Origin of the sequence: Sphingomonas sp. BE123 (assembly GCF_031456015.1) — a bacterium.
Taxonomy (GTDB): Bacteria; Pseudomonadota; Alphaproteobacteria; order Sphingomonadales; family Sphingomonadaceae; genus Sphingomonas.
Map to the genome: position 1 here is coordinate 720,349 of NZ_JAVDTW010000002.1, position 115,343 is coordinate 835,691.

General features: G+C 66.9%; 91 protein-coding genes, 1 tRNA gene and 1 pseudogene (2 of these 93 only partly in view). 68 read left to right on the forward strand and 25 right to left on the reverse strand.

All coding sequences use genetic code 11. From position 1 onward, the window contains the following. Positions 1–417 carry the 5' portion of a patatin-like phospholipase family protein gene (locus tag J2Y54_RS11725; protein WP_310039836.1) on the reverse strand. The gene continues 732 nt to the left of window position 1, outside the view, so 417 of the gene's 1,149 nt are visible here — the first part of the coding sequence; the start codon lies at positions 415–417; its stop codon lies beyond the left edge, outside the window. Positions 418–526: 109 nt separating this feature from the next. Here J2Y54_RS11725 and J2Y54_RS11730 point away from each other — a divergent pair, with 109 nt between their 5' ends. Together J2Y54_RS11730 and J2Y54_RS11735 are read left to right on the forward strand one after the other, a co-directional pair. Next, positions 527–1,417 carry a neutral zinc metallopeptidase gene (locus J2Y54_RS11730; RefSeq protein WP_310039838.1) on the forward strand — a complete coding sequence of 297 codons (891 nt, stop codon included), beginning with the start codon at positions 527–529 and terminating at the stop codon, positions 1,415–1,417. 10 nt (positions 1,418–1,427) lie between these two features. Next, positions 1,428–1,895, forward strand: coding sequence for a GreA/GreB family elongation factor (locus J2Y54_RS11735; protein ID WP_310039841.1), 468 nt, complete (start codon positions 1,428–1,430; stop codon positions 1,893–1,895). 79 nt (positions 1,896–1,974) lie between these two features. Here J2Y54_RS11735 and J2Y54_RS11740 read toward each other — a convergent pair whose 3' ends face one another. Further along, positions 1,975–2,862 carry a DUF2171 domain-containing protein gene (locus tag J2Y54_RS11740; protein WP_310039844.1) on the reverse strand — a complete coding sequence of 296 codons (888 nt, stop codon included), beginning with the start codon at positions 2,860–2,862 and terminating at the stop codon, positions 1,975–1,977. Positions 2,863–3,079: 217 nt separating this feature from the next. On the opposite strand from J2Y54_RS11740, the gene J2Y54_RS11745 reads away from it, so the two are divergent. The 5 genes from J2Y54_RS11745 (at position 3,080) to J2Y54_RS11765 (ending at position 6,839) form a co-directional block, all read left to right on the forward strand. Then, positions 3,080–3,155 (forward strand) — tRNA-Ala (locus J2Y54_RS11745). 208 nt (positions 3,156–3,363) lie between these two features. Further along, entirely contained in the window at positions 3,364–3,567 is a 204-nt protein-coding gene (locus tag J2Y54_RS16195) for an SUMF1/EgtB/PvdO family nonheme iron enzyme (protein WP_405052912.1), read from the forward strand. A gap of 28 nt (positions 3,568–3,595) precedes the next feature. Further along, positions 3,596–3,961 carry a response regulator gene (locus tag J2Y54_RS11755; protein ID WP_310039849.1) on the forward strand — a complete coding sequence of 122 codons (366 nt, stop codon included), beginning with the start codon at positions 3,596–3,598 and terminating at the stop codon, positions 3,959–3,961. Next, complete coding sequence (locus tag J2Y54_RS11760; protein WP_310039852.1) at positions 3,958–6,186, forward strand: ATP-binding protein; 2,229 nt, start codon at positions 3,958–3,960, stop codon at positions 6,184–6,186. Before J2Y54_RS11755 ends, J2Y54_RS11760 begins: the two co-directional genes overlap by 4 nt. After that, positions 6,183–6,839: a response regulator gene (locus tag J2Y54_RS11765; protein ID WP_310039853.1), complete on the forward strand. Its 657-nt coding sequence runs from the start codon at positions 6,183–6,185 to the stop codon at positions 6,837–6,839. Before J2Y54_RS11760 ends, J2Y54_RS11765 begins: the two co-directional genes overlap by 4 nt. Positions 6,840–6,875: 36 nt before the next feature. Here J2Y54_RS11765 and J2Y54_RS11770 read toward each other — a convergent pair whose 3' ends face one another. From J2Y54_RS11770 to J2Y54_RS11780, 3 genes are read right to left on the reverse strand one after another with little or no spacing between them, the layout of a single operon-like run. Continuing rightward, complete coding sequence (locus J2Y54_RS11770) at positions 6,876–8,480, reverse strand: family 43 glycosylhydrolase (RefSeq protein ID WP_310039854.1); 1,605 nt, start codon at positions 8,478–8,480, stop codon at positions 6,876–6,878. A 16-nt stretch (positions 8,481–8,496) separates the two neighbouring features. Continuing rightward, a complete protein-coding gene (locus J2Y54_RS11775) occupies positions 8,497–9,519 on the reverse strand; it encodes an alpha/beta hydrolase (RefSeq protein ID WP_310039858.1) in 1,023 nt (340 codons plus the stop codon). Between the two features lie 14 nt (positions 9,520–9,533). Further along, positions 9,534–12,353 (reverse strand): TonB-dependent receptor, encoded by a 2,820-nt coding sequence (locus J2Y54_RS11780; protein ID WP_310039860.1) that lies wholly within the window; start codon positions 12,351–12,353, stop codon positions 9,534–9,536. 399 nt (positions 12,354–12,752) lie between these two features. Between J2Y54_RS11780 and J2Y54_RS11785 the strand changes: the two genes are divergently transcribed. From J2Y54_RS11785 to J2Y54_RS11805, 5 genes and pseudogenes are all read left to right on the forward strand, one after another. Beyond that, positions 12,753–16,010, forward strand: a complete 3,258-nt coding sequence (locus tag J2Y54_RS11785; RefSeq protein ID WP_310039862.1) for a TonB-dependent receptor — start codon at positions 12,753–12,755, stop codon at positions 16,008–16,010. Positions 16,011–16,030: 20 nt separating this feature from the next. Continuing rightward, entirely contained in the window at positions 16,031–17,329 is a 1,299-nt protein-coding gene (locus J2Y54_RS11790) for a pectate lyase (RefSeq protein WP_310039864.1), read from the forward strand. A 35-nt stretch (positions 17,330–17,364) separates the two neighbouring features. Then, positions 17,365–18,747 (forward strand): pectate lyase, encoded by a 1,383-nt coding sequence (locus tag J2Y54_RS11795; protein WP_310039866.1) that lies wholly within the window; start codon positions 17,365–17,367, stop codon positions 18,745–18,747. A 12-nt stretch (positions 18,748–18,759) separates the two neighbouring features. Continuing rightward, a pseudogene (locus J2Y54_RS11800) lies at positions 18,760–19,470 on the forward strand (ThuA domain-containing protein); the annotation flags it as partial. Positions 19,471–19,503: 33 nt separating this feature from the next. Next, positions 19,504–19,848, forward strand: coding sequence for a cupin domain-containing protein (locus J2Y54_RS11805; protein ID WP_310041294.1), 345 nt, complete (start codon positions 19,504–19,506; stop codon positions 19,846–19,848). Here the strand turns inward: J2Y54_RS11805 and J2Y54_RS11810 are convergent. After that, the gene (locus tag J2Y54_RS11810) at positions 19,835–21,013 is read right to left on the reverse strand and encodes a cytochrome P450 (protein ID WP_310039868.1); all 1,179 of its coding nucleotides are present in this window, start codon (positions 21,011–21,013) and stop codon (positions 19,835–19,837) included. The genes J2Y54_RS11805 and J2Y54_RS11810 overlap by 14 nt on opposite strands. 75 nt (positions 21,014–21,088) lie before the next feature. Between J2Y54_RS11810 and J2Y54_RS11815 the strand changes: the two genes are divergently transcribed. After that, entirely contained in the window at positions 21,089–21,622 is a 534-nt protein-coding gene (locus J2Y54_RS11815; protein ID WP_310039870.1) for a TetR/AcrR family transcriptional regulator, read from the forward strand. Here J2Y54_RS11815 and J2Y54_RS11820 read toward each other — a convergent pair. The 6 genes from J2Y54_RS11820 to J2Y54_RS11845 form a co-directional block, all read right to left on the reverse strand. Further along, entirely contained in the window at positions 21,607–23,151 is a 1,545-nt protein-coding gene (locus tag J2Y54_RS11820) for a carboxylesterase family protein (protein WP_310039871.1), read from the reverse strand. The genes J2Y54_RS11815 and J2Y54_RS11820 overlap by 16 nt on opposite strands. Continuing rightward, a complete protein-coding gene (locus tag J2Y54_RS11825) occupies positions 23,151–24,161 on the reverse strand; it encodes a sugar kinase (protein WP_310039874.1) in 1,011 nt (336 codons plus the stop codon). The genes J2Y54_RS11820 and J2Y54_RS11825 overlap by 1 nt, the downstream gene beginning before the upstream one ends. A 24-nt stretch (positions 24,162–24,185) precedes the next feature. Then, on the reverse strand, positions 24,186–24,941 hold the full coding sequence (gene kduD, locus J2Y54_RS11830; RefSeq protein WP_310039877.1) for a 2-dehydro-3-deoxy-D-gluconate 5-dehydrogenase KduD: 756 nt from the start codon (positions 24,939–24,941) through the stop codon (positions 24,186–24,188). Between the two features lie 70 nt (positions 24,942–25,011). Continuing rightward, a complete protein-coding gene (locus tag J2Y54_RS11835) occupies positions 25,012–25,665 on the reverse strand; it encodes an RpiB/LacA/LacB family sugar-phosphate isomerase (RefSeq protein WP_310039880.1) in 654 nt (217 codons plus the stop codon). Positions 25,666–25,825: 160 nt separating this feature from the next. Continuing rightward, the gene (uxaC, locus tag J2Y54_RS11840) at positions 25,826–27,250 is read right to left on the reverse strand and encodes a glucuronate isomerase (protein ID WP_405052913.1); all 1,425 of its coding nucleotides are present in this window, start codon (positions 27,248–27,250) and stop codon (positions 25,826–25,828) included. A gap of 77 nt (positions 27,251–27,327) precedes the next feature. Beyond that, entirely contained in the window at positions 27,328–28,347 is a 1,020-nt protein-coding gene (locus J2Y54_RS11845; protein WP_310039885.1) for a LacI family DNA-binding transcriptional regulator, read from the reverse strand. A gap of 72 nt (positions 28,348–28,419) precedes the next feature. On the opposite strand from J2Y54_RS11845, the gene J2Y54_RS11850 reads away from it, so the two are divergent. The 13 genes from J2Y54_RS11850 (at position 28,420) to J2Y54_RS11910 (ending at position 50,802) form a co-directional block, all read left to right on the forward strand. Further along, positions 28,420–29,895, forward strand: a complete 1,476-nt coding sequence (locus J2Y54_RS11850) for an altronate dehydratase family protein (protein ID WP_310039887.1) — start codon at positions 28,420–28,422, stop codon at positions 29,893–29,895. Further along, positions 29,892–31,331, forward strand: coding sequence for a mannitol dehydrogenase family protein (locus tag J2Y54_RS11855; protein WP_310039889.1), 1,440 nt, complete (start codon positions 29,892–29,894; stop codon positions 31,329–31,331). Before J2Y54_RS11850 ends, J2Y54_RS11855 begins: the two co-directional genes overlap by 4 nt. 65 nt (positions 31,332–31,396) lie before the next feature. Then, positions 31,397–32,194, forward strand: a complete 798-nt coding sequence (locus tag J2Y54_RS11860; RefSeq protein ID WP_310039890.1) for a 2-keto-4-pentenoate hydratase — start codon at positions 31,397–31,399, stop codon at positions 32,192–32,194. Between the two features lie 12 nt (positions 32,195–32,206). Continuing rightward, positions 32,207–33,511, forward strand: a complete 1,305-nt coding sequence (locus tag J2Y54_RS11865) for an MFS transporter (RefSeq protein WP_310039892.1) — start codon at positions 32,207–32,209, stop codon at positions 33,509–33,511. Between the two features lie 102 nt (positions 33,512–33,613). Next, a complete protein-coding gene (locus J2Y54_RS11870; protein ID WP_310039894.1) occupies positions 33,614–34,066 on the forward strand; it encodes a MarR family winged helix-turn-helix transcriptional regulator in 453 nt (150 codons plus the stop codon). 86 nt (positions 34,067–34,152) lie between these two features. After that, the gene (locus J2Y54_RS11875) at positions 34,153–36,249 is read left to right on the forward strand and encodes a malate synthase G (RefSeq protein WP_310039895.1); all 2,097 of its coding nucleotides are present in this window, start codon (positions 34,153–34,155) and stop codon (positions 36,247–36,249) included. Between the two features lie 66 nt (positions 36,250–36,315). Beyond that, entirely contained in the window at positions 36,316–38,475 is a 2,160-nt protein-coding gene (locus J2Y54_RS11880; RefSeq protein WP_310039896.1) for a BamA/TamA family outer membrane protein, read from the forward strand. Next, complete coding sequence (locus J2Y54_RS11885; RefSeq protein ID WP_310039898.1) at positions 38,475–42,671, forward strand: translocation/assembly module TamB domain-containing protein; 4,197 nt, start codon at positions 38,475–38,477, stop codon at positions 42,669–42,671. The genes J2Y54_RS11880 and J2Y54_RS11885 overlap by 1 nt, the downstream gene beginning before the upstream one ends. A gap of 86 nt (positions 42,672–42,757) precedes the next feature. Next, a complete protein-coding gene (locus J2Y54_RS11890) occupies positions 42,758–45,163 on the forward strand; it encodes a prolyl oligopeptidase family serine peptidase (RefSeq protein ID WP_310039899.1) in 2,406 nt (801 codons plus the stop codon). A 78-nt stretch (positions 45,164–45,241) separates the two neighbouring features. Further along, entirely contained in the window at positions 45,242–46,717 is a 1,476-nt protein-coding gene (locus tag J2Y54_RS11895; protein ID WP_310039900.1) for an NAD(P)/FAD-dependent oxidoreductase, read from the forward strand. Between the two features lie 115 nt (positions 46,718–46,832). Next, on the forward strand, positions 46,833–47,597 hold the full coding sequence (gene otsB / locus J2Y54_RS11900) for a trehalose-phosphatase (RefSeq protein WP_310039901.1): 765 nt from the start codon (positions 46,833–46,835) through the stop codon (positions 47,595–47,597). Continuing rightward, on the forward strand, positions 47,594–49,390 hold the full coding sequence (locus J2Y54_RS11905) for a glycoside hydrolase family 15 protein (RefSeq protein WP_310039902.1): 1,797 nt from the start codon (positions 47,594–47,596) through the stop codon (positions 49,388–49,390). The genes otsB and J2Y54_RS11905 overlap by 4 nt, the downstream gene beginning before the upstream one ends. Then, positions 49,387–50,802: a trehalose-6-phosphate synthase gene (locus J2Y54_RS11910; RefSeq protein WP_310039906.1), complete on the forward strand. Its 1,416-nt coding sequence runs from the start codon at positions 49,387–49,389 to the stop codon at positions 50,800–50,802. The genes J2Y54_RS11905 and J2Y54_RS11910 overlap by 4 nt, the downstream gene beginning before the upstream one ends. On the opposite strand, the gene J2Y54_RS11915 is transcribed toward J2Y54_RS11910, so the two are convergent. The 3 genes from J2Y54_RS11915 to hppD all read right to left on the reverse strand — a co-directional run bounded on the left by J2Y54_RS11915 (position 50,799) and on the right by hppD (position 53,618). Further along, positions 50,799–51,155, reverse strand: a complete 357-nt coding sequence (locus tag J2Y54_RS11915; RefSeq protein ID WP_310039907.1) for a Rieske (2Fe-2S) protein — start codon at positions 51,153–51,155, stop codon at positions 50,799–50,801. The two genes, J2Y54_RS11910 and J2Y54_RS11915, sit on opposite strands and share 4 nt — an antisense overlap. Then, positions 51,152–52,432 (reverse strand): homogentisate 1,2-dioxygenase, encoded by a 1,281-nt coding sequence (hmgA, locus tag J2Y54_RS11920; RefSeq protein WP_310039909.1) that lies wholly within the window; start codon positions 52,430–52,432, stop codon positions 51,152–51,154. Before hmgA ends, J2Y54_RS11915 begins: the two co-directional genes overlap by 4 nt. A gap of 136 nt (positions 52,433–52,568) precedes the next feature. Continuing rightward, positions 52,569–53,618 (reverse strand): 4-hydroxyphenylpyruvate dioxygenase, encoded by a 1,050-nt coding sequence (gene hppD, locus J2Y54_RS11925; protein ID WP_310039911.1) that lies wholly within the window; start codon positions 53,616–53,618, stop codon positions 52,569–52,571. Positions 53,619–53,749: 131 nt separating this feature from the next. Here hppD and J2Y54_RS11930 point away from each other — a divergent pair, with 131 nt between their 5' ends. The 31 genes from J2Y54_RS11930 to J2Y54_RS12080 all read left to right on the forward strand — a co-directional run bounded on the left by J2Y54_RS11930 (position 53,750) and on the right by J2Y54_RS12080 (position 99,482). Further along, positions 53,750–55,420 (forward strand): tetratricopeptide repeat protein, encoded by a 1,671-nt coding sequence (locus J2Y54_RS11930; protein ID WP_310039913.1) that lies wholly within the window; start codon positions 53,750–53,752, stop codon positions 55,418–55,420. 103 nt (positions 55,421–55,523) lie between these two features. Continuing rightward, positions 55,524–56,927, forward strand: a complete 1,404-nt coding sequence (locus J2Y54_RS11935; RefSeq protein WP_310039915.1) for a trypsin-like peptidase domain-containing protein — start codon at positions 55,524–55,526, stop codon at positions 56,925–56,927. A gap of 14 nt (positions 56,928–56,941) precedes the next feature. Then, entirely contained in the window at positions 56,942–57,748 is an 807-nt protein-coding gene (locus J2Y54_RS11940) for a response regulator transcription factor (RefSeq protein ID WP_310039916.1), read from the forward strand. 4 nt (positions 57,749–57,752) lie between these two features. Next, positions 57,753–59,171 carry a HAMP domain-containing sensor histidine kinase gene (locus J2Y54_RS11945; protein ID WP_310039917.1) on the forward strand — a complete coding sequence of 473 codons (1,419 nt, stop codon included), beginning with the start codon at positions 57,753–57,755 and terminating at the stop codon, positions 59,169–59,171. Further along, entirely contained in the window at positions 59,161–60,585 is a 1,425-nt protein-coding gene (locus J2Y54_RS11950) for a trypsin-like peptidase domain-containing protein (protein WP_310039918.1), read from the forward strand. The genes J2Y54_RS11945 and J2Y54_RS11950 overlap by 11 nt, the downstream gene beginning before the upstream one ends. Before the next feature lie 280 nt (positions 60,586–60,865). Then, positions 60,866–61,558, forward strand: a complete 693-nt coding sequence (locus J2Y54_RS11955) for a hypothetical protein (RefSeq protein WP_310039919.1) — start codon at positions 60,866–60,868, stop codon at positions 61,556–61,558. A gap of 118 nt (positions 61,559–61,676) precedes the next feature. Then, positions 61,677–63,437: a CHAT domain-containing protein gene (locus tag J2Y54_RS11960; RefSeq protein ID WP_310039921.1), complete on the forward strand. Its 1,761-nt coding sequence runs from the start codon at positions 61,677–61,679 to the stop codon at positions 63,435–63,437. A gap of 103 nt (positions 63,438–63,540) precedes the next feature. Then, entirely contained in the window at positions 63,541–64,488 is a 948-nt protein-coding gene (locus tag J2Y54_RS11965) for a tetratricopeptide repeat protein (RefSeq protein WP_310039923.1), read from the forward strand. Between the two features lie 86 nt (positions 64,489–64,574). Next, entirely contained in the window at positions 64,575–65,267 is a 693-nt protein-coding gene (locus tag J2Y54_RS11970) for a hypothetical protein (RefSeq protein ID WP_310039925.1), read from the forward strand. Between the two features lie 15 nt (positions 65,268–65,282). Then, on the forward strand, positions 65,283–67,706 hold the full coding sequence (locus J2Y54_RS11975) for a caspase family protein (protein WP_310039926.1): 2,424 nt from the start codon (positions 65,283–65,285) through the stop codon (positions 67,704–67,706). A gap of 57 nt (positions 67,707–67,763) precedes the next feature. Continuing rightward, positions 67,764–68,264 (forward strand): hypothetical protein, encoded by a 501-nt coding sequence (locus tag J2Y54_RS11980; RefSeq protein ID WP_310039928.1) that lies wholly within the window; start codon positions 67,764–67,766, stop codon positions 68,262–68,264. Positions 68,265–68,939: 675 nt separating this feature from the next. Further along, the gene (locus J2Y54_RS11985) at positions 68,940–69,545 is read left to right on the forward strand and encodes a DUF4255 domain-containing protein (protein WP_310039930.1); all 606 of its coding nucleotides are present in this window, start codon (positions 68,940–68,942) and stop codon (positions 69,543–69,545) included. Further along, a complete protein-coding gene (locus J2Y54_RS11990; RefSeq protein ID WP_310039932.1) occupies positions 69,542–70,744 on the forward strand; it encodes a hypothetical protein in 1,203 nt (400 codons plus the stop codon). The genes J2Y54_RS11985 and J2Y54_RS11990 overlap by 4 nt, the downstream gene beginning before the upstream one ends. Positions 70,745–70,823: 79 nt before the next feature. Beyond that, positions 70,824–72,635, forward strand: a complete 1,812-nt coding sequence (locus J2Y54_RS11995; RefSeq protein WP_310039933.1) for a phage tail sheath C-terminal domain-containing protein — start codon at positions 70,824–70,826, stop codon at positions 72,633–72,635. Between the two features lie 36 nt (positions 72,636–72,671). After that, positions 72,672–73,115 carry a phage tail protein gene (locus J2Y54_RS12000; RefSeq protein ID WP_310039935.1) on the forward strand — a complete coding sequence of 148 codons (444 nt, stop codon included), beginning with the start codon at positions 72,672–72,674 and terminating at the stop codon, positions 73,113–73,115. 6 nt (positions 73,116–73,121) lie between these two features. Then, the gene (locus J2Y54_RS12005) at positions 73,122–73,619 is read left to right on the forward strand and encodes a phage tail protein (RefSeq protein WP_310039937.1); all 498 of its coding nucleotides are present in this window, start codon (positions 73,122–73,124) and stop codon (positions 73,617–73,619) included. 23 nt (positions 73,620–73,642) lie between these two features. Further along, on the forward strand, positions 73,643–73,837 hold the full coding sequence (locus J2Y54_RS12010) for a DUF5908 family protein (RefSeq protein ID WP_310039940.1): 195 nt from the start codon (positions 73,643–73,645) through the stop codon (positions 73,835–73,837). Position 73,838: 1 nt separating this feature from the next. After that, the gene (locus J2Y54_RS12015) at positions 73,839–74,531 is read left to right on the forward strand and encodes a hypothetical protein (RefSeq protein ID WP_310039942.1); all 693 of its coding nucleotides are present in this window, start codon (positions 73,839–73,841) and stop codon (positions 74,529–74,531) included. After that, a complete protein-coding gene (gene vgrG, locus J2Y54_RS12020; protein WP_310039944.1) occupies positions 74,528–76,303 on the forward strand; it encodes a type VI secretion system tip protein VgrG in 1,776 nt (591 codons plus the stop codon). The genes J2Y54_RS12015 and vgrG overlap by 4 nt, the downstream gene beginning before the upstream one ends. Continuing rightward, positions 76,300–76,767, forward strand: a complete 468-nt coding sequence (locus J2Y54_RS12025) for a GPW/gp25 family protein (RefSeq protein ID WP_310039946.1) — start codon at positions 76,300–76,302, stop codon at positions 76,765–76,767. Before vgrG ends, J2Y54_RS12025 begins: the two co-directional genes overlap by 4 nt. Before the next feature lie 14 nt (positions 76,768–76,781). Next, entirely contained in the window at positions 76,782–80,390 is a 3,609-nt protein-coding gene (locus J2Y54_RS12030; protein WP_310039949.1) for a hypothetical protein, read from the forward strand. Beyond that, on the forward strand, positions 80,387–83,947 hold the full coding sequence (locus J2Y54_RS12035; RefSeq protein WP_310039952.1) for a DUF1906 domain-containing protein: 3,561 nt from the start codon (positions 80,387–80,389) through the stop codon (positions 83,945–83,947). Before J2Y54_RS12030 ends, J2Y54_RS12035 begins: the two co-directional genes overlap by 4 nt. After that, positions 83,944–85,194 (forward strand): GlcNAc-transferase family protein, encoded by a 1,251-nt coding sequence (locus J2Y54_RS12040; RefSeq protein ID WP_310039954.1) that lies wholly within the window; start codon positions 83,944–83,946, stop codon positions 85,192–85,194. Before J2Y54_RS12035 ends, J2Y54_RS12040 begins: the two co-directional genes overlap by 4 nt. Then, positions 85,191–86,423, forward strand: a complete 1,233-nt coding sequence (locus J2Y54_RS12045; protein ID WP_310039956.1) for a GlcNAc-transferase family protein — start codon at positions 85,191–85,193, stop codon at positions 86,421–86,423. Before J2Y54_RS12040 ends, J2Y54_RS12045 begins: the two co-directional genes overlap by 4 nt. Positions 86,424–86,465: 42 nt before the next feature. Beyond that, positions 86,466–87,644 (forward strand): DUF4157 domain-containing protein, encoded by a 1,179-nt coding sequence (locus J2Y54_RS12050; RefSeq protein ID WP_310039958.1) that lies wholly within the window; start codon positions 86,466–86,468, stop codon positions 87,642–87,644. 49 nt (positions 87,645–87,693) lie between these two features. After that, positions 87,694–91,842, forward strand: a complete 4,149-nt coding sequence (locus J2Y54_RS12055) for a contractile injection system tape measure protein (protein WP_310039959.1) — start codon at positions 87,694–87,696, stop codon at positions 91,840–91,842. Then, positions 91,782–93,239: an ATP-binding protein gene (locus tag J2Y54_RS12060; protein WP_310039961.1), complete on the forward strand. Its 1,458-nt coding sequence runs from the start codon at positions 91,782–91,784 to the stop codon at positions 93,237–93,239. The genes J2Y54_RS12055 and J2Y54_RS12060 overlap by 61 nt, the downstream gene beginning before the upstream one ends. Positions 93,240–93,241: 2 nt before the next feature. Continuing rightward, a complete protein-coding gene (locus tag J2Y54_RS12065) occupies positions 93,242–93,634 on the forward strand; it encodes a DUF4280 domain-containing protein (protein ID WP_310039963.1) in 393 nt (130 codons plus the stop codon). A 190-nt stretch (positions 93,635–93,824) separates the two neighbouring features. After that, a complete protein-coding gene (locus J2Y54_RS12070) occupies positions 93,825–96,821 on the forward strand; it encodes a response regulator (protein ID WP_310041296.1) in 2,997 nt (998 codons plus the stop codon). After that, positions 96,818–97,678, forward strand: a complete 861-nt coding sequence (locus tag J2Y54_RS12075) for a CheR family methyltransferase (protein ID WP_310039966.1) — start codon at positions 96,818–96,820, stop codon at positions 97,676–97,678. Before J2Y54_RS12070 ends, J2Y54_RS12075 begins: the two co-directional genes overlap by 4 nt. Then, on the forward strand, positions 97,668–99,482 hold the full coding sequence (locus J2Y54_RS12080; protein ID WP_310039967.1) for a response regulator: 1,815 nt from the start codon (positions 97,668–97,670) through the stop codon (positions 99,480–99,482). The genes J2Y54_RS12075 and J2Y54_RS12080 overlap by 11 nt, the downstream gene beginning before the upstream one ends. 18 nt (positions 99,483–99,500) lie before the next feature. Here the strand turns inward: J2Y54_RS12080 and J2Y54_RS12085 are convergent, their stop codons facing one another. Continuing rightward, positions 99,501–100,250 (reverse strand): Coq4 family protein, encoded by a 750-nt coding sequence (locus J2Y54_RS12085; protein WP_310039969.1) that lies wholly within the window; start codon positions 100,248–100,250, stop codon positions 99,501–99,503. 135 nt (positions 100,251–100,385) lie between these two features. Between J2Y54_RS12085 and J2Y54_RS12090 the strand changes: the two genes are divergently transcribed. Together J2Y54_RS12090 and J2Y54_RS12095 are read left to right on the forward strand one after the other, a co-directional pair. Further along, positions 100,386–100,598, forward strand: coding sequence for a helix-turn-helix transcriptional regulator (locus J2Y54_RS12090; protein WP_310039974.1), 213 nt, complete (start codon positions 100,386–100,388; stop codon positions 100,596–100,598). Then, positions 100,555–101,247 (forward strand): hypothetical protein, encoded by a 693-nt coding sequence (locus J2Y54_RS12095; protein WP_310039976.1) that lies wholly within the window; start codon positions 100,555–100,557, stop codon positions 101,245–101,247. Before J2Y54_RS12090 ends, J2Y54_RS12095 begins: the two co-directional genes overlap by 44 nt. A 43-nt stretch (positions 101,248–101,290) precedes the next feature. On the opposite strand, the gene dnaN is transcribed toward J2Y54_RS12095, so the two are convergent. Further along, a complete protein-coding gene (dnaN, locus tag J2Y54_RS12100) occupies positions 101,291–102,394 on the reverse strand; it encodes a DNA polymerase III subunit beta (RefSeq protein ID WP_310039978.1) in 1,104 nt (367 codons plus the stop codon). Between the two features lie 147 nt (positions 102,395–102,541). Next, positions 102,542–103,198 (reverse strand): porin family protein, encoded by a 657-nt coding sequence (locus J2Y54_RS12105; protein WP_310039980.1) that lies wholly within the window; start codon positions 103,196–103,198, stop codon positions 102,542–102,544. Positions 103,199–103,321: 123 nt separating this feature from the next. Between J2Y54_RS12105 and J2Y54_RS12110 the strand changes: the two genes are divergently transcribed. Together J2Y54_RS12110 and J2Y54_RS12115 are read left to right on the forward strand one after the other, a co-directional pair. Further along, positions 103,322–103,957 (forward strand): histidine phosphatase family protein, encoded by a 636-nt coding sequence (locus J2Y54_RS12110; RefSeq protein WP_310039982.1) that lies wholly within the window; start codon positions 103,322–103,324, stop codon positions 103,955–103,957. Next, positions 103,954–104,421, forward strand: coding sequence for a hypothetical protein (locus J2Y54_RS12115; RefSeq protein ID WP_310039983.1), 468 nt, complete (start codon positions 103,954–103,956; stop codon positions 104,419–104,421). Before J2Y54_RS12110 ends, J2Y54_RS12115 begins: the two co-directional genes overlap by 4 nt. 22 nt (positions 104,422–104,443) lie before the next feature. On the opposite strand, the gene J2Y54_RS12120 is transcribed toward J2Y54_RS12115, so the two are convergent. After that, the gene (locus J2Y54_RS12120) at positions 104,444–104,842 is read right to left on the reverse strand and encodes a DUF4168 domain-containing protein (RefSeq protein ID WP_310039986.1); all 399 of its coding nucleotides are present in this window, start codon (positions 104,840–104,842) and stop codon (positions 104,444–104,446) included. A 211-nt stretch (positions 104,843–105,053) separates the two neighbouring features. Between J2Y54_RS12120 and rlmN the strand changes: the two genes are divergently transcribed. Both rlmN and J2Y54_RS12130 read left to right on the forward strand, forming a co-directional pair. Then, positions 105,054–106,238, forward strand: coding sequence for a 23S rRNA (adenine(2503)-C(2))-methyltransferase RlmN (gene rlmN, locus J2Y54_RS12125; RefSeq protein ID WP_405052929.1), 1,185 nt, complete (start codon positions 105,054–105,056; stop codon positions 106,236–106,238). A gap of 144 nt (positions 106,239–106,382) precedes the next feature. After that, on the forward strand, positions 106,383–106,841 hold the full coding sequence (locus J2Y54_RS12130) for an outer membrane beta-barrel protein (RefSeq protein WP_310039989.1): 459 nt from the start codon (positions 106,383–106,385) through the stop codon (positions 106,839–106,841). A 58-nt stretch (positions 106,842–106,899) separates the two neighbouring features. Here J2Y54_RS12130 and J2Y54_RS12135 read toward each other — a convergent pair whose 3' ends face one another. Further along, complete coding sequence (locus J2Y54_RS12135; RefSeq protein ID WP_310039991.1) at positions 106,900–107,736, reverse strand: PhzF family phenazine biosynthesis protein; 837 nt, start codon at positions 107,734–107,736, stop codon at positions 106,900–106,902. Positions 107,737–107,809: 73 nt separating this feature from the next. Beyond that, positions 107,810–108,199 carry a CZB domain-containing protein gene (locus J2Y54_RS12140; protein WP_310039992.1) on the reverse strand — a complete coding sequence of 130 codons (390 nt, stop codon included), beginning with the start codon at positions 108,197–108,199 and terminating at the stop codon, positions 107,810–107,812. Between the two features lie 144 nt (positions 108,200–108,343). On the opposite strand from J2Y54_RS12140, the gene J2Y54_RS12145 reads away from it, so the two are divergent. Genes J2Y54_RS12145 through J2Y54_RS12160 form a run of 4 tightly spaced genes read left to right on the forward strand, consistent with a single transcriptional unit; the run spans position 108,344 to position 111,852 of the window. Beyond that, positions 108,344–109,099, forward strand: coding sequence for a sulfite exporter TauE/SafE family protein (locus tag J2Y54_RS12145; protein WP_310039994.1), 756 nt, complete (start codon positions 108,344–108,346; stop codon positions 109,097–109,099). Then, positions 109,092–109,820: a cytochrome b/b6 domain-containing protein gene (locus J2Y54_RS12150; protein WP_310039995.1), complete on the forward strand. Its 729-nt coding sequence runs from the start codon at positions 109,092–109,094 to the stop codon at positions 109,818–109,820. Before J2Y54_RS12145 ends, J2Y54_RS12150 begins: the two co-directional genes overlap by 8 nt. Next, a complete protein-coding gene (locus tag J2Y54_RS12155) occupies positions 109,817–110,566 on the forward strand; it encodes a molybdopterin-binding protein (protein ID WP_310039996.1) in 750 nt (249 codons plus the stop codon). The genes J2Y54_RS12150 and J2Y54_RS12155 overlap by 4 nt, the downstream gene beginning before the upstream one ends. Positions 110,567–110,625: 59 nt before the next feature. Then, positions 110,626–111,852 carry a cyclopropane-fatty-acyl-phospholipid synthase family protein gene (locus J2Y54_RS12160; RefSeq protein ID WP_310039997.1) on the forward strand — a complete coding sequence of 409 codons (1,227 nt, stop codon included), beginning with the start codon at positions 110,626–110,628 and terminating at the stop codon, positions 111,850–111,852. Positions 111,853–111,864: 12 nt separating this feature from the next. On the opposite strand, the gene J2Y54_RS12165 is transcribed toward J2Y54_RS12160, so the two are convergent. The 4 genes from J2Y54_RS12165 to J2Y54_RS12180 all read right to left on the reverse strand — a co-directional run bounded on the left by J2Y54_RS12165 (position 111,865) and on the right by J2Y54_RS12180 (position 114,569). Beyond that, positions 111,865–112,971, reverse strand: coding sequence for an acyltransferase (locus tag J2Y54_RS12165; RefSeq protein WP_310039998.1), 1,107 nt, complete (start codon positions 112,969–112,971; stop codon positions 111,865–111,867). Positions 112,972–113,042: 71 nt separating this feature from the next. Further along, positions 113,043–113,381: a hypothetical protein gene (locus J2Y54_RS12170; RefSeq protein WP_310040000.1), complete on the reverse strand. Its 339-nt coding sequence runs from the start codon at positions 113,379–113,381 to the stop codon at positions 113,043–113,045. Beyond that, entirely contained in the window at positions 113,378–114,058 is a 681-nt protein-coding gene (locus J2Y54_RS12175) for a CDP-alcohol phosphatidyltransferase family protein (RefSeq protein WP_310040001.1), read from the reverse strand. Before J2Y54_RS12175 ends, J2Y54_RS12170 begins: the two co-directional genes overlap by 4 nt. A gap of 88 nt (positions 114,059–114,146) precedes the next feature. After that, positions 114,147–114,569 (reverse strand): DUF1801 domain-containing protein, encoded by a 423-nt coding sequence (locus J2Y54_RS12180; protein WP_310040003.1) that lies wholly within the window; start codon positions 114,567–114,569, stop codon positions 114,147–114,149. 48 nt (positions 114,570–114,617) lie between these two features. Between J2Y54_RS12180 and J2Y54_RS12185 the strand changes: the two genes are divergently transcribed. Then, on the forward strand, positions 114,618–115,343 hold the 5' portion of the coding sequence (locus J2Y54_RS12185) for an MATE family efflux transporter (RefSeq protein ID WP_310040005.1). The gene runs 603 nt beyond the window's last position; the window shows 726 of its 1,329 coding nt (coding positions 1–726); its start codon is at positions 114,618–114,620; the stop codon falls past the right edge of the window.

Below are 115,343 nucleotides of genomic sequence, written 5' to 3' on the forward strand. Positions count from 1 at the left end.
GGCGCAGCTGCCCGGGGTGGCGAAGAAGGGCGGGACGGTGCGCGGGTGGAAGAAGCCGGGGACGCCCTGCGCCAGCACCGCTGCGGCGGACCATTCATGGACCAGTTCGCGCACCTGATCCTGCGGGAAGATCGGGAAGCTGGGCAGGCCGCTCGTGACGCGGTTCCAAAACGCCTCGAGCCGCTCGACCCGGCGCTCGGGCGGGTTGCCTGCGACGATGGCGGCGTTGATCGCGCCGATCGAGATGCCCGCGACCCAGTCAGGCTCGATCTCGGCGCCCGCCAGCGCCTCGATCACCCCGGCCTGATAGCTGCCGAGCGCGCCGCCGCCCTGCAGCACCAGTGCAACGCAGCCGGGCAGGGGCAGCGGCGCATCGCGGCCGGGTTTGCGGCGTCGCTGTGGATCGGCATCGGCCATGGCGCACATGTGGTGCAACGCAGCGCGAAGGGCAATGCGGGATTCTTCATGCAACGCGATGCCGCTTGGGGCATTGTGGCGGGAAGGAAACGAACAAAGGGGATGGGCCATGCGGCTCGACGATCTCGATCCCAGCAACAATGTCCGCGATCTCGGCTCGGTCGGTGGCGGGCTCGGCGGGGGCGGGGGTAACATCCTGTTCGCGCTGCTGCCGATGCTGCTGGGCAGCCGGCTGGGTTGTGGCACGATTGCGCTGATCGGCATTGGCGCGGCGATCTTCATGACGTTGGGCGGTGGCGGCGCGCTGCTGAGCGGTGGCGGGACGACCGGCAGCGGCGGGCAGCAGGTCGCGCAGCAAAAGGCGTGCGACACGCCCGAGGAGTTGCAGGCATGCCGGGTGATGACCAGCACGGAGCAGACCTGGACCAAATTGTTCGCGGCGGACGGGCAGCGTTATCCGGCGCCGGTGCTCAATTTCTATGAAGGCGGGGTGCAGTCGGGTTGCGGGCGGGCGACGTCGGCGGCGGGGCCGTTCTACTGCCCGGCGGATCGCGGAATCTACCTCGACACCGGTTTTTTTCGCGAACTCGCGACGCGGTTCGGCGCGGCGGGCGACTTCGCGCAGAATTACGTGATCGCGCATGAGGTCGGCCACCATATCCAGAATGTCACCGGCACGATGGAGCAGGTGCGCGCGCGCCAGGCGCGGATGAGCCAGGCCGAGGGCAATGCACTGTCGGTGCGGGTCGAATTGCAGGCGGATTGCTATGCCGGCGTGTGGGCGGCGCAGAATCGCGACCGGCTGGAAGCCGGCGATATCGAGGAAGGGCTGCGCGCGGCCGAGGCGATCGGCGACGATACGCTGCAGAAGCAGGCGCAGGGAACGATCGTGCCGGAGAGCTTTACCCATGGCACGTCGGCGCAGCGCATGAAGTGGCTGAAGCGCGGCCTGGACAGCGGCAACCCCGCCGCGTGCGACACGTTCAGCGGCGCGATTTGAGGATGACTGAATGAGTGTCGCATTCCGCCGCGAGAGCGACGAGGAGCATAAGGAACCCCGGTTCGAATTGCCGATCCCGGCCGGCCCCAATCTGGTGACGGCGCGCGGGCTGGCGCTGATCGACGAACAGGTGCGCGCGCTTGAGGCGCAGCTCGACGGGCTGGAGGGCGAGGAGGCGCGCGCGCCGCTGCTGCGCGACCTGCGCTACTGGCACACGCGCCAGACCACCGCGCAGATCGCACCAGTGCCCGAGGCGGATGTGGTCGCGATCGGATCGCGCGTCGGCTTTCGCCTGAACGGGCGCGAACGATCGATCGACATTGTCGGCCATGACGAAGCCGACCCGGCGCAGGACCGCATCGCATTCCAGGCGCCGCTTGCCGCTGCGATGCTGGGCGCGGAGGTCGGCGAATATGTCGACTTCGCCGGGCGCGGCGAGGCGATCGAGATTCGCTCGGCCGAGCCGATCCCCGACTGACGGACACCAAAAAGCCCGGGCGTTTCCGCCCGGGCCCGAGGGTGCGGGCCGGCGAACCGGCTCCGCCTGGGAGTTCCGGTCAGTAGGTGCCGGAAAAGCTGCGGTTGAGGTAATGCGGGCCGCGATCGGCGTCGCGGTCGCGATCGCCGAACAGCGCGCCGTTGCGGTCCTCATCGCGCCACGCGGCCTTGGCCTCCTCCGCCGTCTTGCGGATGGTCACCTTGTCATCGACCGATTCGATCCAGCGCGACGGGATCGAATGGTGATGACCGCCGGCATCGGGGTCGCTCTTGGTCAGGATGATGCGGTCGCCCCGCACCTTGTCGACCGTGCCGACATGCGCGCCGTCGGATCCGACCACTTCCATATGTTCGCTCACCCGGGTGAGCGAACTGCGCTGACCCTGACGCTCGGTGCGCCACGCGCCGAACTCGTTCTCGAAGCGCGCCTGATTTTCGCGGCGATATTCATGATAGTCGCGGTCGAGGTCCTCGATCTGGCGGCGGCGCCAGCCGTGATAGTCGTCATCGCGGCCATCATTGCCGTAACGTGCGTCATAGCGCGCATCCGCCGCGCGGCGGCGCTCCGCCTCGTCGTCACCGAACCATGAGCGGACCTCGTCGCCCGCGCGGTCGAAAAAGCCGCGATCGTCGTAGTTATAACCGTCCGGCCCGCGCTCGCGCCCGCGGCCGCTGCGACCTTCGTCATATTGAGCGCGATAGCCGCGGCTGCCGCTGGTATAGCGGTCGTCATAGTCGCGCCCACGCGCGCCATAGCGGTCGATCCCGCGATCACCCCGACCGCGCTCCTCCCGATCGGCGGCGTAATATTCGCGTGCGCTCGACCGGCCGCGGTCGCGCTCCGGATCATAGCCATAGCCATAGCCGTAGCCGGAGCCGCGCGACGCAGTGCCGTCGCTAACGCCCCAGTCATTGCGATTGTCGTTGCGATAGGGTTCGTAGCCCATCGGGTCCTCCTCCATGCTGCTGGTTTCCGGACACGCGCCACCCGCATGCCCCATGGCAAAAAAATGAATGTGTTGCGGGGCTTGTTCCGACTGCGCGGGCGCCGGTGCGACGAGCGGGGGCAGGGACCGGCCCACCGGAAAATCGGCGCGTTTGGCGTTGCAAAGCGAAAGGAGGAAAGCTAGACGAACGGCCTTCCGGCATGCCGGAGCGTGGAGCGGGGCTGTAGCTCAGATGGGAGAGCGCTGCAATCGCACTGCAGAGGTCAGGGGTTCGATTCCCCTCAGCTCCACCAACCTAAAGCATTGCATTGCAACGCATTATGTTTCCCGAAGCGGCCCGGTGCGGCCGTGACGGGTCGATAGCTTCTGGATCGAAAATGCGCCGGTGACCAATGCGGCGTCCGGTCGTTTTGTGACGGCGACGGGGCACGTCTCGCTTGCCGGGCGCGCGACCTTCCCTGGCGGCAGATTGTCACACAGGCAGGCCGGCGCCACCGATACGTGCCGGACAGCAATCTCGATGGCCTCGGCGAGCATCCACCGGTCGATGGGACGTATCAGGCCGCGCAGGCTTATGCCGGATGGGCGGGCAGGGCATTGTCGACCAAAGCGGAACGGGAACGCGCGGCGCACCCCGGCGGGGGAATGGCTGAATGCCGTGCATCGTATTCCTACGGGCATCGCGTTCGACGCGTTTACCAATAGAAAGGCCCCTCTGCAGTAGAGGGGCACGATGGCAAGGGCGCTGATCATCGAGGACGACGACGCCCTGCGCGAGGAGCTGGTCGACCTGCTCGAGGGGTGGGGGTTCGCGGTGACGAGCGTCGCCAGCGGGCGCGGCGCGCGGGCGCTGGGCGGGACGTTCGACATCATCCTGTGCGACTATAAGCTCGAGCACGAGAACGGCCTTGATGTGCTGCGGTCCCTGCCCGTCATGGCGGATGCGACAGCGGTGCGGCCGCGCGCCTATCTGATGACCGGGCATCTCGACCTGACCGCCGCGTCGCGGCACGAGATTGCGACGCTGGGCCTCGGCCTGTTGCTGAAGCCGGTGTCTGCGCGCATGCTCCAGCAGTTGATGGCCGGAGAGACGGTATGATCGCAGTGCCGCGTTCGATCGCGCTGCCCGGCCCCGGGCGGATCGCGGCGGTGGCGGGCTGGCTCGTGCTGCTTGCCGGTGCGGTTGCGGCATCGAGCAGCCGGTTCGTGGTGGCGCCGGGATTTGAATTCTATCTCGGGCCGCTCTTCTATCTCGTCGCCTATCGCTGGTTCGGGCTGCGCTGGGGGCTGGTAACCGCAGTCCTGACGATGGCGCCGTCGATCTGGTGGTGGGGACATTTCTATTCGGTCGCGCTGGCCGTCGGGCATGTGCTCGCGGTCGCCTATTTCCGCCCGCGCCAGATCAGCTTTGCGACCGTGACGCTCGGCTATCAGCTGACCTTTGGCGCAGCGGTGGCGGTGATCCTGTTCTATCTGTCGGCGAGCGCGCCGGTGGAAATCATCGCGGTCGTGCTGTTCCGGAAGATCCTGTGCGAGGTGACGCTGGCTGGCCTTGCCGACATCGTGACGCTGCTGGTGGTCCGGCGCGAGCGCGGGCTGGGCGTAACGCGCGCGCGGATCCTGTCGCTGCAGCTGTCGCTCAACGCGCTGGTATCGGTCGCGGTGTCGGGGGCGGCGACGCTGTTCATGATCGGCACGCTCAGCAATGTCGGCGAGCGGCTGACGATCGTGGAGGATCAGATCCACGCCGTTGTGGTCGAAGCGCGCACGGCGGCGCCGGGCCGGCCGCTTCCCGATACGATCCGGGTCGCCGGATCCTCGGTCGCGTTGCCGCTGCGGGTGGTGCAAACCCGCGACCTTGCCGAAGGGGCGCGCGCGCTCGGGTGCAGCCGCACCGATCGCGGCGATCGCGGCGGGCCGGATGACCGCAACACCTTCACCTATTGGCTGCGGGTCTGTGTGGTGGCCGACAGTTTCGATTCGCGCAGCGTGCTGGTCTCTCCGCGCCCGCTGGTGCTCGAGAGTTTCCGCGACATCATGGCCGGCCTGTTGCCGCTGATGGCGTACCTGTTCTTCGCGGAGTTGGTGCTGCTCGGATTCCGGAACGCGCTGGGCCGGTCGATGCGATTGTGGGACAACGCGGTGCAGGGCTTTGCCGCGCGTCAGCGCTTTCCGCGCAGCGAGGCGCCGTTCATCGAATCCAATGCCGTGCTTGCGATGCTGCGCCGCGCCACCGATGATTATCTGGACGCCGATGAGGAGCGCGAGCGCCTTGCCCGCACGGTCGATGAACTGCGCAACGCGATCGACCTGCGGCTGATGAGCGGACTGCGCATCGGTGACGATGCGCTCCACTATGTCGAACTGACCCCGGGCGCCGGCTCGACCCCGGTGGTGTTGCCGTTCAATCCGGCCGACCGTGGCGCGCTGACCTCGCTGCGCGGGACACATGACATCATGGCCGAATTCAGGCTCGCGGGAACCGAGAGCCAGCACTGGTTCCTGCTGCTGGCGCATGATTTCGATCCGGCCGCCGGCGAATGGCGCTTTGGCTGCATCGTCCGCCTGCGCGCGTCACAGGCGATGCAGACCAAGATGCTGCACAATGCCCGGCTGATCGAACTGGGCGGCATGGCCTCGGCGCTGAGCCATGAGCTGCGCCAGCCACTGTTCACGATCTCGCTCGCCGCCGAAAACGGCGCGGCGATGCTGCAGCGCACGCCGGCAGCGGTGGAGCGGGCGGGGCAGAAATTCGCCCGCATTCTCGAACAGGTGGCGCGCGCATCGGCGATCATCGAGCGGACCTCGGTCTATGCCCGCGAGGAACGCGGCGATCGCGAGCCGACCGATCTGGTACAGGCGATCCACGATGCCGCGCGGTTCATGCGCCCGGTGCTGCAGGCGCGCGGCATCGACCTGACCATCTCGGTCCGGGCGCGCGTCGAACCGATGATGCTGCCCCGGATCGGGATCGAGCAGATTATCGTCAACGCCCTGCAAAATGGCGCCGACGCGATCGAACAGGCGCGCGGCGAGCGTCCGGAAGCCGGCGCGATCCGGATCGAGATCGCCAAGGCCGCCGATCATGTCACGATCGCGATCCGCGATGACGGCAGCGGGCTGGGCGACGCGCTGGCGGAATCGCCGTTCGATGCCTTCAGCACGTCGAAGCCGGCGGGGAAGGGGACCGGGCTGGGCCTGTTCATTTGCCGCCAGATCGTCGATGAGATTGGCGGAACGATCGACCTGGCCGATAATCGTGACGGTCATGGCGCCACCTTGACCCTGAATTTTCCGCTTTCGCCGCCATGGAGCCTGAAATGACCGACGCCGCTGCCATGCCCGGGGCAATGGATCCCGTTTATCTGGTCGATGACGATACCGATTTGCGCAACGAACTGGCCGATGCGCTGGCGGAGTCCGATTATGTCGTGCGCGGCTTTGCCAGCGGCGAGGCGTTTCTGGAGGTCCAGGCGGATCTGCCGCCGGGATGCATCGTGCTCGACCTGACCATGCCGGGGATGAACGGGATGCAGGTGCACAAGGCGCTGGTCGAGCGCGACAGCCAGCATGTCGTCGTGATGCTGACCGGAACCGGGAGCATCGCGACGGCGGTTGCGGCGCTGCGGACCGGGGTGGTCGATTTCGTCGAGAAGCCCGCCCAGCTCGACGCGCTGCGCGACTGTATCGAGATGGCGCGCGTCCGCCGGCTTGCCGTCGCGGCTACGCGCGAGAAGCTCGCCACTGCACGCGATCGCTTCGCGCCGCTGACCCCGCGCGAGATGGAGGTGGTCTATGGCATGATGATGGGCCTGTCCGCCAAGATGACCGCGCGGCGGCTGGACCTGTCCTTTCGCACGGTCGAAAGCTATCGCGCCAACCTGATGGTCAAGCTTGGCGCGCGCAATCTGGCGGAGGTGGTCCGCATGGCGATCGAGGCGGAGCTGAAACCGATCGGCCCGATCCTGGAGGAATAGGCCAGCCGCGGCGACGGTGCCCGGCGGGGCACCGGCTCAGCCCAGTGCCTCGAACCGGAAATTGGCGAATTTCGCGGTGCCGGCCCCCGCCGAGTACAGGCCCGGGCGCAGCATCAGGAAACCGCCGCGGACATTGTGGTGATATCCGGACACCTCCATGCCGCGATCGAAGCGGTGCCAGGTCTTTCCGCCATCGGCGCTGGTGTCATAGGTGACGATGTGGCGGTCATTGGTCACCCGCATCCGCAGCTTGCGCCCGTGCGGGTTGGCGGGGCGGCCGCGTTCGATCCCGTACTGGTGCGTGACGAAGCGCTTCTCGTCGAAGCCGAGGCCGCAATAAAGCTTGTCATCGTAGAACAGGATCAGGCCGGCGGTACCGCCCGGTGCGATCTCGATATCGCATTCGAAGCGATAGGCGGGGTCGCCCGCGATCAGCAGCAGCGGCGACGAGCTGGACGGCGCGGTGCCGCGTGCATCGAGGTGGAGGACATTGTTCGCGACCCGCGCGCGACTGCGCTCATCGGGGGCGGGGCGGAAGAAATTCCATTTCGGGCCGATATCCAGGGTCGCGAAATCGTCCGACAGCTTCATGCCGTGCGGGCCGGTCTTCTCGCCGCCTTTGGGCTTAGCGATCGGCTGCGACAGGTCGCCGCCCTTCATGCGGAACCAGCCGTCATCGGTCCATTCGATCGGATCGAGCAGCGCCTGCCGCCCGAGCGTCCAATAGCCATTTTCATAGCCGTGATAGACGCTCCACCAGTCGCCAGCCGGCCCTTCGACCAGCGTCGCATGGCCGCGCGACCACCATTTTTCCTGCAGCGAGGTGGTGCGCACCAGCGGGTTGTGCGGGCAATTCTCCCACGGCCCGTGGATCGAGCGTGAGCGCGCGGCGATGACCATATGACCGGTGGGCGGACCCGCCGTGCCGCCGACCGCGGTGATCATGTAGAACCAGCCATCATGGCGCGTGATCTTCGGCCCCTCGGGCGCGAAGCCCTCGACGATCCAGTCCTTGGGATAGCGCCACGGGTCATAGACATGTTCGGGCTCACCGATGCGGCTGAGGCCGTCATCGGACAGCCGCACGCGATCACCGCCCGACAGGAACAGCCAGCGCGACCCGTCCTCGCCCACCGCATGGCCGGGGTCGATATGGTTGGGCAGCTTCAAGTCGATCGGATCGCTCCACGGCCCCTCGATCCGGTCGGCCCAGATCACCCAGCTGGTGTTCGGCCCCTTGGTCGGAATGTAGAGGAAATAGCGGCCATCATGCTTGCACAGCTCCGGCGCCCAGACCGACCCGATATTCTTCGTCAACGCCGCGCCGACCGGCTGCCAGTTGATCAGATCGCGCGAGTGCCAGATGACGAGGCCCGGATAGGAATCGAAGGTCGAGAAGGTCATGTAATAGTCCTTCCCGTCCTTGAGGATCGTCGGATCGGGATGGTCGCCCGCCATCAGCGGGTTGAGGAAGCGCCCGTCGCCAAGGTCGGGGATGCGCTGATTGTCGAAGCCGCGCTTCCAGTCGGGAGCCGGACCAGCGGCAGGCGCCGCGGCCGCTTGCCCGCGCGCACCGGGCGTCAACGTGATAGCGCTACCAATTGTGGCGGCACCGATCAGATCGCGGCGATTGAAACGCATCACAATTTTCCTTCAGTCAGACGAGCAGGCCACCGGCCCAGCTGAGAAACAGGTCGGGCCAGGCGGCGACCGGCTTACCCATTGTCTTGCGCAGGCCAAAGCCATGGCCGCCATGGGTGAACAAATGGGTCTCCACCGCTACGCCCTGCGCGCGGAGTGCGGCGCGGAGCAGCAGTGCATTTTCGACCGGGACGACGGCATCGTCCTCGGCATGCAGCAGGAACACCGGCGGCGCATTGGCAGGGACGTTGCGATGCGGCGAATGAGCGGCCTCGCGCGCCGCATCGGCGCTGGCGCCGACCAGCAGCGCGCGCGATCCGGGATGGGCGTGCGGCGCGCTCATGCTGACGACGGGATAGATTGGCGCGGCGGCGTCGGGGCGCGCGCCGAACCGGTCGGCTGCATCCACCGGGGCATAGACCGGCGCATCGAAGCGCGTGAGCAGATCGGCGCACAGATGCCCGCCGGCGGAAAAGCCCATGGCACCAACCCGCTGCGGGTCGATGCCATAGTCGCGGGCGCGATGGCGGATCAGCCGCATTGCGCGCTGTGCATCGGCAAGCGCAACATTCGGCCCGGCGGCCCAGCCTTCGCCCGGCAGGCGATAGAAAAGCACGAAGACGGTGAAGCCGCGCGCCGCCAGCCAGCGGCCCATCTCATAGCCTTCCTTGTCGACCACGACCCAGCGATACCCTCCGCCCGGGGTGATCAGCATGGCCGCGCCATTGGGGCGGTGCGGGCGAAAGACGACCAGGCGCGGACGGGTGATTCCGAATACCGCGCGGTCGGTCAGGTCGCGGTCGGTGCTGCGCTCGTTGACCGTTTCGACCGGCGGGGTGGCCGGCAGTCCCGGCGCGCCGCCGGGCCACAGGTCGATCGTCTCGACCGGGTCGGGCAAGCCCGCCGGCCCGGGCTTGCCGGTTGCGGGCGGGGCGGTCTGCGCGGAGGCGGCGGACGCGATCAGCGCGGCGCCGCCCCCGGCAAGGGTGAGGAACGCGCGCCGGCCGGGCTGAGGGAGGAGTTCGGTCCGGTCGGTCATGCGTTCCCCGTTCGTCACATCTTGATCCGCGCACCCACCAGGATGGTGCGGCCAAAATGGTTGCTTTCATAGTTGCGGCGCGCGGTGATGTCGGTCCAGCGCTCGCGATAGGCGTCGGTCAGGTTGGTCCCCTCAACCGACAGTTCGAGATAGTCGGTCACCTTGTACCGCACCGAGGCATCGACATTGGTGATCGCCGAATAGCCTTCGAACACGTTGCCGGTGCCCGAGCCGCCATCGGTGAAGCCATCGCGATAGCTGACCGATGCGCGCGCGCTGAACTTGCTGTCCTCATAATAGAGGGTGGCATTGTACTGCGTCTTGGACAGGCCATAGAGCGTGTTTTCGACCGTCACCGACGGCAGCGAGCCGCCCGGCACGGTTGCCGGCCCCTGCTGGGTGTAGGTGGCCGAGCTGTCGACAAAGGTCGCGTTCACGATACCGCCGAAGTTCGACAGGAACCCGGGCAGGAAGGTGAACGGTGCCTGCAGCGCGACTTCGACACCTTCAAGCGATGCGCCGGCGCCGTTGCCGGTCGTGGCGATCGTCCAGATCGGCTGCGACTGGAGCGACGGATCGAGCGCGGCCGGCGAGGACGGGACCAGCACCGAGGGCGACAGGCCGGTTTCGGTGAAGGTACCGGTGCGGGTGATGCCGACCGGGAAGCTCGCCACATCCTTCTTGAACAGCGCGACCGAGAAGATCGACTGCGGCGCGAAATACCATTCCAGCGCGACGTCGAAATTGGTCGCGCGGAACGGCAGCAGGAACGGGTTGCCGCTGGTCACGCGATAGTTGAAGCCGTCGGCCGATCCGCCGGGGGTGAGGTTGCCCAGCGACGGGCGCGTCATCACCTTGGCAATGGCGCCGCGGATGATCAGGTCGTCGCTCGGATACAGCGCGACGTTGAGCGAGGGCAGCCAGTCTTCATAGCTGCGCTCGACATCGACCACGACGCCGCTGTTGATGCCATAGGACGACTGGTCGGTCCGGACGTAGCGGATGCCGGCATTGAGCGCATAGTCGAGGCCGAGGACCGTGCCCTTGGCGTCGAACTGCAGATAGGCGCCCTTGGTCTCTTCCTCGACGCCGCGATTGTTGCCGGTGTCGAGCCGCAACGGACGGTTGTAGAGGCCGGTGAAGGCCGTAGTGGCGTCGAGGTTGGGGATCAGCCACGATGTGGTCGTGCCGGCCGGAGCATTGGCGCCCTGCAGCGTGAACACTTCCGACAGCGCGTTGGTGACCGGGAAGCCATAGATTGCCGTCGGTCCGAACAGCGTGTTCGGCGAGCAGGTGATGGTGCCGAGCACCAGATCGGTGCCGCCATTGCCGCAGACCGCAGTATCGCGGGTGAAGGCGACGATGTCGTAATTGTAACGCCGCCAGACCGCGCCCGCCTTGACCGTCAGCTTGTCGGTCACGTCCCATTCGGTGCGCAGCTGCGCCGTGCGGAACTGGTTGAGCACATTCGACGGGCGGTCGCGGATTTCGGCCAGCTGGAAATTGGCCGGGTTGGTCACGCTGGTCCCGAAGGTCAGGACCGGGGCCTGCATGTCGCGATAGTCGTAGCTATAGCCCTGGGCATCGCGATCGTCGAACACGATCGTGGTCTCGACCGGAACATCGGCGTCCGAGCGCGAATAGCCGCCGATCAGGGTGAAGCGGAACTTGTCGGTGACGTCCTGATCCCAGGTGCCGCCGATCTGATAGAATTCGGTCGAGCTCTGCTTCAGATAATGTTCGGTGCGGACCCATGCGTCGTTGAGCGTCGCGGCGATCATGTTGTTGTTATTGTCATAGACCGGGTTGACGACGTCGATCGAACGCTCGTTCGAGCGCAGCAGCACCTCGCCCCACTTCTCGCGCCGATCGGCCGAGAATTTCGAATAAAGGCCGTCGATCGACAGCTTGGTCGCGTCGCTCGGTGACCATTGGATGCTGCCGGTCAGGCCCAGCCGCTCGCGATCATGGGTGACTTCGCCATAGCGCGGGATGCGCGGGTGAAAGGCGACCGCAGCGCGATCGCAGGCCGCGCCGGCGACATAGGTGCCGCCGCGGTTCGGCGCCGTCCAGCACGAGGTGCCGTTGACCGAGTCAAACCGCGCCTGCGCCCAGCGCACGGTGTTGTTGCCGATCTCCTTGGTCGTGGTGTTCTGATAAGCCGCCGAGATCGAGGCGCCGAGCGTGCCATCGGGCGACTTCCATCCGATCAGGCCGGCGACGCGCGGACCCCAGGTGTCCGACAGGTCGTTGTAGCTGCCCTGCGCCGAAGCCGCGAAGGTGAACCCCTGCTTGCCGGCAAGCGGGTTGCCGGTGTTGAGATCGACCACTGCGCCCAGCGACCCTTCGTCGAGATCGGCCGATGCGGTCTTGTGCACCACGATCGAACTGAACAGCTCCGATGCGAACACGTTGAAGTCGAACGCGCGGTCGCGGTTGGACGAGGCGCCATCATGGCTGGTGGTGATGGTTTCGAGCCCGTTGACCCGGACGCGGGTGAATTGCGAGCCGAGGCCGCGCACGGTGATCGCACGCCCTTCGCCGCCGTCGCGCTGGATCGAGATGCCGGGAATGCGCTGCAGCGATTCGGCCAGGTTCTGGTCGGGGAATTTGGCGATGTCTTCGGCAACGATCGCATCGACTGCGGCAACCGATTCGCGCTTCACGTTGAGCGCGGCGTCGAGCGAGGCGCGGAAACCGGTGACGACGATTTCCTCGTCCTCGGCCGTTGCCGGATCGGCAGGCGCATCCTGCGCCTGGGCGGCGGTGGCGATGACAAGGGCGGAGGTAGCTGCCAGCAGGCGTGCGCTGCCGCGGCGGACGGTGAACCGCATTGATATTCCCCTCTCTCTCGGCGTCGATGACACCGGTGGCTCATTCGGTCCCGCGTCATGTGCGGGGTCCATGGATTTTGGGAGGGTGCGGTCGCTTGCCGTTGCCGGCGCCGGTCCGATCCTCTCCGTTTGTCGCCATGCACTCATGGTCGACCACCTGATCTCCGTGAGAAACCGGTGTCATCGTGTTTTCGGGGAAAGCGGGGGGTGTGTCAACCCGGTGTTCGTGCGGTCCTGCTGGCATCACGACACTCCGGGGTTTGTTTCGTGGTCAAACAGTTGCGCTGCGCCCCGGTGTCGCGACTCATTTGCAGTTGAAATCGTGCAATGCGCTTGATACCGGTGTCATACGACGGGCCGGGACAGGTCCGCAGTTCAGGGATTGAGGGAGGGGCTGGAATGGCACGCTATCTACACATCATGCGCGGATCGGGTTCGGCAGCGGCGCTCGCGGCGGCGCTGACGCTGGTCGCGCCGGCAGCGGCACTGGCATCGCAGGACGGGGCGCCGCAGGGCGGCGGGGTCGAGGCCGAGGGCGACGAGGTCGTGGTGACCGGTTTCCGCGCCAGCCTCGCCAATGCGCTGAGCGACAAGCGCAAGGCCGATCAGATCGTCGATTCGATCACGGCCGAGGACATTGCCGACTTCCCCGATGCCAATATCGCCGAATCGATCCAGCGCCTGCCGGGCATCTCGATCGACCGCGACAATGGCGAAGGGCGATCGATCACCGTGCGCGGCCTGGGCGGCGACTTCCAGAGCGTGTTCCTGAACGGGGCGGACGCGCAGAACATCTCTGGCGGCAACCAGTCCGACGCAGGCGCAAACCGTTCGCGCGGGTTCGACTTCAACACCTTCGCCTCCGAACTGTTCAGCGGGGTCAAGATCACCAAGTCGGTGACTGCAAAGGACGAGGAAGGGTCGCTCGGCGCGATCATCGACCTGATCACCGGACGTCCGCTCGCCTATAAGGGCGACCGCATCGCGGTCGGCGCAGAGGCCGAGTATCGCGAGAATGGCGACAGCTGGAACCCGCGCCTGACCGGCCTGTTCTCCAAGCGGCTGGCCGACAATTTCGGTATCCTCGGCACGGTCGCGTTCCAGGATCAGCGCCAGCAGATCGATGCCTATCGCCGCAGCCCCGGCCAGTTCGAATATGCCTATCGCAATGCGCAGCATGCCGGCGTGTCGCCGAACGTGTTCGGCTTTGCCCGCCCGGCAGGGACCGGTACGGGGCCGACGTTCGGATCGGACCCTGCCGCCTATGCGCTGGTGACCCCGACCACGATCATTCCGGCGTTGCCGCAGATCGGGCGGCAGGATCTGGAATATGACCGGCTGGGCGTCACCTTCACCGCGCAGTGGCAGCCGACGTCGCGGACCGAAGTGATCGGCGACTTTGTCTATTCGCGCTATCGCCAGACGTCGAACTCGCAGGGCATTACCCCGATCGGCCTGAACCGCAACGGCACGAACACCCGGGTGACGCAGAATACGCTGCGGGCGATCAACACCACCAATGGCCTTGCCGACCGGCGCGCGCTCTATCCGCGCTGCGATGCCAGCGCGTCGCTCGATTGCGGCCAGTCGCTGTACGGCAATACGCTGGTTGCCGGTACGCGGGCCAGCTACAACCCGCGCAACCTTGACCCGTTCGACTATTACAACTCGCCGGTCTCGCCCGGGTACATCCCGAGCGCGAACGGGACGGCCTTCTATGACGAATTGCTCGGGCGCCCGGGTACCCAGATCCGTGAGGCGCATGTCAATGCCGCGGGGCAGGCCGATTATCTGGTGCTCGACAATGTCGACTGGCGCAGCTTTGCCGATGCGCAGATCGGCCAGACCGACTTCAAGCAGGCGACGCTGAACGTGAACCATGAGTTCAGCGACAACTTCCGCGTCGCAATGACCGGTGGCTGGTCCAAGTCCGAATTCGCCGCCGAGGGCATGCTGGTCGAATTCAACGCGATCGACCGCGACGGCTATGTCTTCGACGAGCGCGGCGGCGGGCGGATGCCGGTGTTCAACCCCGGCTTCAACGTGGCCGATCCCAGTCAGTGGACGCTGGTCAAGGGCCTGTCGACCATTCGCTACTTCACCAATGAAGTGACCAACGAATTCCGCGTCGGTCGCGCCAATTTCGAGCTCGATCTGTCCGAACAGTTCACGCTGCGCTTTGGCGGTACCTACAAGACGTTCGAATTTGCCAGCCTCACCGGCCGCCGCAACCAGGGGATCGAGGCGATCAACCCGACCCTGGTCGAGGCCGGGCTGCAGATCACCGATCTTGGCCGGACGGTCGGCTTCGGTCAGGGGCTGAACGTCACGCCGGGCACACCGACCAGCTTTTACGCGCCCGATCTCGATGCATTCCGTCGCTATTTCTCGATCGACTGCAACTGCATCAACCAGTGGGGCGACTATCGCGCGCAGACCGACGGGCGCGAGCGCAACGCGGTGCGTGAGCGCGACATGGCCGGCTTCGTCCAGATGGACTTCGACCTCGACGTGATGGACCGCCGGCTGCGCGGCAATGTCGGCGTGCGCGTCGCGAATACGCGCGTCGACGGGACCGGATCGGTGGGCGGCGCGGCGAATGGCGTGGTCGGCACGATCGTGACCGCGCGCAACGAATATACCGACGTGCTGCCGGCGGGTAACCTCACCTATGAGGTCGCCGACAATTTCCAGATCCGCTTTGCTGCCGCCAAGACCATGTCGCGGCCGCAATTGTCGGCGCTGACGCCGGGCACGACCTCGTTCCCGACGGGGCTGAACGCGGCCGGCGCTGCGCCGTCGATCACCGTCGGCAACCCGTATCTCAATCCGTTCCGCTCGACCAATCTCGACCTCAGCTTCGAATATTATTGGGGCAGCAACGGCTTTGTCGGCCTCGCGCTGTTCCAGAAGGACATCAACTCCTTCCCGCAGCAGGTGGCGGGCGAATTTGCGCTGCAGGATGTGTATTCGCAGGACATCATCGACCAGATCCTGCCCAACATCACCAGCGTGACGCTGGCCCAGTATATCCGCGATGGCGGGGTGTTCGCGGTGCGCCAGTTCAACGACGCGCCGGGTGGCAAGATCCAGGGGCTGGAGCTCAACGTCCAGTCGAACTTCTTCTTCCTGCCGGGCTTCCTGCAGCGCTTCGGCGTCACCGCCAACTATACCTATATCAAGTCGGAACTGAACTATCTGACCGGGACCGCGCTCTCGACCACGCAGGGGCAGACCGGCTCCACGGCCGTCAATGACTTCGCGACGGCACCGTTCCTCAACACCTCGCCGCATTCGTTCAACGCGACGCTCTATTACGAGCACGGCCCGCTCAAGGCGCGCGTTTCGGGTGCCTATCGCAAGGAATATGTGAACCGCTTCCCGCTGTCGTCGGGCACCTGCGCGGTGGGCACGACAACCAATGCCGGCGGCGCGTGCAACTCGCCGGTGGTGGCGGACTTCGGGTATAACGAGGATACGTTCAACCTCGACTTCTCGATGTCCTATGCGATCACCAAGGAGATCCGCCTGTCGCTGGAAGGGCGCAACCTGACCAACACCACCCAGTACCGCACCATGTATCAGGCGAACCCGGTGTCGAGCAGCTATGCCAGCACCGGCCGCATCGTCACCATCGGCGTGCGCGCGGCCTTCTGATGCTGGGGGCGCTGCTGCTGATGGCTGCCACGGCAGGGACGGGGGCGGCAGCGCCGCTCCCCGCCTTTCCGGGCGCGCAGGGTGCTGGCGCGCTGGCGCAGGGCGGACGCGGCGGCAAGGTACTGACGGTCACCAATCTGGCGGACAGCGGCCCGGGCAGTCTGCGCGCCGCGGTCGAGGCGAAGGGGCCGCGGATCATCGTCTTCGCGGTGTCCGGCACGATCCAGCTGACCAAACCGCTGACGGTGCGTGAGGGGCGAGTGACGATCGCCGGGCAGAGCGCACCCGGCGACGGCATCACGCTGCGCGATCAGCCGCTGGTGGTACAGGCCGACGATGTCGTGATCCGCTTCATCCGGTCACGGCTTGGAGATGAATCGAAGACCGAGGCGGATGCGATCTGGATCCGGGCGGGTCGGCGCATCATCCTCGATCATGTGTCGGCAAGCTGGTCGGTCGATGAAACCCTGTCGGTCTCGGGCAATTATGCCGAGCCGGGCGAGGGCTGGTACGATGTCACCGTCCAATGGTCGATCATCGCGGATTCGCTGACCAAGTCGCTTCATGCCAAGGGCACGCACGGCTATGGCAGCCTGGTGCGCGGCGGGCGCGGCGCTCGGGCGAGCTTTCACCACAATCTGTGGGCTAACCACAGCGCGCGGATGCCGCGACCGGGAAATTACGCCCCGGCGGCCAGCGATCCGGACGGCGCGTTCTTCGACTTCCGCTGCAACCTCTTCTACAATTGGGGCGGCGGCCGGTCGGGCTACAATGCCGACAAGGACAGCCTGTCGCGGTACAATTTCGTCGGCAATGCCTATGTCCGCGGCCCGCAGTCGACCAAGGGCATCGCGTTCAACGAAGGCAACCCAGTCGCCAGATCCTTCTTCGCCGACAATGCGATGGACGGGGTGGTCCCGGCCGATCCATGGTCGCTGGTGAGCGGCATTGCCGTTCCGGCGCAGAAGCTGGCCACCCCGGTCGAAATGCCCGACATCAGTTGCGCCGGCGGCGCAAAGGCCGAGGCGACGGTCCTGGCCGGCGCCGGCGCGTCGCGCAGCCGCGACAGCGTCGACACGGCGATCATCGCCGGCGTGCGCACCCGCACCGGCAAGCAGATCGACAGCCAGCGCGACGTCGGCGGCTGGCCTGAACTCCGCACGACCGCCGCGCCGCGCGACAGCGACGGCGACGGCATGCCCGATGCGTGGGAACGCCAGCGCGGGCTCGACCCGAAGCGCGACGATTCCACGGGCGACCGCGACGGCAACGGCTATACCGATGTCGAGGATTATCTGAACGAACTGGCCGGGGGCTGATGCTCCGCTGCCCGGCCGAGTAAGGAGTAGGGACGATGAAGCGCAACCTTGCCGCAGGACTGATCGGGGCGCTCGCACTGACGCTGTCGACCGGAGCCGCAACGGCGCAGTCCGACGCAGCCGCGCCGGTCGCCGCCACCGCCTTTCCCGGCGCGCAAGGCTGGGCCGCCGTGACGCAGGGCGGGCGCGGCGGGCGGATCATCCGCGTCACCAACCTCAACAGCGACGGACCGGGCAGCCTCAAGGAAGCGCTGGAGGCCAAAGGGCCGCGCATCGTGGTGTTCGAGGTCGGCGGCGTAATCGACATGGGGCTGAAAAGCTGGTCGATCACCGAACCCTATCTGACCATCGCGGGCCAGACCGCGCCGTCGCCCGGAATCACGCTGATCCGCGGCGGCATCGACCTGCGCGCGCATGACGTGATCGTGCGCCATATCCGCATCCGGTCGGGCGTCGATGGACAGCCCAAGCGTTCCGGGTGGGAGGCCGACTCCTTCTCGACCGTCGGCGCGTACAATGTGATCGTCGATCACTGCACGATGACGTGGGGCGTCGACGAGAATCTGTCCGCGAGCGGGCCGCGCTTTACCGGCAAGACCGTCGCGGAATGGCGCAAGGGGACCAGCCACAACATCACCTTCAGCTATAATCTGCTCGCCGAAGGGCTGGCCGATGCCAGCCACCCCAAGGGCGAACACAGCAAGGGGTCGCTGATCCACGACAATGCCACCGGCATCCTGATTTATCGCAACGTCTATGCGCACAATGTCGAGCGCAGCCCGTTGCTGAAGGGCGGGGTGCATGCCGCGGTGGTCAACAATCTGATCTACGATCCGGGCAAGCGCGCGGTGCACTATAATCTGATGGCGCTGGAATGGGCGGGGGTCCCGTATCAGCTCGGCGAGCTGAGCGCGGTCGGCAATGTCATGCGCGGCGGGCCGTCGACCGACGCCGGGCTGCCATTCCTGATGCTCGGCGGCGATGGCGACCTGCGCTATCACGGGCGCGACAACATCGCGGTGGACAAGATGGGCAAGCCGCTGCCGTTGTTCGGGCGCTATGGCGAAACGCGGGCGCAGCTGATCGAGGCGAAGAAGCCGGTGGTGTGGCCGGCGGGTCTGCCCGTGCTGCCCGCACGCGATGTCGAGACGCATGTCCTGGCCAATGCCGGCGCGCGCCCATGGGATCGCGACGCGCATGACATCCGCGTCCTGTTCTTTGTCGCGGAGGGACGCGGCGAGATCATCGACGACGAGAAAGAGGTGGGCGGGTATCCGGTGATGCAGGAAACACGCGCACCCTTTGTCGAGGCCGACTGGAACCTCGACACGATGGAGCCGAAGTCTGGCCTGTATCCGGGCCAGAAGGGACCGATCCAGGAAAGCATGTCGGCGCGCGACCGGGCCATGCGTAACTGAGGGGAGACGGCGATGCGGGCGATCCTGGCGCTGCTGGCGGCACTGTTCCTCGGTGCAGCGGCAGCGCCGCCGCCGCCGGCAATCCTGATCTTCAGCCACACCACCGGCTGGCGGCATGATTCGATCCCGACCGCGATTACCGCGATCCGCCAAGCCGCGACGGCGCGCGGCTATCGGGTCGAGGCAAGCGAAGACCCGGCGCTGTTCGATGACCCCGCGCGTGTCCGGGGCTTTGCCGCAATCGTGCTGCTGAGCACCACGACGCGGCCGGCAGACCCCGGCAGCGAATGGTTCACTGGCGTGCGGCGCGACACGCTGGTTGCTTATGTCCGCGGCGGCGGCGGGATCGTCGGCGTGCACGGCGCGGCGGATTCGCACTATCACTGGGACTGGTACGGGCGGATGATCGGGGCACGCTTTGCCCGGCATCCGGCCGGGACACCGACCGGACAGGTTACGCGCGAACCCGGCGATCATCCGGCGATCCGCCATTTCCCCGATCGCGCGGCGCTGACCGACGAATGGTATTGGTTCGACGATTTCAATCCGCGGCTGCGTCCGTTGCTGACGCTCGATCCCGCGTCGATCGGCGAACAGGGCGTCAATCCGCGCCCGGTGGCGTGGGCGCACGGCTTTGAGGGCGGACGCGTCTTCTACACCGGTCTTGGCCACACCCGCGCGGCGTGGGCGGACGCGCGCGTCGTCGATCATGTCATCGGGGGGATTGACTGGGCGGCCGGGCGCGGCGCGCGGCCGATGGTGGTGGTCGACGAGGCGAGCAAGCGCGTCGAGGAACCGCCGCCGCATGGGCGGATCGGGATGAGCACCGCGTGGCGAATCAGCGATGGCATACCGGGACGCACGATGGAGTATCGCAAGCGCGCACTGCACAAGGGCGCCGCGATCGGTGTCCACCCGATCGACCATGACGAGGTTTATGCGGTGGTGTCGGGCGAAGGGGAGGTCGTATCGGACGGCGTCACCGCCCGTCTGAAGCCAGGGATGACCGCCTATCTCTACACCGGCGCACGGGTCGGCATCCGCCAGATCGGCGATCAGCCGCTGGTGCTGATCGTCGCCTATCCGGTCACGGCGAAGTGACCGGATCGATGGCGAGGCGACAGTTGCGCAGCTCGTAACCGGCGACCAGCGGGTTCCAGCCGACATCGGGCGCGCGCGCCAGCCGCAGCCCGGGCACGCGCAACAGCCGGTCGAGGAACACGGCGGATTCGTGCAGCGCAACGCCGGCGCCGGGGCAGCGATGCTCGCCATCGCCGAACGCCAGCCCCGGGCCGGTGACGCGCGGCGCGCGTTCGCGATCCGGGTCGAGCGCATGCGGGCAGGCGCCGACCGCTGTCGCATCGCCATTGGCCGAGCGGATGTCGAGCGCGACCGTGCCGCCCTCGACATGGCGATAAAGAGTGCCGACCACAGGTTCGAGCCGGAGGATTTCCTCGAGAATCGCGATCTGACCATCGGCGTCGGCGCCGAGGAACTCCGTGCGCAGTTCGGGCCGTTCGAGCAGATGCCAGCCGGCCATGGTGATGAATTCGCGCGTCGTCACCATGCCCGCCGCGCCATAAGTGAAACATTCGGTGAGGATCTCGAGCGGGGTATAGGCCTCGCTCAGCAAATGCGAGATCACATCCGCGCGCGGTGTGGCGCGACGCGCGGCGATCGCCGGCTTCACATCCATCGCGTAGAAGCGCCGCATGCGCCATTGGTTGAGCAGGAAGCTGACCAGCTCGGCAAACCGTCCGCGCCGAGTCTGGAATGCGGTGCTGAAGAAGGAGTCGAGCCGGCGACTCATGCCCGCAACGTCACTTTCGGTCAGGCCGACGATCTCCGCCGCCACGGCGACCGCCATGTCGAGCGAGAGCTTGTCGAGATCGCCGCCGCCATCGCTGACCAGCCGGGCGATCAGCGCGTCGCTGGTCCGCTCCATCAGTTCGCGATAGCGCGTTTCGACCACGCGCGGGGTGAAGAAGCGGGCGGTGCCGCTGCGCTGGCGGCGATGCGCCTCGCCATGGAGGTACAGGATCGGGGGGCGCGCCTGGCTGCGATATTTGCCGATCACTTCGGCCTTGAACCCGGCCTGGCGGCCATTGGTGTCGCGCAGCACCGCGCGCACCGCATCGTAACCGGACACGATGGGCGCATCGAGCAGCCCGCCGCGCGCCGCGCTTGCGGACTTGCGGTCATCGCGCGCATGATCGACCGGGCACCGTGCGGTCTGGTCGAGCGCGGCGCGGGGATGCGAGGCCATGAGAAACTCCGGTAGTGATATATGGTGGATCATAAACTAGCCCCGCCGGGGCAGATTTCAAGGGACGCGCGAGTCGTGCGCTCGCGCGCTGCGCTGGGTGCAGCGATGGTCGAACTGGTGGCCGAACGCGCATTCGGCGACATCACGATCGCAATGCTGACCGACCGGGCAGGGGTGGGCTATGCCACCTTTTTCCGCCACTATGACGATCTGTCAGCGGTGCTGGTCGAGGTGGCCGACAGCCTGATTGCCGAGTTGCTCGTCAAGTTGCTCCCGCTGTTCCAGCAGGGGGATGGCCTTGGCCTGATGCGCACGCTGACGCAGGAGGTCGTCGCGCGCCGCACGCTGTGCCATGCGCTGCTCACGGGTGCGGGCGATCCGATCCGGCAGGTGGTCACGCAACGCGCGGTCGAGCAGGCGATCGCCAGCCCGGCGGAAACGCCGGCCGCGTTGCCGCGCGAACTGGTCGTGACCCATCTGGTCGGGGCGGCGCTGACCATCCTGACCTGGTGGCTGGACCGTGCGCCGGACATGGCGGCGGACGATGTTGCCGCGATCCTCGACCGGCTGGTGCTGGCGCCGGTCTTGGCGGATCAGGTCCCCGGCTGAATATAGGGGATGCGGGCGAACAGCTCGCGCTGCCATTTGCGCGGGTCGGCTTCGACGCGGCTTTGCGTGTCGAAAATCATCGTCTGGCGATCGGGCAGAATGTGCTTTGGCCACTCCGGCACGCCCGCGCCATTGGGATTGCCGGTGGCGGCGAGGTTGACGAAGGCGCGCTGCATTGCCGCCGAGACGGCCTGCGCGCCCGGGCCGGTGCCTGACACCGTCCCCTCTGCGCCGATCGTGCCGAACACCAGCGGGATGTCATGTGTGTGCGCCGCACCGCGCTCGGGCGCCACCGGCGACTGGAAGTCGAGCTGATAGACCCAGGCGGGGACGCCGGCGCGGGCGCGCTCCTCCGCCTCGATCACCTGCCCGCGCCAGCTGCGCCCGGCGGTGGTACTGGCGTAGAAAATGTCCTGCGCGGTCCAGTCGGGGAACTGGCGCCGATATTCGTTCACGACCCATTCGGGGTGAGCGTCGATGCGCAGCTGCGGCGCGATACGCGCGGCGAGGTTGGACCAGTCGAGCGTGCGGACCAGTTCGCCCTTCGGATCGATGAAGGCGCGGGTTTCGTCGCGTGTGTTGCCAAGGATCAGCGGGATCGCGTTGCCCTGGGGGTTGGCGTCGGGCCAGAAGGGGTGGCGGGTCAGCCACGTCATGTCGAGCACCGGGCCCATATAGACCCCGCCGCCAAGAATCGGGTCTTCGGCGGACAGGCCATCGATCAGCCGCTCGACCGGCATATCGATCAGGTCGGCCGGGCTGGCGTTGAGCTTGGCAAGGAGGGCCTTGGCGCGCGCGGTCGCGTTCAGGGGGCCGCTGGCCGTTACCTGCTGGCCGCTCATCGTCGCGGCGCTGTGGAACAGGCCCCGGGCGGCCGGCATGCCCATCAGCGTCGCGATCTTCGCTCCGCCGCCGGACTGGCCGAACACCATCACGCGATTGGGGTCGCCGCCAAAGCCGATGATGTTGTCGCGAATCCATTGGAGCGCGAGGATCAGGTCGAGCTGGCCGAGATTGCCGCTGTCGGGAAAACGCGGGTCGAGCCGGGCGAGGTAGAGATAGCCGAGCGCGTTGAGCCGGTGGTTGACGGTGACGACGACGACGTCGCCCTGTTCCGCCAGTGTTGCGCCGAACACCTGCGGCTCGATCACGGTGCCGTTGGAGTAAGCCCCGCCATGGAAATAGACCATCACCGGGCGGCGCGCATTGGGGTTGGCTTGCGGCGTCCAGACGTTGAGGAACAGGCAGTCCTCGCCCTGATTGGGCAAAGTGCTGCGCTGGGGACAATTTACCGCGAACTCGGTCGCGCGCAGCGTGTCGCGGCTGCGCGTCGGGGCGGTCGCGGCACGGAAACGCGTGCGGCTGGTGTCGTTGCCATAGCGGATGCCAAGGAACGCCTGCGTGGCTCCGTCCCGCTTGCCCTGCCAGCGGCCGGAAATGCCGGTCGCGACCGGATCGCCCTTGGCGAACGCGGCGGAGGGCAGGGCGGCCAGCGCCGCGCCTGCACTCAGCAGCGTCCGGCGCCGCATCACCGGCGCACGTCCAGTCCGCCTTCAAGGAACGCGTCGATGTCGCGCTGCCCGAACAGCGATGCGTCGCCGGGCAGCGAGTGTTTGAGACAGGTCAGCGCGAGGCCCGAGGCAATTGTCGCCTCCAGATCCTGTCCCGACAGCACGCCGTGCAGGATTCCCGCGGCAAAGGCGTCGCCGCCGCCGATCCGGTCGACAATGCCCGCGACGACCACTTCATCGGTCTGATAGCCGCGCTCACGCGTGTCGACGCGCGCCGCGATGCGGTGACGGTCGGCATCGTCGACATGGCGCGCGGTCGAGGCGATGCGCTGAAGATTTGGGAAGGCGTCGAACGCGGCTTCCGCTGCCTCACGGCGGCGGTCCGCGCCATCGCCCGAAAAGGTCTGGCCGAGCAGCAGCGACACGTCGCGATGGTTGCCGAACATCGTGTCGGCCAGGCTGACCAGTTCGGTCAGCACAGCACGCGGATTGCTGTCCCAGCTTTCCCACAGCCGTGCGCGGTAATTGCCGTCGAAGCTGATCGGAACCCCCATCTCCTTCGCGGTCGTCGCGGCGGCGATTGCTGCAGCCGCGGTCGCGGGGCCGAGGGCGGGGGTGATGCCAGACAGATGCAGCATCGCCGCACCATCGAGAATGCTGCGCCAGTCAAACGCATCGGCGGGCGCGGTCGCGAAGCTCGATCCGGCGCGGTCATACACGATGTCCGATGCGCGCAGGCCAGCGCCGACCGAGAGGAAATAGAGGCCCATGCGCCCGTCGCGCAGCTGGACATTGCGCGTATCGACGCCCTGCCCGCGCACAAAGCGGATCGCGGCTTGCCCCAGCGGATTGTCCGGCACCGCGCTGACCATCGAAACCCTATGGCCTAGGTTGGCGAGGCCGATCCCGACATTGGCCTCCGCGCCGCCGACATGGACGTCGAGGCTGCCGGTCTGAATCAGCAGTTCGCGCCCCGGGGCGGTCAGGCGGAGCAGCAACTCCCCGAAACAGACGATGTGGCCGGCCATGATGTCTCCTCAGCTGGGCCGGCGTCAGCGCGCCAGCCAGCCGCCGTCTACCGCGAGGATGTGGCCCTGCACATAGTCCGATGCGCGCGACGCGAGGAATACTGCAGCACCGCCGAGATCGGCCGGATCGCCCCAGCGCGCCGCCGGAATGCGCTCGAGGATCTGGCGGTTGCGCGTCTCGTCCTTTTGCAGCGCATCGGTGTTGTTGGTCGCGATGTACCCCGGCGCGATCGCGTTGACGGTGATGCCCTTGCTCGCCCACTCGTTGGCCAGCAGCTTGGTCAGCCCGCCCACGCCGCTTTTCGACGCGGTGTAGCTCGGCACGCGGATGCCGCCCTGAAACGTCAGCATCGACGCGATGTTGATGATCTTGCCCCCGCCATTGGGGATCATGTGGCGCGCCGCCGCCTGACACAGGAAGAACACCGACTTCAAATTGGTGTCCATCACCGCGTCCCAGTCTTCTTCGGTGAAGTCGACCGCGTCGTTGCGGCGGATGATGCCGGCATTGTTGACCAGGATGTGCAAGCCACCGAGCTTGTCCACAGTTTCATCCACAATCCGGCCCACAGGCTCGATCGACGACAGATCGGCGCTGATGATCTCGGCCTTGCGGCCCAGCGCGCGGACCTTTTCGACGGTTTCGGTGGCGGCGGAGCGACCGACTGCGGCGATGTCGGCGCCTGCCTGTGCCAGCGCCAGCGCAATGCCCTGGCCGATGCCGGTGTTGGCGCCAGTGACGACCGCGACGCGGCCGGTGAGATCGAACGGATTGGTCATGCGATGCTCCGAACCCCTCCCGCACGCGGGAGGGGGCTGGGGTCAGGAAGGGCGGAACGCGCCGCCGATATTATGCGAGTGCGGGCTGCGCCGTCAGCTGCTTCAGATAGTCGGCGATCGCCGCATCCTGGCAATTGGGGTAGAACAGCTCGGCGAACTTTTCGCCCGCGACCGCGGCGCGCAGCAGGTCCTGGTCGACGGTCTTGAGCACCGTCAGCATGTCGTGGCAGCTGGCCGCCTTGAGGTCCTTCAGGATGCCGCGGTTCTTGCGCATGATCTCGGCACGCTCCTTGGGGTAGCCAAGGCCGCGCTCGCCGTCGAACAGCTTGCGGTACACATCCTGCAGGTTAAGCTCGGCCGCCCAGCCAAATCCCTTGGCATAGGGCATCGAGATGGCGTTGCCGTCGTTGATCTGGCCGAACAGGAAGGCGTCGGTCGGGTCGATCACCAGGCCGCAGAACACGCCCGGCATCGCGTTGCACGCGAGCATCGACCCCATGCCGGTGCCGCAACCGGTCACGACGAAGTCCGCCGCCTTGGAATTGAGCAGGATGCCGGCGAGCAGGCCGTTCATGACATAGGTCAGCGATGCGCTGTCCTCCGCCGAGTACATGCCATAGTTGAACACCTGATGGCCCAGCGGTTCGGCGACGGCGGTCAGCGCGTCGTGGATGATGCCGTTCTTCGCGGCCTGGCTGTTCTCGGTAATCAGGGCGATCTTCATGGGTCGAATCCTTTCCAGAAATGGGGGCGGCGGGGCGGCGGGAATGCGCCGGGTTACGCGCGCCATAAGCGATAACGGATATGTCTTCTAGGTAACCGGTGTCAGATTTCGATGCAAGAACGTGTTGCACGGGGTGCCGGCGCTTTTGCTCCGGCGCGGCTCAACCAGCTTCATCCAGCCGGTATGCCCTGCGCACCAGCGTCGAGGTCAGTTCGACCGCGAGTTCGGCCGCTTCCCAGTCCTGCATGCGCCCTTCGGCGACCAGCCGGGCGAGAAAGGCGCAATCGACTCGCCGTGCGACATCGTGCCGCGCGGGGATCGACAGGAAGGCGCGGGTGTCGTCGTTGAACCCGACGGTGTTGTAGAAACCCGCGGTCTCGGTCGTCATCTCGCGGAAGCGGCGCATCCCCTCGGGGCTGTCATGGAACCACCAGGCCGGGCCGAGCCGCAGGCACGGATAGTGACCCGCAAGCGGGGCCAGTTCGCGCGCATAGGTCGATTCGTCGAGCGTGAAGAGGATGATCGTCAGGTCGCGTTCGTTGCCGACCACGTCGAGCATCGGCTTCAGCGCACGGACATAGTCGGTGCGCATCGGAATGTCGGCGCCCTTGTCACGGCCATGGCTGTGGAACAGCTGCGCATTGTGGTTGCGGCACGACCCCGGATGGATCTGCATCGTCATCCCGTCCGCGACACTCATCTTCGCCATTTCGGTGAGCATCTGCGCGCGGAACAGTTCGGCATCGGCAGCGTCCCAGGTGCCGCCGACGATCCGGGCAAACAGCGCCTCGCACTCCGCAGTCGACAGGTTTGCGGTCTGCGCGGTGGCGAAGCCATGGTCGGTCGCCGTGGCTCCGGCGGCGCGGAAGTCCGCCCGCCGCTTGCGATGCGCGGCGAGATAGCCCGGCCAGCTGTACACGTCCTCCCCGGTCAGATCGGCGAACGCGGTCATCGCGCCGGCAAAGGCTTCGTGCTCGACATCGATCACCGAATCGGGGCGGTAGGTGGTGACGACGCGGCCCTTCCACCCCGACTGCCGGATCGCGGCATGGTGGTGCAGCGGGTCGTCCGCCCCTTCGGTGGTGGCGAGAAAGTCGATGCGGAACCGGTCGAACAACGCGCGCGGGCGATAGGCCGGGGTCGCCAGCGCATCGGTGATCGTGTCGTAATAATGATCGGCGGTCTCTGCGCTCAGCAACCGGTCGATCCCGAACACTTCGGCAAAGACATGGTCGAGCCACAGGCGCGACGGCGTGCCGCGGAACAGATGGTAATTGCTGGCGAACAGCCGCCAGGCGCTGCGCGGGTCGGTCGCGGGCACCACGCCATCGCGGCGCGGCACGCGCAGCGCGTCGAGCGCGATGCCCTGCGAATAGAGCATGCGAAAGACATAATGATCCGGCGCGAGAAACAGCTCGGTCGCATTTTCCCAGGCCGCGTCGGTTGCGAACCACGCCGGATCGGTATGGCCGTGCGGACTGACGATCGGCAGGTCGGCGATCTGCGCATAGAGCGCGCGGGCAATGCTGCGCGTACCAGGGTCGGCGGGAAATAGCCGGTCGGGGTCGAGGGTCAGGGCGGGCACGGGCATCCTCTCGCTCAGATTACGGACCCGGTAATCGGTGTCAGCGCTGCAATCAACCGGGGCGGGTCAGACCGGCATCACTCGCCGGGCGGCGCCACCGATGCGCGGCGGATCAGTGTCGACACGAACAGCGACTCCGCCGCTTCCTCATCCTCGCCATCGCCGATCAGCTTCAGCCCGGCGGCGCGCGCCATCGTCGCGATCGGCCAGCGCACGGTCGTGAGCGGCGGCCACAGGTACGAGGCGATGGTGGTATCGTCGAAGCCGACGATCGAAAGATCGCGCGGCACGTCCAGCCCGCGCTGACGCGCGGTGTGCAGCACGCCGGCCGCCATCGCATCGTTCGAACAGAAGACCGCTGTCGGGCGCGGCGACAGGTCGAGCAGCCGTTCGGCTGCGCGCATCCCGGATTCGAAGGTGTAATCGCCCTGTGCGATCAGCGTGCGCTGGATCGGCAGGTCGGCGTCCTCGAACGCCGCCTCATAGCCCTGGCTGCGCTCGAACGCGGAGCGGAAGCCGTGCGGACCGAGGACCAGGCCGATGCGACGATGGCCCAATTCGAACAGATGCGCGATCGCGCCCCGCACGACTTCACGGTCGTTCGACGCGACCATATGCGCCGGGTCGTCGAACGGCGCCGAGCCCATCCGGACGTAACGGGTTCCGATTTCCCGGCACAGCGCCGCAATCGAATCATTTTCGCTGATCGGCGGCAGCAGCATCACGCCATAGGGGCGCTGGCGCTCGAGAAAACGTCGGATGTCGTCGAGCATCGTGATCGACCCGCGGTCGACCGGGTGAACGATCAGCTCGAATTCGGTATCGCGCAGCACTTCCAGCAACCCCTGCTGCACATTGAGCACCATGTGCGGATTGGGGTTGTCGTGGATCAGCCCGATCAGGAAATTGCGCCGCAGCGCAAGCGCGCGGGCCTGGGGATTGGGGACATAGCCGATATCGGCGATGACCTGCTTCACCCGTTCGCGCGTTTCATCGTTGAGCAGCGGCGATCGGTTGATCACGCGGCTGACGGTCTTTTTCGAAACCCCGGCGAGCCGCGCAACATCGTTGATCGTCGCTTGTGCGCTTTTCTTCATGGCACCTGCATAGCGCGCATCCTGCCCCTAGCCAATCGCGCGCAGGCGGCGTAGATGACACCGGTTTCGCAAATGACCCAGCCACGCGCCCTTCAGATCCACGCATCGGACAGCGTCGCAACGGCCTTGTCCGACCTTGCGGCGGGCGATGTCGTGCTGGGCGTCACGCTGTGCGCCGCGGTTCCGCGCGGGCACAAGCTCGCGCTGACCGACCATGACGCGGGCGCGGCCGTGCTGAAATACGGGTTCCCGATCGGTCGCGCGACGCGGGCGATTGCCGCTGGTGCGCACGTCCATGTCCACAACCTGTCCACGGCACTTGCCGGCGAAGCGGTCTATCATGGTGGGGCGGCGCGGCGGTCGGGGCCGGCCATTGCGGCGGAACGGTCGTGGCAGGGCTATGACCGGGGCAGCGCTGGCGCGGGTACGCGCAACGAAATCTGGGTGCTCCCGACCGTTGGCTGCGTCGCGCGCACGGCCCAAAAAATCGCCGCGCGCGCCGCGCCGTTGCTGCCGGCGGGCGTCGATGGCGTGCACGCCCTGACGCATCCGTTCGGCTGTTCGCAGCTGGGCGACGATCTCGACGCGACGCGCAGCATTCTTGCGGCATTGGCGCAGCATCCGAATGCTGCGGGCGTGCTGCTGGTCGGGCTGGGGTGCGAGTCGAACCAGCTTGCGGCCATGCTAGAACACGTGCCCATGCCCCTGCGCGAGCGGGTGCGCTCCGTTGCCGCACAGGCATCGGCCGACGAGGTGGCGGAGGGCGTGGCAGCGGTGCAGGCGCTGGCCGAAGCGGCAGCGGGCGCACGGCGGGTTGCGCTGGGACTCGACCGGCTGGTGCTGGGGGTCAAATGTGGTGGATCGGACGGACTGTCCGGACTCACCGCCAACCCGCTGGTGGGGCGGATGGCCGACGCGGTCACCGGGTCCGGGGGGAGCGCGATCCTGACCGAGATCCCCGAGATTTTCGGGGCCGAGCAGCTGTTGATGGCACGCGCAGCGGACGCGGACGTGTTCGCTGCGACCGGGGCGCTGGTCAACCGCTTCAAGCGCCACTTCCTCGATCATGGCGAGCCGGTTTCGGAAAACCCGTCACCGGGCAATATCGCCGGCGGCATCACCACGCTTGAGGAAAAGAGCCTCGGGGCGGTGCAGAAGGGCGGGCAGGCGGTGGTGACCGACGTGATCGCCTATGGCGAGCGGGTGCGGCGGGCCGGGCTGACGCTGCTCGAGGCGCCGGGCAATGATGCGGTATCTTCCACCGCGCTGGCGGCGGCGGGAGCGAACCTGATCCTGTTCACCACCGGACGCGGGACGCCGCTCGGCTTCCCGGCGCCGACGGTCAAGATCGCGTCGAACGGCGAGCTTGCTGCGCGCAAGCCCGGTTGGATCGATTTCGATGCGGGTACGGTGCTGACTGCGGGAATGGATGCAGCTGCGGAGGCCCTGCTCGCGCGGATCGTGGCGATCGCATCGGGTGAGCCGACTGCCGCCGAACGCAATGACGAGCGCGAGATTGCGATCTGGAAACGGGGCGTAACCTTGTGAGGCGATTGTCTCTTTCCAGCTGCGCGGCGCTGTCCGCTGCGGTGGCGCGTCCGGGTTATGATCCGCGCGGCGTGGCCACTGGCGTGGTGCATTTCGGACCCGGCGCATTCCACCGGGCGCATCAGGCTGCATATTTCGACACGCTGCTGGGCATGGATCTGCGCTGGGGGATCGCTGCGGTGTCGCTGCGCTCGGCCGGCACGGTCGATGCGCTTGCGGATCAGGACGGCCTCTACACGCTGGCGATCCTCGACCATGCGCCGTCGCTGCGGGTCATCGGCGCGCATCGCGACTGGATCGGCCCGGGTGGCGGCGCGCGCGTGGCGGCGCTGCTCGCTGACCCCAAGGTCGGCGTGGTCACCGCGACCGTCACCGAAAAAGGCTATTGCCTCGCCGGGGACGGGACGCTCGACATGGCGCATCCCGATATTGTCGCAGACCTGCGTGGCGGAGAGCCGCACAGCGTTGTCGGCTGGCTGGTGCACGGGCTGGCGGCGCGCCGTGCGGCGGGGGTGGCGCCGTTTACCGTGCTGTGCTGCGACAATCTGTCGGGCAACGGGACCAAGCTGCGCGCGGCCACGATTGCACTGGCGCAGGCACGCGACCCGGATCTGGCGCGCTGGATCGCGGACCTGGCCCGCTTCCCCGACACGATGGTCGATTCGATCACGCCGGCCAGCGACGCCGCATTTCTGGCCGATCTCGCGGCCCGATTGGGTGTCGAGGATCGCGCGGCGGTCCAGCGCGAGGCGTTCACGCAATGGGTGATCGGCGCGCGCGCGCTGGGTGATGGGCCCGATCTGGGCGCAGTCGGAGCGATCATGACCGACGATGTCGGTGGCTATGAACGCGCCAAGCTGCGCATCCTCAACGGGCTGCACTCGACGCTCGCCTATGTCGGTCTGGCGCTCGGACTGGACAGCGTGGCTGACGCGATGCGGACAGCGCCGCTCGCCGGCTTTGTCGAGCGGCTGGCGCTGCATGACATCGTCCCGGTGCTCACGCCGGTCGCCGGCCTCGATCTGGCCGCTTATACCGGGGCAGTGCTGGCGCGGTTCCGCAATCCCGCGATCCGGCACCTGCTGTCGCAGATCGCCTGGGATGGCTCGCAAAAGCTGCCCTATCGCCTGCTCGATACCGTCGCGGCGGCGCGTCGCGCTGGCCGGCCCACCGATCGCCTGGCAGTGCCGGTCGCGGCGTGGATGGCGTTTGTCGCCCGGCGCAGCGCGGCGGGCGAGGCAATCGTCGATCCGCTGGCCACGTCGCTCGTCAACGCGGCGGCAGGGGCGGCGCCGGCGCAACTGGTCGATCGGCTGTTCGCGCTCGACGCGGTATTTCGTCCCGAACTCGCGGGCGATGCGCGCTTTCGTGCCGAGGTTCTCGCCGCGCTCGAGCGGATCATGGCGGGCGATATCGTCGGCTTGCTGCAGCAGTAACCGGTGTCTTGCCATTGACACCGGTTTCCATTAGCCATGGCATCAAGAATAGAAGCGAGGGGTGGATGAGCGATCTGGACAGCATTGCGGAGGCATTTGTCGCCGCGCGCCGCGATGCACGCGGGCTTGCCGATTATCCGGGCAGCGTTCCGGCAACGCTGGCCGATGCCTATGCCATCCAGGACCGCGCCCGGGCGCTGGTCAGTGACGACGTCGCCGGGTGGAAGGTCGGGCGAATCAACCCGCCGCTGGACGGGCAGCTCGGCACCAACCGGCTCGCCGGTCCGATCTTTGCCCACTCGGTCCGACCGCATCTGCCGGCTCCGGCGATGCCGATTTTCGGCGCCGGCTTTGGCGCTGCGGAAGCCGAATTCCTGCTGCGCATCGGTACGGCGCCCGATCCCGCCAAGACCAGCTACACGCTGGAGGAAGCCGCCGACCTGATCGACGCGGTGCATGTCGGGCTGGAAATTGCCAGCTCGCCCTTTCCCGGCATCAACGCGCACGGGCCGCTGGTCACGATTTCCGACTTCGGCAACAATCACGGCCTGGTGGTCGGTGATGCCATTCCCGGCTGGCGCGATGCGGAGCTGCTCGACTGGCCGGTGACGCTGAGCATCGACGGGGTCGAGATCGGCGCGGCTACCGCGCGGACGATGCTCGATGGCCCGGTCGGCGCCGCGCGTTTCCTGTTCGAAACGATGGCGGCGCGCGGCGTTGCGCTGCGGCCCGGTCAGTGGATTTCGTCGGGCGCCGTTACCGGGGTCCATGAAGTATCGCCAGGTGCGCAGGTAACTGCCACGTTCGGAACCATGCGGGTGAGCTGCTCGATCGAAGCGGCCAGGCCCGTCGCCCAGGGCTAGGGAGAGTAATGCATGAACGCGACACAGGCTGACGGCGCAGGCGCGTCGGGCGCGGCGCCGCCCGTCCGGACGGGCCGCTATCGATGGATGATCATCGCGATCCTCTTCTTCGCGACCACCGTCAATTACATCGACCGCACCATGCTCGGCCTGTTGGCGCCGGACCTCGGCAAGGAGCTGGGATGGAACGAGAATGACTATGGCAACATCGTCACCGCGTTCCAGGCGGCCTATGCGCTTGGCTTCCTGTTCATGGGCTGGCTGGTCGACCGGTTCGGACCCAAGATCGGCTACGCCATCGCCATCGGCGTATGGACCGTCGGCCATGTTGCACATGGCTTTGCCAGCACCGTCGCCTCGTTCATGGCCGCGCGCGTCGTTCTGGGTGTGGGTGAGGCAGGGCATTTCCCGTCCGTCGTTCGCGCCAGCAGCGAGTGGTTCCCGCAAAAGGAACGCGCCTATGCGATCGGCTGGGTCAACTCGGCCACGACGATCGGCGTCATCCTGACCGCGCCGACGCTGTGGCTGTTCATGACCTGGATGGGCTTCGACTGGCGCGAGACCTTCATCTATTCGGGCCTGTTCGGCGTCGTGCTGCTGGTGCTGTGGCTGAAATTCTACAGCAATCCGCGCGAAAGCGGGCGGGTGAGCGAAGGCGAGCTCGCCTGGATCGAGCATGACCCGCCCGAGCAGATCGAGAAGATCGGCTGGAGCCGGGTCGTGCGGTTGCGCGAAGCCTGGGCGTTCGCAGTTGCCAAGTTCCTGACCGATCCGGTCTGGTTCCTGATGCTGTTCTGGCTGCCGAAATATTTCGCCAGCACCTACAATGTCGACCTCAAGGTCGTGCTGCTGCCGATGATCGTGATGTACCTGCTCTCCGACGTGGGCAGCATCGCGGGCGGGTGGCTGTCGTCGAACCTGATTCACAAGGGTTGGACTCCGAATGCCGCGCGCAAGGTGACGATGATCATTGCGGGGTTCTGCGTCCTGCCGCTGCTGTTCGTGACCCAGCTGGACAATATGTGGCTCGCGGTCGCACTGATCGGGCTGGCGCTCGCCGGGCATCAGGCCTTTTCGACCAACCTGCTGTCGCTGCCGCCGGACATGTTCCCCAAGCGCGCAGTGGGGTCGGTGATCGGTCTGGGCGGCTTCTGCGGCGGCGTCGGCGGCATGATCATGGCCAAGTCGACTGGCCTCGTGCTCGATGCCACCAATGGCAACTACACGCTGATCTTTGCCGCCTGCACTGTGGTGTATTTCCTTGCGGTCGGCGCGATCCATCTGCTCTCGCCCCGCCTGCAGCGCGTGTCGGTGTGACGATCGGCCGGGCGGTGACATTTCGTGTCGCCGCCCGGAAGATTGACGCAATGAAGCATTGAGAAGATTGCATCCCTTGACCGATCGCGCCATCACATCCGCATGACGGCAACGCTCAAACTCGACGCATTCCTGCCCTATCGCCTGTCGGTGGCGTCCAACCGCGTTTCGGGGACCATCGCCGGGGCCTATCATGCCCGGTTCGGGCTGCGCATCCCCGAATGGCGCCTGGTCACGGTCCTTGCCGAGTTCGGGTCGATGAGCCAGCAGGCGCTTTGCGGGCGGACTCAGATGGACAAGGTCACGGTCAGCCGCGCCGCGATCTCGCTGCACGAACGCGGGCTGGTGACCCGGACGCCCAATCCCGACGACCAGCGCTCGCACCTGCTCGACCTCAGTCCCGAGGGCTGGGCGCTCTACCGCCAGATCGCACCGCAGGCGCTGGAGTTCGAACGGCGCATCTTTGCCAGCCTGAGCGATGACGAGCAGGCGCAATTGCGCAAGATGCTGGAGCGGGTCGAGGCCGCAGCTGCGGCGATCTCGCCGGGATTGTGATCCCGGACTTGATCCCGGCATACATCCTCGCCTAATCGGGCCACTCCCTCCCCAGGGCAGTCAGTGTTGCTAGCCAGGAGGATTCCATGACCGCTTATCAGACCCGCGCCGGGCTTTCGGTCGCCGCGCCGCTCGTCGCGTTCGTCGAGGAGCGGGTGCTGCCGCCTTTGGGCGTGGATGCGGACCGGTGGTGGGCCGGCGCGGCCGCGATTTTTTCGCGCTTTGGCCCGCGCAACCGCGATCTGCTGGCGCGACGCGAGGACCTGCAGGCGCAGATCGATGCGTGGTGCGCGGCGGACCCGGTGCGCGCGGCCGACCCGGCGGCGCAAGAGGCGTTTCTGCGCGAGATCGGGTATCTGGTCCCGGAGCCTGGCGATTTCGCGATCGGCACGCGCGATGTGGATGCCGAGATCGCGACGATGGCCGGACCGCAGCTGGTCGTCCCCGCACTCAACGCCCGCTTCGTGCTCAACGCCGCCAATGCGCGCTGGGGCAGCCTGTACGACGCGCTCTATGGCACCGACGCGTTGCCCGGCGCGGCCACGCCCGGCGGTTATGACGCGAAGCGCGGCGCGCAGGTGATCGCGGCGGCAAAGGCGTTTCTGGACGAGGCAGTCCCGCTCACCGGCATGAAATGGGCGGAGTTTGCCGGTGGCGACCTGCCGCTCGCCGATCCCGGCCAGTTTGTCGGCACGCGCGGCGAATCGATGCTGTTCGCGCATCACGGCCTGCATATCGAAGTGATCGTCGATCGCGCCCATCCGATCGGTGCGACCGATCCGGCGGGCATTGCCGACGTCCTGCTCGAAAGCGCGCTCACCGCGATCGTCGATCTGGAGGATTCGATCGCGGCGGTCGATGCCGAGGACAAGGTCGCGGCCTATGCCAACTGGCTCGGCCTGATGCGCGGCGATCTGACCGAGACGTTCGACAAGGGCGGCCGCACGCTGACCCGCACGCTTGCCGCGGACCGCGTCTATCAGCGCCCGAACCAGAGCGACCTGACGCTGCCCGGGCGCAGCCTGTTGTTCGTGCGGAATGTCGGGCATCTGATGACCAACCCGGCGGTGCTGATGGACGGTGCCGAGGCGCCCGAGGGCATCCTCGATGCGATTGTCACGAGCACGATCGCGCTGCACGACCTCAACGGGCTGGGCCGCTTCCGCAACAGCCGCGCAGGCAGCATCTATATCGTCAAGCCCAAGATGCACGGGCCGGACGAATGCGCCTTCACCAACGACCTGTTCGACGCGGTCGAGGATCTGCTCGGCCTTGCGCGCCACACGATCAAGGTCGGGGTGATGGACGAGGAACGGCGCACCAGCGCCAACCTTGCCGCCTGCATCCAAGCCGTGAAGGGCCGCATCGCGTTCATCAACACCGGCTTCCTCGATCGTACCGGCGACGAGATCCACACATCGATGCGCGCCGGCCCGATGATCCCCAAGGCGGAGATGAAGGGCAGCGCGTGGATCAAGGCTTATGAGGATCGCAATGTCCGGATCGGCCTGAAGCACGGCCTGTCGGGCAAGGCGCAGATCGGCAAGGGCATGTGGGCCGCGCCCGATCGCATGGCCGACATGATGGAGCAGAAGATCGGCCATCCGCAGAGCGGCGCGAATACCGCATGGGTCCCGTCGCCCACCGCCGCGACGCTGCATGCGATGCACTACCACAAGGTCGATGTGTTCGCGCGCCAGCGCGAGATTGCGGGCGAAGCCGTGCCCGCGCTGCGCGATTTGCTGACGATCCCGGTCGCGCAGGGCCGCAACTGGACGCCCGAGGAGGTCGCGCGCGAGCTCGACAACAACGCGCAGGGTATTTTCGGCTATGTCGTGCGCTGGATCGATCAGGGCGTGGGGTGTTCCAAGGTGCCGGATATCCACGATATCGGCCTGATGGAGGATCGCGCGACGCTCCGCATCTCCTCGCAGCATATCGCCAACTGGCTGCTGCATGGCGTTGCGACGGCGGCGGATGTCGACGCGGCGTTCGCGCGGATGGCGATCAAGGTCGATGCGCAGAATGCGGGCGACCCGCTCTACCGCCCGATGGCGAACGCTCCCGACAGTCTCGCGCTGCAGGCGGCGCGTGCGCTCGTGTTCGACGGCGTCACGCAGCCGAGCGGCTATACCGAACCGCTGCTGCACGCATTTCGCGCACAGGCAAAGGCGCGCGGATGACGCCGCATTGAACCTTCCGCCCGCTGGCACGTTGCGCTAGCGAACGGGGTACGTGCTGTCGTCGAAATGGCGCGATCCCATTGGAAGGTCAGGGGTATTCCGGGCGTGCGATTGTTGATCCTGTTGCTGGCGAGCGGCGCGCTCGTCCCCGGAGCCGCGCGCGCCCAGATCGACGGCGCGGCCGGCCAGCCGGGGCAGGGCGCGCCTGCCGAGGATCCGCCTGAGCCGGGGCGCCCTGCCGAACAGCGCGACAGGCCGATCGTCAGCGATGCGGAGTTTTCCGAGGCGCTGCCGCAATTGTCCGACGACATGGACGCGCCGCTCGAGCAGATGGCGCCGCCGGCACCGCCGCTGACCCCGGTCGATCCGATCCCGGATGCGCCGCCGCTCGATGAAGCGGGCGCGGAGGCCGAGATCGCCGCGCCGCTGCCGCCGCTGGAGCAATTCGACACCACCCCGATCGCCGAGCCGGTCGCGGCCAATGACGCTGCGGCGGTCGAGATCCGCTATGCGACCCGCGTGACCGGGCTCGACGAGATCGGGCTGGACGATGAATTTCGCGACCTGTCGGCGCTGGAGGATGGCGACGGCGTCGCCGCCAATGCCGCGATCATCGGCGCGCGCGCGCGTGAGGATGAGGGGCTGGCGGTGCGGCTGATGAAGTCGATCGGCTATTATGACGCCACCGCGACCTCGACCCTCGAACAAACGCCGCAGGGCGACCGGCCGGTCACCGCGACCGTCGCTGCCGTGCCGGGACCGCTCTACCGGTTCGGCGAAATCCGGGTCGAGGCCGACCCGACCGTGCCGCCCACGCTGATCGCCGACAATCTGAAGCTGCGCACCGGCGAGCCGATCGATGCGGTGCGCGTGCAGGCGGCAGAAGCGGCGGTCAGCGTCGCGCTGCCGCAAAACGGGTATCCCTTCGCCGAAGTCGGGCAGCGCGATATCCTGCTCGATGAGGCGACACGCACGGGCGACTACACCTTGCCGGTGACGATCGGACCGCGCGGCCGGTTCGGCGCCATCCGGACCGAGGGCGACGCAGTGTTCGCGCCCGGCCATATCGATGTGCTCACGCGCTTCGACCGCGCCGACCTGTACGACAGCCGCAAGGTCGACGACCTGCGCGACGCGCTGATCGCAACCAGCCTGTTTTCGACCGTGTCGGTCGAGCCGGTAAAGACCGGGCAGACCAACCCCGACGGGACCGAGGCGGTCGACCTGCTCGTGCGGCAGGTCAAGGGGCCGCCGCGCACACTGGCGGCCGAGGGCGGCTACAGCACCGGCCAGGGTGTCCGGGCGGAGGTCAGCTGGACGCATCGCAACCTGTTCCCGCCCGAAGGCGCGCTGATCCTCACCGGTATTGCAGGAACGCAGGAACAGGGCGCTTCGGCAACGTTCCGCCGCTCCAATGCCGGGCGCCGCGACCGGACCTTCCAGGTCATCGCCTCGGCGCTGCGTTCGGATGTGGAGGCATTTACCGGCCTGACCGGAACGCTGTCGGCGCGCGTCTCCTATGACTCGACCCCGATCTGGCAGAAGAAGCTGACCTATGCCTATGGCGTCGAGCTGGTCGGGACGAGCGAGGATCGGTTCGATTTCGCCCGCAATGCGCGCGAGCGTGGTGTCTACTTCATCGCCGCCGTGCCGCTGTTTGCCGGGTGGGACCAGTCGGACAATCTGCTCAACCCGACGCGCGGCTGGCGTTTGAAGCTCAACCTGAGCCCCGAGACGTCGGTGCGCGGGGCCGCGCGGCCGTATGCGCGCGCGATGGTCGAAGGGACGGTCTATCAGCCGGTGACCGACAGCATCGTGCTGGCCGGGCGCGCCCGGTTCGGGACGATCCAGGGGATTGATCGCAACGACCTTGCCCCGTCGCGGCGCTATTATGCCGGTGGCGGCGGATCGGTGCGCGGCTTCGGCTATCAGGAGCTTGGCCCCCGCGCGCCCGACGGGCGACCGATCGGCGGGCGCAGCTTCAACGAATTTGCGGTCGAGGCGCGCTATCGTTTCGGCAATTTCGGGATCGTGCCGTTCCTCGATGCCGGTCAGGTCTATGAAGAATCGCTGCCGCAGCTCAGTCGCCTCCGGTTCGGGGCAGGCATTGGCGGTCGCTTCTACACCAATTTCGGCCCGATGCGGCTCGACATCGCCACTCCGATCGCGCGCAAGCCGGGCGAGAGCAAGGTGGCGCTGTATATTTCGATCGGACAGGCATTCTGATGGCTGACGAAGCGCCTGCGACCGAAATTGTCATTGTCGAGCGGCCGCTGTGGCAGCGCGCGGCGAAATGGACCGCGATCGCGCTCGCCAGCCTGGCGGCGCTGCTGCTCGCCGCTGTCGCGATCCTCGACACCGGGGTCGGGCGTCGCTTCATCGCGGATCGGCTGGCGGGGTTCACGACCGCGTCGGGCCTCAACATCAAGGTCGGCCGGATCGAAGGATCGATCTATGGCGCGATGATCCTGCGGGATGTGCGCGTGAGCGACCCCAAGGGCGTGTTCGCGACCTCGCCGCGCATCGCGCTCGACTGGCGGCCATTCGCCTTTCTCAACAACCATGTCGACGTCCGCTCGGCGACCAGCCCGCTGGTGCGGATCGTGCGACTTCCCGAACTCAAGCCCGGCGGCGATCCCGACGCGCCGTTGCTGCCCGATCTCGATATCGATGTCGCCCGGCTCAGCATCGACCGGCTGGTGCTGGAAGCGCCCGTCGCGGGTCAGCGTCACGTTGCGACCGTGGCGGGCGAAGCGAACATCGCCGACCGCCGCGCGCGGGTGATCGTCAATGGCCGGACGCTGGGGCGCAGCGGGGGCGACGCCTTGGCGCTGGTGCTCGACGCAGTGCCCGATGATGACAAGCTCGACCTGCGCGCGGATCTGAACGCCCCGGTGGGCGGGCTGGTCGCGGGCCTCGCCGGACTCGAGGCGCCGCTGGCGGTACGCGTGCGCGGCGCGGGAAGCTGGTCCAGCTGGCAGGGGCGGGCAACCGGCCGGCTTGGCGCGGGTGAACTCGCCAATCTGCGCATCGCCGCGCGCAACGGCACGATCCAGGTCCGCGGCACGACGCAGCCCGGCCTGTACCTCAAAGGACCGGTCGAGCGGCTAAGCGCCGGCGGCATGCAGTTCGCGCTCGATGCGACGCTCGACCAGCGGCGCGCCGCAACGCAGTTGCGGCTGCGCTCGCGCGCGATGGCGCTGATGACGATGGGCACGATCGATCTGGGGCAGAGCCGCTTCGACCAGTTCCGGGTCGAGGCGATGCTGCTCACCCCCGGTGCGATCGCGCCGAACCTTAACGGCCGTTCGGTTGCGGGCGAGATTGCGCTCAACGGCCCGTTCGCGACGCCGACGGTGGATTACAAGCTGCGCGCCGCGGCGCTCGGCTTTGGCGAGACAAGGGTCGAACGGCTCTATGCCGAGGGGCTGGCGACGGTGAATGCCGACCGCATCCTGATCCCGGTCAAGGCACAGGCCGCGCGTATTTCCGGCCTGAATGCGGCGGCTGGTGGGTTGCTGACCAACGTCACGCTGGCGGGCGATCTGGCCATCACCGGCGACCAGATCCTGTCGGAGAACCTCCGCATCCGCTCCGACCGGATCGATGCGACCGCGATCCTCGCGGCCGACATGAGCACGGGGCGTTACACCGGCGCGCTCAAGGGGCGGGTGAACGACTATCAGATCGACAGCATCGGCATCGTCAATCTCGAGACCGACGCGGATCTCTACGCCGCGGCCAATGGCGGCTGGGGCATTCGCGGCCGGATTGTCGGGCGCAGCACGCAGTTGTTCAACGATGGCGTGCGCAGCTTCCTCGGTGGCAATGCGGTCGCGCGGGTTTCGCTCGATTTCGGCCCCGACGGGATCATCCGCTTCAGTGACATGCGGGTCGCCGCGCCATTGTTCCGCGTGATCCGGGGATCGGGTCGCTATGACCCGGCCGGCCCGCTCAGCCTGAGCGCCGATGCCTGGTCCAACGCTTATGGCCCGCTGTCCGCGCGCGTGACCGGCAGCCTGACGAAGCCGGTAGTCAACCTTCGCGCGCCGCGACCGGGGGTCGGCATCGGCCTCGCCAATCTCGAGGCGCGGGTCGTCGGCGACAATGGCGCCTATGCCGTCGACGCACGGGGCGACACCAGCTACGGGCCGTTTACCGCCGACGTGCTGGTCCGCACCGGCGAACGGCTGGCGATCGACGTGCGCAGCGGGCGCTTTGCCGGCGCCGATTTCAGCGGGCAGCTGGTTCAGACGGCCGCCGGGCCGTTCGACGGCAATCTGAGCTTTGCCGGATCGGGCCTCGACGGGTCGGTCGCGCTTTCGGCGGCGGGCCAGTATCAGCAGGCGGTGGCGCGGGCGACCGCGAACAACGCCAAGATCCCCGGCGACATGGAATTGACGATCGGCCGCGCGATCATCAGCGGCACCGCAATCCTGTACGACGACGCCCCCGCGATCACCGGCGAAGCGCAGGTCGCCAACCTCCGCAATGCGCAATTCACGCTAAGCCGCGCGCGGGCGAAGATCGATTATCGCGGCGGGCGCGGCAGCGCGCAGGTGCTGGCCGAAGGATCGTCGGCCGTGCCGTTCCGGATCGCTGCCAATGCCCGGTTCGAACCCGAATTGTGGCGCGTCGCACTGTCCGGAAACGCCAACAACATCGCGTTCAAGACCGCCCAACCGGCCCGCATTGCCATCGCCGGTGCGACTTACACCCTCGCTCCGGCGCGGATCGATTTCGACCGCGGCAGCATGCGGCTGTCAGGCAGTTGGGGCGAGGGGCTGCGTATTCAGGCGCGGCTCGACACGCTCGACCTGTCGGTCGCCAATGCCTTGTCGCGCACGGCGGGACTGGGCGGGACAGTGACCGGCGCGCTCGATTTCACTCAAGCGAGCGACGCCACCTTCCCGCAGGCGATTGCCCGGCTCAACGTCAGCAACTTCACGCGCTCCAGCCTGGGCGGCGTCTCATCGCCGGTCGATATCAGCTTCGTCGGACGCCTGCTGCCCGATGGCGGCGACGCGCGCGCGCTGATCAAGCGCGGACCGACCACGATCGGGCGGATGGTCGCCAGCCTTCAGCCGCTCGGGCCGGGTGCAGGGAGCTGGACGACGCGGCTCCTCGCTGCGCCGCTGTCCGGTGGCATCCGCTACAACGGTCCGTCGTCGGTGCTGTTCTCGATGGCCGGCTTTCCCAATCAGAGCCTGTCGGGACCGGTCGCCGTGGCGGCCGATTTCTCGGGACAGGTGCGCGCGCCGCAGCTCGCCGGACAGCTGCGCGGCGAGAAGCTCACCTATGAGAACGAGACCTGGGGCACGCGCCTGTCGCAGATGTCGGTCCAGGGACGGTTCGACAGCGACTCGCTGGAGATCGAGCAACTTGAGGCGGTTGCCGGCAATGGCCGCCTGACCGCCGCCGGCACGATCGGCCTGTCCGCCGTACAGGGCTTCCCGATCGACATCACCGCGCGCTTCCGCAACGCCCGGCTCGCGCGCAGCAATGCGCTCGGCGCGACCGCCACAGGTCAGCTGCGGATCACCAACGGACTTGACGGCGGGCTGATCGAAGGGCGGATCATCATTCCCGAAGCGCGCTACCAGATCATCCGTCAGGGTGCCGCGGAAGTCCCCGAACTCACCGGCGTTTACCGCAAGAGCGAGCTGGACGAGAATGGCAAGCGCCCGACGCGCGTGAAGCCGGCGGGCATTTTCAAGCTCAATGTCAGCATCGTCGCCGACAACCGCCTGTTCGTGTCGGGCATGGGCCTCGAGTCCGAATGGAGCGCGCGGATGCAGGTCACCGGCACGTCTGCGGCACCGATCGTCACGGGCGAGGCACGCGTGGTGCGCGGCACCTACAGCTTTGCCAGCCGCCGGTTCGAACTGACGCGCGGGATCGTCAGCTTCGAGGGCGGTCCGCTTGCCGATCCGCAGATCAATATCGGCGCAACCACCACCGCCGAGGGGGTCACCGCCAATATCAACATCACCGGCAGCGGCCAGATGCCGCGCATCGCGTTCAGCTCGACCCCCAGCCTGCCGCAGGACGAAGTGCTCTCGCGACTGTTGTTCGGCAGCTCGGTCACCAATTTGTCGGCGACCGAGGCGATTCAGCTTGCCGCCGCGCTCAATTCGCTGCGCGCGACTGGCGGGGGCCTCAACCCGCTCGGCCAGCTGCGCTCGGCGGCGGGGATCGACCGGCTGCGTATCCTGGGTGAGGACGACACCACTGGCCGCGGCATGGCACTGGCGGCGGGGCAGTATCTGACCGACGATATCTATGTCGAGATCATCACCGACGCGCGCGGCTTCACCGCGGTGCAGCTGGAAATCGCGCTGACCCGGGCGCTGAGCCTGTTGTCCGCGACCGGGTCGTTCGGCGGATCGCGCGCGGGCCTCAAATATTCGAAAGACTATTGAGGCGCATAGCCACTGGAAGCTGGCCTAGCAGACAGTTGATCATCCGGCGTGATTACGCCTAGGCAGGGCGTAACGGAGGGTTACTGATGTACCGATCGCTTGTTGTTGTTTCGTCGTTCGCACTGGCAATCGGACTCGCCGTCCCGGCCCTCGCGCAACAGGGGTATCAGACCCCGCCTCAGGCGGTGACCGACATCGTGACCCGCGCGCCAAGCCCGGGCGTGTCGGTGTCGCCCGATGGCAGCCAGATGCTGTTGCTCGACCGCCTCGCGCTGCCGCCGGTCGCCGATCTCGCCCGGCCGATGGAAAAGCTGGCCGGACTGCGGCTCGACGCCGCAATCAACGATACCCATGGGACGCGCGCATCGGTTGGCCTGTCGCTTCAGGACATTGCCACTGGTACCGTGCGTCGGGTCGTGCTGCCGGCCGATCCCGATATTTCGGACGTGGCATGGGCGCCGGACGGGTCGAAGCTGGTCTTCACCAACACCCGCGGCGACGCGATCGACCTTTATGTCCTCGACGCCAGGACGGCGCAGGCGCGCAGGGTGATGACGGGCGGGGTCAACCCGATTTTCCAGAATGCCGGCTGGCTGGCCGACGGGTCGTTGCTGGTGCTGACCATTCCCGAACAGCGCGGCGCGATTCCGGTCCGGTCGCTGACCCCGGTCGGTCCCGCGATCCAGGACGCGGTGGGCGGCAAGGCGGCGCAGACGCGCACCTATCAGGACCTGCTGCAGAACCCGCATGACGAGGCGATGTTCGCCTGGCTGGCGACCAGTCAGCCGGTGATCCTTGCGCCGGACGGCACCCGGCGCGCGGTGGGGGCTCCGCGCATCTATACGTCGGTCACGGCGTCGCCCGACGGCAAGTATCTGCTGATGGAATGGCTCGAACCGCCCTTCTCCTATCAGGTGCCGTGGAGCCGGTTTCCGGTGACCAGTGCGGTGTATACGCGCGACGGCAAGCTGGTTCAGACGATTGCGAAGCAGCCGCTGGCCGATGCGCTGCCGGTGCAGGGGGTGGTCACTGGCCGCCGCAATATCGAATGGCACCCGACGCAAGACGCGCTGCTGGTGTGGAGCGAGGCGCAGGATGGCGGCGATCCGCGGGTCAAATCCGCCAATCGCGACAATCTGCTGGCGCTCGCCGCACCGTTTCGTGGCGCGCCGCGCCTGCTCGCGCGGCTCGAAGACCGGATGGCCGGTATGGTCGGGATCGCGAAGTCGGACGATCTGATCGTGCGCGACTATGACCGCGACACGCGCGAGATACGCGAGACGCTGGTCGATGTGACCGGCGGGATGGCGCCGCGTCAGCTCAGCATTCGCAACATGCAGGATGCCTATGCCGACCCCGGCAGCCCGCTGACCACGGTGACCGCAAGCGGATTCAGCGTGGCGCGCAACGTCGATGGCAAGCTGCTGCTTGCCGGAGAGGGCGCCACGCCCGACGGACTCCGGCCGTTCCTGCGCCGCTTCGATCTCGCGACGCTCAAGACCGACGAGCTCTGGCGCAACACGGGCGAACAGCTTGAAACGGTGGTCGATGTGCTGTCCGACGATGGCCGGAACTTCATCACCTCTTATGAAAGCCCGACCGATCCGGGGAATTTGCGGCTCCACGCGAGCGGGGCTGCGCGCTTCCTGACCCGTTTCCCCGATCCGCACCCCGAACTCACCGGGATCAAGCGCGAACTGGTCAGCTACAAGCGCGCCGATGGCGTCGATCTGACCGCGACGCTCTATTTGCCGCCTGGCTACAAGCCCGGCGACAAGCTTCCGGTCGTGGTCTGGGCCTATCCGCGCGAGTTCAACGATGCGGCGACCGCCGGGCAGAACCGCGATTCGCCCTATCGCTTCACCCGCATCGGCGGCATGTCGCATCTGTTTTTTCTGACCCAGGGCTATGCCGTGCTCGATCGCGCGGCGATGCCGGTGGTCGGGGCCAACCCCGAAACGGTCAATGACAGCTTCATCGAGCAGATCGTCGCGAGCGCCAAGGCGGCGGTCGACTTCACCGTCCAGCGCGGCTTTGGTGACGGCGTGCGGGTCGGTGTCGGCGGGCACAGCTATGGCGCGTTCATGACGGCGCACCTGCTCGCGCAAAGCGACCTGTTCCGCGCCGGCATCGCGCGGTCGGGTGCCTATAACCGGACCTTGACCCCGTTCGGCTTCCAGTCGGAGCGGCGCGTGTTCTGGGATGCGGCCGAGACCTATTACCGGCTGAGCCCGTTCATGGCCGCGAACAAGATCAACGAACCGATCCTGTTCATCCATGGCGAGAATGACAGCAATCCCGGCACCTTCCCCGAACAGTCGGAACGTATGTTCGCGGCGGTGAAGGGCACCGGCGGCACCGCGCGGCTGGTGATGTTGCCGCATGAGGACCATGGCTATCGCGGGCGCGAATCCGTGCTCCACACGCTCGACGAGATGTTCGACTGGTTCGACACGCATGTGAAGAATGCGAAGGTGCCGGGCGCGCAGTGATGCCGTCCCGGCGCGCACGCCGAACAGGCCATTGCGCTCCACTTACACGCATGTAAGTATCCAGGTCGGGAGAGCGCAATGGCCGAGCATTTCGACGTGGTGGTGGTGGGCGCCGGAATTTCCGGGATCGGCGCTGGATATTTTCTGCAGCGCGACTGCCCGGACCGCTCCTATGTGATCCTGGAGGGGCGCGAACGGCTGGGCGGGACCTGGGACCTGTTCCGCTATCCCGGCATCCGCTCCGACAGCGACATGTACACGCTTGGCTACAGCTTCAAGCCGTGGACCGAAGCCAAGGCGATCGCCGACGGGCCGTCGATCCTGCGCTATCTCGAGGAAACCGCGCGCGAGCACGGAATCGACCGGCACATCCGCCACCAGCATCGCGTCGTCGCGGCGAGCTGGTCGACCCCCGATGCGCGCTGGACCGTTACGGTCGAGCGCGGGGCAGAGCGGGAGCGGGTCGAGTTTACCTGCAACTTCCTCTTCATGTGCGCGGGCTATTATAATTACGAGGCAGGCTATCTGCCGCAGTTCGACGGGCGGGAGGATTTCGCGGGCACGATCGTGCATCCGCAGCACTGGCCCGAGGGGCTGGATTATGCCGGCAAGCGCGTGGTGGTGATCGGATCGGGCGCGACTGCCGTGACGCTGGTACCGGAAATGGCGAAGACGGCGGCGCATGTGACGATGCTGCAGCGTTCGCCCACCTATATCGTGTCGCGACCCAGCGAGGACGGCATCGCCAACTGGCTACGACGCAAACTGCCCGCCAAGCTCGCCTATCGCCTGACCCGTTTCAAGAATGTCGGGATGCAGCAGCTGTTCTACCGCATCGCGCGCAAGAAGCCGGAACAGACCAAGGAACGGATCGTGCAGATGGTCCGCGACGAGCTGGGGCCGGACTATGATGTCGCCACCCACTTCACCCCCAGCTACAACCCCTGGGACCAGCGCATCTGCCTCGTCCCCGACGCCGACCTGTTCGCCGCGATCCGCGAAGGCCGCGCGTCGGTGGTCACCGACCATATCGCGCGGTTCGAGGCGGACGGCATCCGGCTGAAGTCGGGCGACCTGCTGCCCGCCGACGTGATCGTCACCGCGACCGGCCTTGATCTGCAGCTGATGGGCGGGGTGCCGTTCACCGTCGATGGACAGCGGGTCGAGCCGGCCCAGTCGCTCGGCTACAAGGCGATGATGTATTCGGACATTCCGAACCTCGCCTCGTCCTTCGGCTATACCAATGCCAGCTGGACACTGAAGTCGGACCTGACCTGCGCCTATGTCGCGCGCCTGCTCAACACGATGAAGAAGCGCGGCATGCGTCAGGTAACGCCGCGCGTCGGGGCGGACGTGACGCGCGAGGATTTCCTCAACTTCACCTCCGGCTATGTCCAGCGTGCGATCGATCGTTTCCCCAAACAGGGCGACAAGCGGCCGTGGCGCGTGCACCAGAATTACACGCTCGACCTGATCGACCTCAAATTCGGCGGGATCGATGACGGGATGGAGTTTTCCAACCCCGAACCGGCGCGGGTGCGCGAACTGGCGTAGCACCGACGCGTCACCGCCGCGCTCGCGGAGGTGACGATGCGGTCTCGTGGCGACTTTCTCCCGCAATGCAGCAGAAATTTCGGAACGATTGCGTTCCGGATGCATTGCCCTGTCGATGCCCAAGCTAGCGGAACATGACATGGCGGCGCTGCTGGCACCGCCCCCCGCCCATCTGGCCGATGGTGCCAGCCTGTTTCTCGACTTTGACGGGACGCTAGTCGATATCGCCCCGCGTCCCGATGCGGTTGCGGTCGATTCGCGACTGCGCCGGCTGATCGCGACCCTCATCGAGCGCCTCGACGGCAGGATCGCGATCGTCAGCGGACGTGGTGCTGCGGAGATCGCGGCGTTGTTCGGCGGTCTCGATTGCCCGATTGCGGGCAGTCATGGCGCGGAACTGCGCGGCGTCGCCCAGGCGGAGATGCCTGAGCGCCCCGCCGCGCTCGATACCGTCGCAGCGCGCTTCCACGCGCTCGCAGAAGCACGCCCCGGCCTCGTGGTCGAGCTCAAGCCGCTCGGCGTCGGTCTGCATTATCGCGGCGTGCCCGCTGCCGAGGGCGACGCCCGCGCGTTGGCCGAGGAGCTGTCCGCAGCCACCGGCCTGACCCTGCAGCGCGGCAAGATGGTGTTCGAACTGCGTGCGCCCGGTGACAAGGGCCGTGCGATTGCCGCGCTGATGGGTGCCATGCCCTTTGCCGGTTCGCGCCCCGTGTTTCTGGGCGATGACCTCACCGACGAGCCCGGCTTTGCCACCGTCGCGCGGCTGGGTGGGGCAGGGGTGCTGGTCGGGCCGGTTCGGGAGACCGAGGCGGCCTATCGCTTGCCGGATGTCACATCGACCCTGCGCTGGCTCGAACGGATTGCGGAGAACGCGGCATGACCCCCAATCTCGACCTGTGGCCGATCGGCAATTGCCAGGTCAGCGCGCTGATCGACCGTGCCGGGCGTTTCGTCTGGGCATGTGCCCCCAAGGTGGACGGCGATCCGGTTTTCTCGTCGCTGCTCGACGGCCGCGACCCGCGCTCCGATGACGCGGTCGGGCTATGGGCGATCGACCTGGAGGACTGCGTCAGTGTCGAGCAGCATTATCTGACAAACACGCCAATTCTGGTCACGCGCATGACCGACAGCAACGGCAGCGCGATCGAGATCACCGATTTCTGCCCGCGCTTCGAACGGTTGGGGCGGATGTATCGCCCGGTCGCGTTCGCGCGGATCGTGCGCCCGGTGGCGGGCTCGCCGCGCATCTGTGTCCGCTTGCGCCCGACGCGCAACTGGGGCGATCCGGCGGTGCTGACCACGGCCGGATCGAACCATATCCGCTATCTGCTCGACGGCATGCAGTTGCGGCTGTCGACCAACGCGCCGGTCGGGCTGCTGCAGGACGAACTGTGCTTTCGCGTCGAACGCCCGCTGCACTTCTTCCTCGGCCCCGACGAAAGCTTCGCCGGCAACCTCGCCACCACGGTCGAGGAGATGCTCGGCTATACCAGCTATCACTGGCAGAATTGGGCGCGCGGCCTCGCGACGCCGTTCGAATGGCAGGACGTCGTGATCCGCAGCGCGATCACGCTCAAGCTGTGCCAGCATGAGGAAACCGGCGCGATCGTCGCCGCGCTCACCACCTCGATCCCCGAACATGCCGATAGCGGGCGCAACTGGGATTATCGCTACTGCTGGATCCGCGACGCCTATTACACCGTCCAGGCGCTCAACCGCGTCGGTGCGCTCGACGTGCTGGAGGGGTATCTCGCCTATCTGCGCAACATCGTCGATCAGGCCAAGGGTGGGCATATCCAGCCGCTCTACGGCGTGCAGGGCGAGAGCGTGCTGATCGAGAGCGAGGCGCCGCGCCTTGCCGGCTACCGTGGCATGGGGCCGGTGCGGGTCGGCAACCTTGCCTATGAACAGGTGCAGCACGACGCCTATGGCCAGATCGTGCTGTCCAACGTCCAGGCGTTCTTCGACCAGCGGCTGTTCCGCATGGCCGGGCGCGAGGATTTCGAGGCACTTGCCCGCGTCGGCGAGCGCGCGGTCGAATTGTTTGACAAGCCCGATGCCGGACTGTGGGAGCTGCGCACGCGGCAGAGCGTGCACACCTATTCCGCCGCGATGTGCTGGGCGGCGTGCGACCGTCTTGCCAATGCCGCCGAGCGGCTCGGGCTCGAGGGCGATCGCGCGCTGTGGCAGGAGCGCGCTGACCGGATGCGCCGTGCGATCGAGGAGGCGGCGTGGCGGCCCGAAACCAACCGCATGTCCGCAACCTTCAGCGGCGACGATCTCGATGCCAGCCTGATCCAGCTGCTCGATTTGCGCTTCATGGCGCCCGACGACGACCGGTTTCGCGGCACGCTTGCGGCGGTCGAGGAAGGATTGCGGCGCGGCAGTCACATGCTGCGCTATGCGACCGAGGATGATTTCGGCCTTCCCGAAACGGCGTTCAACGTCTGCACCTTCTGGCTGATTGAAGCGTTACACTTCACGGGACGCGACCAGGACGCACGCGCGCTGTTCGACGAAATGCTGGCGCGCCGCACTGCGGCCGGGCTGCTGTCCGAGGATATCGACCCCATCACCGGGGAATTATGGGGCAATTATCCCCAGACCTACTCGCTGGTCGGGATGATCAACTGCGCCGTCCTGTTGAGCAAACCCTGGAGTGCCATACGATGAGCCGCCTGATCATTATTTCCAATCGCGTCTCCGCGCCAAAGGATTCGCACGCTGGCGCACAGGGCGGCCTCGCGGTCGCGCTGCAGGCGGCGATCCGCGAGTTCGGTGGTATCTGGTTCGGCTGGTCGGGCGAGACGGTCGAGGAGTTTACCGGCCAGATCAACTTTCAGCGCGCGCAGGGAGTGACCACCGCAACCGTCGATCTCGAAGAGCAGGATATCGAGGAATATTACAACGGCTACGCCAATCGGACGCTGTGGCCGCTGTTCCACTACCGCATCGATCTTGCCGAATATGAGCGCGGTTTTGCCGGGGGCTATCAGCGGGTGAACGAGCGTTTCGCCGATACGCTGCGCCCGCTGGTCGAGGGTGAGGACATATTGTGGGTGCAGGATTACCACATGTTCCCGCTTGGCCAGTGTCTGCGCGACCGCGGCATCGACAACCGGATCGGCTTTTTCCTGCACATCCCCTGGCCCCCGCGCCGTCTGCTCGCGACGATGCCCGAGGCGCAGGAGCTGGTGCGGACCATGTTCGCCTATGACCTGGTCGGGTTTCACACCCAAGAATGGCTCGATTCGTTCCGCGACTATGCGACCTATGAGCTGGGCGCGACGGTGGAGGGCGATACGCTGGTGCTGGGCGATCGCCGTCTGCGCACGATCGTCGCGCCGATCGGAATCGACTGCAAGGAATTCGTGGCGGGCGCATCGACCGCTGCGGCCAAGCTCGCCTATCGCCGGATGCGCGACAGCGCGGTCGGGCGCGACATGATCGTCGGGGTCGACCGGCTCGACTATTCCAAGGGGCTGGAGGAGCGTTTCGCGGGCTACGAACGCTTCCTCGCCGAGCATCCCGAAGAGCGCAAGGAAGTGTTCCTGCTCCAGATCGCGCCGCCTTCGCGCGGGGCGGTCGAGAGCTACAAGAAGATCCGTACCGCGCTCGAGGGGCTGTCGGGGCGGATCAACGGGGCCTATGCCGATACCGACTGGGTACCGATCCGCTACGTCAACCAGGGTTATCCGCGCGACGTGCTGGCGGGCATTTATCGTGCCGCGCGGATCGGGCTGGTGACCCCGCTGCGCGACGGGATGAACCTGGTCGCCAAGGAATATGTCGCGGCGCAGGATCCCGAGGATCCCGGCGTGCTGATCCTGTCGCGTTTTGCCGGGGCGGCCGCGCAGCTCAAGGACGCGGTGCTGGTCAATCCCTACAGCGCCGACGAAGTGTCCGACGCGATCATGCAGGCGCTGCGCATGAGCCGCGACGAGCGCAAGCGGCGCTGGCGGGCGATGATGGACAATGTCGAGGCCGAAGACGTCGTGTGGTGGCGAACCCTGTTCACCGACGCGCTGATGGGCCGGGACTCGGCGCCCCCGATCCCTGCCGACAACGATGTTGCCGCCGCCTAGGCGGTAAAGATCGCGCCGTCGCGGACTGTGAGCGGCCAGGGGGTCAGCGCTGCGCCCGCGCATGGGCCGCCGACGCACTGACCATCGGCAATGCGGAACAGTGCGCCGTGCCAGCTGCACTGGATCATGTCACCGCTGCCGGTGAGATAGGCGTCGAGATGCTGCGCCAGCGGCAGGCCCATATGCGGGCAGCGGTCGACATAGCCCCTGACGCTGTCACCGCTGCGCACCGCAAAGCCATGAAAGCGGCCTGCCTTCATCTCCAGCACGAAGTTGCGCGCTGCGCCATCGGCGATCAGGTCGAGCGGACCCAGCCGGACGCCGGGCGGGGTCGCGGTGAGGCGCTCGCTCACCCCGGCAGCTGCGCCTTGGGGAAGCCCGCCCAGGCCGCGTCATAGTCGCGCTGTGCGGTCGCCACCGCATGCGCGGTCGGGCGGTAGGGCCAGCAGGTTTCGACCATGAACGCCATCGTGCCGTCGATCTTGTGCGGCTTGAGCTCGACGTTGCTCGCACCCTCCCAGCTCGCGACATCGGGGCCGTGACCCGCCATCAGATTGTGCAGCGACAGCCCGCCCGGCACGAAGCCGTCAGCCTTGGCATCATAGGCGCCGTGGATCAGGCCCATCGCCTCGCTCATCACATTGCGGTGGAACCAGGGGGGGCGGAACGTGTCCTCGGCGACCATCCAGCGCGGCGGGAAGATCACGAAATCGGCGTTGGCGCGGCCCGGCACGTCGCTGGGCGAGGTGAGCACGGTGAAGATCGACGGATCGGGATGGTCGAAGCTGACCGTGTTCATCGTGTTGAACCGCGCCAGGTCATAGCGCCACGGCGCAAGGTTGCCGTGCCACGCCACGACATCGAGCGGGCTGTGGCCGATCGTCGTGGTCCAGAGCCGGCCGAGCGATTTCTGCACGACCTCGAACGGCTCGTCGCGATCTTCATACCATGCCGCCGGTGTCTCGAAATCGCGCGGGTTGGCAAGGCCGTTGGCGCCGATCGGGCCAAGGTCGGGCAGGCGGAACAGCGCGCCGTAATTCTCCGCGACATAGCCGCGCGCGGTGCCGTCCGGCAGCAGCGCACGAAAGCGCACGCCGCGCGGGATCAGCGCGATCTGGCCGGGGGCGATATCGATCCGCCCCAGTTCGGTCAGCAGGGTCAGTCGCCCCGCCTGGGGAATGAACAGCAACTCGCCATCCGCGTCGAAGAAGACGCGGCGATCCATATCGGCGTTCGCGGCGTAGACATGCACCGCGACGCCCGTGAGATCGGCGGGGTCGCGCGTGACGAGCATGCTGGTCATGCCGTCGATCAGGTCGGTGCCCGGCGCGGGATCGGCAATCGGCCCCCAGCGCAAGCGGTTGGGCGCGAGCGGCGCTGCGTCTGGCTCCGATACGAAGCACGCGGCGGCGGTGTAGGGCACGAACGGGGGATGCTCGGCGCTGGGGCGCATCCGGTACAGCCAGCTGCGGCGGTTCTCGTGGCGCGGCGCGGTGAAGGCGGTGCCGGACAGCTGCTCGGCGTACAGGCCATAGGCGGGACGCTGCGGCGAATTGCGCCCGATCGGGAGCGCGCCCGCAACCGCCTCGGTCGAGACGTGATTGCCGAAACCCGGGAAATAGTCGGTCATGGTTCAGACCCTGAAGCGCGCTCTGGCAAATGGTCGGATGAGGGGGCGGTCTTGGCCGCCTCCCTCATCCTCCTGCGTTCCTTCCCCCTTCGGAAGGTTGAGGCCGGGTTGGTCCCGGCTCTCCTCTCCAACCTCGTTAAGCGTCGACTTGAATAACGCCTCTACGGATTTGATCGAGTTCAATCGACTCAAAAAGTGCCTGGAAGTTGCCGTTGCCGAACCCTTCATTGCCCTTGCGCTGAATGATCTCGAAAAAGATCGGGCCGAACATGTTTTCGGTGAAGATCTGCAGCAGGATGCCCTCCTCGCCGACATTGCCGTCGATCAGGATGCGGTTCTTCTTGAGGCGCTCCAGATCCTCGCCATGGCCGGGGACGCGCTTGTCGACCAGTTCGTAATAGGTCTCGATCGTGTCCTGCAGCTTGACGCCGCGCGCGCGCAGCCGTTCGACCGTGTCGTAGATGTCGTCCGTCGTGAGCGCGAGGTGCTGGATGCCCTCGCCCTTATATTCGCGGATGAACTCCTCGATCTGGCTCTTGTCGTCCTGGCTTTCGTTGAGCGGGATGCGGATCGCCTTGTCGGGCGCGATCATCGCCTGGCTGAACAGGCCGGTCGCCTGACCCTTGATGTCGAAATATTTCTGCTCCTCGAAGTTGAAGAGCGTCTTGTAGAATTCCGACCACACACGCATCTGGCCGCGCCGGACATTGTGGGTGAGGTGGTCGAGCAGGTCGAGCCCGACATTGTTGTCCGCCTCCGCCTGCTGCCAGCCGGGGATCTCTTCCCAATCGGCATACAGGTCGGTGCCGTCCTGGATGAAATAGAGGTACGATCCGCCGATGCCGATGATGCAGGTGTCATCCTCGGCCGTGCGCTGCGCGCCGTTCTTGAGTGCCCATTCCATCGCCGCGACCGGATCGGCGACGCGGAACGCCATCGCGCTGGCCGAAGGGCCATGCGCCGCGCGGAACTCGGCAACGCGCCCGGTTTCGTCGCGGTTGAGCATCAGGTTGATGCGCCCCTGCTTGAATCGGGTGATGTTCTTGGTCGGGTGGCGGTGCGAGGGGACGAAGCCGAGCTGTTCGAACTGCCGCGCCATCGCGTCGGGATCGGGCGAGGTGAACTCGACAAATTCAAAGCCGTTGAGGCCCAGGGGATTCTCGGCTGGATTGGTCGGATCGGTCATGGTCAAGGCTCCGGAAAATGGCCTTCAGGATAGAGGTCAGCGGATTTGGTGTCAATTGATACTAAATTGCGCCACGCGGCGCTTGCCAAGCGCCCACGCCCGGGCAAAGCTTTGTAACAGGGGGGAACCGGATGCTGTACCCGCTGCTGCTCGCCATTGCCGGACTGCCGGGCCAGGACGCCGACGCCGGTTCGGTCGCGATCGTCCAGCCCAGCGCCGAATTCGATGCTGCGCTGGAGGCTGGGGCGACCGAACAGGCGCTCAACCTGATCGCGGCCGAAACCCGGGCCTGTATCGGCGCCGCCGGTGGCCCGGATGCGGCCCCATCCGCGCAGCAGCCCTGCGTCCTGCTGGTCGCCACCCTCGCGTCAACCGCGAGCGAGGCAGGCCAGTCGGCTGAGGCGGTGCCGATCGCGCGCCGGGCTGTGGCAATCGCCGAAAGCTTCTCCGGCGCCGATCGCGCGGACTATGTGACAGCCGCGCACCTCACGCTCGGGCTGGTGCTGGAGCGGCAGGGTCAGCATCTGGCGGCGGAGCCATCGTTCGTCCTCGCGCTCGATGGCGCGGAGACGCTGCTGGCCGGGCAGCCCGAACTCGCCGCCTATGTCGCGCGGCGGGCCAACAACCTCATCTCGCTGGCGCGCTTCGCCGAAGCGTTGCCGCTGGCCGAGCGCGCGGTGACGCTGGCCGGCGACACGGTCGACGGGGCCTTTTTCCGGCTGATGCACGGCAAGGCGCTGATGGGGCTTGGCCGCCTCGCCGAGGCGGAGGCAACGCTGCGCAGCGGCGCCGACCGGCTGCATGCGCTGGCCGGCGCGACCTATCCCCAGACGGTCGCGCTGCGCGAAACCCTCGCCTGGTGCCTCGACGAGCAGAACCGGCCGCAGGATGCAATGGCAATCCTGCGCGAAACGCTGGCGATCCGCCGGCAACAAGCGGCGGGGCCGCTGATCGCCGACAGCCTGACGCTGCTTGGCATGGCGGCGATGCGGGTCGGCGATCTGCGCGAAGCGGAAACGGTACTGCGGGAGGCGCTCACGATCCGGCTGCGCTATTTTGGCGAGACGAGCAACTTCACCGCCCTCGCTTATTCCAACCTAGGTCAAGCGCTGGTGGAGGCTGGGCGTTATGAGGATGGCGCATGGATGTTCAACCGCGCGATCGCCGTGTGGCAGGCATCGGGCGGCGGCAATCCCGATGAACTGGTGGCGATGCTGACCAACATGGCCAGCGTACTTGCGCGCGTGCGTGCGTTTGCGGAGGCGGAGCCGGTGCATCGTCAGGCGCTGGCCATCGCCGAGGAAAGTCTGGGCGCCGGCCATATCCGTACTGTGCTGACCCGCAACAACCTTGCCGCTGCCCTCAGCCGTTCGGGCAAGCGGGCAGAGGCGGTCGCGTTGTTCACCACCAACTATGCGGCAGCGGGGGCATTGGGCGGGCAGGGGGTGCAGATGCGGACCATCGCGGCAGCCAGCCTGGCCCATCTGCTCGATCAACCGGGTGATGCCGTGGCGGCAAGGTCATGGCATGCGCGTGCCCTCGATGGCGCTCGCATTGCGTTCCGCGACGATCATCCGCATCGCATCAATATCGGCTGGAATTATGGACGCGCCCTGCTGCGGGAGCCGGCGACGATCCCGCAAGCGCGGACGTTGCTGCGTGAGGCGGGGCGGCAGGTGCTGGTGCGGGCCGGGCGGGCAACCAGTTTCGACGCCAGTGCGCTTGATGAACTCAACGGCTTCACCGTGGTCTTCAGTGACCAGGTTCGGGCCGCCTGGAGCCTTGCGCAACCCCGGCGCTGACCACCTTCCGTCTGATCCTGACCGTCGCTTTCACCTGAACCGAATGACAGGAATGCGGCGTCCCTAGTCAGTATCCGGAATGTCCATGAACCCCAACTCATCCGTGAACCTGACCCGCCGTACGTTCGGCTGGTTTCTCGGCGCCGCCCTGTGCATGGGCGTGGCGCTGCCAGGCTCTGCCCAGGCGGCCGCAATGCCTGAGGCGCGCGCGGCAGCGGCGACCACCCAGTCCGAAACCGCGATCGAGCGCGCGATGAAGGCGGTGGTCGCGATTAGCCCGCAGGACGAAGCGGCGCGCAAGCAGAATGGCGACACCGAAGCAGCCGGTGGATCCGGCTTCGTGATCCATGCCTCGGGCCTGATCCTCACCAACGCGCATGTCGTGGCCAAGCTGGATACGGTCGAAGTCACCTTCGCCAATGGCAAGCGCTATGCCGGTCGGGTGATCGGACGCGATGGGCGGACCGATCTTGCCATCGTCAAGATCGATGCAGACGCGCCGCTGCCGGTACTCAAACTGGCGAAGTCTTCGAAGCTGCCGCTGGGGGCCAAGGTCTTTGCGCTCGGGAACCCGCTGGGTAACCGTTTCTCGGTTACTTCCGGGATCATAAGTGGTTATGACCGCGCCTATGACGTCGCATGGCCGGTGAACTTCATCCAGCACGATGCGGCGCTCAATCCTGGGAATAGCGGGGGGCCGCTGATCACCGAGGAGGGGGACGTGATCGGGATCAATACGGCGACGCCGCCGGAAACCATCTTCGATATCGGCATCGGCCTTGCCATTCCCGCCGAACTCGCTGCCCGCATCGCCCCCAAGCTGATCGCCGAGGGCAAGGTCGTGCGCGGCCGGCTTGGCGTCACGGCGAGCAGCGCCGATGCCGGCATGGCCGAGGCGCTGGGCGCGCCGGGCAAGTCGGGCCTGATCATCGATGCGGTCAGCGACGGGGCTGCCACCCGCGGCGGACTGAAGATCGGCGACCTGCTGCTCAGCGTCGGGGGCCGCCGGCTTGAGGTGGTGCGCGACCTGTCGATGGCGCTGATCGACAGCAAGCCGGGCGATACGGTTGCGGTGGAAGTCGTGCGTGACGGCAAGACGCTGGCGCTCGCCATCCCGCTCGAGGCGGATGACGACCTGGCGGGCGAGCGCGGCAAGGTCGCGGCACTGGCGATGGACATGAGCGGGGTCGCTGGCGGCAGCTACACGCTCGGCTTCGTGCTGCGCGACGAAGCGGGCCGGGTCGTGATCGGCAAGGTCGAGGATGCCTCGATCGGCCAGATGTACGGCCTGTATGAAGGCGATACGCTGCTCGCGGTCGATGGCGTCGAACTGCGCGATCCGGCAGCTGCAATGGCCGCGATCAAGGGATCGAAGCGCGACGTCGCGGTGCTGCGCATCCAGCGCGCCGGACAGGGGACGCTGCACGTCGCGCTGCCATTGACTGCCGAAGCCGCGAAGGCGCGGCGCCCCGGCGTGCCGCGCCGGTTTCCGCGGGGGCCGCTATGACGGAGATACTGACGATGAACCTGTTGAAGCTGGACAGCGAGGCGGCGCAGAATATCGCCGACACCTTTGCCGGGTGCCGCGCGCTGATCCTGGAGGACGAGATCGGCGCGGAGATGAAGGCTGCGCTGGAAGCCGCCGGGTGCGATCATGTCGATCTGGTCGAAACCGGTGAGGCTGCGCTGAGCGCGCTGGAAGCCGATACCTATGACGTGCTGGTGCTCGACCGCATCAATCCGGGGATCGAGGGGCTCGAAGTGCTCGACCGCGTGCGCCGCCGCCCCAACGGCCTCAAGACCGATCCGGACGTTCCCGCGCTGGTCTATTCGCTGCTGGGCGGTGAGGAGCAGCGCATCCATGGCCTGATCGCGCGCGGTGCCGATGACTATGTGCCCAAGCCCGCGACGAGCGAGGAACTGGTCGCACGCGTCGCCGCGCAGCTGCGCCGCCGCAAGCCGACGATGCGCAGCAAGGGCTGGACCTGTGCGCCGCTGGAGGTCGATGCGGACACCAAGGACGTGCGCTGCAACGGCCGCTTGCTCCAGCTGACCAGTCGCGAGGCGGACATATTGGTCGAGCTGTACAAGGAGCGCGGCAACCCGCTGTCCCAGTCGATGCTGTGGGACCGCTGCTGGATCGGCAAGGGGTGGAGCCACTTTCCGGACGAATTCGCCAACACGGTCGATCAGGCGATCAAGCGGCTGCGCAAGTCGCTGAAGCGGCAATGCCCGGACATTCCGGATGATTTCCACCCGCTGGTGACCAACATCTGGGCGCAGGGCTTTGCGCTGCGCAATCTCGCCAGCATGGAGGGTGGCCGCTAGCCGCATGCTCCGCTGGCTTCCGCTTCGCACCACGCTGGTCATCAGCGCGCTCGCCGCGATCGCGCTGGCCGGGCTGACGCTCGGCCTGTTGCAGATGGTGTCGCTGAACGCGCGCGAGGTGGCGCTGGTCCGCGCCCAGGCGGATGCGGCGGTGCTGATGAGCAAGGTCGACAGCCTAGCGCCCGGACTGTCGGCGGAGGAGCGCGATGCCGAAGTGCTGACGATGGTCGTTGCGCGCGCGATGGAGGCGACCGATGGCGGGCGTTGCGACAGTGGTGAGCGGGCGCGGGCGCTGTTCCTGTATCGCGGGCCGGACGGCACGCTGACCGGAACGCCGGCGCTCGCCTGGCCCGACACACGTGGCACCGTGCGGTTTCGGGTTCCCGCCGGTACCGCCTGTCAACGCGCGGACGCGTCGGCGGTCGGGACCATCGTCGATCTGGGCGGGGGACGCGCATTTCTGAGCGCGCGGATCTTCAGCCCCGACCCGCGGCTGGTGACCCGCGCCTATCTGCTCGCTGCCGCCGTGGCCATCGGCTTTGTCGTGCTGGCGGGATTGCTCGCCTGGGCGTTGATGCGGGGCTGGCGGATGCGGCTCGATGCGTTCAACGCGCTGCTCGATCGCGCCGATCGCTCGGGCTTTGCCGAGCGCGCGCCGGCCGACGATGCCCAACCCGAATTCCGCCTGCTTGCCCGGCACCTCAACGCGCTGCTCGCGCGGTCGGAGGACATGATCGGCGGGCTGCGCCGGCTGCATCGCCATGTCGCCCATGACCTGCGCGGACCGGTGATGGTCGCGCGCAAGCACCTTGAGGCGCTGGCGCAGACCGTGCCGGACGAACCGCTGATCGCGGAGACCGACGCCAAGCTGGTGACGATGGACAAGCGCTGCCGCATGCTGCTCGGCATCATCGACGCCGAAGTGTCGCGTCGCCACGAGGCGGACAGTGTCGATCCGGGCGCGCGCATCCGCCAGCTGATCGACGACATGTTCGTCTATCTGGGTGACGAAAAGGATCTGGAGTTCGAACTCGACGCAGCCGCGACCCGCGTACAGGTCGCCAGCGACATGTTCGACCGCATGGTCGAGAATATACTCGGCAATGCCGTCAAGTTCGCAACCCCCGAATCGACGATCCGCTGCACCGTGTCGCAGGCTGGGGACACGGTCATCGTCGCGGTCGAGAATGACGGGCCGGGGGTCGAGCCAAGCCGGATCGAGCGAATCTTCGAACCCGGCTATTCCAGCGGCGGCGCGGACAGTCACGGACTGGGGCTCGCCTTTGTCCGCACCGTCGCGCTGCGCGCGGGCGGCAATGTCCAGGCATTCAACCGCGCGGGCGGCTTTCGCATCGAGATCACACTGCCCGCACAGAACAACGCAAATCGGAACGACAGCGAAAGGGGATATGATGAGGCCTAGGTTTCACGCACGACTGCTGGCCGGAGTGGCGGCGATCGCGATGCTGGGAACGCCGCCGCTCGCGGTGACCGCAGCGGCGCAGACGGCGCCCTATGACAGCGAGCGCGGCGTTTACAGCTATGCCCGCGACCTCAAGGCCGTCGCGCCAAGCGTCGTCAAGGTGATCGTGCTCGGTCAGAAACAGCCCGAGGGCGATCGTACCGCTGCACGCGACGGGCAGGGCGACGACCCGTTCCGCGGCCAGACGACGGCGGCACAGGCGGGGCCGCAGGGACCGGCAGCCCAGGGTGCACCCCAGCCGATCGGCAGCGGATCGGGCGTGATCATCGACGCCGCGCGCGGCGAAATCCTGTCGAACAACCACGTCGTGGAAAAGGGGACGGCGTTCAAGGTCCAGCTCTATGACGGCCGCGTCGTCGATGCCGAGGTGGTCGGCCGCGATCCGCAGACCGACATCGCCCTGCTGCGGGTCAAGGCGACGGGACTGCGCGCCATTGAGATCGGCGATAGCGGCCGGATCGAGGTCGGCGACCTGGCCTTCGCCATCGGCTACCCGTTCGGGTTCGATCAGACGCTGACGATGGGCGTCATCTCGGGCCTGGGCCGCACCGGGATCGGCGACGGGCTGCAGGACTTCATCCAGACCGACGCCGCCGTGAACAGCGGCAATTCGGGGGGTGCGCTGATCGACAGCAAAGGGCGGCTGATCGGCATCAACACCGCGATCTGGTCCAAGTCGGGCGACAATAGCGGCATCGCCTTTGCCGTGCCGATCAACATGGCGATGGCGGTCGCGGACCAGCTGCGCCGCAATGGCAGCGTCAAGCGCGGGCGGATCGGCGTGACGGTCGGACCGGTAACGGTCGAGGCGGCGGGAAGCGGGTCGACGCGCGGCGCGCTGGTCGCGGAAGTTTCGCCGGACAGCCCCGCCGCCAGAGCTGGCCTGCGGTCGGGCGACATCATCGTCAGCGCGGACGGACGGGCGATCGAGGGGCCGGGCAATCTGACCGCTATTCTCGGCGTGCTCGAGCCGGGCAAGACGATCGCGCTCGGCTATCGTCGCGGCGGGCAAAGCGCGACGGCGCAGGTGACGGTGGAGTCGCCGCGTCCGGTCCAGGTCACACGCCCGAGCGGCGGCGGTGCCGGACTGGCCGCGCTGGGCGCCACGTTCCGTGACGTCAACGCCAGCGACAAGGTGCCCGAACAGCTGCGCGGCGCGGTCGTTGCCACGGTCCAGCCGGGCTCGGCGGCGGCACGCTCGGGCCTTGCGGTCGGCGACATCATCGTCGGCGTGAATGGCGAGCAAGTGCAGAGTGCAGCCGAACTGGCGCGCGCATTTCAGAACATTGCCGGCGGTGCCGTCCTGTTCGTTGCGCGCGGAAACAGCCTGATCCAGCTCAAGCTGGAACGATGAATAGATCGGCGACGGAAGGCTAACCGTGGCCGGTTGTCAAATTGGGTATGTCGGCGCCGGAGTCCCGCGATCGGTGCTGGCCACGTCCTGCTTCAGTATCGCAAAGTGTCACCCGAACTGACGATGATCGCGGACTTTCTCCAAGATTGATGTGGTAACAGAGACTGAAACTGTTAGTGTCGCAGCGGCGGGGGCCAGACTAGATACGAACCTGCCTGATCGAGGGATCAGTTTGCGAGACTCGCTCGGGAGCGGGTCCGGAGAGTGAGGAGATATGGTAATGGTTAAGCTCAACAAGAAGATCGCAATGGCAGTTGTCGCGGCAAGCATGCTGGCGTCGCCGTCGATCGCCCAGGACAAGAAGGGCACCAACCTCGGCGAGAAGGAGGTTCCGGCCACCGAAAGCTCGAAGGCTGTCGACACGCTCGCGCTGGGTTACCGCCTCGCCGATTATGCCCGCACCGCCAAGGATGCCCGCGCGATGATCGTGGCGGCCAAGATGGTCGACTCGGTCACCGTCAAGGAAGGCACGGACAAGGGCAAGATCGAAGGCGCCGGCAAGGGCACCGGCACCGCCAAGGTGACCACGTCGGCCGACCTGTTCGCCGAAGCCAAGACGCTGGCGGCTGGCGACGCGGACATCGTCGCTGCGGTCGAGGCGGCACAGGCCGAGACGTCGAAGGGCGTGGTTGGCGGCGCGATCCGCACCGTCCAGTATGTTCCGGGCAACACCGTGTGGACGCTGCGCTTTGCCGCACGCGGCGGTGAGCCGCTGGTCGTCGCCGCGCGTCGCGACTCCTCGGTCCCGATGGGCATGAAGGTGTTCGACGAGAACGGCAATCTGGTGTGCCAGGACATGTCGGGCAACGTGACCATGTTCTGCCGCGTCAACCCGATCTGGACCGGCCCGTTCTCGGTCCAGACCTTCAACTATGGCGGCTATGGCGCCGGCGTCGCGCTGGTGACCAACTAAGCTGATGAACCCGCCACCCCGGAGCCTGAACGGTTCCGGGGTGGTTGTTATCCGATCCTAGTGATCCGGCCGGTCCGCCGCGCCGCCGCGCGATCCGGGCCGCAGGGGAGAACCCGCCATGACGCGCGCCCGATCCCGTTTGCTGATGCTGCCGCTGGCCGCAGCTTTGCTGTCTGCACAGATGGCGCCCGACATCCAGGTCGAGCCGGTGCCGTCCCCGGACGAGCTGCGCTCCGAAGCCTTTGTCGCGGCGCAATATGCCCAGATCTCCGCCGCTGCTGCCGCACTCGACCGCACCACCGCGCGCTTTGCTGCAGGCGGTGGCCCGCTCGCGGTGCTCGAGCAGGAGCGTGACAAGAAGCTGGCCGAGATCGAGGCGGTCGACCGCCAGTTCAGCGCGCTGATCGAGCGCGGCGCGCAGGTGCCTGAAGAAGAGCGTCGTGCGCTTACGCAGCGCCGCGCGGCGCTGCGCGCCGAGGTCGATGCGATCGATGCGAGTATCGGCAAGGAATTCCCGCAATATTTCGACCTGACCCGCCCCAAGGCCCTGGACATCGCGGCGGTGCAGAAATTGCTCAATCCGGACGAGGCGATGGTCGTGATCCTCGTTTCGGACGACGCCAGCTACACCTGGGCCGTGACCCGTGAGGGATCGACCTGGTCGCGCTCCGAAGCGCTGAAGCAGGATGCGCTCGCGGCGAAGGTAAACCTGTTGCGCGCCAGCATGGAGGTGGACGGCGCGCGCGGATCGGGACGTGCGCCGCCGCCGGGCGCCGGAAGCGCCGCTGCCGCCGCGCCGCAGGGCAAGGCGTTCGATCGCAAGCTGGCGCATGAACTCTATCGCGAATTGCTGGCGCCGGTCGAAGGGGTGCTGAAGGGCAAGCAGGTGCTGCTGACCAATGTCAGCGGTCCGCTGACCTCGCTCCCGCTTGCGCTGCTGGTCACCGCGCCGCCGCAGGGTGCGGACACCGATCCGGCGGCGGTGGCGACCAGCCCGTGGCTGATCGACAAATATGCGCTGGCCGAACTGCCGTCGGTCTCCGCGCTGCAATCGTTGCGCTGCCTGCTGATTGAAAATCCCGCCGACGCGCATCCGGGCTGTGCGGTCCGCGCCGGCTCCTCCGCTTATGCCCAGGTCCGCAATGGGGGCATCGCGCTTGCCGCTTATGGTGCGCCGACGCTGGCTGGGGTCTACACGCCCGAAACTGGCCGCAGCGTGACGCCGGGTTTGGCCGGCCAGATGTACAAGGGCAAGCTTGCCGACCCGGAAAAGCTGCGTGCGCTTGCCTATCTGCCGCAGGCCAAGGCCGAACTGGAGAGCCTGCAAAAGACTTTTGGCGCCCAGTCTGCGGTCGTGATCGGCGACAGCGCGACCGAGACCGCGGTGAAGACCAGCAAGGCGCTCCCCGCGGCGCGCTTTGTCGTGTTCTCGACCCATGGATTGCTCGCCACCGAAGTGGGCGACAATGCCGAACCGGGCCTTGTCTTCACGCCTCCCAAGCAGGCGAGTGAACTGGACGACGGCTTGCTGACCGCGTCCGAAGTGTCCCAGCTCAAAATCCCGGCGGACCTCGTGGTCCTGTCCGCGTGCAATACCGCAGCGTCGGACGGCAAAAGTGCCGACGGGCTTTCGGGCCTCGCCAAGTCCTTCCTGTTCTCGGGTGCCCGCTCGCTGCTGGTCAGCCACTGGGCGGTCAGCGACGCGGCGACCTCGCTGCTGATGCAACAGACCTTCGGCAATATCCAGAAGGGCGATGTCGCCGGGCGCGCCCGCGCGCTGCAGGCGGCGATGAAGACGGTGCGCAGCGAAGGTACCGGCCAGTTCGTCAGCCCGAAATATTGGGCGGCCTTCACGCTGGTCGGCGAACCGGGCAAGTGAGGTGGCGGAACGGCGCCCTGCATGGCTCGGCGCCGCAGTTGCTTCGGTTGCTGCGCTGCTGACGCGTGGGCCGGCGCGGGCGCTTGCGGCCCCAGCGTTGGCGATGGCGGTCTGTTCGGCGGCGGCTGCGCAGGTCAGTGACCCGCTTGCCGGGATCGAAGCGGACGCGCGCGCCGCACTGACGGAATCGCGCGCGGGCAGCGAGGAGCGCGTGGCCGCTCAGGTGACGCTCGCAATCCTGCTTCAGTCCCGCGGGCGCTATCAGGAGGCCGAACCGCTGCTGCGCGATGCGCATGCGCTCGCCATGCGGCGCGAGGGGACGGATAGCGCGGTCGCCGCCTTTATCAGCAGCCGTCTTGCGCTGCAGCTGTTCGTGCTGGATCGGGCGGAGGCTGCCGAACCGCTGTTGCGTCGTGCCGCAACCATCTTGAGCGCGGCGCGCGACGCACCACCGCCATTCGTGGCGATGGTCTTGCTGGACCATGGCCTGGTCCTCGCCCATCTCGGTCGCCATGGCGAGGCGGAGGCGCCGCTGCGTCGTGGCGTCGCACTGGTCGATACCGGCGCGGTCGATGCCGGTCTTGTCCTGCCCGGGGCGTTGCTGGCGCTCGGTACCGCGTTGCGGGCGCGTGGACAGGCGGCGGAAGCCGAACCGGTGTTGCGCCGCGCGCTGACGTTGCATGAGGCGCAGTTCGGTCGCGACCATTTTGCGACCCGCGTCGCTCTGGTCGCGGTCGGTGCCGCACTGCGCGAGCAGGGGCGTGAAGGCGAGGCCGAGCCGTTGTTGCGGCGCGCAGTCTATGCCCATGCAGCGACCGGCATCTGGGACAATTTCGCAGCGATCAGCGCGGCCACCGCGATGGGTCAGCTGACACGACGCCGCAGTCCGGGCGAAGCGCGGGTCTTTTATGCGCGTGCAGCGCTGGGCGCGCAGCGGCGGATTGCGCAGTATCGCGATCATGGTCCGGCGGCACAGGCCGAACTGCGCAGCTTCGCCCCGATCTTTGTCGGTCAGGTCGAGGCGGCGTGGTGGATGGGAGTGCGGAAATGACGGAAATGTCAGACCCTGTCGGTCGCGTCCGCGCTGGAACGCGGGCAGTTTGGCCGAACCGATCCAGCTGGAAGCCTGCCCGACCGATGCGCCTGATCCTTTCCCTTTTCCTCGCCTTTGTTCTTGCCATTCCTCCGGTTGCGGCCGCACCGGTTTCGCATGATGGCCATGTCGATGCGACGGCACCCGATGCGGTGATCGCGCGCGCCGAACTGGTCCGCGACCTGATCGCCCGGGCGCGAATGGCGCGCGATGTCGACATGATGATCGTGGCGGCGCGGATGCTGGGCACGGGCGACTTCGTACTGGTGCGCGCGGAGAATGCACCGATGGTGCTGGGCCGCGCACGTGCCGATGCCGAGCTGCCGGTCACCGCGCCGTCGGCTTTGCTGATCGAAGCGCGCGCCTGGACCGACGGCGATGCCGACAAGCTGGCAGCGATCGAGGCAGCGCTGGCCGAGGCAAGCAAGGGCTTTCTGCCCGCAGCGATCGTCTACACCCATGATCTGCCGGCCGAGCGGACGTTGACGATGCGCGCGCGCGCGGAGGGCGGCCGACTGGCGCTGGTCCGCGTGCGCGGTGATGGCGACGCGGCGCTGGAACTGGCGGTGACCGATGCCAGTGGACGGGTCGCTTGCGTCGATCGGCCGAGCGGAACGTCGGGAATCGCGCGGCGCGACCTGATCTGTCGCTGGACTCCGGGACGCACCGAGGAATATCGTATCACGTTGAAAAACAAGGGCCGTGTCTGGACGCGGACGATATTGGTTTCAAACTGAGGGCGAGGTGGCACGATGGTGAGGCAGTTCATGCTGGCGCTGGGCGCCGTCGCGCTGGTCGCCGCGTCGATGCCGTTCGCGTCGCCGGCGGAAGCACGACCCGCGGCGGAAGCCAAGGGACGGATCCGCGCGGTGATCATCGGCGTGGTCAATTACAAGGACGGCATCGCCTCCCCGATGATCGGCGCGTTCAATGATTCCGTCCTGATCGCCGAGACCTTGCTGCGCGAAGGGGCGAAGGCGCAGGACGTAACGCTGTTGCTCGACCCGCCAACCCCCGAACTGCTGGCAGCGCGCGGCAATCCGCGCATGCGTCAGACACGCGTGAGGCCCGATGCGGTCGGCACCCGGGCCAATATCCTCGCGGCGATGAAGCGGATCGTGGATACGACCCGGCCGGGGGACGAGGTACTGCTCGCCTTTTCCGGGCATGGGATGCAACAGAATGAGGCGGTGCCAGGGTCCGAACCCGACGGGCTCGATGAAGTGTTCCTGCCCTATGACACCGGCCCCGCCAACGGATCCGAAAAGATCCAGAATGCGGTAACCGATGACGAAATCGGCGCGGTGATCGACGCGATCCGGGCGAAGGGCGGCAATGTCACCTATCTCGCGGATTTCTGCCATTCGGGCGACTCCAACCGCGACGCTGCGGGCAAGGACAATGGCGCGCCGACCTCGACCAAATTGGGCCTGAAAGTGAGCCGCAAGTTTGCGACGGTCAGCGACGGCAATTTCGTCCGCGACCTCGCGGTCGAAACGTCAAAGGGCAAGGCGGGCTGGGGCGCCTATGTCGGGCTGCTCGCGGTGCCCTCGGCGCAGCAGGCCAAACAATATCAGGCGCCACGCTATGCCGATCCGCTGGAGCAGGCGGCGCACGGCCTGTTGACCGTCTACGCCATGGCCAATTGGAACAATCCCCGCGTCTATTCCTACCGCGACCTTGCCAACCGCGTGACGGCGGGGATCGACGGGCACAAGGCGCCCCGGCCCGAATTCGACGGCGATCTCGACCGGCCGGTCATGGGCGGATTGATGAAGACTGCGGTGACGGCGCAAGGCGGCGGCAGCTGGGCGGTGTACAAGCCAGCGCGGGTGTTCACCGCGGAAACCAAGTCGACCGATCCGGTCAAGCTTGAGCAGCTGGAGATGAGTGCCGGGCAGCTGCAGGGGGTGGTCGAGGGGACCATCGTTGGTCTTGCGCTGACTTCGCCGGCGGGGGACAAGACGATCCTGTACGGCCGGGTGTCACAAGCTGACGCGTATCGCGCCATTCTGGTGCCGGCCGCCTTTGGCGATATTCCGGCCGAAGCGTGGAATGATGTCCGCGACATTGACGGCAAGCCATTGTCGCGTGAGGTGCGCCTTGTCGCGACGATCGAGCAGCAGCCGGTCCAGCTCGACTATCGCATCGCGCTTCCCGCCGTTCCTGCCAGTCCGAGTGCGGCGCAGGCGGCAGCGCTCGCCGCGCTCAAGGAGATCAAGCCCGCCGACATCGGCGCCAGCTTTGTCCAGCCGGGTGAAGCGGCGGACCTGATCCTCGCCTTTCAGGGCGACCGGCTGGCCCTCACCCAGCCGCCGGGGCAGGTCACCGCTGAGTTCGGCGCGATCGACCTTGCTGCGACGCTCGCCCAGGGCGGGAGCAACCCGACAATCCGCGTGCGCTTCGCGATTGGCGGGGCGCTGGTCAAGGCGACGCGCTTCAGCCGGCTGCAGCGGGTGCTGGCGAGCCCGGCGCTGGCAAGCGGAACGCCGAGCGAAGACCCCGCGCGCAACGTCGCAGTTGAATTCTATGTCGCGCGGCCCAAGGCGCTGGCCGCCGGCGCGGCCTGCCCCGACACCACCGCGGACTATTACGCGGTCGACAAGGATGCACGCCGCGTCGGCGGCGACGGCAGCGAGGCCGGTGGCTTCCGCTTCCAGCGATGCGACTGGCTGTTCGTCAAGGTCACCAACACGGGCAAGACCGACCTTTACGTCAACCCGCTCATCTTCTCGCCCGATGGTGGCATCCTGCTGTTCGACGGACAGGATGGGCGGTTCCAGATCAAGGCCGACAACCCGACCCGGCTGCGCGCGGGCGAAAGCGGTGTGCTGCAGTACAGCCTGACCGATGCCAGCCCGGGTGGCGATCTGCGCGATGATCTGGTGCTGCTCGTCAGCGACGTCACCGACGGCGTTCCGCTCAGCTACGCGCGCCTGGCGCAATGTCCGGTGGTGCCAGGCCCGGAGGACGGCGCAGCCTGTGCCACCGCCGCCGGCCCGACGCTGGCCGGAACGCGCCTGCGCAACAATGGCGGCGCCGGGACCGGGATCGAGGAGCTGATCGATTCCGCGCTGGTCGGATCGACCACGCGCAGCGGTCCGGCCAAAAAACCGACCGCGGTGTCGGCGCTGCGCTTCAGCTGGCAGACGGCGCGCACGGCAGCACAGCAATGATTGCGTCGCTCGGACGAATCGGGCAGTTTCCTGCCATCACTGAAGGGGGACGCAGTGATGGCTGGTTACTGGGCGCGAATTGGTGTTGGCATCGGGTTGATCGCCGCTCCGGCGGGCGCGCAGGAGTCGGCTGCATTAGCGCCCGGCGCGCTGATTAGGACGGACAGTCTGTCGGTCCTGATGGCGGAGGCGGTTGTCGTGGGCGGCAGCGATCCCGACGCGCCGACGCTGTCCCCGCTGCTCGCGCTCAAGGTCGAACAGTGGCAGCTGCTCGGGCGCCCTGCTACCGACGCCGCCACCGATTTCGACCGGTCCGCACTCGCCCTGACGATCGACGCATATCATCCCGGATCTACCGGTGACGGGAGCTTTGTCGCTCCGCGGCTGGATCTGCTGACGCTGGATCGCATGTCGTTGCAGGGGAGCGCCGACTATGCGCGCCGACGCAGCCAAGGCATCAACGCCCGGCTTCAGCTGCGGCTGGACGGACGGGACGACAGTGAGCCGGTGCAGTTGGGCGGCCACCTTGCCCGTGCGGTGAAGCTGCTGGAGCGATAGCGGTCCTCACCCGCTTCTGGATCCGGATTTCCACGACATTGCGCGCGCTGGCTGCGCGCTGGATCCACGGAGCGATCTGGTAGCCGCGCGTTACCGCTTCTGACCTGGCCGTTCGCAGCGGCGCCGGCCGATGGGCGACGCGTGCCTGCGCCCCATAAGCAAGTTGGGCTAAGTCATTGAGCGATAAGATCCATTTCGGATCCATATCGAACAAATCGATCCAAGAAGAACGGATCTCCAATTCCAGTGGCGGTAGATGGCAGCAAGCTATGTTAGCTCGCGCTTAAGCAGAAGAATCGAATGAGTATATTGACTCCGCCGCTGTCAAATATATCGTCAAGCCGAGTCGTGATGAATAAAAAAATATTGGAATACTCCAATATATATTATTGTTATTTGAGCGAATCAAAGACACGGGATCGGTCGGCTAGATCGGCCGCATAATATATTGTTTATCGCAATATCAAATTAAGTTGATCGCGCTCTTAGAGGTTAAATCATTCAGTTTGCAGTGTTGTGCTGACCGATTGATTTGCAGTCGACTTGGCATGGCTTGGTGAATGTCGCCGCTTCGCTTGCTGAGCGCGGCGGAGTGAGCGGCTGGCTTAGTCTCGCATATGTGCTCGTTTTTGCAGTGGTTGGTCGCTGCGATGCAGGGGAAGGGAGAGGCGTGCGATGTCCGACGACCTGATCCGCAATGCGCTCGAGACGATCTGTGCGCTCGCCAACGCCTATCTGGAGAACCTGGATCGTCGTGATGACGCCTGGGTCAGCCTGACCAGCCTGGTCGATCATGGCGGTGCGCTGAACCAGGGTGCTCGCGACAAGATCATTATGTGCGTCTACAACATCACCCGCGAGACGACGATCAGCACCTATCAACCGACGCTGTCGAGCGGGCGAAACATGGACCCCGCCGCCGCGCTGGCCATCGTCTGTCCGCCGCTGTTCATCGATATCCATCTGATGTTCATGGCGAATTTTACCGAGAAGAATTATGGCGACGGATTGGCCGCGCTGTCGCGCCTGATCGCCTATTTCCAGCAGACGCCGTATTACGATTCAGCCAACGCGCCCATGCTGGCGCCCGCCTTCGACAAGCTGACGCTGGAATTCGAAAATCTCAGCCCGGTCGACGTCAATTATGTGATGAGCATGCTGGGCACGCGCTATCTGCCGAGCGCGTTCTACAAGCTGCGAATGATCCCGTTCGCATCGACCGCGATGCAGGGGCGCGCCTATGCGGTCGGGGGAACCGGCATGGCGGAGGGGCGCTCGTGAGCGGCGCGCATGCGGCACCGCGCGGGCGTATGGCAGCGCCGATGGCCGGCCTGCGCACCGGCTATATCACGCTGTTCGACGTGCGGTTCGAACATGGGTTCTACAATGCCGGCGGGGGCGCCTGCCCCGATCTTCGGGTCGTCCCGACGCCCGCTTGCGCCGCGCTGATGCGGCAGCTGAACATGGTGTTCCGCGACCACGGTACCGGCTTTTCCGTGCTGGTGAACGCGGCGCGGGCCGAAGCGATGATCGCATTTCTGCGCAGCAGCTATGCGAACGGGCCGCAAGGGCGGGGTTTCTGGAGCCGGCTGAGCTTCCAGCTGGTGGCGACCAATCCGGGATTTGTCGGAATGACGCGGCTTCCAATCACGACCAATCTGATGACGGACAATCTGCATCTCGACAATCGGTCGGCGAGCGCAGCGGCCGGACGGATGCAGGTCGAGGCCGGCGGCGCCGACGCGCTGGTCCCGCTGGCTGGCACAGGATGGGCGGTGCCCACGCCGGCGGGCCGCACGGCGGCATTGCTCGACCTGTCCGGTGCCCCGGTGGCAGCGCGGACAAGCGTGAGCGACGCGGTGACTCGGTTCGACCTGACCGGCCTGCCCTATGGCCTGTACAGCGTTGCGGTAACCGGCAGAACCGGGCGGCCGATCGCCCCGCGCGGGCCGGGCGCGACCCGGCTTTACCTTCCCCGCACGCCCGTGTCGCTCGCCCTGCTTGACCTGCTGCTGACCCAGCCGGTTCCGGGCGCGGGCGATCCGGCCGCCTATCCGGTTTCGCCGATGGCGGCGCCAGCGGCGCGCGGCGCAGCCACACCGCCAGCAACGATCCGGCCGGTTGCGCTGACGATCGGTTTTCAATCCCGCGCGACATATTGGCATTATTATATCGTGGCGCGAGGGCGCGGCCAGTTCGCCGACGATCTGGCCATTACCGGCGGGGATGTCAGCTTCGCCAAATCGCGCGCGGCGCTGCCCAATGGCGACCGGGCGATCCTGTTCACCGCGGCAACCGCATTGCCGCTGCATCAGCACGCGCCGCAATGTTTTCGACTGAGCGGTCACCGCCAAGGCGCGACCGGCGCGCGTGATCCTATCAGCGTCGCGCGCCTGCCGACCGCGCCGCCCGCGCCGGTCTGGCCCGTCGCGGGCGGCGGGGCGCTGAGCGGGAGTTCCGAAATCTATGTCTATGTCTGAGCCGGAAGGGACACTGGCGCCCTGACTGCAACGCGCGTGCAATCGAGTTCATCCGTCCAGCCGAAGAAGGGATCACGTCATGGCCACAGCGACCAGTTCCTACCTGAACCGCAGTACACCCGGGGTCTATATCACCGAAATCGATGCCTTCGGTTCTTCGATCGTCGGCGTGTCGACCGCAGTCCCGATCTTCATCGGCTATACCGAATTTGCGGGCGATCCGACGACGGGCCAGTCGCTTTACAACACGCCGGTCCAGATTTCGTCGATGACCGAGTTCAACACCTATTTCGGCGGGGCGGCGGTGCAGAATTTCACCGTGACCCAGACTCCGCCGCCGCCCACGCCAGCAAGCGGCGGTGCGGCGACCCCGGCTCCGGTGCCCAGCTTCTACGCCAATTTTACGACCGCTGCGCCGAGCGGTGCCCCCGAGGCGAGCGGTGCCGGGATGAGCGTGACCTCGACCGGCTTCACGCTTGCGCCCGCCGCGCTGCCGAACGAGCCGAACCAGTTCAACCTCTATTGGCAGATGCGGCTGTTCTTCGCGAACGGTGGCGGCAATTGCTATGTGGTGTCGGTGGGCAGCTACTGGGCCAACCAGTTCCCGACGGCGCTGCCCGACCCGGTTCCCGCAGACTGGTTTGCCGGATCGATCGCGGTCGGCGACCCGAGCACGCCGGGCGATGCCGGGCTGCTGGTCGGGATCAACGCTGCGAGCTACGCGGTCGGGCCGACGATGCTGGTCGTGCCCGAAGCCTGCCAGTTGAGCCAGGCCGACTTCTCCAGCGTGGCGATCGCGATGCTGGCGCAGGCCAGCGCGCTGCAGGATCGCGTGGCGATCCTCGACCTGCCCGGATGCATGACGGCAACCAGCTATGAAGCGTTGGTCGCGTGCCAGGATAATCTGTCGACGGCGATCGCGCCGCAGGTGGCGAGCGTCAGCTATGGCGTCGCCTATGCCCCCGCGCTGAATACGTCGGTGGTAACGACATCGGATATCCTGTTCACCAATCTCCTCGCGACCGGCGACGGCGACAATTCGATCGTCAACAACATCCTGACCACCCAGGCCAACCAGCTTTATGGCGGCGCCCAGCTCAAGACGATCCAGGGTGCGATCGCCGCAGCGTTCCCGCTGGGGTCAAGCTTTGGCAGCACGAACACGGTGCAATATTCGGTCGAAGCGAGCGACTATCCGACCCCGACAGCCGATACGCCGGCCGCGCTCGCCCAGTGGCAGACGAGCCTCGACAATCTGCTGCTCAACGCGCTGCCGGTGTTCGCGCAGATCGAGCAGCTGATCGCCAAGACGATGAACATCGCGCCGCCCAGCGGCCTGCTTGCCGGCGTGTGGACCAAGAGCGATGCGCAAAGCGGCGTATGGAATGCGCCGGCCAACATCTCGCTCGCCGGGGTCAATGGGCCGCTCTACAATATGAGCGACGGGGAACAGGCCGGGTTCAACGTGCCGACCAATGGCCAGGCGATTGATGTGCTGCGCGCGATGCCCGGGCGCGGCACGGTGGTGTGGGGCGCGCGGACGCTGGACGGCAACAGCAATGACTATCGCTATGTCCAGGTGCGCCGCACGCTGATCTATGTCGAGCAGTCGATCAAAACTGCGCTGCAATCCTATGTCTTCGCGCCAAACGATGCGACGACCTGGGCGACCGTCACTGCGTCGATCTCCAGTTTCCTCACCGGCCTGTGGCAGCAGGGCGGACTGATGGGGGCCAAGTCGAGCGACGCGTTCACCGTGTCGTGTGGGCTTGGCACGACGATGACGTCGCAGAATGTGCTCGATGGCTACATGATCGTCGCGGTGACGCTGCAGATGATCCATCCGGCCGAGTTCATCGAACTCACCTTCACCCAAACGATGGGCAGCTGATCCGCGCCCGTTTCCCGATTCTGACAGGAGATTGTCATGTCTGCAGAAAACACGACCTGGCCGCTGCCCAAATTCTATTTCTCGGTGACCGGTATCCCCGGAACGCCGGTGTTCCAGGAGGTCACCGGGCTCGAGTCCGAAGCGCAGGTGATCGAGTATCGTGCGGGTAACAGCGCCATCTTTGCGCCGATCAAGATGCCGGGCCTGCAGAAGGTCGGCAATGTCACGATGAAGAAGGGGATCTTCGTCACCGACCAGACGCTCTGGACCTGGTTCAGCTCGATTGCGATGAACACGATCGCGCGGTCGACGATCGTCGTGAACCTGCTCGACGAGACGGGGGCGCCGCGGATGATGTGGACGCTCAACAACGCGTTCCCGACCAAGTTGAGCGGTACCGATCTCAAGTCCGACGGCAATGAGGTCGCGGTCGAGAGCATCGAGATCGCCTATGAGACCCTCAAGGTGTCGATCGCCTGATCCGAAATGGGCGACACCAGCTATTATCCGCCGCCAGCCTTTGCCTTTGCGATCGCGATTGCCTCGGCATCGCAATCGCAGGGGCAGACGGCCATCGACGCCGCCTTTCAGGAAGTCTCGGGGATCGATCCCAAGGTCGAGCTTGAGGAGGTACAGGAAGGTGGCGTCAATAGCCATGTCCACCAATTGCCCGGCGTGACCAAGCATTCGAACCTGGTGCTGAAGCGCGGCTATGTCACCCAGTCATCGGCGCTCGCGCAATGGGCGGAGCAGTCGGTCGGGTCGACGCTGGGCAGTGCGATTCAGACTCAGGTGTTGCTGGTAAGCCTGCTCGATCCGAGCGGCCAGCCGCTGGTGACCTGGACGTTCGACAATGCCTGGCCGGTCAAGTGGGAGGTCGGCCCGTTCGATTCGACCCGCAACGACGTCCTCACCGAGACGCTGGAGGTCGCCTACACGACCGTCACCCGGCAACTGGCTCAGACGCCGGCTGGCGCCGCATGATCCGGACTGCGACAGGATAGAAGATGCCTTTGGAAATCAGTGAGATCGGCGTCCATATCGCCATCGGCCCGACCTTGCCGCCGGGGTCGCGGCCCGCGCCGGAGGGGGGCGCGGCAGGGCCGCCGGGCGAGGCGATGAGCGAGGCGCGGGTCGAGGCGATCGTCCATGCCTGTGTTCAGCAGGTGCTGCGCAACCTGCGCCTGCGCGAGGAACGCTGACATGGCGGTCACCGCGCCGGCCAAGATGATCATCACCGCCTATTCCGACCCCGGCTTCACCAGCAAGGTCGGCGAGCCCTTCACCGTCTGGATCAACCCCGCGAGCTACACGCACCGGACCCAGATCAGCTACAATGACCGTCAGGCGCAGGGGAGCGGCGGCCCGTCGCCCGAGTTCAACCGCGTGGCACAGGAAGAGGTGTCGTTCGAGCTGGTCTTTGATGCAACCGGCGTGATTCCGCCGGCCCAGGGGCAGAGCTACGCCAATGGGGTTGCCGATGCGATCGCCCAGTTCACCACGCTGGCCGTGACGCTGAACGGTGCGATCCACAGTCCCAACTACCTGATCCTCGCCTGGGCCCAGCTGCAGTTTCAGTGCGTGCTGACGAGCATGAACGCCACCTATACCCTGTTCCGCCCGGACGGGACGCCGCTGCGGGCGAAGGTGGCCGTGACATTCGAATCCTTCAGCAGCGAGAGCCAGCTGGCGAAAGAGGCGAACAAGCAGTCGCCGGACATGACCCATCTGGTGACAGTGCAGGCGGGCGACACGCTGCCGCTGCTCTGTTACCGGATCTATGGATCGAGCGGCTATTATCGCGCCGTGGCGCGCTTCAATCGCCTGCTCGGGTTCCGCCGGCTCGCGCCCGGCACGCAACTGCTGTTCCCGCCACTGAGCGGGGGAACGACATGACCGCGCCGTCCCCCGATCAGCTGGCGACGAGCCCGCCGGCCTGCGACATCACCGTCAACGGCGCGGCGCTCGACAGCAGCTATCAGGTGCTGAGCGTGGAAACGTGGAGCGGGGTGAACAAGCTGCCCCGGGCGCGCCTGATACTGTCCGACGGTAGCGCTGCCGACGAAACCTTCGCAATCAGCGAGTCTGCCGCGTTGATCCCCGGCGTCGCGCTGACGATCGCCATCGGCTATGGCGCCAGCCGTACCCAGATTTTCGGCGGAGTCATCGTCCGCCAGGGACTGGAAGCGAGCGTCGATGGCCCCTCCCGCCTGGTGGTCGAGGCGAGCGACAAGGCCATGGCGATGACCATCGCCCGCCAGAACGCGATTTTCGAGAACAGCACCGATAGCGCGATGATCGAAAAGCTGATCAGCGCGGCCGGCCTGTCCCCGGTCGTGACGTCCACTTCCACGCAATACCCGGTCATCGTGCAATATTATGCCACCGCCTGGGATCTGATGATCCTGCGCGCGCAGGCCAATGGGATGGTAGTGACGGTGGCCGATGGCAAGGTGACGGTGGCGCCGCCCAAAACCGATGCCAGCCCGGTCCTGACGCTGACCTATGGTCAGTCGATCCTGGATCTGCGCACCGAGCTGGACGCCGCTCCCCAGCTCGCCGCCAGCGCGATCAGCAGCTTTGGCTGGGATCCGGCGACGCAGGCGCTGGTACAGTCCAGCAGCGCGTCGGCGAGCGTGACAACGCCCGGCAATCTGTCGTCGGCAACGCTGGCCGGAGTCTTCGGGATCAGCCCTTATTGGCAGCAAAGCGGGGGCGAGCTGCAGCAGGCGGAACTGACTGCCTGGTCCTCGGCCGAGTTGATGATGCGAGAGCTTGCGAAGGTCCGTGGCCAGATCCGGTTTCAGGGGAGTGCGCTGGCGGTTCCGGGCGCGATGGTCGCGCTGGCGGGGCTCGGCGCGCGGTTCAACGGCAACGGCTATGTTTCGGCGGTGCATCACCGACTGTCCGAAGGCTTGTGGAAGACGACCGTGGATATCGGACTGTCCCCGGCCAGCTTTGCCGAGACGGCGGCCAATGTCGCTGCTGCCGGCGCGTCGGGCCGGTTGCCGCCGATCAACAATCTCCAAACCGGAATCGTTAAACAGATCGATCAGGATCCGGATGGAGAGTTTCGCGTGCTGGTCACCCTGCCACTGCTTCAGGCGCAGGGCGGGAGCGGCGTGTGGGCGCGGTTCGGCTCCTTCTATGCCTCGAACGGGATCGGATCCAATTTCTACCCCGAAATCGGGGACGAAGTGGTGCTGTCGTTCCTCAACGGCGATCCGCGCTATCCGGTGATACTCGGCAGCCTGTACAGCAAGACGAGGCCGCCGCCCTATCCGCCGACATCGGGGGGCGATGCCGCGCCCAACAACGTCAAGAGCTTCATGACCAAGTCGAAGCTCCACATCGATTTCATCGAAGATTCGCCGGAACTGCTGATCACGACCCCGGCCAAGCAAAGCATCAGCCTCAATGACAAGACCAAGACGGTCACGATCACCGACGCCAATGGCAACAGCATCACGCTGAACGATCATGGCATTACGCTCAACAGCGCGTCGGACATCAGCCTGACGGCAAGCGGCGCGATCAAGCTGAGCGCGGGGAGCGATGTCACGATCAGTGCGTCGGCGTCGCTGACCGCATCTGCCAGCGCCTCGGCCAAGCTCACGGCCGACGGCGCGGTGCAGATCAAGGGCGCGACCGTGGCACTCAATCCATGACCCGCAGCCGCTTCCTCCCACCGGCTCAGGTTGGCCAATCCTACCCGCCGGTCGAGCCCGCGTTTCTGGGGCGCGGCTGGGGCTTTCCCCCCACGTTCGACCGGGTGGCCTGTACCGTCGCGATGGCGAGCGGCGACACCGATATCCGGCAGAGCCTGTGGATCATCCTGTCCACGCGCCTGGGCGAGCGGACCATGCTTGCCACCTTCGGCTGCGATCTTGAGGCCATGTTGTTCACCAGCCTGACCACGACGACCGCCAATGCGATCGCGACGATGGTCACGCGGGCGATTACCGAATGGGAACCGCGCGTGACGGTGGAGGCAGTGAGCGTGACCGAAGCCGAGCTTGCCGGCTGGCTCGACATCACGATCGTCTACATCGTCCGCCAGACCAATTCGCGCAGCAATCTCGTCTTTCCCTTCTACCGGCTGGAGGCAACATTGCCTCCGCCAGTGGCATGAGGAGGTAAGGGGTGGTGGCGGCGCGCGGCGCGCGTATCCTCAACGATGCGACAAGCCAGCTCGACCGCGATCGCGGTGCGCCTGCCCCGGAACGCGTCGACGTCGATGGACGGAGCCTGGCGCAGCTGCTCGCCTTTGCTGCCGATTATGGCGAGCTGATCCGCTTCTACGACCTGAACGACCAGCCGGTGGGCGACTGGTCGTCCTTCTTCGCGGCCGATCCGGTGATCGGATATGCGATGCAGCTTGCGATTGATCCGGGCGCGGTCGAGCTGGCGTTGCGCGACCTGATCCGTTCGGCCCATGCGGCGCGCGAGCCAGCCGCGCGGCTGCGGCTGATCCGCCGGATCCTCGCCGCGCTGGTGCGCTTGCTCGCGATCCTGGAAGGCGAATGGCCGGGCGGAGGCGATGCGGAGGCGCGCCTGCGCAGCCACCGGCGCCAGCATAACCGGCCGGAACTCGATCGCTGCCTGAGTGCGGTCCAGCGGCATCTGGCGCTCAACTCGGTCGAGGCGGGGATCGGTCCGGGCCCGGACGCCTGGGGGCGCCGCCTGCTTGACCTGATCGAGACGGTGGTTGACGCCGTGCTTGCCGCGATCGAACGCGAGCGCGATGCGGCGAGCGAGAAGCTGATTCTGTCGCTGCAGTCAGGCGATCACGCGCCCCAGGCTGCGCTGTACAATGCCTTTGCCATCCTGTTCGCTGAACAGCGCGCAACGCTTAACCGCTTTCCGCGGCGCTTTGTCGAATTCTATTATGGCGACATCATCGACCAGCATGGTCTGGCGGCGCATCCGGACACGCTGTTCCTAACCTTCACCCGCGCAAAGGATGCGGAGCAGGCGTCGGTGCCGCATGGCGCGCTGTTTTCGGCGGGTACGGATGCCGAGGGTGCGGCGATCAACTATGCGGCGCAATCGGCGCTCGAGGTGACCGCCGCCCGCGTCACGCGGCTCAGCGTGCATCGCGTGACCCATCTGCATCAGGCGCATAGCAGCGATCCGCTGGTGCCGACCGGGGTGCTCAGCGGCGATGTCGCGTTGCCCGGGGGGACGGCGCCGCGGGCGCCCTTTCCGCTGTTCGGCGCCAACCAGGCAGGCACCTATGGCGCGCTTACCCTGACCCGAGCGACCCTCGGCTTCTGCCTCGCGAGTGCCACGCTGATGCTGGGCGGCGGTGCGCGGACAATCACGATCGCACTTGCGGTATCGCGGCGCAGCGGCCCGCTGGCCGCCCTGTCGCGGGCCGCGGATGGCGACCGAGAGGCCCCCTCCGATGGCATGATGGCGGCGCAAAGACTGGCCAGCGCGATCGAGGAGAGCTTTCACCTTCATTATTCCACAGCGGGCGGTTGGATGGCGGTCGACGGCTTCACCGTGACCCCGAGTGCGTTGCCGGGCAGCGATTCTGCATTTCTGTTTTCGATCCGGTTCGAACTGCCGCCCGATGCGCCCCCCCTTGTAGCGGTGTCGACCCCGCCGACAAAGGGCGCCCCGCCGCCGACCCATCCCGCCAGCGCCTTTCCCAAGGTGCCCGATCAGCCCGCGGTGCTGGGCGGGCTGAACCTGTCGGGTGCGGCCGAATCCGCGGCCTTTGCGATCCTGTCGACGATCGAGATCGATGCGGTGTCCCTCGATGTGTCGGTCGCCGGTTTCGACCGGCTGAGCCTCGCGACTCCGAACGGCCCGGTCGATCCGCAGCAGAATTTCGCGATCCTGGGCCTGCCACCGGTGCAATATGCGGCGCTCGAGATCGCCGCCCCGGAACTGTTTGCCAAGGCGATGGACCGGGTCGCGGTGAACATTGCATGGGCCGGCCTGCCGGTCACCAGCACCGGGTTCAAAGGCTATTATCAGGGCTATGTCCTCGACGCCGACGGCGCCGTGGCGAGCGATCCATTGTTCGACAATGGGTGCTTTCAGGTCGCCTTTGCGCTCGCCAATCCCGGGCGGTGGACCGTCGCCGGAACCGCCCAGCCGCTGTTCCGCACGGTGGCGGCGACGGGGGGCGGGGGGACGGGCCCGGCGCAGCCGCCAGCTGCGGTGGCCGATGCCCCGCTTGCGCGCGGGTCGCGGCTCGAGCTTCCCGGTGTCGTGCCGGCCACGCCACCCGCTTATTACAGCGCCGCGACGACGCATTTGCGGCTGACGCTGGTGGCGCCCGACTATGCATTCGGCAACGTCCTCTATTCCAGCAACCTGATGGCGGCCTCGGCGGCGCAGAGCAGCGCAGCGCGCGCGGCGGCGCGGCGCGGACCGCACGGTCCGCCACCCCCGCCGCCGCCGCCATTACCCAATCCGCCCTGGTTGCCGATGGCGAGCGGGATCACCGTGGATTATTCTGCTTCGGCCCAGCTGGACCTGCGCAGCGGCATGGCCCGCGCGACCCCCGCCGCAACCGGCGCAACCGCGCCAATCGAGATCGAATTCTGGCATGTCGACCCCTTCGCCGCGCTGACCCCGCCGGTTGGGCCAGACAGCGGGACGGCGGGCCTGTTGCCGCGTCTCGATGCCCATGCCGCCCTCTACATCGACCTGTCCGTTCCGGTGGATCAGGTGGCGCTGCTGTTCATCCTGCAGGCGGGGCCTGACGGATGGTGGGACGACCCGCCAGCGATGGTCTGGGAACAGCGGATCGCGGACGATTGGGTGCCCGCCACCCTGCTCGGAGACGGAACCGAGGGGCTGCGCAATAGCGGGATTGTGCGATTGCAACTGCGCACCGACCCGCAGAGCGGACACCCTCGACTGCGCGTGCGTGCACGGGGTGTCGCCGACAAGGCGCCGATCGTCCAGGCGGTGATCGCCAATGCCGTATCGGCATCGTGGGTCGGGCCGGGGGGAGCCGCCGGACTGGGCCGTCCGTTGCCGATCGGCAGCATAGCGAAGGCGGTCGCGCCGCTACCCGGGATCGCGTCGATCGATCAGCCGATGGAGTCGTTTGGCGGGCGCCCTCCGGCAACCGGGCGGGCCTTTCAGACGTGGATGGCGGAGCGGCTGCGCCATAAGGGCTATGGCATCGACGCGTGGGACTATGCGCGGCTGGCGCTCGCCGCTGTGCCCTCGCTGTGGCAGATCGCGGTCGTTCCGGCGATCGACGCGAACAGCGGCGCGCGCGACCCCGGGGCGGTGTGGCTGGTCGCCGTGGCGGGTCCCGAAACACCCAACATCACCGATCCCACGATCCCGTCGATCGACCTCGCGACGCTGGCCGAGATCGGCGAGACGATTGAGGCGGTGATCAGCCCCTTTGTCCGGCTGACCGTGACCAACCCCCCGTATCTGCGCCTGAAGGTAAGCGCGCAGTTGAGCTTCAGCGATGGCAATACCGGGGCCTATTGGATTGAACGCTTGCAGGCCGAGCTGGTCAAATGGTTGTCGCCCTGGCCCGATCCCGCAATCGGACCGCGGCCGGCGCGCTACTATACGCGCCGGGCCGTTTCGGAGTTCATCCGCGGCCGCCCCTATGTGCGCGGCATCGACCGGCTGGACATCGCGCCCGAAACGTCGCCGCCGCGCGGTGGATGGGCCTATCTCACCTCTGCGCTGCAGCATGATCTGACGGCAGCGTCGGCCTTGCCCGGTGCATCGCGGACGCTGGTCCCCGCGCGGGCAGCCACATGACCGGCCCCCAACTCAGCATCCCGCGCGATCACCCGCTGACGGGGGCGGGGGCCAGCTACGAGCAGCTGCGCGCCGAAGCCGTGCGGTTGACCCACGCCATGTCGGGCAGCGTTTGGACCGACTATAACTATTCCGACCCCGGCATCACGATCCTCGAACAGCTTTGCTATGCCTTGACCGAGCTGCCCTATCGCGCGGCGTTCCCGGTTGCTGAGCTGCTGAGCGCTCCGGGCGAGCAGCGCGTCCCGTTACGGCGGCACGGATTGATGCCGCCGGCTGCGATCCTGCCGTGCAACCCGGTAACGGCTGCGGATCTAAGGCGGGTGGTGATCGACCGGGTGCCCGGGGTTGCCAATGCCTGGTTCACGCCGGCGCGCGGGGGGAGCCTCAACGGTCTGTCCGGCCTATACGACATCGCGATCCTGGCGCACCCGGAGGGCGACGACCGCCGGACCGACCCCTGTGCCGCCGATGAACAACTGATCCAGCAGGTGCTGCGCACCTATCGCCGCCATCGCGCGCTGTGCGAGGATGTCCGCAAGACGGTGATCCTGCGTCCGGTCGACACGATCGTGCATGCGCGCGTCCAGCTGGCCGATGGCGCCGACCCGTCCGATACGCTGGCAGCGGCGCTGTTTACGCTGGGTCTCCACCTTGCGCCCGAGCCCCGGCGTCGGTCGCTTGCCGATCAGCTCGCCGCTGCCGGCAGTACCGCACAGGCCTTTGCCGGGCCGGCAATGCTCCGCGGGTTCATCCCCGACGCCTGGCTGAAGCCGCTCCCGCGTAGCGTGCCCGTCGAACAATTGGTCCAGCTTCTCGCCGAGACTCCGGGGATCGTGTCGGTCGATACCCTGTCGGTCGATATCGGCGCGGGACACCACCGGATTGAGCGCGATGCGGTCATGCGGGCGCCGCCGGACAGCATCTTCACGCTGCAACCGACTGGCCGGGACGACGACTATACGATCCATCTCTATCGCGATTATGCCCGATGCGACCCGGACCCGGCGCGGGTCCGGCGGCGGCTTGACCAGCTCTGGAGCGCGCAGCGCCGCATCTACCCGCTGCGTCGCGATTATGCCGAACGCTTTGCGCCGCCCGCCGCGGTCTATCGCGATCTCGCTGACTATGAGTCGGTCCAGACCCAGTTTCCCAATGTGTACGGCATCAATAATGCCGGGCTGGGACTCGACGCTGGGCCCATGCGCACCGCGCAGGCGCGGCAGCTCAAAGGCTATCTGATGCCCTTTGACCAGATGCTGGCCGACGGTTTCAGCCAGATCGCGTTGTTGCGGCGGCTGTTCTCGATCGAGGCGGGTGGCGAGGCGACCTATGGCTGGCAGTCGTTGCGCGGGATCGTGCCGGATGCGGACCCGCTACTGATGCCGGGCTATGAGGCCGGGATGAACGCGCTGGTCGCGGCCAATGATCCTGTTGCGGTCCGCCAGGGGGCGATCCTCGACCTGCTCTTGTCGCTCTATGCGCAGCAGGTGGAAAGTGGCGATGGCGGCAGTCTGGCCCAGATGGACGCCGCCGCGCAGCAGGCGCTGCTTGCCGCCAAACGCACAATGGTGCGCCAAGTCGCCTCGCTCAGCGCCGATCGCGGACGCGGCGCCGATTACCGGCGGCCCCATTCACGCCATGGCCGCTCTGGCATGGAGCGGCTCAGTCGGCTGCAGCTCGGGCTGATCGACCCACCCGACGGCGCGGCGACGGACGGGGCGCGATGGTCCTTGGCTGATTCGGAGGCGGTCGCCGATTTCGGGGTGCGGCTGCCAGCCGAAACCTGGCCGTCGCTCGAGCGCTTGTTCCGACCGGTCACGCTGCCTGACGCCGTCCTCGACGCGGCGGACGTGTTTCTCGACGCCTCCCCGCTTGCCGGTCGGCGCGTGGCGCCGCCGCTCGCCGAGGCGCTGACCGATCCCGCGCGCTATCGCATTGGCCAGGCCGACGGCGATGCGACGATCGTCATCGTGGTGGTGGACCGCAGCGGCAGCTGGTGGTGGCTCGGCGAGCATGACGACGAGGCACGCGCGCTGCGCATGATCCGTCGGCTGCTGGAGGATGCGCGCCGTCCCGGACCTGCGCATCACGGCACGGCGCAGATGGCGCAGCTGCATGTCGTCGACTGGATATTGCTGCGCCCGGCGATGCTGGGCGGTTCGCGCGACGGCGCGCGCTTCAACTTTCGCGTCACCGCAGTCCTGTCTGTCAGCCGCGCCGAGCGCGACGACCTGAGTTGGCGGCGCGAGGCGGAAGCGGTGCTGCGGCAGAACACGCCGGCGCATGTCGTGCTGGACTGCCTGTTCCTCGATCCTGCCGCGCTCGCGCGGTTCGAGCGGCTGCACGATGCCTGGCGTGAGGCGATGCGGACCTGTCACCAGTCGCGGCTGGTGCAGACCAGTCGCGCGCTTGCCGACTTTCTGACCCATGCGATCGACGGTCCCGACCCGACGTCAGTCCCCGATCCCACGCCTGTACCCAGCCCGCCATCGCCGACCGCCGCGCCGACCCCGACCCCGGCCCCGACGCCTGCCCCGACCCCGCCACCCCCCACCCCGGTCCCCACGCCAGCGCCGCCAACCCCCGTACCACCGCCGCCGCCGCCGCCGCCGGAGCCCACGCCTGCGCCCGACCCGCATCCGATCTGGAGCTGGCTGGTCTGGTTCTGGCAAAGCTGGGTCTGGCCGATCCTGTCGGCGCTGCTGATCTGGCGCTGGTTCCGCCGGCGCGGCCCGGCACCGACAGCCATGCCGCTGCCCGCCCCCAGCGACGTGCCGCCATCTACCGCCGTACCGCCGCCGCCCGCGTCGGTTCCGCCACCCCCGCCCACGGCGCCCCCGCCACCCGCGCCGCCCGCACCGACGCCACAGCCGAGTCCGGAGCCGTCGCCGCTGGCGGCATCGCTTGCCCCGGCCACTGCCGGTACCAGCGGGTTCGACTGCAACACGGTGCTGACCGCGAGCAGCGCGGGGGCCTTTCGCGATGCCGGCTTTGGCTTCGCGATCCGCTACATCCCGCGGACGTTCGTCGCGACGGCCACCGACTCTCAGGGCAATCTGACGACCGCCGAGGCGCAGGCGATCCTGTCGGCGGGCCTGGCATTGATGGTGGTCCAGCACGTCGCTGCCCCGCCCTGGACGCCCAGCGCGTCGCTGGGCGACAGCTATGGCTATTACGCCGCCGCGAATGCGCAGGCGATCGGCCTGCCGCGCGGCATGATCCTGTGGCTGGATCTGGAGGGGGTCGCGTCGGGCACAAGCGCCACCACGACCACCGCCTATTGCGAAGCATGGGCCGATCAGGTGAGCGCCGCCGGCTATGTGCCGGGTATTTACATCGGTGCGAATTGCGGGCTCGACGCGAATGCGATCGAAGCGCTGCCGTTCGACTATTACTGGCAATCGGGAAGCAGCGTCCCGGCGCTTGGTCAGACGGGCTATTGCATGGTCCAGTCGATCAGCAGCAGCTATGTCGTTGCGGGCATCGCCTATGACCTGGATGTGGTTCAGGCCGATCTGGACGGCAAGACGCCGGTCTGGCTGGCGCCACAATGACAATCTTCATTTCGATCGCCGCATATCGCGACCCGGAACTGTTGCCGACCATCGCCGACTGTATCGCGCGCGCGCGCTGGCCCGAGCAGCTTCGGTTTGGAATCTGCTGGCAGCACGGTCCCGAGGATACGCCCCCGCCCGCGCTTGCCAGCCGCCGGATGCGGGTGATGGCGGTGCCATGGGCGCAGAGCCAGGGGGCATGCTGGGCGCGCGCGCAGTGCATGTCGCTCTACGCGGGCGAAGACTGGTTTCTGCAGCTCGACTCGCATCACCGCTTTGCGCAGGACTGGGACGCGATCCTGATCGATCAGGCAGAGCGCAGCGGCGCGGCCCGTCCGCTGCTCACTGCCTATGCCCCGGCCTATGATCCGTTGCAGCCACTGCCCGGTCACGCGTTGCCGACGGTGATGCGCTTTGACCGCTTCACTCCGGAGGGCATTGCACTGTGTCAGTTCGGCCCGGTTGCCGAGCGGCCCGATGGCGCGCCGATCCGGGCGCGCTTCCTCTCCGCGCATCTGCTGTTCGCACCGGGACGCTTTGTCGCCGACGTCCCCTATGACCCCGACCTGTATTTCATCGGTGAGGAAATCACGCTGGCGATCCGCGCCTTTACCCATGGCTATGACCTGTTTCATCCGGGGCGGCACGTGGCGTGGCACGAATATACGCGCCGGCACCGCACCAAGCACTGGGACGATCATCGCGCCGAACGCGGTGTCCCCACACCGTGGCATGAACGCGACGCGGCAAGTCTCGAGAAAGTCCGCCGTTTCCTGGTCGCACCGGAAACTGGTCGGTTCGGGTGCGGCGTCGCGCGCAGTTTTGCGGACTATGAAGCCTATGCCGGGCTGAGCTTTCGCCGCCGCCATGCCAGCCGCGCGGCGCGGCGCGGGGACGAGCCGGCTGCGCCCGTGTCTGCAGCTGCGGCGCGCGAATGGACCGTGCGCCTGTCGCTCGGCCGCGCGGAGCTGCCGGATGCGGCCCTCAAACATCCGCTATTCTGGTATGTCGGGTTTCACGACGCGCAGGGAAACGAGATTGCGCGCGATGACGCCGGACGCGCCGAAATGCAGGCGCTGTTGGCCGCTCCGCACGATCGGATCCGGATCGAACGGCGCTTTGCTTCCACGCGGCCGCCGGCACGCTGGACGATCTGGCCGGTCGACCGTCGTGGCCGCTGGCTCGATCGGATCGACGGGCCGATCGACCTGTCCGGAACGCAGCAGCTGATCGAGGTGACCCGATGACGATCTTTGTCTCGATTGCCGCCTATCGCGACCCCGACCTGATTCCGACGATCCGGGACTGTGTTGCCAAGGCGCGCTGGCCGGACGCGCTCCGTTTCGGACTATGCTGGCAGCATGGCCCGGGGGAAGCGAATCCGTCCGGCCTCCACGGCCGGCTGCGCCTGATCGACATGCCTTGGCAGGAGAGCGGCGGCGCATGCTGGGCGCGTGCGCGGTGCATGACGCTGTACGATGGCGAGGACTGGTTTCTCCAGCTCGATTCGCATCATCGCTTTGCGCAGGACTGGGACGCGACGCTGATCGCGCAGGCCGAGCGCAGCGGCGCGGCGCGGCCCGTGTTGACCACCTATGGCCGCCCGTTCGATCCGGCAGCACCGTTGCCGGGCCCGATGGCGACGGGCATCGCGCTGCACAGTTTTCGGCGTGACGGGTTGCCGGTCGCGCAATGTGTGGAGCAGCCCGACTGGGCGGTCAGCGGCGCCCCCGTTCGCGCGCGGTTATTGTCGGCGCATCTGCTGTTCGCCCCGGGGCGGTTTGTCGCGGATGTGCCCTATGATCCCGAACTCTATTTCCAGGGGGAGGAGATCACGCTGGCCATTCGCGCGTTCACCCATGGTTATGACCTGTTCCATCCCGGTGCCCATGTGCTGTGGCATCAGGAGCCACGCCGAAAGACACCGTTGCATTGGGACGATCATGTGGCGGCGCAATATGTCGCGGTGACGGCGCAGGCGCGCGATGCGGCGAGCATTGGCAAGGTCCGGCGTTTTCTGCTGGATCCCGAGACCGGCCCGTTTGGCTGCGGCACGGCGCGCCGCTTCATCGACTATGAGGCCTATGCCGGTATCCGGTTTCGTCAGCGTTATGCCAGTCCCGGCGCGCGCCGGGGCGATCCGCCGGCCGCACCACCGGCGCCAGTGTCGGGTGAGGTGCGCACCTGGGCGGTGCAGATCCGGCTAAATCGCGCGGCGCTCGATGATCCGGCGCTGGATCGGCCCAGCTTCTGGTATGTCGGGTTGCACGACGCGGAGAATGTCGAACTTGCCCGGGCCGATGCGCGGCCGGCGGAAATCAGCGCGGCGCTCGCCCGTGGTGGCGGGGAGATCGTGCTCGAGCGGCGCGTCCAAGCGCCGCGTCCGCCGCAGAGCTGGACCGTGTGGCCGACCGACCGCCAAGGCCGGTGGCTGGCCAAGCTGTCAGGCCGTGCAGACGCCCGATGCGTGGCGTGAGCGAATGACTGTGGAACCTGAATGTCACGATCGGAGGATGCGATGACCCATCAGATGCTGCCAAAGCGTACCGATACCCAGCCCCCCGCGCAGCGCGCCGTGAAGAAGCAGGCGGCTCAGCTTGCGCCCAAGAAGAAGCTTGCGCAACTCGCCCCGCGCAAGAAGCCGCTGCAGATGGCGCAGTCGCAGCAACCGGTCCAGCGTGCCGCGCGTCCCAATGGGTTGCCCGCGGCGATCAGAAACGGCGTCGAAGCATTGTCCGGCATGTCGATGGGCCATGTCCGCGTCCATTACAATTCGGCCAAGCCGGCGCAGCTCAACGCCCATGCCTATGCTCAGGGAAGCGACATTCATGTCGCTCCGGGCCAGGCGCATCATCTTCCGCATGAGGCATGGCACGTCGTTCAGCAGGCCAAGGGCCGGGTCCGTCCCACCGTGCAGCTGGCCCAGGGCGTGCCGATCAATGACGACCGACAGCTCGAGCGGGAGGCGGATGTGATGGGCGCGCGGGCGCTCCAGATCGGCACCTGCGCGGTCCCGGCGCAACTGACGGCGATCGCGCCGCCAGCGGGTGCGGTGGTGCAACGCGTCGTGCCGAGTGCGGTGGGATTGCCAAAACCGGTCCCCCAGACCAGCCATTACATGGCGCAGGCCAAGGCGCAGCAGGCGAAATTCACCAAGGCAGCGTATCCGCGCCACAGCTTTTCGTTCGGGGTCTACACGCGTGGCGCGGTACTGTCCCGGTTCAATGCGACCGGCATCGGTCACAATCCCAGCACGGTGATGACATCGACCGGACATCAGGTGAACACCCAGGCGGTCCAACTCGATCACCAACCGCAAAGCTGGGCCAATATCGCCAATGTGATGGAGGCCCATAACACCGCTCAGGAACAGCATGGCGTCCCGTTCAGCCCGGCCGCCTATTACACGCTCTGGGACGCGCGGATGTACTATAACGACATCACCAACCTTCGGCCGGCAATGGGATCGGACAATGCCTCCGGCGGTGCCGAAGGGGTCAATGTCGCCGCGCCGATGCACGAACAGCTGCAGGCGACGCTGGGGCATACGGTGCACGCCATGACCAACCTGCAGCACGTGCTCGGCGCCTTCCATGAATCCTTCCAGGAAGACCATCTCAACTACGCGGTGAACAAGCTGGTCGACATCGCCACCCGCGCCAACACGCTCAGCGAGGAAATTCAGACGATCGCCTGATCGGTCCGGTCACCGGTCCGGCATGCGTGGAAGGGGGAAGGGCTCAAGGATGGCGGGGGTAGTGCATCGCATCGCCCGGTTCCGGGTCAGCGCATCCGTCGCAGATCTGGACGTGGCGCTCGCCCTGCGCCCGCGGATCGAACGTCTGGCGCAGCAGGCGATGCCCCGGATCATCGAACGGTTGTGCGATGCACTGGTCCCGCACGACGCGCATCTTCAACTCGCGCGCCTTGAACTCGAACTCGGCACCGTCGATCCGGCCAATCTCGAAGAGGAGGCGCTTGACGCGCTGCAGCGGGTCCTGACCGAAGCGTTGCAGGACGCGCTGCGTGATGCGCGGACGGCGCCATCCGCTGACTGTCGCTTGATCGACTCCAACGCTGCGCTGCTCCGGGATTTCGACACCTATCTCGGGTCGGGACGTCTGCCAGCCGCGCGGCAGGATCGCGCTTTTGACGCGACCGCGCGCCTCCTCTGGCTGGTCGCAGCGGTGCCGGCGGAACTTACCGCTCTGCTCGCTCGCCGCGCGCGCGACCGCCATGTATTGGAGCGGCTGGTCCTGCAGACCGGGGATAGCGGCTTTGACGCGTTGCTGGCGCTGCTGGCGCCGCGCGACGCCGCAGTCATCCGCGCGCTGCTGGCCGACGTCATCCTGGTCCAGCACGATCCGGTGACACCGGGGCCTGCCGTCCTGCGCGGCCCCGCGCTCGAGCGGGTATTGCGGGTGGCGACGCTCGAATTCCTGCTGCGCGACCCCGGGTCCCAATTCAACCGCCGGCGTTTCCTGGCGCATCTGCTTCAGCGTGAGGCGCGGGCGATCGGGGTGGACTATGCCGTGCTGCTGCGCCTGCTGAGCGAAGCGGTTGCGGCATTGCGCACGCATCTCGGCCTCGGCGCATCGTTGCCGCGAATCCTGGACGCGTTGCTCGCCGAGCCCCGCGGGACATCGCCACCGGCAGCGGTCGCGCCCCTCGACCTCGATGCCGCGCTTGAAGCGGCGCGGGCTGGGCGTTTCGCTGCGCTGGCTGAATGGGTGCGTCGCCAGGGCAGTGATCCAGTTGCCTTGCGCGCGCTGGTCGATCGGCTCTCGACAGCATTGTTTGCCGGGCTGGTCGGGCAACTTGATCCCGTCCATGCGGCGCTGATCCTTGCGCTTGTCGACGACCTGATCCTCGTCCATCGCGCCGACCCGGTGCTGGCGATCGATCGCGTCGATAGCGCGCTGTGGGAGCTGACCCTCGCCTATCTCGCGCGCGATCCCGGAACGCAGTTCAACCGCCGCCGCTTCCTCGCCTTCCTGATTGCCCGTCAAGCGAAGCGGATGCGGATCGGCTATGGCGCGCTGGTCCGCCTGTTTGCCGATGCGTTGGCGCGTCTGCGCGCCCGACAGGATCCGCGGGCGTCATTGCCGGGCGTGCTGGGCGATTTGCTTGGCGAACTCGACGCCGATGCCGGCCACGATCCGGGCAATGGCCCGCTGCAGCCAATGGAGCGCGCAGGCGACAGCGCAGCGCTGATCGGCGCGCTCGAGGCGCAGCTGTCGGATCCCGATGCGTTGCTGGCACTGGTGCGGCGTCTGCCGTCAGGGCGCGTCGCCGCGCTCTTGCGCCGACTGCGACCGGCAAGCGCGGCGACGATGCTCGCGTTGATTGCGCGGCTGGACGCTCTCCACCGCTCGGCTCCGCTGGTGCTCGCATCAGCCGGGGAGTTCACTGCCTGGGTGCGCGCCGCAGGGTTGGGATGGCTGGTCGCCATGCCGCAGCGCCGGTTCAACCAGCAGCGCTGGCTCGACCATATCCTTGCCGAGGTCGCGCGACGCGGAGCGGTTCGGCCCGAGGCGCTGCATCGTCGTTGGGCTGGGGCAGATCCGGGCGCGGACCGGGTCGCGGCGATCATCGCGCTTTCGCATGACGCCGCCAGCGTGCCAATTGCCGCGGCAGCGCTGCGCGACGTGGCGGAGGATCCGGCAGCTCTTGTCCGCCTCGCCGATGCGAGCGATCCTGCCGCCCGCGCGCGGCTGCTCGACCGGATCGACCCGCGCGATGGCGGAAGGATGCGGGCGATCCTCAACCAGGTCGCGCGACAGCGCGGCGTCATCGCGCGGATCGGGGTCGATGCTGCGAGCTTCGAGCGGCTGTTATGGGCGCTGGCAATACGCTGGCGCGCCGGCGCGGGCCGGGGCGCGTTCGACGCGGATCGCTTCACTGCCGCGATCGTCGCCGGGGTCGCCTACTATGCCGGCGCGCCCGCCGGCGAACTCGCCGCCGCAGTGGCGCGCGCACCTTCCCCGATCGCCGATCCGGCAGGCGTCGCGGTCGATGCGTTTCTAAGGGGCGCATCGCCGGTCGAGGTCGGGCACAGCCTTGTCGCTTTGTGCGCGCGCGATCCGGTGGCACTCGCCGACGCGATCCGGCGGCAGGCGCGCATTGCCCCGGCGCATATTCCTGCAATGACCGAACGATTGCTGCGCTGGCTGACGCCCGACGAACTGATCGATTGTCTTGTCCCCGGCATGGGCGACAAAGCCCGCCATTGGGGGGAGACCATGGGGGGGATCGGAGTCGCCCAGTGGCGGACCGCGATCGCCAGCATACTGAGCGGCAGCGCTCCCGCCTTCGTGGCACAGCCCGGGCGGGCTGCACAGCGGCTGGACCGGATCGCACTGCTCGAAACATGGCTCGCGCATGGTGCGGCGCCGTGGTGGGCTTCCCATCCGCAAGACCTGCGCGATGCGCTTGCGGCATTGCCTGAAGCTGCATTTGGCGAGCTGGATACGTTGTTCGGCCCTGACGTGGATGGATTCGGGCGCTTGCAGCGCGTGATCGATGCCGTCGATGATCCGGTGCGCGAGCGGCTGTTCGACCGGCTGGTCCCCTGGGCGGTCCGCGCCGGCGGAGCGGTGTCGGAACGGCTCGCGCATCTGTCGCCGGACGATCGACGAAGGGCGTTGGCGCGGGCCGCCGCGGACGCGCTGGCCGGCCGCGAACCCGATTTGGCCGGGCTGAGCGATCCAGCGGCCGGGAGTTCGTCGCCTGCTCCGGATCCGACCGGGATTGGCGCTGCTATAGCGGCGGTGCCTGTGGATAGCGCACGATTGCTCGCCTGGCTGGACGGCGCCGTTGCCACTGCGGCGGAGCAGGTCGCACTGGTTCGCCACTTTGCGCTGTTGGCAGACAGCGATGACCGCGCGTTGCGTGCATGGCTGACCAACCGCCGCCGCGACGCGCGCGCGCCGGCACGCTGGGCCGCGCTGCTTCCGCCTGAGGCGCTTGCGCGGCTTGTCCGGTTGCTGGTCCCGGGCCAGGCACAGCTATGGCTGGATGCTGCTGCCATGGTGACAGCCGCAGCGCGGCGCACGGCGCGCTTTGGCACCCCTGCGCCGGACCGGCTTCACATTTGGACCAGCCTGCTGCGGATGGTCACGCCGAATGCGGCTTCGGCGACCACACCCGATCTGGGCCTGTTCATCGACCGCATTGTCGGGGGCGACGCGGATCGCGCCGATCGATTGCGCAAGGATGCCTTGCGGCTCGCGCAGGATGGTGGATATTGTGCGGTCGCAGCCGTGCTGCGACGGGTGACGCTGCCGCCCGGCCGGCCGCGTTCCGAAGCGGCGACCACTCTGGCATTGCCTGCCGCCTCGCCGCCCGCGCAGAAGGACGCAACGATGCCGATTGATGAGCCGGGCGAAGCACTGTTCATCGGCAATGCCGGCCTGATCCTGTTCGCGCCCTATCTTCCGTCCCTGTTCGACCGGTTGGGGTTGCTCACCGACACCGCCGACGGACCCCGGATGGTTGATGCTGAGGCAATGGCGCGGGGCGTCCATCTATTGCAATATCTGGTCGATGAACGCTGTGACCGGCCAGAGCCGGAGCTGGTGCTCAACAAGCTGTTGTGCGGGCTTCCAACCGCGCAGCCGGTTGCGGCGTCAGTCGCGCTTGCAGATGCAGACCGCCAAATGTGCGACAGCCTGGTCGACGCCATCATCGCGAATTGGACGATTCTGGGCAATTGCTCCCGACCCGCGCTGCGCGAAACCTTTCTCCAGCGTGAGGGGCGGCTCGTCCATGCCGGTCCGGGTTGGACGCTAACGGTTCAGCGACGCGCGGTGGATGTGCTGGTGGATCGCATTCCGTGGAGCATCGCGACGGTGTTCCACCGCTGGATGCCCGCGCCGGTGCAGGTGGCGTGGTGAACGGGGGCGGGACTGCTCCCGATCCGGAGCAGGCAGCGGCCAACGCCGCGGTGATTGATGGCGAACTTGCCTGGCTGGAGGCGGTGATGGCGGCGCGTTTCGCCGCTTATGGCGATGGTGCGGCAGGGGCGGCGGTCGCGATACCCGAGCCGCCGTCCCTCACAGGGATAGAGGGTCCCTATGCCGGGCGGGTCCGCACCCTCGATCTTGGTGCCGAAGAGCGGCTTGCCCTGATCCTGGCACTGGCACCCTATATTGCCCCGGCGGCACTCGATTCATTCCTGCTTGAAAATCAGGCGACCGGACGGCGGTTCACCGAATTTGGCGGCATCATCGGCCAGAGCCATGGCGGGTTCCTGCCGACGGTCGAGACGGCAATGTTCCTGATTTCCGGCGACGACCGGTACCTGCGCATTCTGATGGAGCCGATCTTCGGACCTGCGGCGACGCTGGTGCGCAGCGGGATGCTGCGGATCGATCATCGCCACACCGACGAGCCGCCGCTGTCGGCGTTGCTCCGGCCGTCGGAACTGGCCTTGCATCACCTGCTGCGGGGGGAAGATTACAGCCCCGTGCCGGGTCCCGCGTTCCCGGCCAGCCGCCTGACAACGGCGCTGGACTGGGACGATCTCGTCCTCAACGCAGGTACGATGCAGCAGGTCGACCTGATCAGCGCGTGGATCGCGCAAGGGCCCGCGCTGATGCAAAACCCCCACCTCGCCCAGCGGTTGAAGCCTGGTTATCGCTGTTTGTTTCACGGCGGACCGGGGACCGGCAAGACGTTGACGGCTGCCCTGCTCGGCAAACGCCATGGGCTGCCCGTCTATCGCGTTGATCTCTCGCGCGTGGTGTCGAAATGGATCGGTGAGACGGAGAAGAACCTTGCCAGCCTGTTCGACCAGGCCGAGCATCGCAACTGGATCCTGTTCTTTGACGAGGCCGATGCGCTGTTCGGCAAGCGCACCGATGCCGGTTCGGCCAATGACCGCGCCGCAAACCAGCAGATCGCGTATCTGCTGCAGCGCCTGGAGGGACATCCGGGCATGGCGATCCTCGCCACCAACCAGCATGACTATCTGGACGAGGCATTTGCCCGGCGCTTTCAGATCGCGGTGCGCTTCCCGATGCCCGACGCCGCTGCGCGAACCCGCCTGTGGCAGGACTGTTTTTCCGGCCAGCCCTTTACGTTGTCCGACGAAGTCGATTTCGAAGATCTGGGCCAGCGCCATGAACTGGCGGGGGGCGGGATTATCAATGTGTTGCGGCATGCGTGTCTGGTGGCGTCGCGGCGGGGCGAGGGGCGGATCGAATTGCATGACCTGATCGAGGGGATTCGGGCGGAAAAACAGAAGGATGGGCAATATGTGAGCCGCGCGGGCGGTGTTGGAGGAAATTGAACATGTCGAGCGCGATGGTCACATCCGGCGCGAAGTTGCAGTGTAATTTCGGGGTGGCACCGTCCAGTCTGGTGATCCTGCCGATCAACCGCGTCAGCGCCGGCGCGCTGCCGGCGGGCACGATCATGGACAACAAGCTGATCCTCAACATCCCGCCGTTCGGCCTGTGCAGCAGCGAGGCCAATCCGGCGGTGATCGCCGCGACCGCAGCCGCGCTGGGTACCCCGACGCCTGCGCCCTGCGTGCCGGTCATCGTCGCGCCATGGGAGCCGGGCACGCCGACCGTCACCATCGCCAACCTTCCCGCACTCGACACCAGTTGCCGCCTGACCTGTGCCTGGGCCGGGCAGATCAGCGTCACCCAACCGGCCCAGATGACCGTCACCGTCCCCTGACGCACCGCAGCGAAAAATTCTGCGCCGGTCGGGAACCGGGTGCGGCCCGGGGCGTTTGACGCAGTCGCGTACGCGACGAGGGTGGGTAACGATTTTGAAGTTCAATGTGTCGGGGCGCGAGCCCGTTTCCGGGGCTTGGCTCTACGCGGCGCTGGGCGTCCTCACGCTGCTGCCGTTCGTCGCCGACCTGATGTTCCCGCTCGGGACCGCAGTGTGGGTTGCCTATCTGCTCCCCACCGTACTCGCATTCCTCGCGCCGCGACCGCAGGTTCCGCCGGTCGTCGCGGCGGTCAGCACGTTGCTGACGATCCTTGGCTTCACCCTGGCGCCGAGCGGGGTCGACCCGTCGGTCGCGCTGTTCAATCGATCGATCGGCATGACCGTCACCTGGCTGCTGGCGATCATGGGCTTTCTTTTCGTGCGCAACCGCATCGCGATCCAGCGCGAGGAATGGGTGCAGGCCGGACAGGTCGGCCTGGCGCGCGCCGTCGGCGGTGAGCAGCCGCTCGAGCAACTGGGCGCGAGCGCGCTCAACTTTCTGGTCGACTATCTTGGCGCGCGGGCCGGCGCGCTGTTCATCCGCAATGGCGATGGGTTCAAGCGCTATGCGACGCACGGCGTTCCGGCGGATGCGCCGGTTCCGGAGCGGATCGCGCCGGGCGACGGGCTGCTGGCGGAAGCCGCCGCGCAGCGCCGCAATCGCATCCTCGCCGATGTCCCCGACAACTACCTGTATTTCGGGTCGGGGCTGGGGCGGGCCAAGCCGGCACAATTGCTGATTGCAACGACCAGCGTTGATGACGAGGCGAATGCCGTCATCGAACTGGGCTTTCGCGACGTGCCGCCCGACGCTCTGCTGTTGTTCGAACGCGTTTCGGAACAGCTGGGCATCGCGTTCCGGTCGGGCAAATATCGCACCCGTCTGCGCGAGCTGCTCGAGGAAACCCAGCAGCAGGCCGAAGAACTGCAGGTTCAGAGCGAGGAGCTGCGCGCGAACAATGACGAGCTGGAGCAGCAGAGCCGCCAGCTGCAGGAATCGGCCGAGCGGCTGGAAATGCAGCAAAGCGAGCTGGAGCAGACCAATGCCCAGCTGGAGGAACAGGCACGCCAGCTGGAGCTGCAGCGCGACGACCTGACCCGGGCCAAGGCAGAGCTGCAGGATCAGGCAAGCGAACTGGAGCAGGCGAGCCGCTACAAGTCCGAATTCCTGGCCAATATGAGCCATGAGCTGCGCACCCCGCTCAACTCGCTGCTGATCATGGCGCGGCTGCTTGCGGAGAATCGCGACGGCAACCTGACCGCCGCGCAGGTGCGCCATGCCGAGACGATCGAAACCTCCGGCAATGATCTGCTGACGCTGATCAACGACATTCTCGACATTTCGAAGATCGAGGCGGGCAAGCTGGAGTTGCAGCCGCGCCGCTTCCGCATCGCCCCGACACTCGACAAGCTGCGCACGCTGTTCCAGCCCGCCGCTGCGGCCAAGGGGCTGGCGCTCGACATTGCGGTGACGCCGGGCGCTCCGGTCGAGATCGAGACCGATCCCCAGCGGCTGGAGCAGGTGCTGAAGAATTTCGTGTCGAACGCGATCAAGTTCACCGAGCGCGGTGCGATCACGCTGGAAACCGCGGCGCGCGCGGATGGCCGGATCGCGTTCACGGTGCGCGATACCGGGCCCGGCATCCCGGCGGAACAGCAGCAGGTGATTTTCGAGGCATTCCGCCAGGCGGACGGGACGATCAGCCGGAAATATGGCGGCACCGGCCTTGGCCTGTCGATCTCGCGCGAGCTGGCGCATCTGCTGGGCGGCGAGGTCAGCGTGGCGAGTGCGCCGGGCCAGGGGAGCGCCTTCACCCTGATCCTGCCCGAAAGCTACGAACCGGTCGCGGTCGGCCCGGCACCGGCGCCCGCCCCGGCGCGCGCGCGTCCGTCCAATCCCAAGCCGGGCAAGAAGCGCGGCGTGATCGCGGCGGAGGACGATCGCGAACGGCTGTCGGGCGATTCGCGCGTGATCCTGATCGTTGAGGATGACCCGGTATTCGCCCGCATCCTGTGCGACATCGCGCATGAGCAGGGGTTCCAGTGCCTGATCGCCGGCACCGCCGACGAGGGCGCGTTGATGGCGCGGCAATATGTCCCGCACGCCGTGATCCTGGACATGAACCTGCCCGATCATACCGGCCTGTCGGTGCTCGACCGGATCAAGCGCGACGTGCGGACGCGTCACATCCCGGTCCACGTCGTGTCGGTCGATGACGACAGCCAGGCGGCGCTGTCGAGTGGTGCGGTGGGGTATCTGTTCAAGCCGGTCCGGCGCGAGCAGCTGGTCGACATGCTCGAAGGGCTGGAAGCGCGCATGGCGCAGCGGATGCGCCGCGTGCTGGTGGTCGAGGACGATGCCCAGCAGGCCGAAAGCGTCAAGCTGCTGCTGGCCAGCCGCGAGGTCGAAACGGTCGAGGCGCATAGTGCCGCGCAATGCGTCGACCTGCTCGGCAGCCAGACATTCGATTGCATGGTGCTCGACCTCAACCTGCCCGACGCATCGGGCTTCGACTTGCTCGAACGGTTGAGCGGGGACGAGCGCCTCGGCTTCCCGCCGGTGATCGTCTATACCGGCCGCGATCTGAGCGCGGACGAGGAATTGCGGCTGCGCAAATATTCCAAGTCGATCATCGTCAAGGGCGCCAAGTCGCCCGAACGGCTGCTCGACGAGGTGACGCTGTTCCTGCACCAAGTCGTGTCCGACCTGCCCGAACCGCAACAGGCGCTGATCGCCAAGTCGCTGACGCGCGATTCGGCGCTCGAAGGACGGCGGGTGCTGCTGGTCGAGGACGATATCCGCAACGTCTATGCCGTCACCAGCATCTTCGAGCCGCATGGCGTTGACGTGCGGATTGCGCGCAACGGGCGCGAAGCGCTGACCGCGCTGGAGGCGGCAGCCGGTGGCGAGCATCCGGTCGACCTGGTGCTGATGGACGTGATGATGCCCGAGATGGACGGCCTGACCGCGACGCGCGAGTTGCGCAAGGCAAGCTGGGGCCGCGACCTGCCGGTGATCATGCTCACCGCCAAGGCGATGGCGCGCGATCAGCAGGAATGCCTGGAAGCGGGTGCCAACGACTATCTGGCCAAGCCGATCGATGTCGACAAGCTGCTCAGCCTGGTGCGGGTGTGGATGCCGCGATGACCGAGGCTTTCGCGCCGCACGAGGAGATCGAGCTCGACCTGTTGCTCGAGGCGATCAACCGGCACCATCATTACGACTTTCGCGGTTACTCCCGCGCCTCGCTGCACCGTCGGATGGAGCGCGCGCAGCAGCGGTTCGGCTGCGACAGCCTGTCGCAGCTGCAGCACCGTTTGCTGCGCGAGCCGGGGGTGTTCGAGGAGCTGATGGCATTCCTGACCATCCAGGTCAGCGAGATGTTCCGCGATCCTGCCTATTTTCGCGCGTTGCGCGAGCGGGTGATCCCGCATCTGCGCACCTATCCCTCGCTCAAGGTGTGGATCGCGGGATGCGCCAATGGCGAGGAATTCTATTCGCTCGCCATCCTGTTCCGCGAGGAGGGGCTGGAGGATCGCACGATCTTTTACTGCACCGATATCAGCCCGGCGGCGCTGCAGAAGGCGGAGGCCGGCATTTTCACGCTCGACCGGATCCAGCAGTTTACGGAGAATCACCGGCAGGCGGACGGCAAGTCGTCGCTGTCGGATTATTACACGGCCGCCTATGGCGCCGCGGTGTTCGACAAGAGCCTGCGCCGCCGCGCGGTATTCGCCGCACATAATCTGGCCAGCGATTCGGTGTTCACCGAGGCGCAGCTGGTGTCGAGCCGCAACGTGCTGATCTATTTCGACCGGGTGCTGCAGGACCGTGCGCTGGGCCTGTTTGGCGATTCGCTGGTCCGCGGCGGTTTCCTGGGGCTGGGGTCACGCGAAACGCTGCGCTTCTCGCGCCACAGCGCGGCATTCGACGATTTCGATCCGGCCGAGAAGATTTTCCGCCGCAACGGCGCCGCGCTGGAGGAGACACGCGATGCGGCCTGAAGCGGTCCCGGTTCTGGCAGTGGATGACGTGCCCGAAAACCTGGTCGCGCTCGATGCGCTGCTGGGTGGCGAGGGCGTCGAGCTGGTCTGTGCCCGCTCGGGCGCCGAGGCGCTTGAGCTGCTGTTGCAGCGCGATTTCGCGCTGGCGCTGCTCGACGTGCAGATGCCGGGCATGGACGGGTTCGAGCTGGCCGAACTGATGCGCGGCACCGAGCGCACGCGCCGCATTCCGATCATGTTCCTGACCGCGGTCGCGACCGACGAGCGGCGCCGGTTCCGCGGCTATGAAACCGGCGCGGTCGACTATCTGCTCAAGCCCGTCGATCCGCAGATCGTGCGCAACAAGGTCGGCGTGTTCGTCGAACTCTATCGCCAGCGGCGGGAGATTGCACAGCAGCGCGACGCGCTCGCCGAGGCGCTCAACCGGATCAAGGCGCATGGCGACAATTCGCCGCTGGCGATCGTCGAACTGAATGGCGAACAGCGGATCCTGCACTGGTCGGCAGGAGCGGAGCGGCTGTTCGGATGGCGCGCGAGCGATGTCACCGGGTATCGCCCGTGCGAGATGGGCTGGATCGCCCCCGAACATGGCGTCGCCTTTGCCACGCTGATCGGCGACATGATTGCGGGGCGGCGGGTGCGCGAGATGCAGCCGCTGCGGATGCGGACGACCGAGGGCGTGATCCTCGATTGCGAATGCTATTGCTCGGCCTTGCACGACGCGGCGGGCATGCTGACGTCGGTCAACGTCCAGATCCTCGACGTGAGCGCGCGCAAGCGGGCCGAGGATACGCAGCGCCTGCTGATCGGCGAGCTCAACCATCGCGTGAAGAATACGCTTGCATCGGTTCAGGCGATTGCGACCCAGACGCTGCGCCATTCGACCGGGCCGTCGGACTTCGCGCCGACCTTCATCGGGCGGATCCACGCGCTGGCCAAGGCGCACTCATTGCTGAGCAGCACGACATGGGAAGGTGCACGGCTGCGCGAGCTGGTCGAGGGGCAGTTGCGAATCGGGGCCATTTCCGAAGCGCGGCTGGGCATTCACGGGCCGGAGCTGGAACTTGCGCCGGAGCCGGCGCTGCACCTTGCGCTGGTCCTGCACGAACTGGTCACCAACGCGCATAAATATGGCGCCTTGTCGGTGCCGGAGGGGCGGGCCGACCTGCACTGGTCGTTGACCGGCGACCGCCTGCGGCTGGAGTGGCGCGAGCGCGGCGGGCCACCGGTGGTGCCGCCGACGCGGCGCGGATTCGGGACCGCGCTGATCGAACGCAGCCTCAAGGCGGAAGGCGGCGTTGCGGTTTCCGACTATGCCCCGGACGGGCTGCGCTGGACGCTCGACCTTCCCTATGCCGGGCGGCCGCGCATGGCACAGGTCCCGCGTCCGGCGCCATCGCCGCCACCGCGCGGGACGGACGGGCCGGTCTCGCTCGAAGGACGGCGGTTCCTGATCATCGAGGACGAGCCGCTGGTCATGCTCGAGCTGGTGGACCTGCTGACCGGAGCGGGTGCGGTAGTGGCGGGGCAGGCATCGTCGCGTTCGGACGCGCTGGAGCTGGCGCGGACGCGGCAGGTGGATGGCGCGCTGCTCGACGGCAACTTGCAGGGCGAGATGGTCGATGACATCGCCGCCGCGCTGGCCGCGCGCGGCATCCCGTTCCTGTTCGTCAGCGGCTATGGGCGCGAGCATCTGCCGGTCGAGTTCGACCGGGTGGTCGCGGTGACCAAGCCATTCTCGCCGGCAACGCTGCTGGACAGTGCTGCACGGCTGTTCGGCGAGGCGCGCGTGTCGACGCGCTAACGTGGGCGCAGCGTCGGGTCAGATCCCGATCAGGCCGCGCTCACGCAATTCCTGCTGCGCGATGCGATAGCGCACCGGCTCGCCGATCCGCAGGCGGCGACGCACCGCATCGAGCGGCTCGGCGAGCAGCTGCTCATAATCCTCGCCCGACAGCCAGGCGGCGGCCTTGCCATGGCGATACCCCTCGATCACCGCGCGCGCGAAGTTGCGCGAGCCAGTGACCTTGAGGCTCTTGAGCGCGGCGCCCACTGCGATGAAGGCCCAGCCAAGCCCGCGCGTCTGGGCGAAGGAGAAGGCGACGAGGCAGGCTTCACCCAGCGGCTCGTCGGCCTGATAGCCGGTGATGACGTGCCAGATGTCGTGAATGTCGCGCTCGCGCCGGCCGAACCACGCATGCGGATGCTCGATCCCGCGCTCGACATCGGCATCGGCATAGCTGACATCCGCCAGGCCCTGCGCCGAATAGCCGGTGCGGTCGAGAAAGTCGCGATAGGCGGCGCCGACGCTGCCTGCCGGGAGCGAATCGATCCAGGCGCGGTCGGAGAATTTCTCGGCCAGTTCGGTGCGACGATAGGCGATGCGGCCGCCACCGGGGGTGGTCAGCAGACGCTGATAATTGCGCGCGGCGGTGTCGCCGTTGAGCGCGCGCATGATGCGGAACACCTGCACCGTATCGTCGCCATTGGCGAGCAGTCGCCGCAGCGCCGTGAGCGCGGTTCCCCAATCCCGCCGCGCGGGCTTGCTCCAATCAATCGCCTGAGTCGCCATGCGCACCATCCATACTGACACAAGTGTAAATAAGTGGTTTTGCGAGGACGCGCAAGCTGACAAGAGCTCTTGACATCTCCGTGCGAATCATGACAAGAACTCTTGTCATATGGACAAGAGCTCTGGACAGGTTCGTTGAACAATCGCCTCCGCCTCCTGCGGGCCGAAGCCAATCTCAGTCAGGGCGAACTGGCCCGGCTGCTGGGGGTTTCGCGGCAGACGATCAACGCGGTCGAGACCGACAAATATGACCCAAGCCTGCCGCTGGCATTGCGGATGGCGAAGATCTTTGGAGTGGCAGTCGATGAAATCTTCCTCGATGACTGGATCGCACCCGAACGGGACTGAGTTCACGCGGGCGCAACGCTGGCGCCGGCACGCGATCGAAGCGCTGATCGGCGGCGTAATCGGCGCCGGGTTCGGCTTTGGCATTGCCAGCTTTGTCGATTCGACCGGGTTTGAGCGCTGGACGATCGCCGAACTGGCGTCGCTGGCGGTCGCGTTCCTGCTCTTCTTTATGGGTGGGTTCGTGCTGGTGATGAGCGCGTCTGAAGCGCGCTGGCGCCGACTGGTCGCGTTTCGGCAGCCGGGCAGCGAGCCGCCCGATCGCGACTCGATGCTGGCCGTCCGCAGGCAGGGGGTGATCGTCACGCTGGCGGGCCCGATCCTCGCTGCCCCGCCGGTGCTGGCGCATCTGGGCCTGAGCGATGACGGGCGCGCGATCGGCGCGGCGGCGGTGCTGGCGGCGCTCGCGGTCCAGACCTGGCTGAACTGGCGGCTCTACCGCACCAGCGACGAACTGGTCCGGCAGGTAACGCTGCTGGCGGGCGCGGTGTGTTTCTGGAGCGGGCAGCTGGCGCTGTTCATCTGGGCAACGCTCGCCAAGCTTGGGCTGGCGGGGGATGTCGACAGCTGGACGCTGGTGACGCTGGTGATGGCGGTCTATCTGGTCGTATCGACCTGGATCGGGTTCCGCCGCGGCCTCGACCAGCTCTGACCCGAACAGGCGGGAAGGCGCGCAGCGCGCCTTCCCGGTCCGGTCAGACGCGCATCGGCATCAGCACGTACAGCGCGGGCGACTTGTCATGCTCGCGGATCAGCGTCGGCGCGGCGGCGTCGGCGAGATGCACTTCGACCAGATCGCTTTCGATCTGGCCAAGAATGTCCATCAGATAGCGCGAGTTGAACCCGATTTCGAACGGCTGCGCGGCATATTCGCCCGGAACATCCTCGGCGGCCGTGCCATTGTCCGGGCTGGTGACCGACAGGGTGATGCGGTCGCGGTCAAGCGCCATCTTCACCGCGCGGGTCTTTTCGGTCGCGATGGTCGAGACGCGGTCGACACCCTGCATGAAGCTGCGCGGGTCGATCTTGAGGATCTTGTCGTTCCCGGTCGGGATGACGCGGCTGTAATCGGGGAAGGTGCCGTCGATCAGCTTCGAGGTCAGGATCGCGGTGCCGAGATCGAAGCGAATCTTCGAACCCGACAGCGAGACGCCGACCGAACCGTCGACCTCGTCGAGCAGCTTGCGCAATTCGGCCACGCATTTGCGCGGGACGATCACGTCGGGCATGTTCTGCGCACCTTCCGGCCGCGCCACGGTCACGCGGGCCAGGCGATGCCCGTCGGTCGCCGCGGCGCGCAGCTGATCGTCGGTGACATGCAGGAAGATGCCGTTGAGATAGTAGCGCGTCTCTTCGGTCGAGATCGCGAAGCGGGTCTTGTCGATGATCTGCTTGAGCGTTTCGGCGGGCAGTTCGAACACGGTGGGCAGTTCACCCTCCGCGATCACCGGGAAATCGTCGCGCGGGAGCGTGCCGAGCTCGAACTTGGCGCGGCCGGCATGAACCTTGATCTTGCCCTCCGCCGCCGACAGTTCGACCTGAGCGCCCTCGGGCAGCTTGCGGGCGATGTCGAACAATGTGTGCGCCGGCACCGTGATCGCGCCCGCCTGATCGACCGCAGCGGGCACGGTTTCGTCGATCTGCAGGTCAAGGTCGGTCGCCATCAGCCGCAGCGACCCTTCGGGCGACGCCTCGATCAATACGTTCGACAGGATCGGAATGGTGTTACGCCGTTCGACCACGGACTGGACGTGGCTAAGGCCCCGAAGAAGCGTGGCGCGTTCAATCGTCGCTTTCATGTGTGTTCAAAACCCCCGGGCGGCCGCCCAAATTCAACTGACGGCGGGTGGATTGCCGTCGGAAGTTCAAGCTATCCTTAACGCGAAAAAGGGCCGGAGCAAGCGGCTCCGACCCTTCGCGTCATTCATTTGTGGACGGCTGGCCGCTCAGAAGCGGAAGCCGACGCCCACCGCGATCTGGTGACGATCGGTGTCGATGTCGAAATCCTCGGTGATGGCGCCGTTGCTGTATTCGAAATTCGCGTTCGAATAGTTCGAGTAGCGATATTCGAGCTTGGCATAGCTGTTGGTGCCGATGGCCTGCTCGACACCCGCGCCGAGGCGCCAGCCGTCGAGCTCGAAGTTCTGACGCAGTTCTGTCTCGCCATCACTGGCCAGAACGTTCAGGCGGGCATTGGTGTAGCCGCCCTTGGCATAGACCAGCGTGCTGGGCGAAGCGAGCACACCAGCGCGCAGGCCGACATAGATGTCGCGACCCGCACCGACTTCACCAAAGCCGAAGAAGTTGGGATCGGTCGAGCGGGCTTCGACCTTGCCGGTCGAATCCGACAGCTCGGCCTCGACACCGACAACCGCGCCGCCGACGCCGATGTCGTAACCGAGCTCGACGCCGTACAGGAAACCGTCGACATTCTGGTCGTCGCCATCGATGTCGCTGTCCTCGCTGCTGCCCGGACGGACGATGTCATAGCCGCCGACGACGCCGGCGCGCAGGCCGGTGAAGGTCGGATCGGTGTCCTGGGCAAAGGCCGGGGCCGCGATCATGGTCGACGCGACCAGCGCGGCGGCGATTGCATTACGCATAGAAAACTCCTTTTACTCAACCCGTATGCGGGTCGGGGCGTAAATGGCGCTGCGCCGCACAAGTTGCATGAACGCACGATAAACACGGAAAACCGTTGCTTTCGTGCCACAGGAGGATCAGCCATGCTGCCGATGCGCAAGGGACGGGATTTTATCGCGCGGCATGGCGAAACGGTGTTCAATGCCGCGCGCCGGTTACAGGGCGACCATCCGCATACCCCGCTGACGCGGGCCGGCTTTGCCCAGGCGAATGAAATGGGCGCGGCGCTGGCGGCGTTGCTGGGCGAGGCGCCGGCGATCACATTATGGGCATCGAACACCGGTCGCGCGCTGCAGACGCTGGCGGTGATCGCCGAGCATCTGGCGCTGGACTGGCACGCCGCGCAGCATGATCCGCGCCTGACCGAAATCGGCATGGGCAGCTGGGGCGGGCGCTATTACGCCGATCTGCTCGACGGGCCGCTGCCGGTGATTGCCCCGACCGGGTTGCTGCATCCGGCGCCCGATGGCGAACATTATCCCGAGATCGCTGCGCGCGTATCCGCCTGGCTGGCCGATACCGCAGACGATGCCGGGGATCGCCTGGTGATCATGCACGGGATTTCCAGCCGCGTGCTGCGCGGGATCATGACCGGCGAGCCGGAGCACCCCGAATTCGGAGCCCCGATCGCCCCCGGCCTGCCGCAGGGGTCGGTGGTGATGATCGAGAACGGCGTCGAGACCGTCGTGCATCTGGGCAGCGGGCGGGCGCCGGCGTGATCGCGCTGTTAGTGGCGGCGGCCATTGCCGGGCAGGGAATCGAGCGCACATCGCTCGGGGTGTTCAATGGCTGGGGCGCGTTTCGCGATGCGGCACCGGCACGCTGCTATGCCATTGCCCAGCCGGTGCGCGGGGGCGGCGAGGCCTTTGCGAGCATCGCCAACTGGCCGCGCGCGGGCGCGCGCAACCAGGTGCATGTGCGGTTGAGCCGGACCCGCGACCCGCGCGCAAAGGTCACGCTGGCCATTGGCGAACGGCGGTTCGACCTGATCGCCGGTCCGCGCGACGCCTGGTCGCCCGATGCCCGCACCGACCGCGCGATTGTCGCGGCGATCCGATCGAGCCGCGCGATGAGCGTCGAAACGGTCGGACGCGATGGCCGCGCCTTTGCCGATACCTATGCGCTGGCCGGTGCGGCGACGGCGATCGACGCCGCCGCCATGGGGTGCGCGCGCCGGCGCTAGGGCCGGCGGCGCCGCGATGCGGTTATTGCGACTGCATCGGAGTGGGGCTGGCGGCCGGGCTCGGTGCCGCTGCCGGGGTGCCGTCGCGTACGGCAATGATTGCCGCCTGAACCTTTTCACGCACCATCGGGTCGGTCTGCGCGAGCCCGGCGATCTCGTTGAACCGCGCCGTGTCGAGGCCGGTCGCAGTCACCGCTTCGGTCATCTTGGCCGGTTTGTCGGCGGCGGGGACGGCGGGGTCCTTTGACACCGCGTCCGACGCAAGCGCGGCCTTCGCGAACATCGTCAGTTCGGCGTCGGTGATTGCGGTCGCGGCGCCGTCGCTTGCCGTTGCGGGCGGGGCCGCCGGGGCAGTCTGGGCAAGGGCCGGGGCGGCGACGAGCGCGCTGGTGGCGAGGGCAAGGAGACGCAATTTAACCATGGGAATACTCCTGAAACAATGAACCTTGTCCGTTCGACGGACGAGAGCCCCCCAAGGTTCCGGCGTCAGCGACGGATCGCAACCGCGCGTCGGCGGGCCGTGGCTGGGGTGGGGCAGGGCGGGCATGGAAATCGCCGCCGGATTGGTGTATGGCGTCGCGATGCAGACAGTTTCGGTGCCGCCCGCGCCCGGCGACGGGCCCCTCGGCCGCATGCCCATTCCCGGCCATATCGACCCTGTGCCCGTGCCGCGCAGCCTGAAGCCGCGCGCCGACGGGCGCATCGACCTGCTCGGCCTGTCGCGCGCGGATCTGCGCATGGCGCTGGAGACGGCGCAGCTGGAGCCGAAACAGGCCAAGCTGCGCGCAAAGCAGCTGTGGCACTGGATCTACAATCGTGGCGTCACCGATTTTTCGCTGATGACCGACATTTCGAAGGCGATGCAGCCATGGCTGGCGCAGCGCTTCGTCATCTCGCGGCCGGAGGTTGTCGAGGCGCAGGTGTCGACCGACGGCACGCGCAAATGGCTGCTGCGGTCGGATGACGGGCAGGATTACGAGATGGTGTTCATCCCCGACGCGGATCGGGGAACGCTGTGCGTGTCGAGCCAGGTGGGGTGCACGCTCAACTGCCGGTTCTGCCACACCGGGACGATGCGGCTGGTGCGCAATCTGGAGCCGGCGGAAATCGTCGGGCAGGTGATGCTGGCGCGCGATGCGCTGGGCGAAGGGCCGAGCCAGCCCGAGGGGCGGATGCTGACCAACATCGTCATGATGGGGATGGGTGAGCCGCTCTATAATTTCGACAATGTCCGCGATTCGCTCAAGATCGTGATGGATGGCGACGGGCTGGCGCTGAGCAAGCGCCGCATCACGCTGTCGACCAGCGGCGTCGTGCCGATGATGGCGCGCGCGGGGGAGGAGATCGGGGTCAACCTCGCCGTGTCGCTCCACGCGGTGACCAAGGAGGTGCGCGACGAGATCGTGCCGCTCAACCGCAAGTTCGGGATCGAGGAGCTGCTGCAGGCGTGCGCCGACTATCCGGGCGCGAACAATGCCCGGCGCATCACGTTCGAATATGTGATGCTGAAGGACAAGAATGACAGCGACGCCGATGCGCGCGAGCTGGTGCGGCTGATCAAGCAGTACAAGCTGCCGGCCAAGGTCAATCTGATCCCGTTCAACCCCTGGCCCGGCGCGCCGTACGAATGTTCGACGCCCGAGCGGATCCGGGCGTTTCAGGAGATCGTGTTCGGAGCGGGCATTTCGGCGCCGGCACGCACGCCGCGCGGTCGCGACATCGACGCGGCATGCGGTCAGCTCAAGACCGCGGCGGAGAAGAAGAGCCGCGCCGAACTGGACCGTCTGGCGGAAGAGAAGCAGGCAGCGCTCGACTGAGACTGTGACACTTTAGTCACGGTATTTGTGCAATGTTGCAGAATTGCACCGTGCTGCTGTTGTAAGGCACCGCCCTCAAGGTTAATTGCGGAGTCGCAACAACAGGTTGCGATAACGAAAACAGCAATCAGCTTGGGGACTAACATGCGCAAGATCGCACTTTTTGCGGCGCTCGCCGCTGCCACCGTCGCAACGCCGGCGTTCGCCCAGTCGACCGGCGAAGGCCGCGTCGAGGTTCGTGGCGGCGTTGCCTGGGCCGATGGCGCCGAGGAAGCATTCGCTGGCGTCGCTGCCGGCTATGACTATGACGTGACCGAGACCGCGTTCTTCGGCGTCGAAGCGGGTGCGGACAAGGTTCTGGCCGGTGGCGCCGACGTGTTCTTCACGCTGGGCGCGCGCGCCGGTGCGAAGATCGGCGATGCAGGCCGCCTTTACGTGCTCGGCGGCTACGGCTTCGCCGATGGTGATGACGGTGCGTTCGCCGGTGCCGGCTATCAGCACGCGCTGGGCGAGAAGCTGTTCGCCAAGGTCGAATATCGCCGCACCCTGGTTGCGGGTCCGGACGTGAACTTCGCCGGCGTCGGCGTCGGCATCCGGTTCTGATCGAACCGATCCGAACGGAAGGACGAAAGGGCGGTCGGCAACGGCCGCCCTTTCTGATTCAGGCGAGCGTGGCGCCGCACGCGACGGTAGCGGTGCGACCGCCGATCCAGACATGGCCGTCGGCATCGATCCGCGCCGCGACCCGCCCGTCGCAGCCGGTCCGCTGGCCCTGTGCGGCATGGTAGCGGTCGGTCGCGAGACCTGCGCCGAACAGATATTGCGCGGCGGCGGCATTGAGGCTGCCGGTCACCGGATCCTCGACCAGCCGGCCATTGCCGTCGGCAAAGAAGGCGCGCAGCTCGAACGCCACCGGATGCCCTTCGGGATGCGGGCCGACCAGCCCGATTTCGGTGCCGACCGGCGCGCGGGCGGGGGCTTCGACGGCGAGCACGTCGGCCGCCGAGCGGAGCCGCAGCAGCTGCCAGCCGGGGCCGTTATCGGCATGGACCGCATCGACGATGCTGGCGGGCGCGACGTTGACCCGTTGCGCCGCAGTGTCGCGCTCGGCTGCAGTGAGCGGACCCGAGCGGCGCAGCGGCGGGGCACGAAAGGCGAGCGCGCCATGGTCGCGCGCGATCGGGACGAGGCCCGCTCCGCATTGCTGGACGATCCGGTCAGCGTTGCGCGCTACCCCGCCCGCAGCAAGCCAGGCATGGCAGGTGCCGAGCGTCGGATGGCCGGCAAAGGGCAGCTCGCCTGCCGGGTAGAAGATGCGCACGCAATAGTCGGCCGCCGGATCGGTCGCTGGCACGAGAAAGGTGGTTTCGGAAAAGCCGAGCCAGCGGGTCAGCGCAAGCATCGCGCTCGCGTCCATCCCGCCGGCATCGCGCACGACGGCGAGCGGGTTACCGGTGTTGCCGTCGGCCCCGAACACATCGATCAGATCAAGCTTCATGCCGCGCTCCTTGCTTCAGCCCGGCGGAGTGGACCGCGATGCGGGCCGGCGCAAGGGGCGGCGTGCCGGCAGTTCAGGCCGCTTCGGACAGCGCCTGAAGCTCCCCCTTCCACTTGGTCAGCGCGCGGATCAGCGTGGCGGAGCGTTCGGTATACTCGCCTTCGAGCAGCGCGCGGGCGCCGGTCTGGTCGCCGCGCTTGACGCGGTCGAGCACGGTGCCGGCGCATTGATGGAATTCGGCATGGAGGCGCCGGATGACCTGATAGGGCTTGCCCTGGCGGGTGACCGGGTCGATGTCCGGGCCGTGCAGCCACACGCCAAAGCGGCACAGATCGTCGCGGCAGACCAGCGCCGGCTCGTCATCGCTGCGGCCGGTCGTAACCGCGGTGCTGAGCTTCAGCTTCCACGCGCCATGCGCCCCGATTGCCGCCTGCACCTGCGCCAGCAGATCCCGTCCGTCCATCAATCCCAGTTCCTTATCGTTGATTGTGAAGCCTATTTTAGGCGGCGCAGTGGCGACCGGGCCGAGCGCGAAACAAATCAGCTACTCAAAGCGGATGCGGTGCCCGGTCTTTGCATTTGCGCCGGCCCCGCCTAGGGCCGCCGGATGGACTGGCCCGCTTTGCTCCTTGCCCTGTTCGCCGGCACCGTCGGTGGCGTGATGAACGGGCTGGCGGGCGGCGGCACCTTTGCCACGCTGCCGGCCCTGATCGCGCTTGGGCTCCCCGCCAATCTTGCCAATGCGACGTCCAATGTCGCGCTGCTGCCCGGGGCAGCGGCGAGCGCCTGGGGGTTTCGCGACGAACTGGGGCCGGTGGCGGGATTGTCGGTCGTGCTGCTGGCGGCGATCACCTTTGTCGCCGGGCTGGCGGGCAGCCTGTTGCTGGTGCTCACCCCGACCGACACGTTCGATGTCCTGATCCCGTGGCTGCTGCTGTTCGCCTTTGTGGTGATGGCGTTCGGGCGACGTGCGGCGGACTGGTTGCATGCGCGCGTGACCATCGGGCGGCGCACGCTGATCGGGGCGCAGGGGCTGCTCGGCATCTATGGCGGTTATTTCGGCGGCGGCGTGGGGCTGATGACCACGGCGACCTATGGCCTGCTTGCCAATATCGAGCCGCGCGCGCTGTTCGCGATCCGCACGCTGATGCTGGCGGTGGCGAACCTGGCTGCGGCGTTCGTGTTCATCGGCTTTGCCATGGTGGTGTGGAGCGCGTGCGTGCCGATGCTGGCGGGCGCGATCCTGGGCGGATTTGGCGGCGCGGCGATCGGCAAGCGGCTGTCGCCGCGCGTCGTGCGCGGTTGGACGCTGCTGGTCACGGCGGGGACCACTATGGTATTCTTTGCCCGTGCCTATGGATAAGCCCGCGCCCGTGATTCGCCGCCATGCGCTGGCGACGCGATTGTGGCATTGGGTGACGGCGATCAGCGTGATCATCCTGCTCGGCAGCGGGCTGATGATCCTCAACGCGCACGGCCAGCTCTACTGGGGCGAATATGGCGCGAATTACGACCAGCCCTGGTTCAAGCTGATCTGGTTCTTCGACACTGCGCGCGTGCCGGGCTGGCTCACGATCCCGTCGACCTACAATCTGGCGCTGGCGCGGCGCTGGCATCTGTTCTTCGCGCTGGTGCTGGCCTTTGCGCTGCTCGCCTACATGATCGTCAGCCTGATCAACCGGCATTTCCAGCGCGACCTGCGCATCCGGCGCAGCGAATTGGCGCGCGGGCATCTGCTGGCCGATCTGAGGTCGCATCTCGCGCTGCGCTTTCACGACCCGGACAATCCGCGCGCGTACAATATCTTTCAGAAGATCAGCTATGCGGGCGTCATCTTCGTGCTGCTGCCGCTGGTGATCTTTACGGGCCTTGCGATGTCGCCGGGGATGAATGCGGCGTGGCCGTGGCTGACCGATATTTTCGGCGGGCGGCAAAGTGCGCGCTCGATCCATTTCATCGTCGCGATGCTGCTGGCGCTGTTCATCATCGTTCATCTGGCGCTGGTCATTCTGGCCGGGCCGCTCAACGAGTTGCGGTCGATGCTGACCGGCAAATGGCGCGTGCCGCGCGCGGAGGACGCATGACGCTCATCACGCGCCGCAATCTGATCGTGGCGGGGGCGGGCAGCCTGCTCGCCGGCTGCGACCGTGTCGGCAAGAGCGAAGCCGGGCGCGACATCCTGTTCAAGGCGGAGGCGGTGCACCGGAGCCTGCAGCGTGTCATCACCAACCGCAACGCGCTCGCCCGCGAATTCTCTCCCGACGATCTGTCGCCGCGCTTTCGCGCCAATGGCACGCGCAGCCCGCGTACGCCGGAATATATGGCGCTGGCGGCGAACCGCTTTTCCGACTGGCGGTTGCGCGTCGACGGACTGGTGGCGCGTCCGCTGAGCCTGTCGCTCGCCGATTTGCGCGCGATGCCGCAGCGGGCGCAGATTACGCGGCATGACTGCGTCGAGGGGTGGAGCGCGATCGGCAAGTGGCAGGGGCCGAAGCTGTCGGCCATTCTCGATGCGGCGGGGCTGCGCGACAGTGCGCGATACCTGGTGTTCCACTGCGCCGACAGCCTGCGCGGCGGCGCCTATTATGAATCGATCGACCTGATCGACGCCTTCCATCCCCAGACGATCCTGGCCTGGGCGATGAACGACCGCATCCTGCCGATCGCGCATGGCGCACCGGTGCGACTGCGGGTCGAGCGCCAGCTGGGCTACAAGCACGCCAAATATGTGATGCGGGTCGAGGCGGTGGTATCGCTTGAGGGGATCGGGCGCGGCAAGGGCGGCTATTGGGAAGATGTCGCCGATTATGAATGGTATGCCGGCATTTAACGGCAGTTGTTCAGGTCTTCGCACTTGCGAAAGGATTTCCAGCCGCTAGCCTCTGCCGCATGGCGCTGATCGACCATTTCTTCACCCGTGCGGTGAAGCGCGGCGAGCTGACCGTGATCCATGCGGATGGCAGCGCGCGCAGTTTCGGGACGCCCGATCCGGAGCTTGCGCCGGTAACGCTCCGCTTGGTCGATCCCGCGGTCGCGCGACGGATCCTGACCGACCCGGCATTGGGCGCCGCCGAAAGCTTCATGGACGGACGGCTGGTGATCGAGCGTGGCGACATTCTCGCGCTGCTGCGCCTCGTCACCGCAAACAACAAATGGGAGGATGCGACCGGCAACCTGATGCCGGGCGCGTTCAAGCGCGCGATCGACAATGTCCGCTTCCGGCTCGACCGGGTGAACATGGCGCGGCGATCGAAGCGCAACGTCGCGCATCATTACGACCTGTCGGCGCGGCTTTACGACCTGTTCCTCGATGCCGACCGGCAATATTCGATGGCGTATTTCACCGACCCGGCGAACGGACTGGAACAGGCGCAGCTGGACAAGAAGGCGCATATCGCCGCGAAGCTTGCGATCCGGCCGGGCATGACGGTGCTCGACATCGGGTGCGGCTGGGGCGGGATGGCGCTGTACCTGCACCAGAAAACCGGGGCCGAGGTGCTGGGCGTGACGCTGAGCGAGGAGCAGCTCAAGATCGCGCGCGAGCGCGCCGCCGCTGCCGGGGTCGCGGGCAAGGTGCGGTTCGAGCTGATCGATTATCGCCACGTGACCGGGCAGTTCGACCGGATCGTGTCGGTCGGGATGTTCGAGCATGTCGGCCCGGCGCATTATCGGACCTTCTTTGCCAAATGCCGTGAGCTGCTGACGCCCGAAGGCGTGATGCTGCTGCACACGATCGGGCGCGCCGGCGGGCCGGGTGTCACCGACGCCTTCACCGCAAAATATATTTTTCCCGGCGGCTATATCCCGGCGCTGTCGGAGATTGTGCGCGGGCATGAAGGGTTGCGGTTCTTCATGACGGATGTTGAGGTGCTGCGGCTGCATTATGCCTATACGCTGCAGCATTGGTATGATCGCGCGGTGGCGGCGCGCGACCAGATCGTCGCGCTGTACGACCAGCGCTTCTTCAACATGTGGACCTATTATCTCGCCGGCTCGCTGGTGAGTTTCGAACATGGCGGGCTGGTCAATTACCAGCTGCAATATAGCCGGTCGCGCACGGCGCTGCCGATCACGCGGGATTACATGGCAGTGGAGGAAGCGCGGCTGCGCGGCTGACCGGTGCGGCGTTCAGCCTGCCGGTTGCGACGCCGGTGCCAGCGGGGATGCGCGCCGGGCGGCGCTCCGCTGGTCCCACCAGGTCACGATCCGCACCCGCATCGGCCGTTCGAACCAGAGATGTGCCGCGATGCTCGCCGCGATGGTGACCGCAAGATAGCCGAAATAGGCGCCGGGAATACCGGAGACGCCGAGCGCGTCGTAGAAGATCGAAAAGGGGGCGTGGAGCAAATAGAGCGCATAGCTCGCCTCGCCCAGCAGCACCGCGGTGCGATGCTGCGTGACCCGCGCGAGCGGGCCCGACGCGCTGGCAAGTACCGCGATCAGCAGGGCGAAGCCGGGCAGCAGCAGGACTTCGGCAATCCGGCCGTCAAGATCGTGGATCAGCAGCGCAATCGCGCCGATACTGGCCAGTGCAGACAGCGCCAGGACCGCCGGCGTCGTGACCGGGCGCCCGTCGCGGACGATCAGCTGGGTCAGGAACATGCCGAGCAGGAATTCGGGAAGCCGCAATGCCGGATTGCGCCACAGATCGCCCACGCCATAGGGGGTGTGGTCATCCAGCAGGATCCCGGTGGCGACCAGCACAGCCCATAACGCGGCCATGGCTGCCACGATTGCGCCGCGCGCGCGCACCCGCGCCACCAGCGGCAGCAGAAGCGGGAATGCGAGATAGAAGAACAACTCGGTCGACACCGACCAGCTGGGATAGTTGAGCGCGCCGATCGGCGGATACCATGACTGGAGCAGTGACAATTGCGCAGCGAGAGTCACGCCCGAATAGCCCGCGCCGGCGATCAACCCGTATTTGGCGATGCGGAACAGGGCGAGGCGGGGCAGGTCGATCAGCAGCGACAGCGCGAACATCGGGTAGATGCGGGCGATGCGGGCGACCAGGAAACGGGTGACCGCGGCGCGACTGTCAAACCGCCGGTAGACGAACATCAGGATGAAGCCCGACAGCATGAAGAACAGCGTCACCGCGCTGTAGCCAAGCTTGGTCAGGTCGATGCCGAAGCCGCTACGCCCGGCCTGGGGCATCGTATGGTAAAGCACGACCCAGAAAGCAGCGACGAAGCGCAGGCTCGTCAGAGACTCAAGTTTAACGCGCCCGACCATGTCATCCCCCGCCAGTCGAGGGCCGCTATAGGAAAGTCACCGATGGCAGGCAATTCGTTGTGACGCCGTACTTATTCGCCGCCGGACGCGTCCGGCGCGGTCTGCAGATGGCGGTTCAGTTCCGCCGGCGTCACCCGCCCGTCACCATTCTTGTCCGCCGCCGCGAACCAGGCGTCGGCGGCGGCCCAGTCGCTGCGCGGGGCGCGGATCGCGGGGCGCGGGGCGCTCGCCTTGGTCGACTGGCGCGCGGCGGCATAGGTCGCCTCGGCGCTGGCCTCGAAATCGAAGCGCGCACGGACCTCGTCCCGCTCGATGCTGCCGTCCTCATTGAGGTCGAGATCGGCGAAGCGCTGCGCTGCACGGTCCGACGGCTGGGCCTGAAGCAGCAGCAGGGCGAGCACCGCGATCATGGGCGCCGTTCCAGCGCCGCCAGCCGCCGGCCGGTGGCGAGCGTCTGACCGAGGAACAGCAGGATCAGGATCGCGCCGATGCTGCCCACGAACAGGTCGAAGCCGGAAATCACCCCGAACAGCCCGCGGTCCGGCCCGAGCACCATCATCATCACCGTCATCGCGATCAGCATCAGCCGCAATTCGGTCGGCCCGGCAGCGAGATAGGACAGGCGCAGCTCACCGACGACGCGCGCCGAGAGGAAGGCGTGGATCGACATCAGAAGGTACCCCGCGAGCGCGATCATCGCGACGTCCATCGTGACGAAGGGGCTGAGCCCGATCCCCGCGACGATCAGCAGGTTGGCGAGGCCGTCGCAGCTATGATCGATGAAATAGCCATAGGACGGACGTTCGATGCGGCGCCAGCGCGCGAGGCTCCCGTCGAGCGAGTCGCCAAACCATTGTACCGCATAGCCGACGATAGAGAGGGTGAGCCAGGCGACGCCCCAATTGCTGGCAACATAGCCGAGGAACACCATCACCGCGCCGATCATGCCGATCGCCGTCAGGATGTCGGGCGTGATTGCGCGCGGCATATGGGCGCACAGCCAGTTGAGGATACGGCGTTCGCCGGCGGCCAGCCAGTTTTGCTGGACTCGCTCAAGGGCAGGAGGCGCCTGTCGCAGATCTGTCATAAACCCCTATCGCGCATGCGCGGGCATGGGGCAATGGCGTGATTCGACGGAGTGCGTCCCGTTTCAGCCAGTCCGAGCGGTGCCGTGCTCAGTGGCGCGGATATTTGCGGTCCATGGCGGCCAGCGTATCGGCGGCGATCTCCTCAAGCACCGCCATGTCCACATCGGCCAGCTGCTTCACGTAGAGGCACGATTTGCCCGTCTTGTGCTTGCCCAGCCGCGCGAGCTTGTCCGCTTCGCCCGGTGCGTCGGTGAGGATGTAGAGCACAAGCTCCGCCTTGCGCGGCGAAAAGCCGAGGCGGCACATCTCGCCTGTGCGACCACTGTCGTAGCGATAGTGATAGCTGCCAAATCCGATGATCGACGGTCCCCACATTTTCGCAGGCTCGCCGGTGAGTCGCTCCAGCATCGCACAGACGACCTTCGCGTCGTCGCGGCGGACTGGGTTTTCGACCGCGTCGATAAAGGCGGGGACACTGACGGGGGTGGGCTTGGTCTTGGTCTCGGCCATGGCACGACCTCGCTGGATTTTCGTCAAGTCTAGCCGCACAGGGCGGCGATGCAATCGGCCCCGCTCACCCGTCGTTCGATCCTGGCGCAAGCCTGGCCGATCATGCTGGGGCAGACGACGGTGCCGCTGGTGGGGCTGGTCGATACCGCCGTGATCGGCTGGACCGGCGATGCCGCCGCGCTGGCCGGGGTGGCGCTGGGGACGGCGATCATCAGCTTTATCTTCTGGGCGTTCGGGTTCCTGCGCATGGGCATGACCGGCTTGACCGCGCAGGCGCATGGGCGGGGCGCACGGGACGAGGTGGATTCGCTCCTGCTGCGCGGGGTCGTGGCGGGGCTGGGGATCGGGGCGGTACTGGTGGCGTTGCAGCTGCTACTGGTCCCGGCGGCGTTCGCACTGCTCGCCGGGGGCGGCGCGCTCGACGCGGCAGCGCGGGAGTTTGTGACGGCGCGCTTCGTCGGTGCGCCCGCCGCGCTGGCATTCTATGCGATCAACGGCTGGCTCTACGGCCTTGGCCGCACGCGCGAGACGCTGGCGCTGCAGATCCTGGTGAACCTCGTCAACGCCGGTCTGGACATGCTGTTCGTGTGGCAGCTTGGCATGGGCGCGCGGGGCGTGGGGCTAGGGACTGCGATTGCCGAATGGGTCGGGCTGATTGCTGGCCTGGTGCTGGTGGTGCGCATCGCCGGGCCGCGTGCCCTGCTGGGGCAGCGCGCTGGCTTTTTCGAGCATGCGGCGTGGCGGCGGCTGTTCGCGGTCAATGCCGACATCATG

What these genes read in the sequence shown, in the direction of transcription:
- J2Y54_RS11730 (WP_310039838.1), top strand. Translation starts at nt 527, where the DNA reads ATGCGGCTCGACGATCTCGATCCCAGCAACAATGTCCGCGATCTCGGC.
- J2Y54_RS11735 (WP_310039841.1), top strand. Translation starts at nt 1,428, where the DNA reads ATGAGTGTCGCATTCCGCCGCGAGAGCGACGAGGAGCATAAGGAACCC.
- J2Y54_RS11740 (WP_310039844.1), bottom strand. Translation starts at nt 2,862, where the DNA reads ATGGGCTACGAACCCTATCGCAACGACAATCGCAATGACTGGGGCGTT.
- J2Y54_RS11755 (WP_310039849.1), top strand. Translation starts at nt 3,596, where the DNA reads ATGGCAAGGGCGCTGATCATCGAGGACGACGACGCCCTGCGCGAGGAG.
- J2Y54_RS11760 (WP_310039852.1), top strand. Translation starts at nt 3,958, where the DNA reads ATGATCGCAGTGCCGCGTTCGATCGCGCTGCCCGGCCCCGGGCGGATC.
- J2Y54_RS11765 (WP_310039853.1), top strand. Translation starts at nt 6,183, where the DNA reads ATGACCGACGCCGCTGCCATGCCCGGGGCAATGGATCCCGTTTATCTG.
- J2Y54_RS11770 (WP_310039854.1), bottom strand. Translation starts at nt 8,480, where the DNA reads ATGCGTTTCAATCGCCGCGATCTGATCGGTGCCGCCACAATTGGTAGC.
- J2Y54_RS11775 (WP_310039858.1), bottom strand. Translation starts at nt 9,519, where the DNA reads ATGACCGACCGGACCGAACTCCTCCCTCAGCCCGGCCGGCGCGCGTTC.
- J2Y54_RS11780 (WP_310039860.1), bottom strand. Translation starts at nt 12,353, where the DNA reads ATGCGGTTCACCGTCCGCCGCGGCAGCGCACGCCTGCTGGCAGCTACC.
- J2Y54_RS11785 (WP_310039862.1), top strand. Translation starts at nt 12,753, where the DNA reads ATGGCACGCTATCTACACATCATGCGCGGATCGGGTTCGGCAGCGGCG.
- J2Y54_RS11790 (WP_310039864.1), top strand. Translation starts at nt 16,031, where the DNA reads ATGGCTGCCACGGCAGGGACGGGGGCGGCAGCGCCGCTCCCCGCCTTT.
- J2Y54_RS11795 (WP_310039866.1), top strand. Translation starts at nt 17,365, where the DNA reads ATGAAGCGCAACCTTGCCGCAGGACTGATCGGGGCGCTCGCACTGACG.
- J2Y54_RS11805 (WP_310041294.1), top strand. Translation starts at nt 19,504, where the DNA reads ATGGTGGTGGTCGACGAGGCGAGCAAGCGCGTCGAGGAACCGCCGCCG.
- J2Y54_RS11810 (WP_310039868.1), bottom strand. Translation starts at nt 21,013, where the DNA reads ATGGCCTCGCATCCCCGCGCCGCGCTCGACCAGACCGCACGGTGCCCG.
- J2Y54_RS11820 (WP_310039871.1), bottom strand. Translation starts at nt 23,151, where the DNA reads ATGCGGCGCCGGACGCTGCTGAGTGCAGGCGCGGCGCTGGCCGCCCTG.
- J2Y54_RS11825 (WP_310039874.1), bottom strand. Translation starts at nt 24,161, where the DNA reads ATGGCCGGCCACATCGTCTGTTTCGGGGAGTTGCTGCTCCGCCTGACC.
- kduD (WP_310039877.1), bottom strand. Translation starts at nt 24,941, where the DNA reads ATGACCAATCCGTTCGATCTCACCGGCCGCGTCGCGGTCGTCACTGGC.
- J2Y54_RS11835 (WP_310039880.1), bottom strand. Translation starts at nt 25,665, where the DNA reads ATGAAGATCGCCCTGATTACCGAGAACAGCCAGGCCGCGAAGAACGGC.
- J2Y54_RS11845 (WP_310039885.1), bottom strand. Translation starts at nt 28,347, where the DNA reads ATGAAGAAAAGCGCACAAGCGACGATCAACGATGTTGCGCGGCTCGCC.
- J2Y54_RS11850 (WP_310039887.1), top strand. Translation starts at nt 28,420, where the DNA reads ATGACCCAGCCACGCGCCCTTCAGATCCACGCATCGGACAGCGTCGCA.
- J2Y54_RS11860 (WP_310039890.1), top strand. Translation starts at nt 31,397, where the DNA reads ATGAGCGATCTGGACAGCATTGCGGAGGCATTTGTCGCCGCGCGCCGC.
- J2Y54_RS11865 (WP_310039892.1), top strand. Translation starts at nt 32,207, where the DNA reads ATGAACGCGACACAGGCTGACGGCGCAGGCGCGTCGGGCGCGGCGCCG.
- J2Y54_RS11870 (WP_310039894.1), top strand. Translation starts at nt 33,614, where the DNA reads ATGACGGCAACGCTCAAACTCGACGCATTCCTGCCCTATCGCCTGTCG.
- J2Y54_RS11875 (WP_310039895.1), top strand. Translation starts at nt 34,153, where the DNA reads ATGACCGCTTATCAGACCCGCGCCGGGCTTTCGGTCGCCGCGCCGCTC.
- J2Y54_RS11880 (WP_310039896.1), top strand. Translation starts at nt 36,316, where the DNA reads ATGGCGCGATCCCATTGGAAGGTCAGGGGTATTCCGGGCGTGCGATTG.
- J2Y54_RS11885 (WP_310039898.1), top strand. Translation starts at nt 38,475, where the DNA reads ATGGCTGACGAAGCGCCTGCGACCGAAATTGTCATTGTCGAGCGGCCG.
- J2Y54_RS11890 (WP_310039899.1), top strand. Translation starts at nt 42,758, where the DNA reads ATGTACCGATCGCTTGTTGTTGTTTCGTCGTTCGCACTGGCAATCGGA.
- J2Y54_RS11895 (WP_310039900.1), top strand. Translation starts at nt 45,242, where the DNA reads ATGGCCGAGCATTTCGACGTGGTGGTGGTGGGCGCCGGAATTTCCGGG.
- otsB (WP_310039901.1), top strand. Translation starts at nt 46,833, where the DNA reads ATGCCCAAGCTAGCGGAACATGACATGGCGGCGCTGCTGGCACCGCCC.
- J2Y54_RS11905 (WP_310039902.1), top strand. Translation starts at nt 47,594, where the DNA reads ATGACCCCCAATCTCGACCTGTGGCCGATCGGCAATTGCCAGGTCAGC.
- J2Y54_RS11910 (WP_310039906.1), top strand. Translation starts at nt 49,387, where the DNA reads ATGAGCCGCCTGATCATTATTTCCAATCGCGTCTCCGCGCCAAAGGAT.
- hmgA (WP_310039909.1), bottom strand. Translation starts at nt 52,432, where the DNA reads ATGACCGACTATTTCCCGGGTTTCGGCAATCACGTCTCGACCGAGGCG.
- hppD (WP_310039911.1), bottom strand. Translation starts at nt 53,618, where the DNA reads ATGACCGATCCGACCAATCCAGCCGAGAATCCCCTGGGCCTCAACGGC.
- J2Y54_RS11930 (WP_310039913.1), top strand. Translation starts at nt 53,750, where the DNA reads ATGCTGTACCCGCTGCTGCTCGCCATTGCCGGACTGCCGGGCCAGGAC.
- J2Y54_RS11940 (WP_310039916.1), top strand. Translation starts at nt 56,942, where the DNA reads ATGAACCTGTTGAAGCTGGACAGCGAGGCGGCGCAGAATATCGCCGAC.
- J2Y54_RS11945 (WP_310039917.1), top strand. Translation starts at nt 57,753, where the DNA reads ATGCTCCGCTGGCTTCCGCTTCGCACCACGCTGGTCATCAGCGCGCTC.
- J2Y54_RS11950 (WP_310039918.1), top strand. Translation starts at nt 59,161, where the DNA reads ATGAGGCCTAGGTTTCACGCACGACTGCTGGCCGGAGTGGCGGCGATC.
- J2Y54_RS11955 (WP_310039919.1), top strand. Translation starts at nt 60,866, where the DNA reads ATGGTTAAGCTCAACAAGAAGATCGCAATGGCAGTTGTCGCGGCAAGC.
- J2Y54_RS11960 (WP_310039921.1), top strand. Translation starts at nt 61,677, where the DNA reads ATGACGCGCGCCCGATCCCGTTTGCTGATGCTGCCGCTGGCCGCAGCT.
- J2Y54_RS11965 (WP_310039923.1), top strand. Translation starts at nt 63,541, where the DNA reads ATGGCGGTCTGTTCGGCGGCGGCTGCGCAGGTCAGTGACCCGCTTGCC.
- J2Y54_RS11970 (WP_310039925.1), top strand. Translation starts at nt 64,575, where the DNA reads ATGCGCCTGATCCTTTCCCTTTTCCTCGCCTTTGTTCTTGCCATTCCT.
- J2Y54_RS11975 (WP_310039926.1), top strand. Translation starts at nt 65,283, where the DNA reads ATGGTGAGGCAGTTCATGCTGGCGCTGGGCGCCGTCGCGCTGGTCGCC.
- J2Y54_RS11980 (WP_310039928.1), top strand. Translation starts at nt 67,764, where the DNA reads ATGGCTGGTTACTGGGCGCGAATTGGTGTTGGCATCGGGTTGATCGCC.
- J2Y54_RS11985 (WP_310039930.1), top strand. Translation starts at nt 68,940, where the DNA reads ATGTCCGACGACCTGATCCGCAATGCGCTCGAGACGATCTGTGCGCTC.
- J2Y54_RS11995 (WP_310039933.1), top strand. Translation starts at nt 70,824, where the DNA reads ATGGCCACAGCGACCAGTTCCTACCTGAACCGCAGTACACCCGGGGTC.
- J2Y54_RS12000 (WP_310039935.1), top strand. Translation starts at nt 72,672, where the DNA reads ATGTCTGCAGAAAACACGACCTGGCCGCTGCCCAAATTCTATTTCTCG.
- J2Y54_RS12005 (WP_310039937.1), top strand. Translation starts at nt 73,122, where the DNA reads ATGGGCGACACCAGCTATTATCCGCCGCCAGCCTTTGCCTTTGCGATC.
- J2Y54_RS12010 (WP_310039940.1), top strand. Translation starts at nt 73,643, where the DNA reads ATGCCTTTGGAAATCAGTGAGATCGGCGTCCATATCGCCATCGGCCCG.
- J2Y54_RS12015 (WP_310039942.1), top strand. Translation starts at nt 73,839, where the DNA reads ATGGCGGTCACCGCGCCGGCCAAGATGATCATCACCGCCTATTCCGAC.
- vgrG (WP_310039944.1), top strand. Translation starts at nt 74,528, where the DNA reads ATGACCGCGCCGTCCCCCGATCAGCTGGCGACGAGCCCGCCGGCCTGC.
- J2Y54_RS12025 (WP_310039946.1), top strand. Translation starts at nt 76,300, where the DNA reads ATGACCCGCAGCCGCTTCCTCCCACCGGCTCAGGTTGGCCAATCCTAC.
- J2Y54_RS12035 (WP_310039952.1), top strand. Translation starts at nt 80,387, where the DNA reads ATGACCGGCCCCCAACTCAGCATCCCGCGCGATCACCCGCTGACGGGG.
- J2Y54_RS12040 (WP_310039954.1), top strand. Translation starts at nt 83,944, where the DNA reads ATGACAATCTTCATTTCGATCGCCGCATATCGCGACCCGGAACTGTTG.
- J2Y54_RS12045 (WP_310039956.1), top strand. Translation starts at nt 85,191, where the DNA reads ATGACGATCTTTGTCTCGATTGCCGCCTATCGCGACCCCGACCTGATT.
- J2Y54_RS12050 (WP_310039958.1), top strand. Translation starts at nt 86,466, where the DNA reads ATGACCCATCAGATGCTGCCAAAGCGTACCGATACCCAGCCCCCCGCG.
- J2Y54_RS12055 (WP_310039959.1), top strand. Translation starts at nt 87,694, where the DNA reads ATGGCGGGGGTAGTGCATCGCATCGCCCGGTTCCGGGTCAGCGCATCC.
- J2Y54_RS12065 (WP_310039963.1), top strand. Translation starts at nt 93,242, where the DNA reads ATGTCGAGCGCGATGGTCACATCCGGCGCGAAGTTGCAGTGTAATTTC.
- J2Y54_RS12070 (WP_310041296.1), top strand. Translation starts at nt 93,825, where the DNA reads ATGTTCCCGCTCGGGACCGCAGTGTGGGTTGCCTATCTGCTCCCCACC.
- J2Y54_RS12075 (WP_310039966.1), top strand. Translation starts at nt 96,818, where the DNA reads ATGACCGAGGCTTTCGCGCCGCACGAGGAGATCGAGCTCGACCTGTTG.
- J2Y54_RS12080 (WP_310039967.1), top strand. Translation starts at nt 97,668, where the DNA reads ATGCGGCCTGAAGCGGTCCCGGTTCTGGCAGTGGATGACGTGCCCGAA.
- J2Y54_RS12085 (WP_310039969.1), bottom strand. Translation starts at nt 100,250, where the DNA reads ATGGCGACTCAGGCGATTGATTGGAGCAAGCCCGCGCGGCGGGATTGG.
- J2Y54_RS12095 (WP_310039976.1), top strand. Translation starts at nt 100,555, where the DNA reads ATGAAATCTTCCTCGATGACTGGATCGCACCCGAACGGGACTGAGTTC.
- dnaN (WP_310039978.1), bottom strand. Translation starts at nt 102,394, where the DNA reads ATGAAAGCGACGATTGAACGCGCCACGCTTCTTCGGGGCCTTAGCCAC.
- J2Y54_RS12105 (WP_310039980.1), bottom strand. Translation starts at nt 103,198, where the DNA reads ATGCGTAATGCAATCGCCGCCGCGCTGGTCGCGTCGACCATGATCGCG.
- J2Y54_RS12110 (WP_310039982.1), top strand. Translation starts at nt 103,322, where the DNA reads ATGCTGCCGATGCGCAAGGGACGGGATTTTATCGCGCGGCATGGCGAA.
- J2Y54_RS12120 (WP_310039986.1), bottom strand. Translation starts at nt 104,842, where the DNA reads ATGGTTAAATTGCGTCTCCTTGCCCTCGCCACCAGCGCGCTCGTCGCC.
- rlmN (WP_405052929.1), top strand. Translation starts at nt 105,054, where the DNA reads ATGCCCATTCCCGGCCATATCGACCCTGTGCCCGTGCCGCGCAGCCTG.
- J2Y54_RS12130 (WP_310039989.1), top strand. Translation starts at nt 106,383, where the DNA reads ATGCGCAAGATCGCACTTTTTGCGGCGCTCGCCGCTGCCACCGTCGCA.
- J2Y54_RS12135 (WP_310039991.1), bottom strand. Translation starts at nt 107,736, where the DNA reads ATGAAGCTTGATCTGATCGATGTGTTCGGGGCCGACGGCAACACCGGT.
- J2Y54_RS12140 (WP_310039992.1), bottom strand. Translation starts at nt 108,199, where the DNA reads ATGGACGGACGGGATCTGCTGGCGCAGGTGCAGGCGGCAATCGGGGCG.
- J2Y54_RS12145 (WP_310039994.1), top strand. Translation starts at nt 108,344, where the DNA reads ATGGACTGGCCCGCTTTGCTCCTTGCCCTGTTCGCCGGCACCGTCGGT.
- J2Y54_RS12150 (WP_310039995.1), top strand. Translation starts at nt 109,092, where the DNA reads ATGGATAAGCCCGCGCCCGTGATTCGCCGCCATGCGCTGGCGACGCGA.
- J2Y54_RS12155 (WP_310039996.1), top strand. Translation starts at nt 109,817, where the DNA reads ATGACGCTCATCACGCGCCGCAATCTGATCGTGGCGGGGGCGGGCAGC.
- J2Y54_RS12160 (WP_310039997.1), top strand. Translation starts at nt 110,626, where the DNA reads ATGGCGCTGATCGACCATTTCTTCACCCGTGCGGTGAAGCGCGGCGAG.
- J2Y54_RS12165 (WP_310039998.1), bottom strand. Translation starts at nt 112,971, where the DNA reads ATGGTCGGGCGCGTTAAACTTGAGTCTCTGACGAGCCTGCGCTTCGTC.
- J2Y54_RS12170 (WP_310040000.1), bottom strand. Translation starts at nt 113,381, where the DNA reads ATGATCGCGGTGCTCGCCCTGCTGCTGCTTCAGGCCCAGCCGTCGGAC.
- J2Y54_RS12175 (WP_310040001.1), bottom strand. Translation starts at nt 114,058, where the DNA reads ATGACAGATCTGCGACAGGCGCCTCCTGCCCTTGAGCGAGTCCAGCAA.
- J2Y54_RS12180 (WP_310040003.1), bottom strand. Translation starts at nt 114,569, where the DNA reads ATGGCCGAGACCAAGACCAAGCCCACCCCCGTCAGTGTCCCCGCCTTT.